A 113,761-nucleotide genomic window follows, 5' to 3' on the forward strand; every position below is an offset into this window, starting at 1 on the left:
GGGATGCCGTGATCGCATCGGCCTGACCGCCGATGGCCACATGTTCGGTCTCGTCGATGACGGATCCGTCGTAGCTGAGCCGGTAGAGCTGGTCGGTCTCCGGTGTGAGTCCGAGTTCGGCGACGACGAGTTCGACCTCGAACGGCTTCGACTCGGTGGTGAAGACGCCGGCCAGCGTCTGCGCGTACGCGTTCGTCAGTCCGCGAGCGGTGACGTCGGTGCGGTCGTAGGAGTATCCGCGCAGGTCGGCGTAGCGGACTCCCGCTTGGCGCAGGGTCTCGAATTCGTTGTACTTGCCGACGGCGGCGAAGCCGATGCGGTCGTAGATCTCAGCGATCTTGTGCAGCGTCGGTGACGGGTTCTCCGCCAGCAGCAGGATGCCTGTGTCGAAGCGCATGACGACGACGGATCGGCCGCGGGCGATGCCCTTGCGGGCGAAGTCGGCCCGGTCCTTCATCAGCTGTTCGGGTGAGACGTAGAACGGTGCCTGACTCATCGACGGTCCTTTCGCGGTAACGGTGCCGCAGTCATCACCGGGCGGTGGCCGTGCGGCGGGCGACGACCTCGGTGGCGGTGTCCAAGACGGTGGCCGAATCGACCTCGGTGACCCCGTTCTCGAGGTCGACGGTGAAGATCGTCGGGGCGATCTGCCGGACGAAATCCGGTCCGCCCGTCGCCGAGTCGTCGTCGGAGGCGTCGAAGAGGGCTTCGACGGCAACCCCAATCGCCTGCTCGTGGTCGAGGTCGGCCCGCCACAGCTTCTTCAGCGCCCCGCGGGCGAAACCGGAACCGGAGCCGATGGAATGGAATCGGTGCTCTTCGTACTTTCCGCCGGTGACGTCGAAGCTGAAGATCTGACCCTGCGGTCTGGATTCGTCGACTCCGGCGAACAGCGGGACGACGGTGAGTCCCTGCATCGCCAGCCCGAGGTTTCCGCGCAGCATCGCAGCCAAGCGGTTGGCTTTGCCGTTGAGCGAGAGACGGGCGCCTTCGATCTTCTCGTAGTGTTCGAGTTCGAGTTGGAAGAGCCGGATGAGGTCGAGTGCGACCCCGGCGGTGCCGATGGCGGAGTAGTCGTCGGCGGCTTTGACCTTCTCCATCGAGTGCGAGGCGATGAGGTTGCCGATCGTCGCTCTCCGGTCACCGGCCATGAGGATGCCCGAGGCGGTGCGGAAGCAGATGATCGTCGTGCCCTCCGGGGACTGTTCGGCCAGATCCCGCACACCGGGGTGCGGCAGCGCTTCGGGCGCCGAGGAGCGGGCGAGTTCGACGAACGAGTTGCTCGTCGAACTCAAAAATGCAGGAGGGAATCCTGCCATCTCATTGGCCGCCCTTCTGCACGAAGTTCTTGACGAATTCCTCCGCGTTCGACTCGAGCACACCGTCGATCTCGTCGAGGATGGAATCGACGTTCTGAGTGTTGATCTGTCCCTGCACGGCCTCCGGCGGATCGACGGGGGCGTCTCCCCCACCGGACGATTTGTCTCTCTGGACCTGTTCCTGCGAGCTCATCTCACACTCCTTCAGTCGTTCTTCGAACTCAGTCTATCCACTCCGAGTGCCTTGAGCAGGCCCTCGGCGGTCTCGATTCCCTCCACCCGATCGGCAAGCAGCTCACGGGTGCCTTTGAGCGGTTCGTGCATGGGCAGACGCACCACACCGAGGGCTCCCGCGTTGACCACGAGCGAGTCCCAGCTGGCGGCGACCAGATCCTCGCCGAGGCGGCTGACCGCCACGGAGCGCAGGAACGCGCGGGTCCCGTCGGGTGCGTTGACCACGGCGGCTTCGACCTCGGCGTCGGTGGTCATCCGACGGATGCGGCCGGCTCGTTCGAGCTTGTGGAACAGCCCCTTCTCCGGGCGCACATCGTGGTACTGGACGTCGATGAGGGCCAGCTTCGGATGGTCCCAGTCGATTCCCTCACGAGAACGGTAGCTCTCGAGCAGCACCAATTTGGCGACCCAGTCGATGGAGTCGGCCAGGGTCGTCGGGTCGGTCGAGAGCCCATCGAGGAATCGGCGCCATTCGGCGAGCACCTCGGCAGTTTCGGCATCCTCGGCATCGGCGTGTTCGAGGCACGCGGAGTAGAAGGCTTCTTGGATCTCCAGTGCCGTTGTCGTCGTACCGTCGCTCAGCGCCAGCGGAGCCCTGAGGGTGAGGTCGTGGCTGACGTCCCACAGTGCCTGCAGGGCATCTGCGAGTTCGATCTGCGGTGCCAGCCCGGCCTCGATGAGTCCGAGGACGAGGGAGGTCGAACCGAAGCGGACGAACGTCGCAGGCTCCGCCAGGGTGGCGTCGCCGATGATCACGTGCAGCCGGCGGTATTTCGCGGGATCGGCATGTGGTTCGTCCCGGGTGTTGACGATGGGACGGCGCAGGGTGGTCTCGAGCCCCACTTCGGCTTCGAAGAAGTCGGCGCGGGACGAGATCTGGAAGCCCTTGCCCTCGCCTTCGCGACCGATGCCGACCCGTCCGGATCCGCACAGGATCTGCCGGGTGACGAAGAACGGGACGAGGCCCGCGACGATGTCGTCGAAGTCCGTGGACCGGTCGACGAGGTAGTTCTCATGGGTGCCGTAGGAGGCTCCCTTGGAGTCCGTGTTGTTCTTGTACAGATTCACCGGTTCCGCGCTCTTCTCGAGGGTCCGCACCGATTCGAGGGCGACGAGGTCGCCGGCCCGGTCGAAGGTGACGATATCGCGTGGAGTGAGGACTTCCGGGGACGAGTACTCGGGATGAGCGTGGTCGACGTAGTAGCGGGCGCCGTTCTCCGTGACGACGTTCGCCAGGTACTGGGCTTCGAGGTCGTCCTGCGGGATATGGGTCAGCTGCGAGGAGTCGGCATCGGCGATGTTCATGAAGAAGCCGCGGGCGTCGGCCAATGGAGACTCCGTGGCGAAGTCCCAGAAGTTCTGGGACGATTTCAGTCCGCGCGGTCCGGCATAGGCGTCGACGACACGCGCCGAGTCCCGCATCGGGTTCGCTCGCGGATTGCCCGGCTGGCTGAGGCCGAACTCCGTCTCGGCTCCCATGACGCGCCTGACTCTGAGCATCTGATTCTCCTCCAAGGTCTAGACTCGGGGACGTGGCAACGAAGAAATCTCATCTCCCCATCGCACTGATCGTCGACCTCATCCTCGTGGTTCTGTTCACGATCGTCGGTCATTACACACATTCTCACAATTTCGATCCGCAGGGGCTGATGACCACAGCGTGGCCGTTCGTCGCAGCCCTCGTCATCGCCTGGCTGCTCACGGCCGTCTGGGATCGGCCGATCGCTCCGCTGGCCACGGGAACCGGGGTCTGGGCGATCACCGTCCTCGTCGGACTCGTCCTGCGCGGGGTCACCGGAGCCGGCGGCGATCCGGGGTCGGTGCCGGTGAGCTTCATGATCGTCGCGACGTCGCTCAACCTCATCACTCTGGTCGGTTGGCGTCTCATCGCCACGGCCGTCTCCGGGGGTTCGGGCCGCCGCAAGCGCAGCCGTTGAGCATCTTCCCCTTCGACCCTGTGCACGGCCGGTAACGAGTCGAGCCCGCCGCTTCCGTCAGCTGACGGAGTCGGCGGGCTCGTCGTTCTTACCGGATCCGGCTCAGACGAGGTCGGAGTTGGGCCGCACCTCGGCGATGTCGGTCTCGTACGGCACGGTCGGGGCTCCCCTGGTCGTGTCGAGGTGCATCATCCGCAGATGAGTGACCCGTTCGCCCTTGCGCCCGGAGATCCGCGCCCATTCGTCGGGGTTCGTCGTGTTCGGCAGGTCTTCGTGTTCGCTGAACTCTTCGGCGATCGCATCCTCGAAGTGGCCGGGGCGCAGGCCGCGTTCGCCGGTGTCGAGCAGCGATTTGATCGCCGCCTTCTTCGCACGGTCGACGATGTTGTGGATCATCGCGCCGGAGGCGAAGGCCGAGAAGTGGAGGATTTCCTTCGACCCGTCGGCGTAGCTGACCTCGACGAATTCGTTCTCCGGAGTCTCTGCGAACATCCGTTCGACACAGCTGTCGATGAGTGCCGAGACCGCCTCGGCGGGGGTGTCGTGGCCGGCGAGCACGCTCGAGTGCAGGGGCAGCTCCGCGGTGAGGTACTTCTCGAAGATGTCACGGGCCGCGTCGGCGTCGGGACGTTCGATGCGGATCTTCACATCGAGTCGGCCAGGGCGCAGGATCGCGGGGTCGATGAGGTCTTCACGGTTCGAGGCGCCGATGACGATGACGTTGTCGAGCTGTTCGACTCCGTCGATCTCGGTGAGCAGCTGCGGCACGATCGTCGTCTCCACGTCCGACGACTTGCCGGTGCCGCGGGTGCGGAACAGTGATTCCATCTCGTCGAAGAACACCACGACGGGGAATCCTGCCGAAGCCTTCTCGCGTGCCCGAGCGAAGATCAGGCGCAGCTGACGTTCGGTCTCGCCGACGTACTTGTCGAGCAGCTCCGGACCTTTGATGTTGAGGAAGTAGGTCTTGCTCGTGCGGACCTTTCCGGTGCGATCGGCCAGGGAGTTCGCCACGGCCTTTGCGATGAGCGTCTTTCCGCAGCCGGGAGGGCCGTAGAGCAGGATGCCCTTGGGCGGTTTGAGTCCGTGCTCGGTGTAGAGCTCGGGATGCTCGAAGGGCAGTTCGACGGCATCCTTGATCTGTTCGATCTGGTCGGCCAGTCCGCCGATGTCCTGGTAGGTGATGTCGGGGACCTCTTCGAGCAGCAGCGAGGAGACCTCGGGCTTCTCGACGACCTGCAGCGCGTAGTGGGTCCGGGTGTCGACGACGACGGCGTCGCCGACGCGCAGTCCTGCGTCGACGAGATCGGCGGCCAGGGTGAAGACCTGCTCGTCATCGCCGGGAGCTCCGACGAGGATGCGCTGGGAGTCGACGAACTCACGGACGTTGACGACTGATCCCACGGGTGGGAACTCGCCGGTGCCGATGATGACGAGGCCTTCGGACAGGAGCACATCGGCTCCGGCTCGCAGGGTCTCGGGTTCGATTTCGGGGGCGACGGCCACGCGCATGCGTCGGCCGCCGACGATGACATCGGCGGTCACTGCGTTCTCGCCGAGCGCGATGAGTGTGCCCCAGTTGTTCGGCGGCTCGGTCAGGCGCCGAGCCTCTTCCTTGATCCGGTTCAGCTCATCACGGGCCGTGCGCAGAGTCTTCGACAGTGCTTCATTGCGTTTGCCCGCTGTGTAGAGCTGCTGGCGCAGGGACGCGGTGTCCTCGCGCAGCTTCTTCACTTCGGTCGTGGTCTCTGTCATCGATCCTCCTTCGGCCCTGTGCTGGTGCTGGTCGGGCTGTCTGTGACATCTGTGGGCTGCGTATTCTCGGAGCCTTCGGCCTCCGTGCGCAGGCGTCTGCCGGCGTCTCGCATCACCCGGCGCAGCTTCTTGCCGTGCGCGGTGCGGGTGCCGATCGCCGCCTCGGTGACTTCGGGCTCCGTCCACGCCGCCACGTCCTCGGCGGCCGCGGTGGCTCCCTGAGGACGCTTCTTCTTCTCCAGCGGGCTCATGCCGTCGGCCATTCGGCGGGCCATGATGAGGAACCCGGTGTGGGCGATCATCCGGTGGTCGGGCCGGACGGCGAGTCCGTCGACGTGCCAGCCGCGGACCATGGCCTCCATGGACTCGGGTTCGGCGAACTTGCCGGAAGCGCGCAGGGCTTCGACGAAGCGTGAGAGCTGCGGAACGGTGGCGACGTACGCGATGACGATTCCCCCGGGTGTCAGCGCTTCGCTGACGGCCTCGAGTGTGTTCCAGGGGGTGAGCATGTCGAGGACGACGCGGTCGACGCTGCCGGGTCCGAAGGTCTGCGGCAGCGTATCGGCGAGATCGCCGACGGTGACGGACCAGTTGTCCGGTTCGCCGTCGAAGAAGTCGGCGATGTTTCCGGCCGCGATCGTGGCGAATTCCTCACGCAGTTCGAACGAATTCACGGATCCGCTCGGCCCCACGGCGCGCAGCAGCGCCATCGACAGGGCTCCGGATCCGACGCCGGCTTCGACGACGGTGGCGCCGGGGAAGATATCGCCGAGGGTGACGATGAGTCCCGAATCCTTCGGGTAGACGACTGCGGCACCGCGGGGCATGGAGAGCACGAAGTCTTCGTAGCGTGGGCGGAAGACCTGGAAGTCGACTCCCCCGGTGTTCGCGACGATGATTCCCTCTGTGCGTCCGATGATGTCATCGTGGCTGATGAGGCCCTTGTTCGTGTGGAAGTGCTCACCCGGGGCGAGCACGAAGGTGTGCATCCGCCCCTTGGGGTCGGTGAGTTGGACCTTCTCTCCGCGGCTCAGAACGCGCGGGGGCCGGGAATGCAGTGGCTGAGTCATGATGAGTCCACTCTACGCTGGTGAGGATTGCCTCACACAACCGGCTCAGGCTGCGAGGAGTTCGTCGAAGAATTCCTGCAGGTCGATGACTCCGACCAGGGTGTTGCCGTCCATGACCAGGCTGAACTGTGCCTTGGGGCGGTGGGTGAGCGATTCGAGGAGGTGCGGGGCCGTGATGTCCTTCGGCACTCCGATCCACCCGGCCAAGGGGCGGGCGACCTCGCCGGCGGGAACCGCCTCGAGGGTTTCAGCGAGGCGACCGGCTGCGGCGTGCCGGTCGACGAGACCGTACGGCAGGCCCTTCTGGTCGAGGACGACGATGAGGGTGCGTTCCTTCGCGTTCCCGAGCGTGTTCGCATAGTCGAGGGTGTCGGCGAGGTCTGCGTCCCAGGTGGCGGCGATCGCGGGCTGGATGACCTGGGAGAGGTCGTAGGTCTCCATCTTCCGGGCCCGCTTGGCGTGGGTGGCGGCATCTCCTGCCGAGAACCACAGCATGATTGCAATGAGCGACATCCAGGCGACCTGCAGCGGGTCGGGTCGTTCACCTGCCAGCAGCGGGGTGACGACCGACCAGCCGATGAAGCCGACGGCGATGATCCTGCCGACCCAGCTGGCGACGATCGTGCCGAGGAACTGCGAACCGGTGATGCGCCACATGATCGCCTGCAGCGCCCAGCCGCCGTCGAGCGGAATGCCCGGCAGCAGGTTGATCGCACCGAGGGCGACGTTGGCGAAGGTGACGGCGATGAGCAGCAGCCACGGCACCGAGGTGGGGCTGGCGGCGCTGAGACACCACCATCCCAGCAGGGCGAGAACGATGTTGACGATGGGGCCGACGATGGAGATGACGAAGCTCGTCATCGCCGCTTTGTCACGCGGGTTGTCCATCTGGGGCTCGAAGCGGGTGAACCCGCCCCAGATGTTCAGCTCGATCGCGGCGACCTTCTGTCCGTAGAACTGGCCGGCGACGCCGTGCGCGAGTTCGTGGAGGAACACGGACGCGAAGAGGAGCACCGCATAGGCGAAGGCGACGAACCAAGCCCCGATGCCGAGATCCGGTCGGACCTGGTTGAGCCACGGGGTGAAGAGGATGGTGATCACGATGGCGGCGAGGAACCACGACCACGCCAGAATCACCGGAGCGCCGAGGACAGTGCCCAAGCGCAGACCCGATGACGCACCGGGGTGGTGGTTTTTCGCGGCCATTGAAGGGGTTCCTCCGGTCGATGTCGTGGTCAGCGGACCACTGAGGGTCGGTTACTCAGCCTAACAGCGACGACGCACTCATCGCTGGTCGCCACGTCGTGTCCGTGCAGGTCGTTACAGTGGAGTTATGGCCGAGCTCACCAGTCTGTCGCCCTCCCGGGCCAATGACTTCATCCAATGTCCTCTGAAGTTCCGCTTCCGCAGCATCGACAAGCTGCCGGAACCGCCTTCGCAGGCGGCATTCCGCGGCACGGTGGTCCATGCGGTGCTCGAGAAGCTGTTCACCGCACCGGCGGCCGAACGCACGGCCGAGCTCGCACAGACGATGCTCATGCCGGCGTGGGACGAGCTCGTCGAGAAGGACCCGGATGTGCTCGAGATCTTCGGTGCCGAATCGGAGAAGGAGACGTTCTTCACATCGGCGCGTCGGCTCATCGATTCCTACTTCGTGCTCGAGTACCCGGAGCACCTCGAACCGGAGGAGACGGAGAAGTTCGTCCGCACGACGCTCGACAACGGTCTCGAGCTGCGTGGGTTCATCGACCGCGTCGACGTCGCCCCGGGCGGGGAGCGGCGCCTCGTCGACTACAAGACGGGCAAACAGCCGAAACCTCAGTACGGACGAGAAGCGAAATTCCAGATGGGCTTCTACGCACTCGTCGTCTACCGACTCTCCGGTGAGCTCGTCCACACCCTGCAGCTGATGTACCTGGGTTCACGCAGCGTGCTGAAGTCTCATCCGACGATGGCGGAGGTCGAACAGACCCAGTTCGAGATCGATGCCATCTGGAAGGACATCATCGCCTCGGCCGAGTCGGACCGGTGGCGACCGAAGAAGTCACCGCTGTGCAACTGGTGCACCTTCAAGCCGCTGTGCCCGGCGTGGGGCAACACCGCTCCCCCGACTCCGGAGATCACGAAGATCGTGGGAGCGTAGAGCTCAGGCGCTCTGCTGCGCGCGGAGTCGTCGCAGATCGGCGACGCTGCGGCCTTCGAGGGTCTCCCACAGGATCCGACCCGGACGAGGTTCGAGGTCGATGAAATGCGGGATCCCGATCGCAATGGTGCCGGCCGCCTCGGCACTGGCCAGACCCGGCTTCGAATCCTCCAGTGCCACACAGTCGGCCGGGTCGAGGTCGAGCAGCGCGGCCCCCCGCAGATAGGGCTCAGGATCCGGTTTGCCGGCGGTCACCTCATCGCCGGAGACGAGACCGGCGAAGCTGTCGGGCGGGCAGCTGGCGATGACCGCCTCGGCCAGCGGCCGGTACGACATCGTGACCATGACGCTCGGAATGCCCTCGGTCTTGAGTTCGGCCAGCAGCTCCAGCGCACCGGGGCGGAAGGGCACGGATTCTCGGATCTGTCCGATGACGCTGCCCATCAGGGTCTCGACGATCTCCTCAGCGGGCAGGTCGAGGCCGGCCTCACGCATCATTCGGGCGGACACGATGAGCTCGTTGCCGACGAATTCGAGCCCCTGCTCTTCCGACCAGGACAGCCCGTGGGCGTTCATGAGCTCGGTCTCGGCGCGGATCCAATACGGCTCGGTGTCGACGAGGGTCCCGTCCATGTCCCACAGGACGGCGGCAGGGTCGGCTGATGCATGGTTCGTCATACGCCCAGCGTAGTCTGGAACCATGAGTATTCTTCCATCCGGGTCCGGAGCACTCGTCTTCATCGCCTTCGAAGGTCAGGATGCCGATGCTTCCGAAGCAGCGAGCTCGCTGGTCAAGGATCTCATCGAGGTCTGGCACCTGGACGACTCCGAGATCCTCGACACCGATGGGTTCTACGAATTCCGCTTCTCCGAACCCGAGATCATCCGCGACGAGGATGGCACGGCGTCGATCGCCTGGCCGGGTGTCGCGGTCCACCGAGGTCGCCTCGGCGAGCAGCCGATCACGGTCATCCACGGTCACGAACCGGGATTGAAATGGCGGGAGTTCCTCTCCCTCGTCCTCGCTCACGTCGGTGATGCCGATACCGTCATCCTCCTCGGCGGTCTCCATGCCGAGGTTCCGCACACACGTCCACTGCCGGTGGTGGCCAATACGGAGGACGCGGAGCTTGCGTCCGAGCTCGGCATCGACGCCAACGGCTATGAGGGTCCCATCGGCATTCTCGGTCTCCTCGGCGTCGCCTGCCGATGGCGCGGGGTCCGCGCCATCAATCTGTGGGTGGGAGTGCCGGACTATCTGGCCGAGTCGCCGTCGCCGAAAGCCGAACTCGCGTTGGCGAAGGCTGTCGAACGCTATGTCGGCATCGAAATCGACATCCACGTGCTCGAAGAGGAGAGCCGGGCATGGGAGCTCGGCGCCGACGAACTCGTCTCCTTCAACCCGCGGCTGGCAGAACTCGTCCAAGCACTGGAGAAGCAGAACGATTCGACGGAGCTGCCCGAAGCCAGCGGGGATGCCATCGCGGCCGAGTTCGAACGCTATCTGCGCAAACGCGGCCGCGATAAGTGAATCACCGACTCCCGGTGGTCAGGCGGTGAGCGCCCGTCGACATCGGTCGTGCGATGTCAGTCGAGCAGGCGGATGCCGAGCAGGGCGTCGACGGCGTCGGCGACTCGGTCGCCGGAGATAGCTGCTGTCTCCGAGGGTTCGGAGTCCGCATAGTGTTCGGCCCATTCGTCGAGGATCCCCAGAGCCCGCGGGCTGTCGAGGTCATCGGTGAGTGCTTCGCGCAGCAGCCCGATGATGTGCTCGCGCAGACCCTGGCGACATTCTGATTCGCATTTGGCCGCATGCTTCCATGCCTGCAGGCGTGCTTCGGCGATGGACAGCTGCTCCTCGGTGAAGCTCCAGTCGCTGCGGTAGTGGTTGGACAGGATCACGGTGCGGATGGCCATGGGGTCGACTCCGCGCTCGCGCAGCTTCGAGACCAGGACGAGGTTGCCCTTGGACTTGCTCATCTTCTCGCCGTCGAGGCCCACCATTCCGGTGTGCATATAGGTCTTCGCCATGGGTGTGTCCCGCCAGGCAGCGGCATGGGCGGCACTCATCTCATGGTGAGGGAAGATGAGGTCGCTGCCGCCTCCCTGCACGTCGACGGGGAAGCCGAGATACCGATCGGCGATGACAGTGCATTCGACGTGCCAGCCCGGTCGTCCCCGGCCCAGTGTGCCTCCGTCCCAGGAGGGTTCGCCTTCGCGTTCGGCCCGCCACAACAGCGGATCGATGGGGTTCTCCTTGCCCGGAGTCTCGGGGTCTCCGCCGCGTTCGGCCGAGAGTGCTGCCATGGTTTCGGCGTCGTCATGGCTGACGGTGCCGAACGGTGGGGTGATCTGCGTCGACACACGGTAGTAGACGTCACCGTTGTCAAGAGTGTAGGCGGCCCCCTTGTCCACGAGATCGCGGACGCCGGCGGCGATCTCGTCGACGGATTCGACGACTCCGATGAAGCTCGCCGGCGGGATCACCCGCAGGGCTTCCATATCCTCTCGGAAGAGATCGATCTGCGACGAGGCGAGTTCGCGCCAGTCGACTCCCGTGGCGTCGGCCCTCTCCAGCAGCGGATCGTCGACGTCAGTGGTGTTCTGTGCGTACTCGACCTCGAGTCCCGCATCGCGCCAGATCCGGTTGAGCAGGTCGAAGGCCACATAGGTGGAGGCGTGCCCGAGGTGCGTCGCATCGTAGGGGGTGATGCCGCAGACGTAGAGTCGAGCGGTCTGCTTGGATCCGCGCAGCCTGCGCGGGCTGCGTGTGCTCGTATCAAAAACCGTAGGCACCTTGCCGGTGCTGGTCAGACGGGGCATTTGAGGTTCGGGCCATGACTTCACGGCACCCAGCCTAACCGAGAGGCAGGCGTTCGGCACTTCCGAGGCGAAGTGATGCCGGTTTCAGATCGGCGGCCAGGGAATGACGGTGCGATCGTCCGGTGCGTCGGGGAAGAACTCGGCGGCGAGAAGCCGGTCGGCCCGGTCTTTCAGAGCCTGGATCTCGTCTGCCGACAGGCAGTCGCTCAGCTGCGTCCGCAGCCTCTCGTCCATGGCGGTGACTTCCTGAAGCGCATCGATCTCTTCGGCGCAGAACGAGGTGCGAGAGAAACCCCACAGAACGGTGCGCAGCTTCTCCTCATTGTGGAAGGTCAGTCCGTTGTCGATGCCGAAGACGCCGATGTCGGCTGCGGCGGTGCTCGGCAGGCAGCTGCCGGTGATGACATGACCGGCTTTGCGGTCGGCGTTGTTCGCGAGCAGGTCGAAGAAGGCGATGGAACGCAGGCTCTCGTCGACGGAATGGGAGAGTACGAGGTCGCGTCCGTCCTCGGTGCGCAGAGCGAAGATCGGTGTGTGATCGACGGGGATCGCGTTGACCGTCGACAGGGTCACGGCTTCGTCATCGTCGGAGGCTTCGACATAGGCCTGCAGGGATCCGCGGCCGACGGGCAGATCATCGCGCAGAACCGTCGGCGGAACGACCCCCAGGTCGAGTGCGGCGGAGAGTCGATACGCCGCCACCTCGCGCAGGGCCAGTGTCTGTGCCGGGAAATCGTGCAGGGGCCGTTCGCCCGAGATGGGTTTGTAGACAGCCTTGATCGCCCGGCCCTCGTGTTCGAGCACGAGCAGTCGGGTGTCGTTGCTGGCGCGTGGGATCGATCCCATCTCCGTCCAGTCCCCCGCAGCCAGCGCGTCGAGGAGAATCCCGTGGTCCATCACGGTTCAGGCGCGCGGGATCCCGTTGGCCCGGGGACACAGATGGCCATCGGGTTCGAGCGGGAGGGAGCAGAACGGGCAGTCTCCGCGTCCGGCGCTGACGACCTGTTCTCCGCGGCGGGCGAATTCTCGGGCGGCGGCTGCATCGAGGACGATGCGCAGGACTTCGCGTTCGACCTCGTCGTCATCGGGGTCGGCAGAAGTTCCGGCCTGGGCATCCGCCTCGGTGAGTTCGAAGCATTCGATGACGAGTTCGTGCTTGACAGTGTCCCAGCCCAGGCTCATCGTGCCGACGCGGAACTCCGGTTCGATGGGGACGTTGAGCCCGGCGTTGTCGATGAGATCGTCGAGCGCCGTCTGCGGCACCCGCGCCGCCGGATCCTTGATCATCACCATGTCGAGCAGCTCGGTGATCCGGTCGGAGAGGATTTCGACCTGCTCCTTCTCGACGACCACGGTCGTCAGCGCGTTGCCGGACTTCGCCTGGAGGAGGAACGTCCTCTCACCGGGGAGTCCGATTGTGCCGACGACGAAACGATCGGGTGTGGGGTGGTCGTACAGAGCTGCCATGTCTTCAGCCTAGTTCAAAGACTTACATGTCGGTCCGGCCTGGGATACATTTGAGTCATGAGCACTGATCCTCGTGAGGCCCTGGACGCATTCCTCGAAGCAGTGAGAGAGCACTACGCTGCATCCGCGCACCGCAACGGTGACCAAGACCCCCGAGTCGAAGCCGCTTATATGGCTTTGGCCGATGCCTTCGAAATCTACGAAGACGCGATCTACACCGCGTTCGATGAAGTCACCCCATTCGAACTCTTCGATGACGTCGAGGATGCCAAGGACGATGACGAGTTCCTCCTCGACGATGACGACGAGGACGTCTGAGACTTTCGCAGAGGGTCGGGCCCGCCGCTCTATGCCGACGGACCCCAGGAGATCTGGTCGAGCACCTCGGCGATCTCATCCGCCAGTTCGACCTCGCTGGCGTTAACCTCGGCCAGCTGTGCCGAAGTGCGCGGCGAGACCAGGGTGCTCGCGATACCGTGCTGCCGGTTGAAGGCCAGGGCGATGTCCAATGTCGACACGCCCAGAGCGGTCGCGGCACGACGGACGCCGGCAAGCACACGGTTCGACCGCTCGTCGAGGTAGGCACCGGCGTATTCGCTCAGCTCCCCCGCCAACCGCGAATCCTGGGGAGTCGCGTTCCGGTACTTGTCGGTGAGCACTCCGCGCCCCAGTCCCGCTCCGGCGATGAGTGAGACTCCCGCATAGTCGGCGGCCGGTCGGAGCTCTGCCTCGGCCTCACGGTTGAGCAGCGAGTATTCGGCGACGGCACACGCGACCGGAATCCCGGCCCCGCGCATCTCCGCGAGCTGCCAACCGGTGTGGTGGGACACGCCCACGTAGCGGATCTTCCCGAGAGTGAGCAGGGTCTCGATCGCCGATGCGGTCTCGGCACGGTCGACCTCGGCATCGAAGACGTCGAGGACGAGCACGTCGAGGTGGTCGCGACCGACTGTGCACAGCAGGGACTCGACGTGGCTGAGGATTCTGGAGCGCCCGAGTCCGGCCTCGATGTGGCCGGGTTCACTTACGGACACGCCCACCCGGGCCAGCAGCAGAATCTCTTCGGGAAGTCTCAGCCGTCCGAGCACCTCGGCGGAGATCGTGGCTGAGCTGGGCAGCTCGATGAGGTTGCCACCTGCGTCTTTGTACTCATCGACGAGGCGCTGGGCGACCTGGTCATCGACCCGGTGCCCCCACTCGAAGGTCCCGAGACCCACATCGCTGACGTCCAGACCGGTAGTGCCGAGGCGTTGGTGCTTCATGCTTCTTGAGGTTACCCGATGCTGCGACTACCGTGGTTTCGTTCCCACCTCATATTCTCAAGGAGTCGTATGTACGACTGGCTGGTCGCTGCCGTGCTCGGAATCGTGCAGGCACTCACCGAGTTCCTCCCGATCTCCTCCTCGGCGCATGTGCGCATCGTCGGCGAACTCATGCTGCCCGGTTCGGATCCGGGCGCGTTCTTCACCGCCATCATCCAGATCGGCACCGAGGCGGCCGTCGTCGTCTACTTCTGGCGCGATATCGTCACGATCATCTCGAAATGGTGCAAGGCACTCGTCGGCAAGCATGATCGCAAGGACCCCGAGGTGCGCCTCGGTTGGCTCATCATCGTCGGTTCGATTCCCATCGTCATCATCGGCCTGCTCTTCCAGGACTACATCGAGGGTGCTCTGCGCAGCCTGTGGATCACCGCGACGATGCTCATCGTCTTCGGTCTCATCATCGGCGTCGCCGACTGGGCCGGGAAACGCGAACGCACCCTCGAGGACATGAACTGGGGTCAGGGCATTCTGTTCGGCTTCGCCCAAGCGCTGGCCGTCATTCCCGGCGTGTCACGCTCGGGCGGCACGATCATGGCCGGCCGATTCATGGGCTTCGATCGTCCTGCGGCGGCTCGCTACTCGTTCCTGCTCGCCATTCCCGCCGTCGTCGGTTCCGGTCTCTACGGTGTGGCGCAGACGCTCGGTCGCAGCGAGGCCATGGTTCTCGGCTGGGGACCGACGATCCTCGCCACAGTGATTTCGTTCGCTCTCGGCCTCGTCGTCATCCACTGGTTCCTCAAGTACGTGGAGACGAAGTCCTTCGCCATCTTCGTCTGGTACCGCGTGGCCCTGGGCATCGTCCTCTACATCCTACTCGGCACCGGAGTCCTCGCAGCAGTCTGAGTCCGCGTCTTTCGATTCGGGCTGTCGTCCGACACTCCAGCATCATCTGATCCCGGCATTCGCTCCTGAGTGCCGGGATCAGCGCATTCCGCCGCCGCCGACGGCGGCCGATTGGGCGAGTCCGGCGGCGGTCACCGACATCGCCGCGAGCACCGGACTGTCACCGGAGAAGTCGATGACCGTGAACGATCCGGGAGCGACGCTCAGACGCTGGAAATCGTCAAGGGGCATTCCCAGAGCGTCGGCGATGATCGCCTTGATGATGTCCCCATGGGAGACGATCATCGCCCACCGAGGCGGTGCCGACTTCCCGGTGCCCGCCGCGGGTTCTGCATCGGCCCGGGATTCGGCATCGGCACGTTCCTCCTCACGCAGCTGGGCCACGAGATCACGGACACGTGCTGTGGACCGGTCGGCCGCCTCGGTGATGGATTCCCCTCCGGGGAACCTGGCCTGCGACGCCGACTTCACAACTGTCGCCCACAGAGGTTCCTCGCCCAGTTCCTTAAGAGGTCGGCCTGTCCATTCGCCGTAGTCGAGCTCGACGACGGACTCATCGACGTCGATGCGATCGACTTCCGCCGTTTCGGCCGCGATCGATGCGGTCTGTTCGCAGCGCTGCAGGGGCGAATGCAGCAGCTGGGTGAAGTGCCGGTGCGGCAGCAGTTCGAGATTGGCCCGCAGCGCCCGGATTCCCTCATCGGTGAGGGACACGCCGGGGGCGCGTCCGGCCAGGATTCCGGAGACGTTGGCGCTGGAGAGGCCGTGCCGCAGCAGAACGATGACGGGCATACCCTCAAGATTAGCCCAGATCGTCTAGGGTGAGGCTATGAAACGTCAGCGTCCACGTATGACATACGAGTTCCGCAAGGTCTCGTTCTCTCGTGATGTGCCGCGGTCGGTCAGCCTGCAGGAACTCAACGACCAGGCGGAATACGGCCAGTGGGAGCTCGCCCGCACCCGCATCTCCGTCGGCGGAGTCCGCACCGTGTGGCTGCGCCGGAAGATCATGCCGTTGACGATGAGCAGCTGATGGGGTGAGATCGCCTTCCCTCGTTCCTGTTCTCACTGCCGGCCTCGTCACGATCACTGCGGGAGCGGCGATGTCCCTGCAGGGACGAGCGAACGGTCTGCTCGGGCAGGTGCTCGGTCACGCCGTCTTCGCCGCCCTCGTCTCGTTCTTCGTCGGCCTCCTCTGTGTCGGCATCGCCTTGGCTCTCTCGGCCCGATCACGTGCTGCCGGCCGACGTCTCATCGCGCTGCTGCGGGACCGTACGCTGCCCTGGTGGATGCTCCTCGGCGGCTTGAGCGGCTGCCTCGTCGTCATCGCACAGGCCACGACCATTCCGCGGATCGGCGTGGCCATGTTCACGATGGCGTTCGTCTCCGGCCAGGTCACCGGCGGGTTCATCGTCGATGCCACCGAGCTGCCGCCGGGCGGCCGTCAGCGAATGGGCATCCTGCGCATCCTCGGCGTGGTCATCGTCCTCGCTTCCCTGGCCTTCGCCGCCGGTGACCGGCTGCAGTCGGGGATTCCGCTGTGGACTCCCCTGCTCCCGTTCGTCTCCGGGGCACTGACAAGTGTGCAGCAGGCGTTCAACGGCCATATCCGGGCTGCCACCGATTCGGCGGTGGTCGCGACGACAGTGAACTTCACGGTCGGCTTCGCAGCACTCGTCATCGGCACATTCGTCCTGCTCGTGTCCGGAAATCCCTGGCGCGGATTCCCGACCGCGCCGGATCAGTGGTGGATTCTCCTCGGCGGAGCCTTCGGGGTGGTCTTCATCGCCCTGACGACCGTCACCGTAGCCAGGCTGGGTGTGCTGCTGCTCAGCCTGTTCGCGCTCTTCGGCAACCTCGTCGGGGCATTGGCCCTCGATGTGCTGCTGCCGATTCCCGGCTCCGATGTCACGGTGACCACGGTGCTCAGCGCCATCGGAGTGCTCATCGGGATCGTCGTGACGATTCTGCCGGTGCCGATCGGGCCTTCATCAGCGGTCAGGCCCAAATCACCGGTCAGGCCTTCATCAGGAAGTCGCCGAGGACCCGCGTCCCGAACTTGAGCGCCGAGATCGGCACTCTCTCGTCGACGCCGTGGAACATTGCCGGGAAGTCGAGGTCGCCGGTGAGCTGGAGCGGAGCGAAGCCGTAGCCGGTGATGCCGAGCTCGGCCATCGACTTGTTGTCCGTGCCTCCGGAGAGTGTGTAGGGCAGGACGTTCGCGCTCGGGTCGTCGGCGAGCAGGCTCTTCTGCATCTGTGCGACCAACGGAGTGTCGAACGGTGACTCGAGCGCCTCGCCTTCATCCTCGGCGGTGATGTCGATCCCCTCCCCCGCGAGTTCCTTGATCTTGAGCATGACGTCCTCGTGCTGTCCCGGCAGAGTGCGGCAGTCGACGTAGGCGGTCGCGGTGCCGGGAATGACGTTGTGTTTGTATCCGGCTTCGAGGAACGACGGGTTGGAGGTGTTCTGCAGGGTCGGTGCTACGAACTTCTCGACCGAACCCAGTTCGGCAAGCAGCTGCGGAATCGTCTCTGCCGTGAACTCGATTCCCGTGAGCTCCGAGACGCCTTCGAGCAGTTTCCGTGTGGCAAGGGGGATCTCCTGCGGCCACGGGTGGTTGCCGATCCGGGTGATCGCGGCGGCGAGCCGCGTGACGGGATTGTCGTCGTTGCGCTGAGATCCGTGTCCGGCGGTGCCGTGAGCGACGAGGTTGAGCCAGGCCAGCCCCTTCTCTGCCGTCTGGATGAGGTAGATCCGCTGGCCGCGGACGTCGACGGAGTAGCCGCCGACCTCCGAGATCGCCTCGGTGGCCCCGGAGAACAGCTCGGGACGGTTGCGCACCATATGGCGGGCACCGTAGTTTCCTCCGGCCTCCTCGTCGGCGAAGAACGCGATCACGAGGTCCCGACGCGGAGTGAGTCCCTGGCGGAGCATGGCGCGGACGGACGCGACGATCATCGCGTCCATGTTCTTCATGTCCACCGCTCCGCGGCCCCACAGCAGGCCGTCTTTGACGACTCCTTCGAAGGGGTCGACGCTCCAGTCCTCCGCGGCAGCCGGAACGACGTCGGTGTGGCCGTGGACGACGAGAGCCGGAGCCTCTGGATCGGAGCCCTTCACACGGGCGACGAGATTGGCCCGGCCTGGGGCGGATTCGACGATTTCGGACTTCAGGTCCACCTCGGCGAGCCAGGACGCGATGAGTTCGGCGGCCGGCAGCTCCGGATTGGCTTTGTTCCCGCCCCAGTTCTGGGTGTCGATGCGGATGAGCTGACGGCACAGTTCGGTGACTTCGTCCTCTGCGGCGTTGAAATCAAACACGGGACTCCCCTCGATGGTGGTTCGATCACGCGGCAGTGCTGTGATCGGCCTGACAGTCACCACCGTATCCCACCCGCGAGCCCGGCTCACAGACGAACGGGCGTAAACCAGCGGGTCAGAAATTCATCCGTGGTGATCGGGCTCGGGGCGGATGATCTTTGAACTGATCTTTGAACCCGCAGAAGCTGTCGTTGATGGCCCGGAAGCGAATACGAAAATGGCCTCCGGATCGAAATCCGGAGGCCATCTCCTCGTTGTGCGCGAAGGGGGACTTGAACCCCCACGCCCGATAAGTTGGGCACTAGCACCTCAAGCTAGCGCGTCTACCAATTCCGCCACTCGCGCTGGCAACAGAGATAACTCTACATGCGCGAAACGGTGTCGCAAAATCGAAATCGGCTTTTGTGACGCACTGCACTTATCACGCCATCATTCGAGGTGTGCCACCCGCGAGAGGACGTGCGGTTTGCCGTTCTTCAGGTCGAAGACGGCCGACTGCGCAGTCTCGTGACGACGCCCTTCGGTCAGCGCATAGCCGACCGTGCCGGGCAGCAGGATCGGCTTCGCGAAGGACACATCCCAGCGGTAGGACTCGAGCCGCGGATCCATTGCCGAGAACGCCCGGGAGGCGCTGTACATCCCATGGGCGATCTGCCGCGGGAATCCGAATCCCTTCGCAGCCAGACCGCTGAGGTGGATCGGGTTGTAGTCACCGGAGACCTTCGCATAGCGCTGACCGATGATCGGATCCAGACGCCACAGGGCACTGGGCTGCGGCGCCGTGAACTCGAGGTGCGGCACTTGTGCCTTCGGCTTGGCTCCGGAGAGCTTCCGCCCTTTGGCCAGGTACGTCGAGACCTCGTCCATCACGGGACGACCGTCGACCTTCGCCTCGAGCCGAACCTCGATCGTGGTGCCCTTCGTGTGCTCGAAGGGGCCGGCGAGCTCGAGGTGGAAGTCCACAACCTCGCCGAGGCGGGCCTGCGAATGCATGTCGACGCGATTGTGGATGTGGACCATCCCCATCATCGGCAGCGGCACTTCGGGGTCGGCCAGCAGCTGCATGCTCAGCGGGAAGCCGAGGATGTGCAGGTAGCCGGGGTGGACGATATCGTCCAGACCGTGACCGACGACGTGGGCGAAGCCCGCATAGGCGACCGGTTCGAGCGGAATGCTGCGATCGATCGCATGGTCGGGCAGCTCCGGACCGGTGCGCGGGCCCACCGGCAGGGTCTTGAGCAGGGCACGGGCATAGATGGGAAGCATCGATTCCGCCATCATGCACCCACCATGTTCTGACCGCAGACACGCAGCGTCTGTCCGTTGATGCCGCGGGCACCGCTGGATGCGAGGAAGCCGATGGCTTCGGCCACATCGACCGGCTGCCCGCCCTGCTGCAGGCTCGAGAGCCGGCGCGCGACCTGGCGTGTGAGAGTCGGCATCTTCGCGGTCATATCGGTTTCGATGAAGCCGGGTGCCACCGCGTTGATCGCTCCCCCGCGGGCGGCGAAGTCCTCCGCCGAGGCGGCCGTGAGTCCGATGACTCCGGCCTTCGAGGTCGCATAGTTCGTCTGGCCGCGGTTGCCCGCGATTCCCGAGGTCGAGGCCAGGGAGACGACCTGGGCGCCGTCGGCGAAGAGTCCTTTCTCCGCCAGGCGCGCATTGATCATCGTCTGCGCGGCGATGTTGACAGCGATGACAGAATCCCATTTGGCCGCGTCCATGTTCGCCAGCATCTTGTCGCGGGTGATGCCGGCGTTGTGGACGAGGATGTCCACGGGTGCTCCGAGCGCCTCGGTGATCTTGTCCGGGGCATCGGCTGCGGTGATGTCGAGCTGCAGCGACTTGCCGCCGATCCGGTTCATCACCTGCGCCAGCGCCTGCCCGGCCTGCGGCATGTCCACGCCGATGACGTATGCGCCGTCGCGGGCGAGGTTTTCGGCGATCGCGGCTCCGATTCCACGTGCGGCACCGGTGACCACGGCGGTGCGTCCGGCCAGCGGGCCGGCGTCACCGGTGGACATGAATTCGTCCAGGCTCAGCCGCTGACCGGCGTCCGAAGACACCGTGAGGAACTGGCCGGAGACATAAGCGGATTTGCCCGAGAGCAGGAACCACAGGGCCGCGTTCACCGAGGGTGCGGTGAGGTCGACGCCGTCGAGCAGGATTCCGTTGGCGGTCGCGCCGGCGCGCATCTCGTGGGCGACGGACCGGGTGAAGCCGGTGATGCCCTGGGCGGTGGCGGCCTGCTCCGGTGTCTGGTTCTGCGCATCCGGTGCGGTCGAGATTGTGATCACTCGACCGCAGGCGGCCAGTGAACGCAGGGCGGCGCCGATTTCGAGCACGACCGGTGACAGGTCGGCCGGGGACTGTGCATCGTCGAGGACGGCGATGACGGCCCGCAGCTTCTCACCGGTCTGGGCGTTGCGGCGGACCTCAAGTCCGTTCTCCAGCAGCTGATCGGCCAGCCCCTGGGCTCCGGGACCGGTGCCGAGGACGAGGACCGGCTTGTTCTCATAGGACGCCGGGGTGGAGCCGAAGCGGTTGAGTTCGACCGGCTGCGGCAGACCGAGGGTTTTGGCCACCTGTTTCAGTGGTCCGTTGACGAGGGAGAGATAGGTGTCTTTCATGCTGCCTCCACAATCGCAGTGAGTCCCTGTCCGCCTGCAGCGCAGATCGAGACCAGGGAGCGCTTCTTGCCGGTGGTCTTCAGGTGCTTGGCGGTGCTGGCGATGATGCGTCCGCCGGTGGCGGCGAAGGGGTGACCTGCGGCCAGGCTCGAGCCGAGCGGGTTGAGCCTGTCGCGGTCGATGGTGCCCAGTGCCGCATCCAGTCCGACCTTGTCCTTGCAGAACTCTTCGGATTCCCAGGCGGCCAGGTGCGAGAGCACGGTGGAGGCGAATGCCTCGTGGATCTCGAAGACATCGAAGTCGTCGAAGGTCAGCCCGTTGCGGGCCAGCAGCCTCGGAACTGCATAGGCGGGGGCCATGAGCAGTCCTTCGTCGCCGTCGACGAAATCGACGGCGGCGGCTTCGGCATCGACGAGGCGCGCCAGCGGGGTGAAGCCGTGTTCGGCGGCCCAGTCCTCACTGCCCAGCAGCACGGAGGAGGCGCCGTCGGTCAGCGGAGTCGAGTTGCCGGCGGTCATGGTCGCCTCGGTGGCGAGCTTCCTGCCGAAGACGGGGTTGAGCTTGGCCAGGGATTCCACGGTCGAGTCGGCCCGCATGTTCGTATCGCGGCTGACCCCGAGGTACGGGGTGGTGAGGTCATCGAAGAAGCCGGATTCCCATGCCGCGGCGAGGTTCTTGTGGGAGGCCACGGCCAGTTCGTCCTGTGCCTGTCGGCTGATGCCCCAGGCGGCGGTGGTGATCGCCTGGTGCTCGCCCATGCTCAAGCCCGTGCGCGGTTCGCCCGTGCTCGGTGCCTGCGGTGCGAGGTAGGCGGGGCGGATCTGGGAGGCGATCTTCGCCTTCTGCACCATCGTCTTCGCCCGGGTGAGCTCGAGGAGGATCTCGCGCATCGAATCGTTGATGACGATCGGAGCGTCGGACGTCGAATCCACGCCCGAGGCGATTCCGGATTCGATCTGCCCGGCATTGATCTTGTTGTGGAGGCTGACCACGGCTTCGAGGCCGGTGGCGCAGGCCTGACCGAGATCGAAGGCGGGGGTCGTCGGTGCCAGGGCGGAGCCGAGCACGGCTTCCCGGGTGAGGTTGAAGTCCTTCGAATGCTTGAGGACTGCACCTCCGGCGACCTCGCCGATGTTCTCTCCGGCCAGTCCGAAGCGGGCAACGAGCCCGTCGATGGCCGAGGTGAGCATATCGAGGTTCGTGGCCTTTGAGTACTGCTTGTTCGAGCGGGCGAAGGGAATTCGGTTGCCGCCGAGGATGACGGCGCGGTTGTTGGGAGCGGACATGTGCACCTCCGAGTGGTTGATTTAACTGATACCGACAGTACCTGATACTGTCGGTTACATGAAATCGATCACAGACGGTCGCTCGACGAGATGGCAGAAGCATCGCGATGAGCGTCGTCGCGAACTTCTGCGTTCCGTGCGGCTCGTCGTCGACGAATACGGCGACGATATGTCGATGGAGCAGATCTCGGACGCGACCGGGACGTCGAAGTCGGTGCTCTACCGATACTTCACCGACCGGGCAGGTCTGCAGGCGGCCATGGGCGAATGGGCGATGGGCGTCATCGTCCGGTCTCTCGATGAGGCCGCGGCCTCCTCGGCGAAGGGCGAGGGCTCGGCCGCGGCGCAGGAGTCCCTGGCCGCGATGATCCGCGCCTTTGTCACGCTCGCCGCGAATTCTCCGAACGTGTATCGCTTCTGCGACACCGCGGTCAATCGGTTCGCGCCCGAGGAGACCGGCGGTTTCTTCAATTCCATTGCCGGGCTGCTGGCCGAACGACTTGGCCTGAGCGGCGAACAGGCTCGGCTGTGGTCGGCCGGAGCGATCGGATTCGTCCGCGCCGCCACCGAGACGTGGCTGTCCCGACCGGACCGGCCCGAGGAGTTCGCCACCACCATCACACATTGGCTCTGGGCAACCCTGCCCGAACAACGAGGAGTAGAACAATGAAGCTGTCTCTTGACCCGAAAGCCATCAACGACGTCCTCGACGGACATTGGGCAGAAGCTCGCCGACGCGGGCGGACTCTGGCCGAAGAGCCGTCGACCCACGACGATCCGGCCGATGATCTCGACACCGCACGGGCGAAGACCCTCGAAGGTGTCATGATGATGGCCGAGACCGGACTGCCGATGACCGGACTGTCTCCGGAGATGGGCGGAAAGAACGAACACGCCACGAACGTCGCCGGGTTCGAAGAGACCGTCACGGCCAACCCGAGCCTGCAGATCAAAGCCGGCGTCCAGTTCGGACTCTTCGGCGGAGCGATCCTCCATCTCGGCGACAAGGAGCAGCATCAGAAGTGGCTGCTCGACGCTCAGTCCGGCCGTCTGCTGGGTTCGTTCGCCATGACGGAGATCGGGCACGGCTCCGATGTGGCGAACGTGGCGACCACCGCCACCTACGACGAGGCGACCGAAGAGTTCGTCATCGAGACCCCCTTCCGTGCCGCAACGAAGGAGTACATCGGCAACGCCGCCCGCGATGCCCGGGCCGCCGTCGTCTTCGCTCAGCTGATCACCAAGGGTGTCAAGCACGGGGTGCATGCCTTCTTCGTGCCCGTCCGCGACGATGCCGGTGAGCCGATGCCCGGAATCTCGATCGAAGACGACGGCTACAAGGGCGGGCTCAAGGGAGTCGACAATGGTCGCCTCGCCTTCGACTCCGTGCGGATCCCACGCACCAACCTGCTCAATCGCTACGGAGACGTCACCGCCGACGGCACGTACTCCTCCCCCATCGAATCGCCGGGACGCCGCTTCTTCACGATGCTCGGCACCCTGGTCCAGGGCCGAGTCTCGCTCGACGGCGCCTCCGTGGTCGCATCGAAGATCGCCCTCGACATCGCCGTGCGCTACGGACTCGAACGCAAGCAGTTCACGGCCGGCGATGACTTCGCCGAGACGACTCTGCTCGACTACGGCCAGCATCAGCGTCGCCTCATGCCGGCCCTCGCCGCCGTCTACGCCTCGGCGTTCGCGCACGAGAAGCTGCTGACCTCCTTCGAAGAGGTCTTCGCCGGAGCCGATGACTCCGAGGAGAACCGGGCTCTGCTCGAGACCCGGGCGGCTGCGTTCAAGGCCGACTCGACCTGGATGGCGCTCGACGTCATCCAGGAATGCCGTGAGGCCTGCGGCGGTGCCGGATTCATGGCGGAGAACCGCCTCGTGGGACTGCGCGCCGACCTCGACGTCTACGTCACCTTCGAAGGCGACAACACGGTGCTGCTGCAGCTCGTGGCCAAGCGCCTCCTCGGCGACTATGCCAAGGAATTCTCGAACCTCGACGTCGGAGGAGCCGCCCGCTTCATCGGCACCCAGGCCGCCGAACATACGCTCTACCGCACCGGTCTGGCCAATGCCGGACGGGCGATCTCGGATGCGCTGACCCCGAACCTCGGCGACAAGCGGATCAGGTCGGGACGCCTGCAGCGGACACTGCTCGAAACGCGACTGGAGGTCATGGTCGCCGGAGTCGCTCAGGCGCTGCGGCCTGCGACTAAGATGCCGGCCGCGCAGGCGGCCGATCTGTTCAACGTCCACCAGCATGAGCTCATCGAGATGGCACGCGCCTATGTCGAACTCGAGAAGTGGAAGGCGCTGGACGAGAGGATGAAGGAGCAGACCGACGCCGATCAGGCCAAGGCCTTCCGTCGTCTGCGTGACACCTACGGTCTCGGACTGATCGAGAAGCACATGGCCTGGCACCTCATGTACGGTCGCCTGCCGATGTCGCGTGCACGCCAGATCAACGAGACGCTGAACCGTCTGTGCAAGAAGCTCGCGGCCAATGCCCTCGACCTCGTAGAAGCATTCGGCTACTCGGATGTCCACCGTCGGGCCACCATCGCCTCCGGCGTCGAAGCCGAGCGTCAGGCAGAGGCCGCCGACTATTACCGTCGGGCGCGGGCTCATGAGGACTTCCCGGTCGACGAGAAGCAGCTGCGCAAGGCCGCGAAGAAGAAGGCGAAGGCCGCCGCACGGTGACCGCAGGCCCGTGATCCGGGCACACCAGAAGACCCCCGCATCGAACGGTCTGCGGGGGTCTCCTGGTGCTTGGGGAGATTCGGGACGCCGGCTGGCGACGGTGCTCGCTGCCAGACTGTCCCGACGGTCTCAGTCGTCGCCAGCCAGCCCCGACGGTCTCAGTCGGCAAGGAAGTCGGCGAGCACCGCGGAGATCTTCTCTGTCTCGGTGAGGAACCCGTCGTGACCGACCGGGGAGTCGATGATGTGGTGTCGCACTCTCCCCGGCAGCGCCTCGGCGAGGATGCCCACCTGTTCCGGCGGGAACAGCCGATCCGAGGACACGGAGACCACGAGGTTGTCGGTGCAGGCGTCGGCCAGTGCCACCGTGAGGTCCGAGGAGCGACCTCGGCGCACATCATGGTCGCGCAGGGCACGTGTGAGCACGATATAGCTGTGCGGATCGAACCGGGCGGTGAGCTTCTTGGCCTGATGGTCCAGGTACGAGGTCACCTCGTAGTAGTCCTCCGAACGCAGCCGACGGGAGAAGCGTTCATTGAGGTCGGCATCGTTGCGATACGTCAGATGCGCGATCTGCCGGGCCAGGCCGAGACCATGACTGGGGAAGCTGCCGACGGCCGAATAGTCTCCGGAGTAGTAGTCGGCGTCGAGTTCGATTGCGCGTTCCTGCATCATCGCCCAGGCGATCTGGTCGGCTTCGCAGAAGGCCGGTGCGGCGATGACCGCGCATTTGCGGACCTTCCGGCTGTCCAACAGAGCGAACTCGAGCGCTCGCGCGCCTCCCATGGATCCGCCGATGACGGCGACCCAGGAGTCGATGCCGAGGATCTGGGCGAGATTGTGCTCCAGGCGTGCCATGTCGCGGATCGAGACCCGAGGGAATCGGGAGCCGTAGGCCAGGCCGTCATCGTAGGACGACTGCGGCCCGGTCGTTCCCGAGCAGCCTCCGAGGGAGTTCGCACACACCACGAAGTACTTGTCGGTGTCGACGGCTTCCCCGGGTCCGACGACACCCGCCCACCATTCGGTGACGCGGGTGTCGCCGGTCAGAGCATGCTCGATGAGGATCGCATTGGACCGGTCGGCGTTGAGGGCGCCGAAGGTCTCATAGGCGATCTCGACCGTGCCGAAGGTGTGTCCCGAGTCCGTGCCGAAGCCGAGGATCCGTTCGACAGAAGTGCTCTGGGTGGTCATCTCAGGCCGCGGTCTGCGCCTTCGCCGCAGCTGCCGCGAAGCCCTTGTCGAGGTCGCCGATGATGTCGTCGACACCTTCGATGCCCACGGACAGGCGGACCAGTGCCGGGTTGACTCCAGCCGCCTTCTGGGCTTCCTCGTCGAGCTGAGCGTGCGTGGTCGAGGCCGGGTGGATGACGAGCGAGCGGACGTCGCCGATGTTCGCCACCAGCGAGTGCAGTTCGAGGGCGTCGACGAAGGCCACAGCAGCGTCGTATCCGCCGGCGATGTCGAAGGCGAGCACCGAACCCACACCGTTCGGCAGGTACTTCTTGGCCAGTCCGTTCCAGGGGCTCGACTCGAGTCCGGCGTAGGCGACGCGGTCGACCTGGCTGTGAGCCTCGAGGTAGGCGGCGACCTTGTTCGCGTTCTCCACGTGGCGCTCGATGCGCAGGCTCAGGGTCTCGATGCCCTGGGCCAGCAGGAACGCGTTCGTCGGGCTGAGCGAGGGTCCGAGGTCGCGCAGGCCCTGCACGCGAGCCTTGAGTCCGAAGGACACGTTCACTCCGAAAGCTCCATCGGCGCCGAGGTCGCGAGCGAAGACGAGTCCGTTGTAGGAAGCGTCGGGTTCGTTGAAGCCGGGGAACTTCTCCGGCTGTGTTCCGTAGTCGAAGTTGCCGCTGTCGACGAGGACACCGGCAACGGAGTTGCCGTGGCCGCCGAGGTACTTCGTGGCCGAGTGGAGCACGACGTCGGCGCCGTGCTCGATCGGACGCACGAGGTAGGGGCTGGCGAGGGTGTTGTCGACGATCAGCGGCACACCGGCATCGTGAGCGATTCCGGCGATCGCCTCGATATCGAGGATGTCTGAGCGCGGGTTCGACACGACCTCGCCGAAGAGGAGCTTCGTGTTGTCCTGGATCGCGTTCTTCCACGCCTCGTGGTCGTCGACATCGACGAAGGTGGTCTCGATGCCGAGCTTGCGCAGGGTGACGTCGAGAAGGTTGACGGTTCCGCCGTAGAGGCTGGAGCTGGCCACGATGTGGTCACCGGCTCCGGCGACGTTCGTGATCGCGAGGAAGGCCGCAGACTGGCCCGAGGCGGTGAGGACGCCGTGGACGCCGCCTTCGAGATCGGCGATGCGGTTCTCGACGACCTCGTTCGTCGGGTTCGTCAGGCGGCTGTAGACGGGGCCGACATCGGTGAGGGCGAAGCGCGCTGCGGCGTGGTCGACGTCGTTGAACACGAACGAGGTGGTCTGGTGGATGGGCAGGGCGCGCGAACCGGTGGTCGGATCGGGAACCTGTCCGGCATGGATCTGTCGGGTTTCGAATGCCTGGGTCATGGTGACTCTCCTGTATGAGTGCGGTGGCGGTGTCGCTGGTTGAGGCGATGTGATGTGTCTACTGTCATCGACTTCGCCGGCTGGCACCCGCCTGTGTGTCATGTTGGCGTCATCGTGTGTCATGTTTCGTCACACCGTGCCGTGCAGCTGTCATCTGGCATGCCTGGGTCGTGCTGTCATCGGGCACTGTCTTCATCCAATGCCTTCATCGCGTACGGGCGATGCCCTTGTCACACGTGTGCAGTGCCGACGCTCACCGGAAGTTCCGCGCCTTCGTCGGCAGCTGCACTTCCAGGGGGATGAGTTTGTGCGCGTAGAGGCTGACCACGTCTCCCCCGCGCTGGATGAGTCCGGTGACGACGAGGGCGTTGCGGGAGGTCGCGACCGTGCGGAAGCGTTTCATCAGCCCGGCCGTGGCTACGACGTTGAGCATCCCGAATTCGTCTTCGAGGTTGATGAAGGTGATCCCCGAGGCGGTGGCCGGGCGCTGCCGATGGGTGACGATCGCGGCCACCGTCATCCGAGTTCCGTCCTCCGCACGCGCCGCATCCGCGGTCGATGAGTATCCGCGGGCGCTCAGCGTCTCGCGCATCATCTCCGTGGGGTAGCCGTCGACGGTGATCCCGGTGGAGAAGAGTTCGGCCAAGGTCGTATCGAAGGCGTCCATGGTCGGCAGGCTCGGCGCCGAGTCCACGCTCGCCGTTCCCGGCAGCAGCCCCGGATGGGCACCGGCGACTCCCCCGGCCAGCCACAGGGCCTGCCGTCGGTCGAGGTCGAATCCGGACAGGGCCCCGGCCGTGGCCAGCGATTCCAGGGCCTGCTTGCCGATGCCGGTGCGTTCGCCCAGGTCCGCCACCGAGGCGAAGGGAGCGATCTCGCGTTCGGTCACGATCACCTCGGCGAAGGAGCCGACATGCGCGACCGTGTCCAGTCCCAAGCGGATCCCCAGCTCCCCCGCCGAGGCGGTCGTGTCCTTGTCCTCCCCCGCTGAGGCGGTGTCCCCATCCCCTGCCTCGGCGACCCGTTCGAGGTCCGTGGCCGCCTGGGACCGGCGGATGTCGACGGGCAGGATCGGCACTCCGTGCCGGCGAGCATCGGCGATGAGCGACTGCGGGGAGTAGAAGCCCATCGGCTGGCTGCGCAGCAGACCGGCGGTGAAGGCGGCGTGGTGATGGTATTTGAACCAGGCGGACTGGTAGACGAGGTTCGCGAAGCTGATGGCATGCGATTCGGGGAATCCATAGTTCGCGAAGGCCGCGATGGTGGAGAAGATCGTCTCGGCGGTCTCCGCGTCGACTCCTCGCCCCATGGCTCCGGTGCGGAACTTCTCGGCGAGTTCGGCCATCCGCTTCTCCGACCGACGGGAGCCCATGGCCTGCCGCAGCCGGTCGGCATCGGCACCGGTGAACCCGCCGACGTCGATGGCCATCTGCATGAGCTGCTCTTGGAACAGAGGGACCCCGCAGGTCTTGGCCAAGGACTTCTCGAGCAGCGGGTGGAGGTATTCGACCTCATCCAGACCCTGCCGTCGACGGATATAGGGGTGGACGGAGCCGCCTTGGATCGGCCCCGGTCGGATGAGGGCGACCTGGACGGCCAAGTCGTAGAACTTCTCCGGGCGCAGCCGGGGCAGGGTGGCCAGCTGGGCGCGGGATTCGACTTGGAAGACCCCGATCGCGTCGGCGCGGCAGAGCATCTCGTAGACGGCTTCGTCGTCGTCATCGATCTCTGCCCGGTCGATGAGGACCCCGGTGTGACGGTGGACGAGTCCGACCATCTCGTGCAGGGCGGTGAGCATGCCCAGACCGAGCAGGTCGAACTTGACCAGGTCCATGGCCGCGCAGTCGTCCTTGTCCCATTGGACGACGGTGCGGTGGCCCATCGTCGCCTTCTCGATCGGCACGACTTCGCCGATGGCACGGTCGGCCAGGATCATCCCACCGGAGTGGATGCCCAGATGGCGCGGTGAGCCGAGCAGATCCTCGGCGACATTGAGCACCGGTGCGGGCACCGGTGAGTCCGCGGCATCGGGCAGGCTCGACCACCGGTTGCTCGACTTCGAGAACGCATCCTGCTGGCCGGGGGCATAGCCGAGGCTGAAGGCGGCGTCCCGGATGGCCGATTTCGCGCGGTAGGTGATGACATTGGCGACCTGGGCAGCCCGGTCACGGCCGAAATGGTCGTAGACGTATTGGATGACCTCTTCGCGGCGGCCGGATTCGATGTCGATGTCGATGTCCGGGTATCCCTTGCGGTCCGGGGACAGGAACCGGTCGAAGAGCAGTCCGTGTTTGACGGCGTCGACGGCGGTGATGCCGAGGACGTAGCAGACCGCGGAGTTCGCCGCCGAACCCCGGCCTTGGCAGAAGATGCCCATATTGCGGCAGAACTCGGTGATGTCGAAGACGATGAGGAAATAGCCGCAGAAGCCCAGTTGGGCGATCATGTCCATCTCCCGGTCCAGCTGCTCCCAGGCCCGCGGGTGCTCTGCTCGGGATCCGTAGCGGGTGCGGCCGCGTTCGGCGATGAGGCCGCGCAGATACGTCTCCCCCTCGGTCTCATCGGGCATCGGCGCCTTCGGCAGGTCGGGGCGGGCCGAGGAGAGGACGAAGGAGCAGTCCTGACCGATCCGCACCGCATTGTCCACAGCCTGCCGCGGGAATCGGGCGAGCATCTCCTGGCCGGTGTGGATGCGTGCACTCGCCGTCGCCGGCAGCCATCCGGCCAGTTCGTCCAGGGACTTCCGCGACCGCACCGAGGCGCGCACCTGAGCCGACTTCCACTCGGCCCGGGTGGCGAAGTGGACGGCATTGCTGGCAATGATCGGCAGGCCCGTCCGCTGGGCCAGATCGCCGAGGTGGCGCAGCCTCTCGTCGTCATCCGGGGTTCCGTCCCGGCTGAGTTCGACGGCGACCCGGTCGGGTCCGAAGAGTGCGGTGAGTTCGCGCAGAGCGCTGAGTCCGCCGTCATCGTCGCCCAAGGCTCGTCGCAGCGGTCCTTTGCGGCAGCCGGTGAGGATCATCCAGTCTCCGTCCTCTGCCGCGAGTTCTTCGAGGTCGAAGAGCGGACGGTTCTTCTCACCGCGCAGGTTCGCCTCGGTGATGACCTGAGAGAGCTGGTGGTAGCCCTCGACGCTGCGGGCGAGGACGAGCAGGTGGGTGGCATCGGGGTCGGTCTGTCCGGGGATCTTCTCGGCCAGCCCGATGGACAGTTCGGAGCCGAACACGGTGTCCAGCCCCACCTCGGCGGCGGCATGGGCGAAGCGGACGGCACCGTAGAGTCCGTTGTGGTCAGTCAGCGCCAGGGAGCTCAGCCCGGCGGCCGCGCCGGCGGCGACGAGCTCTTCGGGGTCGGAGGCTCCGTCGAGGAAGCTGAACTGGGAGTGCACATGCAGCTCCGCCCAGTCGACCTGCTTCCGCAGCAGTCCCGGTCCACGGTTCGGCCCCTGAGCGCTGCCGGCGCCTGTCGGCTCCTGATAGCGGCTGCGTCCGTCCGAACCGCCGGGGCCGACCGAGACTTGGTAGCGGTCGGGGCGGGAGAACGCAGGAGCGTCGGAGCCGTCGGCGTGCTTGTCGACAGGCTGTTTTCCTGCCGGGTTCTCACCAGCAGGCTGTTTGTCCGCCGGGGAGGGCGGGATGTCCTTGCCCTCGAGGCGGCGGGCCAGCTTCGACCACGGTGTGCGCGGGTTCGAGAATCCCATCGGGATCTCCTCCTCTCAAGTGGGGTCGTTCTCTCAGTTGGGGTCGTTGGTCAGCAGGTTGCCGGTCAGCGGTAACGGCCGGTGAGGTACCACTGACCGTGCTCTTTGCTCAGCAGAAGAGCTCGGCCGGCATCGGTGACCACCTGCAGCCGGGTGCGGTAGACGGCTCGGTTCGGGTCCCACCATCCGGATTCGATGGGCCAGGAACCGGAGTAGTCGGTGATGGTCTCGGTCTGCCCGGTGGGGAATCTGATTGTCGCCGGGGCCGCACCCAGACCCGAGGGGCGCGCTTCCACCGGTGAGCCGTCCGCGGCGAGCACGTCGACGGCGGAGTGTTCGACGGTCGTCGGACGGGGTGCGTGCAGAGCACCGGGCCAGGGAGCGGCAGGGCTGCGTTCGGGAACGGACGCCTGCTGCCACGGGGTCCACAGGTTCGTCTCTGCCGGGTCCCACCCGCCTTGGATGCCCGGAACCAGGACGGCATCGGGACCGAACAGTCCCTGCAGACGCTCGAGTGTATGGGTGATCTGCCCGGTGTTCTCGTCGAACAGGCTGCGTGTGGCACCGATCGGGGTGGTCAGTTCGGCCGCGATGAGGCGCAGCGCGATGATGCCGTCGTCGGAGAAGTCCTCGGCGTCGGGCGCCGGCTCGTCGACGATGTCGAGTTCCTGCGGGTCAGGCTGTGCCGTGCGGGGATTCTGTCCCGGAGGCGAACCCCGGCCCACTCCCGCCAGCCAGCCTTCGGCCTGCCACCGCAGGCGGTCGGCGATCGCGTTCTCCTGCATGTCCTCGATCCGCCAGGTCCGGGACGAGGACTGGCCGCCCGCGGCATCGAGTTCGATCGTGATCTGGGTGCAGACCAGCCCCTGTCTGCGCACCTTGGCCAGCAGGTCGGCACCGAGCTGGCGGGCGAGGAAGCCGAGGGTGTCGCTGCGGGTCGTCGGGGCATCGAGGTCGAGTTCGACGTCGAGCTGTTCGCCGCGGACATGATCGGCGAGCGGGGCTCCTGCCCGCCCGGAGGCCAGGTCGTGCAGATGCCGACCGAAGGCGCCGAAGCGTGCGTTCACGTCTTTGGCCGCGAGCCGAGCGAGGTCACCGAGGGTGCGCAGCCCCAGCTGCAGGAAGACCTCGATCAGCGCGGTCGCCTCGGCGCCGGCGTATTCCAGGGTGGTGATCGGCTGGGCGGAGAGGAAGTCCACGGTCTGTCCGGGTTCGACGCGGCGCGCCTGTCCGGCGGCGAGGACCGCGGCGAAGACGGTGTCGGCGATTCCGGGGAAGAACTCCCATCCGGTGTCATCGACGAGGGCCGAGACCAGTGTCTCGACAGCATCGGCTTCGTCGGCGTAGCCGTGTCTGAGCGAGTCGAGAGGGACTGCCAATGTACCCGGGCTGAGCAGAGTGAACCTGGCGACGAGGTTGTCGAGGGCACCGACCCCGGCACTGAAATGGCAGTTGTCGGCCTCTTCGTCCCAGACCGCGACGTGGGCTTCCGGACAGCGGTATCCCACGGCACGTTTGTTGTTCCCGGCGGTGATTCCGGCGGCACGGGCCGGAGCATTGGCGGCGATGACCTTGCCGGCGTGGAGGACCGCGACAGGGCGGCCCGGTGCGATGTCGTGTTCGACCGCTGCGGCCACCGCCGGCCAGTCGGGAACGGTGAGCACGAGGGTGCGGCCGGACTCATCCGACATGGCTGATCACCTGCCGCAGCTGTGTGATCGTCGACCACCGCGGATCGTCGGCCGTGTCCGTGGCCGGATCTGTGCCCAGATCCGTTGCCGAGGCAATGGACGCTCCACTGTCTGCCACCACTTCCAGCGTCCCCGCGGGGACGCTGGCGGGAGTTCCTGACGGCCCGGGCAGCAGGAACCGGTGGGTTCCCGTCTGTGAACGAGCACGGACGAGGCAGGACTGCAGACGGCCGTGACCGTGTTCGGCACCCGACCAGCGGGTGTCGGTGATCTCGATCTGCTCCGTACTGCCGGAAAGAGGTCGGAGGCTGATGAGGCTCATTCGTCGTTCACGGATCTTCGCCAGGAGTCGGGCCCGTTCCGAAGCACTCGGGGCGAAGCCGGGGTCGACGAGGATGATGTCGAAGGATTCGATGAGGATCGAAGCCACTCGCAGCCAGTCCTCACCAGGGGTCGCGAGGTTGACGAAATGGTCGAGATCGACACCGAGGTCGGCGATCGAGGACACGGACGGTTCGCCGAGCCCGATGCCGGCACACCACTTCTGTTCCCGGGTCGCCGCAGCGATCGTCGCCAGGCCGCAGCTCAGCGACAGCTCACCGGTGACGGTGACGAGTTCCCCACGCGGCAGACCGCCGCGACGGAACAGCGGAGAGAGCACAGGATCCACCGGATGGGGTGGGATCTTGTCGAACAGTGCCGCAGCCGTGGAGATCCCCGTCTCCCGACTGAGCTGTTCGATGACCGGTGCTGCTGACATGACATCCATTATCGAACTGGTGTTCTAAATTGGCAAGATTCAGACAACAGCTCTGCCTTCCCGGGCGTGTCGCCATTCGGCTTCGAACATCCATGGGATACAGAGGCCGAGGTCAAAGCCGTAACCGCCGCCGACAGTGCCGGGATCGGCCGCTTTCGTAATCTGCCTGACCTTGGCAACGCGAACCGCCGTGTTGAACATCATCCGTCCCCTCACCCGGCTTTCCAGAGGAAGCAGCTGGGAGCCGTCGGGCAAGTAGAAGGCAAAGGCGGCGGGACCGCGCATCGCTCCAGCGAAGTCCGCTCCGGTGCGTTCGATGCGCAGCTGGTATTTGTGCACCACGGTGTGATGTCTGCGACAGAGCAGGATGAGATTGTCAATATCGGTCCTCCCGCCCTGCGACCAGGGGCGGATATGGTGGGCATCGCATCGCCTGCGGGCGCGACAGCCGGGGAATTGGCAGCAGACATCACGCACACTCAGCGCCATTCGCTGTCGTCTGCTCACCAGACGCTTCGAGCGCCCGAGCATGAGGACGTCGCCTCCGGCGTCCTTGATCGCCCCGCTGATCAGCGCCTCGCAGCTCAGGCGCTCCGCCGTCGCCGCAGTGATTCCGCCGAACCCTTCGATCCGGCAGGTCGTATCCGCGCATCCGCTCGGCGTCCCCGCGGGGACGTTTCCCTCGACTCCTGCCGGGCCGTCCGGTTCGCCTTCCGTCCCCGCGGGGACGCAGACGGCGGCCGCCGGCTTTGCGGGGATGCTGAGCAGAGGGGGCTTGAACGCGGGCGCGGCTTCCATCGTGGCGCCGCTGCGGGTGATCACCTCTGCGGAGGCATGAACGAGCAGTCGGGCACGATCGGCGTCGATCGAACCCGTGGGCTCGGCACGAGGGAAGGCGTGGATGATCTCCATCAGGCACATGACCTGGGAGACCGGCTCATAAGGAGCCTCGTCCGCTTTGCCGCCCTCGCCCGCAGCCCCCTCCTCATCGGAACCGCCGTCATGGACGGGACGTTCGAGAACCTGGCGGGCGGCGTCGAGCATCGCGGCGATCTCTGCGGCGTCGTCTTCCTCGAGTTCGATCGTGATCCGGGTCCGACCGGGTGCCACCTGACGCATGCTCACACTGTCCTGAGCCAGGTACAGCGGGAACGGGCCGTTGTCGATCTTGTCGGCCAGCTGCTGGTAGTTCTGCGAGATCCGGCTGATCTGGCTGCCGGTGGCGAGGGTGGCCAGACGCAGCGCCTCATCGTCGCCGATCCGCTCCCCCAGTCGGGTCACTTCCCTCACCTTTGAGAAGCTGACATCACCGCCCGCCAGACTCTTCTTCACCTTCGGCATGTCCCGCAGAGCCTTCATCACGCGCACATACTCCCGAGCCGTGTGCATGCTCACCGACGCCACATGCATCACCCACTCGGTCAGGGTTTTCACACCGACCCATTCGGCCCACAATCCCCGCCTCTCGACCTCGTCGATGAGGGTGATGACGCGGGCATGGCAGAAAGAGATGCATGAGATGTTGCGTCGGATATCCGTCACGATCTGCCCACAGGTGAGGGTGCTGGGGTCCACATCGGCGTCGGCCCCTCCATAGTCCTTCGGATCGACGCTCAACCCCTCGAGCTCCGCGGTCTCGGCTGCGCGCGGTCGGGTCGATTCCTGTGCAGCCGAACTCGCTCCTGCCTCATCCCACCGAGACGTGTTCTGCTGTCCCTTGCCCCACGGTCCCGAGCCTGCCCATGCCTGAGCGGACGGAATTCCGCTCTGGCTTGCCGAGGCCACGGCCGCTTCCCTCACACGTCTTTCCCATTCCATGTCCTCGCCCCACGGATCGACCTGATCTTCGTTGTGCATGGCTTCGCTCCTCGTGCCGTTCGGCCTCGCAGCCCCCATGACCACCGACCGTGCTCCCACTCTAGAACTCGGCACTGACACGAGAATTTCCTCTAAGGCAAGCTGAACCGATTATTCATTTGTCATCTTCGATTCTTTTTCGTTTCTGCTGGTGATGGCTGCACACCTGCCGAAGCCACCCAACTTGTTCCCGCCGACGCGCTCGCGTCAGTGCGTCCGGGTAGGGTGGCGTCATGACCGACGGCACAAATGGCACTTCGTCCCGCGAAGCGGCCACGCGTGATTCCTATGATGCGATCGCCCGGACCTACACGGAATGGGTCGCCGATGAGCTCACCGCCAAACCGCATGACCGGGCCGTCCTCGGGGCTTTCTCCGAGCTCGTCCTCGGCACCGGCTCGACGGAGGTCCTCGACCTGGGCTGCGGGCCCGGTCGCATCACCACGTTTCTCGCCGCCCTCGGACTCGAACCGCGCGGACTCGACCTCTCCCCTGCCATGATCGAACTCGCTCAGGGCCTCTATCCGACGCATCAGTTCGACGTCGGGTCGATGACCGCCCTGCCCTATGCCGATGCGTCCTTCTCCGGTCTCGTCGCCTGGTACTCGACGATCCACGTCCCGGACGATGAGCTTGTCCTCACCTTCGCCGAGGCGGCCCGTGTCCTTCGTCCGGGCGGCTGGTTCCAGTTGGCGTTCCAGCTCGGGGACCGTGTCGATCATTTCTCCGATCTCGCCGGCTTCGACGTCGATCTCGACTTTCACCGCCGCTCGATCGCTGACGTGCTCACCGCTCTCGAACCGCACGGCTTCATTCCTGCCACCCGCCTCGAACGCGAACCCGACCGGACCGGTCGCTTTCCGGAGGCGACCAGGCAGGGGTACCTCCTCGTTCGTAAGGCCGACCTCTGAGGTGAGAAGATGAGGGAGATATGAACATCGACATCGTCTTCCACACTCCCGAGATCCCCGGCAACACCGGAAACGCCATCCGGCTCGCCGCGGTCACCGGAGCCCATCTGCATCTCGTCGAGCCCCTCGGCTTCGACCTCTCCGACGCGAAGCTGCGCCGCGCCGGTCTCGACTATCACGACCTCGCCCATGTCACCGTCCATCCATCGATCGACGAACTCTGGGGCCGCCTCGGTGAACGTCGGGTGATCGCGTTCAGCACGCATACGGACAGTTCCTTCGCCGAGGTGGACTACCAGGACGGTGATGTCCTCCTCTTCGGGCGCGAGTCGACGGGACTGCCCGACGAGGTCGTCAACGACGAGCATGTGGATATGACGGTGCGGATTCCGATGCTGCCGGCACGCCGTTCGCTCAACTTGGCGAATTCGGCATCCATCGCCATCTACGAAGCCTGGCGTCAGCACGGCTATGCAGGGGCCTGAACCCGCGTAGACTTCTTCGCGAACGCTTTACCTGAAAGGACCACTATGACCGCAAAGGTGCTCACTGTCGCCGGATCCGATGTCTCCGGAGGAGCCGGACTCGAAGCCGATCTGAAGATGTTCGACGAATACGGGGCCTTCGGCACTGCCGTCGTCACCTGCATCGTCACTTTCGATCCCGATGACGGATTCGCCCATGTCCTCGAGTTCATCGAGCCCGAGGTCGTCACCCGTCAGCTCGAATCGACGCTGGCGGTGCACGAGTTCACCGCCATCAAGTCCGGAATGCTCGGCTCCGTCGATTCGGCACTGGTCCTCGCCGAAGAGCTGAAGACCAATGATCTGCCGTACGTCTTCGATCCTGTGCTCGTGTGCAAGGGCGCAGGCACCATGGTCGATCTCAAGGATCTCTTCGTCGAGAACCTCGTGCCTCTGGCCACCGTCGTCACCCCGAACCTCGAAGAGGCCGCGACCCTGGCCGGGGTCGACCCCATCGACTCCGTCGAGGGCATGATCGAGGCCGCGCAGATCATCCACGGGCAGGGCGCGAAGAACGTCGTCGTCAAGGGCGGAGCCCGTCTCGCCGGGGACGATGCCATCGACATCCTCTTCGACGGAGAGACCGTGACGACTCTGCGCTCGCGTAAGGTCAACAACAAGCTCGTCAACGGCGCAGGATGCTCCTTCGCCTCCTCGATCGCGGCAGGAATCGCCACCGGTCTCGACATCAAGGACGCTGTCGTCTCTGCCAAGGAGAAGGTCGCTCACGGAATCGCGAACTGCCTCGACAATGCCACCGGCGTCGCCTCGCTCTACCATCCGGCGGCACGGGTGAGTCCCTCCTCCGAGGTCTCAGTCACCGTCGACTGATCACTGTTGCCATGGTTGCGTCCCCGCGGGGACGCAACCCGGCACGGTTCCACGGGGCCGTCGTAACGGACAGAACTGTCGTCACGGACACTGCGGCCCGCAGACAGCAGATTGCCCCGCACACCTGATCGGTGTGCGGGGCAATCTGAATAAAGCTGTTGGGAACGCCCGAGATCAGCGCTTGCCGAAGCCCTTGTAGCGGTCCTTGAACTTCTCCACGCGGCCGGCGGAGTCGAGGATGCGCTGCTTGCCCGTGTAGAACGGGTGCGAAGCGGACGAGATCTCGACGTCGATCACGGGGTAGGTGTTGCCGTCTTCCCACTCGATGGTCTTATCGCTCTTAGCGGTGGAGCGGGTGAGGAACTTGGTGCCGGAAGCCAGATCGTTGAACACGATCGGCGCGTATTCCGGGTGGATGTCCTTCTTCATTTTCTTACCTCTGCTGAATTCTTTCAGGCGCCTGATATGAGTTGAACTCATCTGCCAGTGCCCGAATTCGTCTGCTGGACACGCTCCGAACCGTAGGAACCGGACACGGAGCGACAGTCAATTCTAACCGATGGGCCCGGACAAAGCGATTCGACACGGATCTCCTAAACTGTGGCCATGAGCACAAAGGAACGCATCTCCACCCAGTTCACCCTGCAGCCGGCCGCGGAAGCGCCCGAACTCCTCGCCGAGGCCACCGCGAAGGCCCTGCCGACGGTCTCCGGCGATGTCGATGTCTTCGCCATCGACCCGCAGATCGCGGACACAGCAGCTCTCCTCGGTGCCGCGGATCTCCCGCCGGCCACCTCGGCGAACTGCGTCCTCGTCGCGGGTTCGAGGGGCGGTGAGGAGCGCATCGCCGCATGCATGGTGCTTGCGAACACCCGCGCCGATGTCAACAAGCGGGTCAAGAAGCTCCTCGATGTCCGCAAGGCCTCGTTCCTGCCGCTCGAGCGCGCCGTGAGCGAATCCGGGATGGAGTACGGAGGTATCGGACCGATCGGCCTGCCGGAGAATTATCGGGTGCTCATCGACTCCCGTGTCGCCGAGTCCGACGAACTCATCATCGGTTCCGGTATCCGCGGCTCCAAGCTGCTCCTCTCCGGTTCCACTCTCGCGTCCCTGCCCGGCGCCGAGGTGATCGAGGACTTGGCCAACGACATCGACTGACACTCGTCAGCTCAGTCCTGCACGGTCGATGACGAAGTCGATGAGCGGGGCGTAGAGGTTCGGCACGACGTCGTCATCGAGTGGGATGGTCGCTTCGATCTGCCCCTGCGCCTCAGCGACGAAGAGCGCCGGATCGTTGCAGTCGGCGTATCCGATGGTCCGCAGTCCCCTGCTCGAGGCGGCACCGGCCCACCCGTGGTCGGCGACGACGAGGTCGGGGGCGGATCCGCCGCGGGCGGCGATATCATCGAGCAGCGTATGCATCGGCTCGGCCAGGTGCGTGTGCGGACTGCCGCCGTGCAGGTGCCAGGTCCACACGTTGTTGATCTGTCGGACGTCCCCGCCGATCTCCGGGACCGGGATGAAGTGGTCTCGGATGTCGATGACGGCGCCGGCGTTTTTCGCCGCGGTGGCAATTGCCATATGCACGGGCAGCAGTCCTGCCGGATGTCCGGTGGCGAAGAGGATCCGGCCGCCAGCGCGGGCGACCTGGCCGACAGCCTCGGCGAGTTTCTCCAGAGCGTCGATGCAGGCGTCTGTGGAGATCGTGTCCACGCCTTCGACGAACTCGGGATCGGGCCGCAGGCCGCAGCGCTCGACCATGAGCGCGAACACCGAGTCGAAGTCCCAGGCACGGGTGAGTTCGACGCCGAAGTCGAATTGGCGTTCCTGGTCGAGGAAACGGTGGATGTGGGAGAGGTTGTTCTCCCTGGGGGTGGCGACTTCGCCGGTGATCCGTCCGGCTTCAAGAGCAAGGGCTAGGGTGCTGCGGTCCACTGGGGTCCTCTCCGTCATGACTGCGGCAATGATCACTGTCTTTCCGAGACGATCATACGGATGATGAGCGCGATCATCAGTTCCTTCTCGGAAGGTTCACTCATCGCGACCAGCAGCGTCATCGCTGCCAGCGCATTGTTGTCGACTCGCCTGTTGCCGTCGGGGTCGATCAGCGCGCCGTTGCGGTCAAGGAAGGTGACGAACAGCGCCGCGGCGCTGCGCTTGTTGCCGTCGGAGAGGGGGTGGTCTTTGACGACGAAGTAGAGCAAGTGGGCCGCCTTCTCTTCGACGGTCGGATAGAGTTCGTGGTCTCCGAACCCCTGATAGATCGCCCCGATGACAGCCCCTAGAGCATCGCCTCGTTCCCTCCCCAGCAATTTATCGTCGGGAAATGCCAATGACAGTCCGCCGATGATTCTGCGTGCTTCTTCCAGGGTCAATTCCCACCCAGGCACGGAGCTCGATTTCGACGACAAGTTTCCTTCGTCATAATCTCTGAGCATGGTGAGACTTGGCAGGTACGTTGACAGTACGTCGGCAACCCCCGCAACCAATTCGTCCTGCGACCTCGTCAGCACGCTGACAATCTTTCCCAATTCTGACAACCGCCGTTGGTTGACGGCGGCTCCTTCGATCGCATAGCGATGAAGGACATCGTTTGCCCAACGGCGAAATCGCACTCCTTCCGACGACTTCACTCGAAATCCCACCGACAGGACCATGTCGAGGCTGTAGTGCTCAACCATACGTGTGACGGTTCGGGCGCCTTCTTTTTGAACTGTCGCAAATTTTGCGACAGTTGGCTCACCGTCGAGTTCCTCCCGCAGAGCGTTGTTGATATGTTTGCCGATCGTCTTCACATCACGTCCAAACAGATGCGAAAGCTGATGCCGTGTCAGCCAAACGGTATCGGAATCAGTGCGCACCTCGAGCGCGGTGTCACCGTCAGCGGTCGTATACAGCTCAATCGAATTGCTCATAATCAAACGTCAAAGTGCGCCACTGACGTAGACTCACTCGTCCTGCAGGGCGAAGCAGGTGACCGCCGAGGCGGCCGCGACGTTGAGTGAGTCCACTCCCCCGCTCATGGGGATCATCACGGTCGAGTCACAGGCCGCGATCGTCGATCGCCTGAGTCCTTCGCCTTCAGTGCCGAAGACGACCGCGGTGCGCTCCGGTGCCGAGGTGGCGAAGTCGCGCAGCCCCACAGAATCATCGTCGAGTGCCAGGGCGGCCACGTGGAAGCCAGCGTCGTGCAGGGCAGAGATTCCGGCAGGCCACGGGTCGATGCGCGTCCACGGCACCTGGAACACCGTGCCCATCGACACGCGGATCGACCGGCGATAGAGCGGATCGGCGCAGCGCGGGGTCACGAGCACGGCATCGACGCCGAACGCGGCGGCGGAGCGGAAGATCGCGCCGACGTTCGTATGATCGACGATGTCTTCGATGACGACGAGTCGCCTGGCATCGGCGATCAAGGAGGAGACCGGAGCCGGAGCGGGGCGGCCCATGGCGGCCAGAGCTCCTCGGTGGAGATGGAATCCGGTCAGGGACTCCACAGCGGCATCCGTGCCGATGAAGATCGGCACATCGCTCTCAGCGATGATGTCGGCCAGGTCGAACAGCCATTTCGGGCTGGTGAGGAACGACCGAGGCGAGAGGCCGGCAGCATGAGCGCGGCGGATGATCTTCGAGGATTCGGCGATGAACAGCCCTTCGGCGGGTTCGCGCACGCTGCGCAGGGCGACATCGGTCAGCTGCGTGTAGTCACGCATGCCCTCGAGAGGCCCGTGCAGGGCATCGCTGGAATCATCGCCCTGGCTCTCCGCAGCCAGGTCCGCTTCGTCGAAGAAGCGCAGACGCTCGACGGCGATCCCGAGCTCAGCGGACCGATCGATGACCTGCTGGCGGGTCATGGGTGCCTTGGCCGGAGTGTTCACAGCGCGCTCCCGTTCACAGCGGAATTCCGTTCACAGCGTGAGGATCCTCCAGATCGCGACGAGTCCGAGGGCCACGATGACGGCGCGCAGCAGCACGGGCGAGAACTTCCGCCCGATACGGGCACCGAAGTACCCGCCGATGAGTGAGCCGATGGCGATGCAGACAACGGCGATCCAGTTGATCCGGTCGTGGCCGACGATGATGTACGTGCTTGCCGAGACCGTATTGACGACGAGGACGAGGACGTTCTTCAGCCCGTTGAGTCGCTGCAGATCATCGGGCAACAGCAGACCGAGCAGGGCGATGAGGATGATGCCCTGGGCGGCGGCGAAGTAGCCGCCGTAGATCGCGGTGAGGAAGACGACGATGAGCACGGCGATGTACCGGCCCGTGGACAGGCGATCCCCCGCCTTGGCGGCCCGATGCTCGACGCCGGCGGCCTCGGCCCGGCGCAGGGACCGGTTCTTCAGATAGCGGGAGAGGTACGGCTGCCCGACCACCATGATCAAGGCCACGACGAGGAGGACCGGCACGATCGTCTCGAAAGCATCCTCGGGCAGGTGCAGCAGCAGATACGCCCCGGTCAGCGACCCGAGCAGAGAGGCGGGAACGTATCCGAGAATCCGCTTCCACTGCCCTCGCAGCTCTTCACGGTATCCGAACGAGGAGGCGATATTGCCGGGGATGAGACCGACAGCGTTGCTCATCGTCGACACCACCGGCGGCACTCCGAAGGCGACGAGCGCCGGGAAGGTGATGAGCGTTCCGGAACCGACGACGGCGTTGATGCCTCCTGCCGCGATCCCGGCGACGATGACAAGGCCGATCTGCCACGGTTCGAGGCTCAGGTTCGCCAGGAACTCCATGCTCAGAGGGCGGAACGTGCGTGGTAGCGCTGACCGTCCCGGGTGAGCTTGACGTCGATGCCGAAGGTCGCCGCAAGGTTCTCCGCCGTCAGGGTCTCCTCGATCGGGCCGGCGGCCAGATCGGTGCCCTCGGACAGCAGCAGCACATGCGTGATGCCCTCCGGGATCTCCTCGACATGATGGGTGACCATGATCGTGGCCGGCGCCCACTTCGATGACAGGATCTCCGAAAGTGCGCCGAGCAGCTCCTCACGCCCGCCGAAGTCGAGTCCGGAGGCCGGCTCGTCGAGCAGCAGCAGCTCGGGGTCGGTCATGAGCGCACGCGCGATCTGCACACGCTTGCGCTCACCCTCGGACAGCGTGCCGAAGGTGCGTTCGGCCAGATGCGTAATGTGGAACGCAGCCAGCAGATCGCGGGCACGTTCGATATCATCCTGTTCGTACTCCTCCACCCAGCGTCCGGTGACGCCGTAGGCGGCGGTGAGCACGGTGTCGAGGACCGCTTCGGAACTCGGAATGCGGTTGGCCAGAATCGTCGAGGCATACCCGATGCGCGGGCGCAGTTCGAACACATCGACGCGGCCGAGCTGCTCCTCGAGGATGTTGACCGTACCCGTCGTCGGATGCATGCGACCGGCCGCGACTTCGAGCAGGGTCGTCTTGCCCGCACCATTGGGTCCGAGCACTGCCCAATGCTCGCCTTCGGCGACGGTCAGCGAGAAATCGTCGAGGAGGAAATTCGTCCCCCGGCGCACGGACACAGAATCCAGATTCAGGACTTCACTCATATCTTCAGACTCTATCGCAGACGAGCCGTCTATCCTGGTTCGACATGGACCTCACGACCGACTCACTGCTGCTGACCCTGGCGCTCAACCACCGTCTGCGCTCGACCCTGCCCCCTGACGAGGTGACCTCTGCGTTCCTCGACGATGATCGTGATGTTCCTCTCATCGTCTCCGATGAGGTCTTCGACTCGTCCGTGCCCACCGGTCTGCTGCTCTTCATCGCCGAGGCGGCCGCCTCGGGAATCACCCATGCGCGCTTGGCGCTGCACCACCCGTCTCTGCCGCATACGACTCCCCCGGTCGATCGCACCGCCCGGACGAAGGTCGGACGCCACACCGCTCCCGTCGTCCTCCATCGCGGCGACGAGCAGGCGGCGATCGCCCTCATCGGCGCCGAGGCGAACGTGGAGGTCATCGCCTGTGCGCCCACCGTCTTCCGCCCCGTCACGGTCGGGTCCGCCCCCGAGGCGCTGCGGCGTCTGCGCCTGCTGGTGATGGAGGGCCTGCGTCTCATCGAGACCATCGACGTTCCCGAGGACTGGCGGCAGGGGCCGTGGCGCGACTGGCAGGAGGAGCTGTCGACGATGCATCCGATCTCGCGGCTCATCCCCACCGAGGCGGATTCCCGTGCGATCTACGCCGCCCTCGACATCCACCACCGGATGCGCACCGTGCTCGCCCCTGCGACGGTCGCCCCACCCGAGTTCGGTGCGCTGCTGTCTCAGCTGCACCCCGCCGCCGCGGACTACATCATGGCGGTGGCTACGATGAAGGGGTGAATGAGACGCCTCAGGCCACCGCCTCCCAGATCCCCGTCCAACTGCTCGTCATGGACGTCGACTCGACGTTCATCAACGAAGAGGTCATCGACCTCATCGCCGTCCATGCCGACGTCGGAGACAAGGTCGCCGACATCACCGAACGCGCCATGGCCGGTGAGCTCGACTTCGCCGAATCCCTCGCCGAAAGGGTCGCCCTGCTGAGCGGACTGTCGGAGACCGTGCTCGATGAGGTGCGAGAGCAGATCACCCTCACCGAGGGAGCCGCCGACCTGGTCGCGGCAGTGCACTCCTCCGGCGGCCAGGTGGCTCTGGTGTCGGGCGGCTTCACCGCCATCATCGCTCCCGTCGCCGCACAGCTGGGCATCACCGACGTCTTCGCCAACGGACTCGACATCCATGACGGGCTGCTGACCGGGCGGACGAACGGCCGTGTCATCGACCCGAGCGCGAAGGCCGAGATCTTCGAGGATCTGCTCGCAGCCGGCGGATACGATCGTGCCGCCTCGGTGGCGATCGGTGACGGCGCCAATGACATCGGCATGGTCGAAGCCGCCGGTCTCGGAGTCGCCTTCTGTGCGAAGCCGGCTCTCGTCGCCGCAGCGGACGCGTCCGTGGAGACACGCGACCTGCGAGCCGTGATCGACCTGGTCGCTGCCCGTGCAGACGTGTGAGCGATCCGTCCGAGGGTGTGGCACCGGCGCCGTTGAGCGCTGACTGACCGAAGACGCCTGTGGCGCTGACGATTGTTTCGTCAGCGCCACAGGCGTCTTGTCGACAGATCGCGTCGATCAGGCGGAGCGTTCAGACTCCGTGGAAGACCCGGATCTGTGGGGCCGGGTAGTGGCCCGGCTCCACGTCCCAGCTCTCGAGGTCGAAGACCGCGATCGACGAGGGACGGAACGTATCGGGAACCCCGCCTTCCGGATTGAGGTGGCCGACCACCTCGGCGACGGTCGGCTGGTGGCCCACGATATACGCGCACTGCGCATCCGCGGGGATCGAGTTGATCGCATCCAACCAGTCGTCGACGGACCCGGAATACAGCGAGGGATCCTCGCGCAGGGTCAGGTCACCCGGTTCGTCGAGAGTTCCTCCGTGAGCGCGGTTGACGGCTTCGACGACGGCCTGTCCGGTCTGCACGGTGCGCCTGGCCGCCGAGGCGATGGCCACATCGGGTGACCAGCGCTCGGCGATCTCGGCTCCGGCCTCGACCGCTTGAGCCAGACCCTTCGCATCCAGGGACCGTTCGAAGTCGGTCCGACCGTGCGCTTCCGCCTTGGCGTGGCGGGCGAGGATGAGCACAGGCATGAGTGGTCTCAGGCGCCGGTGGAGTGGAATCCGCCGTCGACGTGGATCATCTCGCCGGTGGTGGCGGGGAACCAGTCGGAGAGCAGGGCGACGATGGCCTTGCCGGCAGGAGTGGTGTCTTTCTGGTCCCAGCCCAGGGGTGCGCGGTCGCCCCACATGTCTTCGAGCGTTCCGAAGCCGGGGATGGAAGTTGCGGCGGTGGTCTTCAGCGGTCCCGCGGAGACGAGGTTGACGCGCACGCCGTCTTCGCCGACGTACTTGGCGAGGTAGCGGGCGGTCGATTCGAAGGCGGCCTTGGCCACACCCATCCAGTCGTAGACCGGCCAGGAGATGGTCGCATCGAAGGTCAGTCCGACGATTCCGGCGCCCTTGTTGAGCACGGGCTTCGCGGCCACGGCGATGGCCTTGAGCGAGTATGCGGAGACGTGGATGGCCGCGGACACGGAGTCCCACGGGGTGTCGAGGAAGACTCCGCCGAGGGCGTCCTTCGGAGCGAAGGCGATGGCGTGGACGATTCCATCGATGTTGCCGCCGAGGCGCTCGGGCAGGGCCGCGAGATCCTCTTCGTTCGTGGCGTCGAGTTCGATGACCTGCGGGGTCTCGGGCAGGCGTTCGGCGATCACCTGAGTGATCTTCATCTGGCGGCCGAAGCTCGAGAGGATGACCTCGGCTCCCTGCTCCTGTGCGATGCGAGCAGCGGCGAAGGCGATCGACGCCTCGGTGAGCACGCCGGTGACGAGAATGCGCTTTCCGTCAAGAATTCCCATGGTGGTCCTTTCGAAAGGAAGGTGGTTGCGTGTGCATGACGCCGCTTCGGGCGGTGTCTCTGTATCGAAGTCTACGGGCTGCGGCCCGGCGGGGCCGCATCGTCTGCGGCCCAGGTATCTGTTGTGACCGACCCAGCGCCGTCCGGGTCAGTGGCCCATGCCCAGTCCGCCGTCGACGGGGATGACGGCACCGGAGATGTAGGCGGCTTCATCGGAGGCCATCCAACGGACGACCTTGGCGACCTCACCGGGTTCGGCGAATCGCTTGGCCGGGATGGTGGCGAGGTACTCTGATCGCTGCTTCTCGCTGAGCTCATCGGTCATATCCGTGCGGATGAAGCCCGGGGCGACGACATTGGCGGTGATTCTGCGGGAGCCGACCTCACGGGTGATGGAGCGGGCGAAGCCGACGAGACCGGCCTTCGAGGCCGAGTAGTTCGCCTGACCGGGCACGCCGTAGAGACCCGACACCGAGGAGATGAGGACGATGCGGCCCTTCTTCGCGCGGATCATCCCGGTGATTCCGCGCTTGACGGTGCGGAAGGCACCGGTGAGGTTCGTGTTGATGACGGACTCGAATTCGTCATCGTTCATCCGCATGAGCAGATTGTCGGCGGTGATTCCGGCATTGGCCACGACGACCTCGACGGGACCGAGCTTCTCCTCGATCTCGGTGAACGCCCGATCGATCGATTCGCTGTCGGTGACATCGGCGGCCACGGCCAGCGCTCCCTCCGGGGCCTGACCGTTGCGGGAGGTGACTGCCACCTTGTCCCCCTGGGCGAGGAATTCCTCGGCGATGGTGCGACCGATTCCGCGGTTGCCGCCGGTGACGAGGACTGTGCGTGGTTCTGACACGTTGGTCTCCTGTTGATCGACTGTGTTCTTCAAATCTATCGTGGACAAACCTATCCTGTCCTTTGGCCGATGGATACGACTCTCACAAAGGACGAGTATCATGTTTGGCAGTCATCGATCGAAGAAGGATATGGTCAGGCACGCTCAGCAGATCACAACGGCAGACACCGCCCTTGATGACGATATGCGGTCTCGGATCATCAAGTATTCGATCACCATGGGCATCAGGACGGTCTGCTTCGTGGCCGCCTATTTCGCTTTCGTCGCAGATATGCACATCCTCATGTGGATCTGCGTGGCAGGGGCGGTCGTCCTCCCCTACCCTGCGGTGATCTTCGCCAATGCGGGCCGCGAACGCACCCGAGATGATCGTTCCGCCCTGCTCGAACAGGCCCCGCTGACAGAGCTGCCGCCGGCGCGCGGTGAGACGATCTCCGGCGACACCCTCGGAGGGGAGACGGTCGACGACGCAGATCCCCGAGGCGGCACAGATCCCCGAGGCGGCGCCCCTGACGCGACCGATCCAGGCGCGGATCACCGGCACGAAACGATCCGGGGCGAGACGGTCCCGGGCGAAACCATTTCCGGTGAGACCATTCCCGGTGAGACCGTGGAAGACGATGACAGGAGGGACCAGGCTTGACCGAGAAGCTGCAGTGTTCCGCGAAACAATGCCGGGCGTTCGCGACCCGCGCCCTGCTGTGGAACAATCCCCGCGTCCACACTCCCGAGCGGAAGAAGACGTGGTTGGCCTGTGATGAGCACCTCGACTATCTGCGTGACTTCCTGACTCTGCGCGACTTCTTCATCACCGACGTCTCCGTCGACGAGATTCCGGAGGACGCAGGTTGAGTCGCTATTCCTTCCTCTTCTCCGCACGCTGGCTCAAATACATCGCCATGGCGATCATCGTCATCATCGCCTGCGTCTTCCTCGCCCTGTGGCAGAAGGACCGCCGCGATCAGCGCGAGCAGGAGATCGCCACGATCACCGCGAACTACTCCGCCGACCCCGTCGACATCGCCTCGGTGCTCTCGACGCCGAATTCGACGCTGGGCACCACCGATGAGTGGACCCAGGTGGAGCTGACCGGAGAGTTCTCCGACGAGGACACCGTCCTCGCACGCAACCGCACGGTCGATGACAAGCCCGGCTTCTATGTGGTGACTCCGTTCGAGATCAGCGGCGGTTCGACGATCGCCGTCGTCCGCGGCTTCACCGCCGAACAGGATTCCGTGCCGCCCTCTCCACGGGGTGAGCAGACCGTGGTCGCCCATCTGCGTCCCGCTCAGGACGGATCCGAGGATGAGAACCCGAAAGGCCTCATCAAAGCCATCGATCCCGCGCGCATTCCCGGAATGGAGGACTCCTATTCGCATGTCTATGTCGAGGCCTCACCAGCAGAGACCGGCGGTGCCCCTGAAGAGGGGCTGACCCCGCTGCCGATGCCCGAGCTCGATCCGGGCAACCACCTGTCCTATATGCTCCAGTGGTTCGCCTTCGGAATCATGATCATCATCGCCGTGGTCATCTCGGCCCGACGTGAGCGCAAGGCAGCCGCCGAGGCGGTCGAGCACGGCGCTGTCGACAACGAAATGGTCGTCATCGACAAGGCTGCCCTCGACGCGGGTGCGAAGATCAGCCAGCCCGGCAGCCGCTATGGCCGCAACCGCTGGGCCTCGCCCACCGTGCGCGGGCAAGCCGAAGCCGATGAGGATGCTCTGTTCGAGGAGCGCTTCAGGCGAGCGTGACGAGGTCGAGATACGTGTCGTTCCACAGATCCTCGTCGCCGTCGGGCAGCAGCAGCACGCGGTCGGGGTCGAGCGCGGACACCGCACCCTCATCGTGGGTGACGAGGACGATCGCACCTTCGTAGCGGCGGATCGCCGAGAGGATCTCCTCGCGGGAGGCCGGATCGAGGTTGTTCGTCGGCTCGTCGAGCAGCAGCACGTTCGCGCTCGAGACCACGAGGGTCGCCAGCGCCAGACGTGTCTTCTCGCCGCCGGAGAGGACCCCGGCCGGTTTGTGCACATCATCACCGCTGAAGAGGAACGAACCGAGCACATTGCGCACCGCGGTGTCATCGAGGTGCGGGGAGTTCCGCGACATGTTCTCCAGCACTGTGCGCTCGAGATCGAGGGTCTCGTGCTCCTGCGCATAGTAGCCGAGCTTGAGCCCATGACCGGGCACGACTTCACCCGAATCGGGTTCGTCGAGTCCGGCGAGCAGACGCAGCAGCGTGGTCTTGCCGGCGCCGTTGTAGCCGAGGATGACCACGCGGGAGCCTTTGTCGATGGCGAGATCGACGCCGGTGAACACCTCGGTCGAGCCGAAGCTGCGGGACAGGCCCTCGGCGGTCAGCGGCACGCGACCGCAGTCGGCCGGGGCCGGGAAGCGGAGGTTCGCGACCTTCTCCGTGGCGCGTTCGTCATCGAGGCCGGCGAGCAGGCGCTCGGCGCGTTTGGCCATCTGCTGGGCAGCGACGGTCTTCGTGGCCTTCGCCATCATCTTGTTGGCTTGAGCGGTCAGTGCCGAGGCCTTCTTCTCCGCGTTCGCCCGCTCACGCCGACGGCGACGTTCGTCGTCCTCGCGCTGTTTGAGGTAGAGGCGGTAGCCCATCGAATAGTTGTCGATGGTCTGCCTGGTCGCGTCGAGGAAGAACACCTTGTTGACGACCTCGTCGATGAGATCGAGGTCGTGGCTGATGACGATGAGTCCGCCCGAGTACCCCTTGAGGTAGTCGCGCAGCCACAGCACGGATTCGGCGTCGAGGTGGTTCGTCGGCTCATCGAGGATCATCGTATCCGGAGCCGAGAACAGGATCCGGGCGAGTTCCACACGGCGGCGCTGACCGCCGGAGAGCGTTCCGATCTCCTGGCTGACCAGGGTTTCGTCGAGGCCGAGGTTCGCGGCGATGGCGAAGGCTTCGGATTCCGCGGCATAACCGCCGGCGGCGATGAATTCGGCTTCGATGCGCGGGTAGCGATCGATGGCCTTCGTCGCCACCTTCTCATCCGGTGAGGCCATCTGACGTTCGGCCTTGCGCAGCCGCTTGACGAGGACGTCGAGGTCGCGCACCGAGAGGATGCGTTCCATTCCGGTGGCGGTGAGGTCGCCGCTGCGCGGGTCCTGCGGCAGGTAGCCGACGGTGCCGGAGATCGACACGGAGCCGGCATGAGCCGGGTGTCCGCCCATGATCACCTTGGTCAGGGTCGTCTTGCCGGCGCCGTTGCGGCCGACGAGACCGACTCGGTCGCCCTTGTCGACGCGGAAGGACACCTCGGACATGAGGGTGCGGGCGCCGACGGCGACTTCGAGGCCGGAGGCCTGAATCATTCTGTCTCCAAACTGCGGCCGATGAGTTCGGCCAGAAATTCCTGCGGGTGGATGCCGCGGGCCTGCGCCCGGGCGACGAGTTCATCTGCGACTGAGGACGGCACACGGCAGGACACGACAGTAGTGTTCGACCCAGCCGCTGCGGTCACGGGCTCGACAGAAACATCGTCCTGAGCAACAGGTTCCGTCGGGTCGACTGCCGGATCAACGTCGGCCGTCGCAGTCGACGTCCCCGCGGGGACGTATCCGGGGCCTTCCGGCACGGGAGTGCCCTTCTGGAAGGCGGTGGCAGCCGCACGTGCGCGATCATCGGCGGCCTCATTGAGTTCGTGGTTGTTGTGTCCTTTGACCCACTCGAACTCGACCGTTCGCCCGCTCAGTGCCTCATCGAGAGACGCTAAGAGGTCCTTGTTGAGGACTTCTTTTCCATCGGCCTTCTTCCACCCTTTGCGTTTCCACCCCGGCATCCATTTGGTCAGGGCGTTGATGACGTACTGCGAATCACAGTATATCTTCAGCTCGTCGTCGCTGTCCGCGGTCGACCGGAGCAGGTCGAGGACGGCCATGAGCTCACCGCGGTTGTTCGTCGCGTTCTTCCACCCGCCGGCATGCCAGGAGGTGTCGTCGATGTACCAGGCCCACCCGGCGGGCCCGGGGTTGCCGAGCGCGGATCCGTCGGCGGCAGCGATGATCGTCAATGGTTCTCCTTGGAAAGTCGGATTCCATTCTTTCACGCCGCTCTCGGGTTCTCGGTCCGCGGGGCGGTGATCTCCGCGACCCTGGCAGCGGATGCGGACGTCGCGCCCGACGACGATCGCCGAGGCGGGGCGACCCTTTCAGGTCGCCCCGCCTCGGCGATGTGATCGCTGCCGTCCCCGGGGGGAGGTGCGTGCGTTCGACTCAGTCGGTGTTGGATCAGATGTTGAACCCGAGCGCCCGCATCTGCTCGCGGCCGTCCTCGGTGATCTTCTCCGGGCCCCATGGCGGCATCCAGACCCAGTTGATCCGGTAGGCCGGCACGATTCCCTCGAGCGACTGTGCGGTCTGATCTTCGATGACATCGGTCAGCGGGCAGGCCGCCGAGGTCAGGGTCATCTCGATCACGGCGGTGCCGTCGTCTTCGACCGAGAGTCCGTACACGAGGCCGAGATCGACGATGTTGACACCGAGCTCGGGATCGACGACGTCCATCATCGCTTCGCGCACTTCGTCGACGCTGGCATTCTGCGGTGCGTCAATGACTTCAGGCATTGTGTTTCTCCTCACGAGCTGCTTGTGCTTGGTTGAGTGCGTCCTTGAACGCCATCCATGCCAGGAGAGCGCATTTGATCCTGGCGGGGAACTTCGACACTCCGGTGAAGGCCGCGGCGTCCCCGAGAATCGACTCATCCGCCTCCATTGTCCCACGGGAATGCATGAGTTCGTGGAACGCGCCTTCGATCTCGAGCATCTGCGCGACGGAGGATTCGGCGGCCAGCTCGGAGAGCACCGAGGCCGATGCCATCGAGATCGAACAGCCGTCGCCGGTCCAGCGCACCGCGATCGTGCCGTCATCACGCAGCTCGGTCTCGAGCTCGATCTCATCGCCGCACGTCGGGTTCACCTGATGCGAATACCCGTGCGGTGACTCTGCGGCATCACGGAGCAGTTCGGTGTTGCCGATGCGTGCCCGCGACTGGTCGAGGATGACCTGCTGGTAGAGCTGCTGCATCTGTGTGCTCATCGGTTCGCTCCCCTCCTCAGGCGACTCCGAAGAAGGGCCGCACTTCCGCCAGAGTAGAAAGGAAGCGGGTGCAGTCTTCGACGTTGTTGTACAGGTACGTGCTCGCCCGCGTCGAGGCGGTGACCCCAAAGCGGCGGTGCAGCGGCTGAGCGCAGTGGTGGCCCACCCGCACGGCGATGCCCTGCGAGTCGAGATACTGTCCGACATCGTGGGCGTGCACGCCGTCGACGTCGAATGCCACGGTTCCGATTCGGTCTTCGGCCTCGCCGAGGATGCGGATTCCGGGGATCTGGCCGATCCCGTCGAGGAGGACTCGGGCGAGTTCCTTCTCATGCTCGAGAACATTGTCCAGCCCCACCTCGGTGAGGTATCCGATCGCTGTCGCGAAAGCCGCCACCTCGGCGACCGGCTGAGTGCCGGCCTCGAACCGCTGCGGAGCGGGCATGAACTCGGTCTCCTCCATGGTCACTGTGGTGATCATGGATCCGCCGGTGAGCACCGGCGGCAGAGCGTCGAGCAGTTCGGACTTGCCCCACAGCGCGCCCAGGCCGGTGGGGCCGAGTGCCTTATGAGCGGAGAACGCGGCGAAGTCGACGTCGAGGTCGACGAAGTCCACGGGCATATGCGGAACGGACTGGCATGCGTCGAGCACGACGTAGGCTCCGACGGCGTGGGCCCGTTCCACGAGGCGGTCGACCGGGTTGATCGTGCCGAGGACGTTGGAGACGTGCGTGAACGCGAGCACCTTCGTCGATTCGTCGACGATCGTGTCGAGATCGGTCAGATCGAGTTCACCGGAGTCGGCGACCGGCAGCCAGCGCAGCTGTGCTCCTGTGGAGGCAGCCAGCTGCTGCCACGGCACGAGATTCGCATGGTGCTCCATCTCGGTGACGACGATCGAGTCACCGGGGGCGAGGGCGAAACGCTCTGCGTCGTCTCCCCCGAAGCCATGGCTGGCCCGATCCATGCCGAGGGCCACGATGTTGAGCGCCTCGGTGGCGTTCTTCGTCCAGCACACCTGCTCCGGTGTCCCGCCGACGAGTCCGGCAGCGGCGATCCGACCGTTCTCGAAGGCGTCGGTGGCCTCGACGGCCAGGGAATGCGCGCCTCGGTGGACGGCGGCGTTGCGCTGCTGGAAGTACTCGACGAAGGTGTCGATGACGCACTGCGGCTTCTGCGATGTCGCTCCCGAGTCGAGATACGACAGCGGCGACTCCCCGACCCTCACATCGAGGATCGGGAAGTCGCCCCTCAGACGTGAGAACATCAGACGCCGGCGGTGAAGAAGCGGTCGTAGCCTTCGTTCTCGAGGCGTTCGGCCAGTTCCGGTCCGCCTTCCTCGGCCACCTTGCCCTTGATGATCACGTGGACGTGGTCGGGCTTGATGTAGTTGAGGATGCGCGTGTAGTGGGTGATGAGCATGATGCCCACGTCGGTGGCGTCCTTGACGCGGTTGACGCCTTCGGACACGATGCGCAGCGCGTCGACGTCGAGGCCGGAGTCGGTCTCGTCGAGGACGGCGAACTTCGGCTTGAGCATCTCGAGCTGCAGGATCTCGTGACGCTTCTTCTCGCCGCCGGAGAAGCCTTCGTTGACGTTGCGCGAGGCGAAGGCGGGATCCACGCGGAGGTTCTCCATGGCCTGCTTGAGGTCCTTGGTCCAGTTGCGCAGCTTCGGAGCTTCACCGTCGATGGCGGTCTTGGCCGAACGGAGGAAGTTCGTCACGGTCACGCCGGGAACCTCGACGGGGTACTGCATCGCCAGGAACAGTCCGGCCTTGGCACGCTCGTCGACGGACATCTCGAGGACGTCCTCTCCGTCGAGGGTGACCGAACCGGAGGTCACTTCGTACTTGGGGTGACCGGCCAGGGCGTAGGCCAGGGTCGACTTGCCGGAGCCGTTGGGGCCCATGATGGCGTGGGTCTCGTTCGTGTTGATGACGAGGTCGATGCCGTTGAGGATGGGCTTGAGACCGGTTTCGGTGTTGACACCGACGTGCAGGTCTTCGATCTTGAGAGTGGACATAATGATCCTTCTTCTTCGGTCTTGAGTCAGTTCAGGGTGGTGTTCGGGTCGACGAGGATGCGGCCTGCGATCTCTTTGCAGTCATAGACCGCGACGGGTTCGAACGCCGGAGGATTCACCGGCTTGCCTGTCGTCAGGTCGAACTGCGAGCCGTGCAGCCAGCATTCGATGGTGCAGTCCTCGACGTCTCCTTCGGCCAGCGACACCTCACCGTGGGTGCATAGGTCGTCGATGGCGTGGATCGTGCCGTCGGAGTCGCGAGCGATGCAGATCTCGTACTCGCCGACCTCGATGCGCATGGTGCCGCCGGGGGCCACCTCGTCGGTGGCCGCCACGTCGATCATGGTCACAGAACACTCCGTGACAGTTCGTCTTCGATGCGTTCGTTGAGCACGTCTTCGATCTCGGGCACCTGGATCTTCTGGATCACTTCGTTGAAGAATCCGCGGACCACGAGCTGACGAGCGACATCCTCGGGGATGCCGCGGCTCATGAGGTAGAACAGGTGCTCCTCATCGAAACGTCCCACCGAGGAGGCATGGCCGGCACCGGCGATGTCGCCGGTCTCGATCTCGAGGTTCGGCACCGAGTCGGCCCGGGCGCCATCGGTGAGGATGAGGTTCCGGTTGAGCTCGTAGGTGTCGATGTCGAGGGCCTCGGGACGGATGAGCACATCGCCGATCCACACGCTGCGCGCGTCCTTGCCCTGCAGAGCGCCCTTGTAGTGGACGTTCGACTGGGCCTTCGGCGTGTTGTGGTCGATATAGGTGCGGTGCTCGAGGTGCTGACCGGCATCGGCGAAGTAGAGTCCGAGCAGTTCGGCCTCTCCCCCGGCTGCCGAGTAGCGTACGTTCGTGTTCAGGCGCACGACGTCACCGCCGAGGGTGATGTGGATGTGCTTGAACTTTGCGTCCTTGCCCACGATCGCATCGTGCTGGCCGAGGTGCTGGGAACCGTCGTCCCACAGCTGCAGCGATACGAAGGTCACGTCCGCGCCATCGCCGATGACGAGGGAGACGAGCTCGGAGTACCGGGCCAGTCCCTCGTGTTCGACGACGATGGTCGCCTTCGAGTTCGCACCGACCGTGATGACGACATGGCCGTGGCCGAGCGCCTCACCGGTGCCGTCGGCGTGGATGATCGCGGCCCGTTCGAGTTCGGTGTCTGCGGGGACCGAGTAGTGCGTCACCGCAGAGGCGCGGTTGGCGGCGACGGCCGCGGCGCGGTCCTCGGGCTCGAGGATGCCCAGTTCCTGGGCTGACTCGAGCGAGATCTCCTCGACGGACAGGCCCGCGGGCAGATCCGACTCGAACTTCAGCTTCGCCTCGGTGGCGGTGTCCTCGAAGAACTCGCTGAACTTGCGGACGGGAGAGAAGCGCCATTCCTCCTCCCGGCCGGTGGGCACGGGGAAGTCGGCGACATCGAAGCTGCGCGTGCGCGCATCGCGCTTCGAATCGGGCACCTGGACCTCGGAACCGTGCGAATGCTCCGAGAGGCCAAGCGGATTGGTGGTATCAGTCACAGATTTACTCCTTTGAGTGCAGTGGGCGCCGGGTCGGGTCTCAGCCGACCGCGCCTTCCATCTGCAGTTCGATGAGGCGGTTGAGTTCGAGGGCGTACTCCATCGGGAGCTCGCGCGCGATGGGCTCGACGAAGCCGCGCACGATCATCGCCATCGCCTCGGTCTCCTCCATGCCGCGGGACATGAGGTAGAAGAGCTGATCCTCACTGACCTTCGACACGGTGGCCTCATGGCCGAGTGTGACGTCGTCTTCGCGGATGTCGATGTAGGGGTATGTGTCCGAACGGGAGACGTTGTCGACGAGCAGGGCGTCGCAGAGGACGTTGTTCGACGAGCCTTCGGCGCCCGGGTGGACGTGGACGAGTCCGCGGTAGCCGGCGCGGCCGCCGCCGCGGGCCACGGACTTCGACACGATCGACGAATGGGTGTGCGGAGCGGCGTGGACCATCTTCGCACCGGTGTCCTGGTGCTGTCCCTCGCCGGCGAAGGCCACGGACAGCGTCTCGCCGCGGGCGTGCTCGCCGGTCAGCCAGATGGCCGGGTACTTCATGGTCACCTTCGAGCCGATGTTGCCGTCGACCCATTCCATGGAGGCGCCCTCTTCGGCGATGGCGCGCTTGGTGACGAGGTTGTACACGTTGTTCGACCAGTTCTGGATCGTCGTGTAGCGGACCTTCGCATCCTTCTTCGCGATGATCTCGACGACGGCCGAGTGCAGGGAGTCGGTCTTGTAGATCGGAGCGGTGCAGCCCTCGACGTAGTGGACCGAGGATCCCTCGTCGGCGATGATGAGCGTGCGCTCGAACTGGCCCATGTTCTCCGTGTTGATGCGGAAGTAGGCCTGCAGCGGGATCTCGACGTGGACGCCCTTGGGAACGTAGACGAAGGAGCCGCCGGACCAGACAGCGGTGTTCAGAGCGGCGAACTTGTTGTCACCGGACGGAATGATCGACCCGAAGTACTCTTCGAAGATCTCCGGGTGCTCGCGCAGGCCGGTGTCGGTGTCCATGAAGATGACACCCTGAGCCTCGAGCTCCTCGTTGATCTGGTGGTAGACGACCTCGGACTCGTACTGAGCGGCGACACCGGCGACGAGTCGCTGCTTCTCGGCCTCGGGGATGCCGAGCTTGTCATAGGTGTTGCGGATGTCCTCGGGCAGGTCCTCCCAGGACGTCGCCTGTCCCTCGGTGGAGCGGACGAAGTACTTGATGTCGGCAAAGTCGATTCCGGTGAGGTCGGCGCCCCAGTTCGGCATCGGCTTCTTGTCGAACAGACGCAGAGCCTTGAGTCGACGCTTGAGCATCCACTCCGGTTCGTCCTTGAGCTTCGAGATATTGCGGACGACTTCCTCGCTGAGGCCGCGGGTCGCGGTCGCGCCGGCGTCGTTCTCGTCGTGCCAACCGTATGCGTACTGCCCGAGGTCTTTGAGCTCGGGATTCGCATCGATGATCCGATTTCCTGTGTCAGTCATCGTGAACCTCCTTGAGGTCGATCATTGCTGTGGATGAGTGGTCTGGTCAGTTCCGAAGTCGGAATGTGGGTGGTGCACACATGGTCGCCCTGCGCCAGCGACGACAGCCGCCGCACATCGACACCGAGGTAGTCGGAGAACATCGCGAGCTCTGCTTCGCAGATCTCCGGGTACTCCGCCGCCACGGCCTGGATCGGGCAGTGTCCCTGGCACAGCTGCATCGCCTCCAACGGGGTTCCGGCCGCGACCGGGGTCGCCGAGGCGGCGTACCCTTCCCGTGTGAGTGCGGCGGCAAGTGCGCGTGAGCGAGACGCCACTGTGGTGCCGCCGCGCTTCTCGAGTTCCGGTCCGAGTCGCTCCCGCAGTCGGTTCACGAGGTCTTCTGTGAATCCCTCCACTGCCGATCTGCCGTGCTTGTCCTCCATGAAGCGCAGGATGTTCACGGCCAACTCGTCGTAGGAATGACTGACCGAATCGTGTCCGGCCGTCGTGACCACATAGTGCCGGGCCGGTCGGCCCCTGCCCGCCTGCTTGCCGGCGAGTTCACGGACCTCGAGAAGGCCCTCACTCTCCAGCGCGTCCAGGTGACGACGGATCGCCGCGGGAGTCAGCTCGAGGGCTTTGGCCAAAGACGAAGCAGTGATCGGACCTTCGTCGAGCACCGACTGGAAGACCTTCTGCCGGGTTCGGCGATCTTCCGTGTCGTTTGCAGCCATAATCCACCTCCTTGACTAACACAACAATATTGTTGCGTAATTTGTTTCGTAAAACTAGGTGAGCCTAACTACCACCCGCGTCGCGTGCGGACACCTGCGGTTTCGACACCCGTTTCGACGCGTCGTAGAATAGCCTGGTGTCATCTCCGGCCCTGACCATTCGCGGTCTTCAGTACTCCTACGGCACCCACCGTGTCGTCGACGGAATCGACCTCACGGCCGAGTCCGGATCCGTCCTCGGCGTTCTCGGACCCAACGGCGCAGGTAAATCCACGACCATCTCCCTGGCCGTGGGCACCCGCCGTCCGGAATCGGGCACGGTGGAGATCTTCGGGCACGACCCCGTCGCCGAACACGCGACGACGTCGCAGCTGGCCGGGGTCATGCTCCAGGACGGCGGACTGCCGATGAGCTCGAAGCCCCTGCAGGTGCTGCGGCACCTCTCCACCCTCTATGAGAGTCCCGTACCGGTCGACGATCTCGCCGAACCCCTCGGTCTCCACGACTTCGCCGGACGCACGATGCGCAGGCTCTCCGGGGGACAGAAGCAGCGAGTCGCGCTGGCCGCGGCCCTCATCGGACGGCCGCGCCTCGTCTTCCTCGACGAACCCTGCGCCGGTCTCGACCCGCAGGCACGCGAGGTCGTCCACAGCTTCATCCGCGATCTCGCCGACCGCGGAGTCGCCGTCGTCCTCACCACCCACGACCTCGCCGAGGCCGAGGAGCTCTCCGACGAGGTCGTCGTCATCGATCGCGGACGGATCATCGCTCAGGGAGCGCCAGAGGAGCTGCGCAGCGCCTCCGCCGGGTCACGGTCGCTGACGATACGCCTCGACTCCCCCGTCCCCGCCGCCCTCGTCGATCGGCTCACCGAGCTCGGTCCCGCCTCGGCGCAGGGTTCGATGATCTCTCTCGACGGAGCACCGACTGCGAGCCAGATCGCGGCTGCGTGCACTGTCGTCGCCGAGGCGGGACTGCAGATCACGGACATCGGCATGCAGAGGCAGTCCCTGTCCGACGTCTTCTTCGAACTGACCGGGAGGCCGCTGCGATGACATCGACACGCATCATCTCGCAGGCGAAGTTCGAGACTCTGTCCGTTCTGCGCAACGGCGAACAGCTGCTGCTCTCAATCATCTTCCCGCTGGGTCTGCTCGTCTTCCTCGCGAAGACTCCCCTGCTCACCGGGCTCGGGGTCATCGGGGCCGGTGCCGATCCGCTGTCGATCGCCGTCCCCGGGGCGCTGAGCCTGAGCCTGGCCTCCAGCGCATTCACCGGGCAGGCGATCGCAACCGCCTTCGACCGCCGCTACGGAGTGCTGCGACAGCTGGCGACGACTCCGCTGGGGACGAACGGACTCATCCTCGGCAAACTCGGCGCCGTCATCGTCGTCGTTCTCATCCAGTACGCACTCGTCTTCGCCGCGGCGGCGATTCTCGGCTTCCGAGGTCCCGTCGACATCCTCGGACTCATCCTGGCCACACTGTTCGGCACCGCCGCGCTGCTCTCGCTCGGACTGCTCATGGCCGGCACAGTCCGCGCCGAGGCGACTCTGGCGGCGACGAACCTCATCTGGGTGCTCATGGCAGGCGTCGGTGGCCTCGTCATCGCACATCCGGGAGAATGGGGAACGGTTGTGGGCTACCTGCCCTCCGGTGCGCTCGGCGACGCCATGCGATCCGTCATCGGACACGGCGGCACAGACATCAAGGCAATCATCGTGCTCCTGATATGGGGGCTTGTAGGAACGCTTGCGGCACGCAGGTGGTTCCGTTTCGAATGAGGAGTGAAGTGGTCACGAAGAAGATCCGCATCGCCGCTTGGGCCATGCTCATCGCCCAGGCAGGGATCATCCTGACCGGTGGAATCGTCCGGCTCACCGGCTCGGGGCTCGGCTGCTCGGACTGGCCGAAGTGCACCCCGGATTCGCTCGTGGCCACCAGCGAGATGGGCATCCACGGCGCCATCGAGTTCGGCAACCGCCTGCTGGCCGTGGCGCTGGCGATCCTCGGCGTGTGCATTGCGCTCATGCTGTGGAGGCACCGGAAGCAGCGCCCGGATCTCTTCTGGCTCAATATCGGTCTGCTGGCCATCGTGCCCGTCCAGGCCGTCGTCGGCGGAATCACCGTGTGGACGAAGCTCAACCCCTGGGTCGTCGCCGGACACTTCGTGCCCTCGGCCGTCGCTGTCGGCGTCGCCGCCTATTTCGTCCGCCGCACCTATGACACCGGCGTGCGACTGGGCACCAAGGCCCCGGCTCCGCTGCCGACTCTGGGGTGGATCATCCTCGGTCTCACCGCGATCATCGTCGTCTTCGGCGTGCTCACGACGGGGGCCGGGCCCCATTCGGGTTCGACGATCTCGACCCGCAACAACCTCGACAACATCTGGGTCACCCGCCTGCACGCCGCGCCGGTGTGGCTGCTCGTCATCACCACGATCTCCGCTCTCGTCGCCGCCCGGAAGAAGGCGCAGACGGCGATGGTCGCCCCGCTGACCGTGCTCCTCGTCGTCGAGGTCGCCCAGGGAATCATCGGCTACGTCCAGTACTTCCTCGGTGTTCCCGAACTGCTCGTGGCCTTACACATGGTCGGCCTGTCGGCTACGATTGCGGCAAGCGTTGCCGTCCTCGACAGCGCATACCCGAGGAGCACCGATGTCAATACCGATCGTTCCGTGCCTGTGGTTTCCTGACTGTGCCGAGGAGGCCATGGAGTTCTACTGCTCCGTCTTCCCCGATTCGCGCGTCCTGTCCATCTAACGCTATCCCGACGAATCCCTCGACGAACACTTCAGGGGGATGAGCGGGAAGGTCCTGAACGGCCGGTTCGTCCTCGACGGCACAGAGTTCATCTGCCTCGACGGCGGACCGGTGTTCACATTCAACGAAGCGATCTCGCTGACCGTCGAATGCGCGGACCAGGCCGAGATCGACCACTACTGGTCACATCTGTCGGCGTCACCCGAGCACGAACAGTGCGGCTGGCTCAAGGACCGCTTCGGAGTCAGCTGGCAGATCGTTCCCGCGAACCTCGGCGAGCTGATGACCGGTCCGGCACAGACTCAGGCGTCATGAGAATGAAGAAGATCGTCATCGACGACCTCGTCAACGCCGGCTGAACCTCGGCACGCGCTCGAAGAACGCCGTATCTTCTCACAACACGCTCAAGGCCCGTTCCCACGCATGGGAACGGGCCTTGATTGATCAGCAGAGGGTGAGCCTCACCAGATACTGGAGCGCCTCACCAGATTCCGGGGATCAGGGTGGGCACGAACGGGTCGATGGCCACTGCCAGGAAGAGCAGTGACAGGTAGGTGATCGAACCGTGGAAGACCTTCATCGCCTTGAGCGAGGTGCCGTCCTTGCCCTGCTTGGCACGGGAGACCAGCGAGTAGCACGACCACAGGAACCAGACTCCGGCGCCGACGGCCACGATCGTGTAGACAGGACCCATCGGAGCGACGGGAATGAGCGCGAGTGAGCAGGCGATCATCGCCCAGGTGTAGAGGATCATCTGACGGCCGACGGATGTCGGCGGAACCTTCGACGGCAGCATGGGCACGTCGGCGGCGTCGTAGTCGGCCTTGTACTTGATCGCCAGCGGCCAGTAGTGCGGCGGGGTCCAGAAGAAGACGACGAGGAAGAGCAGCACGGGCTCCCACGCGATTCCTCCGGTCACGGCCGACCAGCCGATGAGCACGGGCATGCAGCCTGCAGCGCCGCCCCAGACGATGTTCTGTGAGGTGCGGCGCTTGAGGACGAGGGTGTAGAAGACTGCGTAGAGCAGAATCGCCGAAGCGGTGAGTCCCGCCGTGACCCAGTTCGTGAATCCGCCGAGCCAGAAGATCGAACCGATGCCGAGCACGAAAGCGAAGATGAGTGCAGAACGGGGGCTGATCTCACCGGTGACGAGGGGACGGTCCTTCGTCCGTTCCATCTTCGCGTCGATGTCACGGTCGACGTAGCAGTTGAAGACCGAGGCCGAGGCCGCAGCGGCGGCTCCGCCGATGAGGGTGTTGATGACCAGCCAGATGTTCGGCAGTCCCTGAGCGGCCAGGAACATCACGGGCGCGGTCGTGACGAGGAGCAGCTCGATGACCCGCGGCTTGGTCAGCGCGATATAGGCGCTGATGATCGAACGCGGTCGGGCAGCGAGACTCTGCTCGTCGATGGCCCTCTGCAGAGGTCGTTCACTCTGCTCTTCCCGGTTCTGACGAAGTTTGCTCACGCCCTAGATTCTACCTGTTGTCGAAGTTTTTGCCAGTCGTGCGCAGGCGAGTCGAGTCACTGACGATGCGGACGAGGAACGCCACCGCCGCACACACCGGGGCAAGCACGACGACCTGCACGATGAGCACTGAGATGAAGCTCAGCGAAGCTGTCTGCGGATCCGTGCGGAGGAGATTCACATCGACGCACAGTCCGATGAATCCGGCGATGACGGAATAGACGAGGGCGGTCGTCCACACCAGTCCGCCGCGCCGTGCATTGAGCATCACGGCCAGCGCTGCCGCGAAGGGGGTGAGCAGAAGAAGTGTGCCCAACGTCCACAGGCCGAGCTCCCCGATGTCGACGGTGCCGCGCAGCGGCTGGGCGATCGCCGACGACACGGCGACGGTCGCCACGGCGAAGAACACCGGGCACACCGTGCCGATCCGGGAGATCAGCCGACGGAGCCCCCTCGTCTGTTCGGCCACCTCGGCGAGGTCGGGGCGCCTGCCCGCCAGCCGATCGGATCGCTGGTCTCCGCTGTCTGCGACGGCGGCCCCGATCACGGGATCAGCACCTTTGCTCACCCTGTCACCTCTCTCAGTCAGCACCGGTCTCTCTTCAGGCTCTTCGGCGCACCGCAGTTGTTGAATATCGAATCACAGCTGTGCGCGAGACCACACTTTACCCGTCGGTAGCCTAAATGTCTCGCTCCCCGTCGGCACGGCAGATGAACAGGGGCGGCGCTTCAGGCATCCGACGGGTAGAGTTTGAATGCACGCTCTTCAGACGAACGAAGGATCGCTCGACGACATGACAACTCTGTCCTGGACTGAACTCGACAATCGCGCAGTCGACACCGCCCGCCTCCTCGCCGCGGATGCGGTGCAGAAGACAGGGAACGGGCACCCGGGCACCGCCATGAGCCTGGCTCCCATTGCCCACTACCTGTATCAGCACGGACTCACTCACGACCCGGCCGACCCGACTTGGGTCGGCCGTGATCGTTTCGTCCTCTCCTGCGGTCACAGTTCGCTCACCCAGTACGTTCAGCTCTACCTGGCAGGGTTCGGGCTCGAGCTCGACGACCTCAAGGCGCTGCGCACATGGGGTTCGCTCACCCCGGGCCACCCGGAAGTCGGACACACCGCCGGCGTCGAGATCACCACGGGACCCCTGGGCTCCGGACTGGCCTCGGCCGTGGGCATGGCCATGGCCGCTCGCCGCGAACGCGGACTCTTCGACCCCGAGGCGGCTCCCGGCACCTCACCGTTCGACCACAACATCGTCGTGCTCGCCTCCGACGGCGACCTCGAAGAGGGAGTGTCCGGCGAGGCGTCATCGCTGGCCGGGACACAGGAACTGTCCAACCTGCTGGTGATCTGGGACGACAACAAGATCTCCATCGAAGACGACACCGCGATCGCCTTCGGCGAGGACACGGCCGCCCGGTACGCCGCCTACGGCTGGCACGTCCAGCACGTCGACTTCACCGCCGGCGGTGATTACCACGAGGACATCGAAGCCTTCCACGCCGCCGTCGAGGCCGCTCGCGCGGATTCCCGCCCCTCATTCATCCGCCTGTCCACGATCATCGCCTGGCCCGCCCCGAACGCGCAGAACACCGGCGGGTCCCACGGTGCGGCCCTCGGCGAGGACGAGATCCGTGCGACCAAGGAGGTCCTCGGCTTCGACCCGGAGTCGACCTTCGCCGTCGACGACGAGGTTCTCGCACACACTCGTCAGGCTCTGGACCGCGGTCGTGCCGCCCACCTCGAATGGGACAAGTCCTTCGCCGAATGGCGCACCGGCAACCCGGACAACGCCGCCCTCTTCGACCGTCTGTCCAAGCGCGAGCTGCCCACCGGCCTCGATGCGGCCTTCCCGGTCTTCGAAGCCAGTGAGAAGGGCATCGCCACTCGCGCGGCCTCCGGTCAGGTGCTCAATGCGATCGCCGAGACCATGCCCGAACTCTGGGGAGGTTCCGCCGACCTCGCGGGCTCGAACAACACGCTGATCAAGGGTGAGCCGAGCTTCCTGCCCGCTCACCGCTCCACGGGTGCATTCTCCGGCCACGAGTACGGACGCAATATCCACTTCGGCGTCCGCGAGTTCTCCGCCGGTCTCATCGGCAACGGCATCGCCCTGCACGGCGGAACCCGCCCGTACAACGGCACGTTCCTCGTCTTCAGCGACTACCAGCGTCCGGCCGTGCGCCTGGCCGCCCTCCAGCAGCTGCCGAACCTGTTCGTGTGGACCCACGATTCGATCGGCCTCGGCGAAGACGGACCGACCCACCAGCCGATCGAGCACCTCTCCGCACTGCGCGCGATCCCCGGCCTCGACCTCGTCCGACCGGCCGATGCGAACGAGACCGCTGTCGCGTGGCGGAAGATCCTCGAACGCACCGACGGACCCAGCGGACTCGTGCTCACCCGACAGGCCGTGCCGGTCCTCGACCGTGAGAAGTACGCCCCGGCCTCCGAGGCCGCACGCGGCGGCTATGTGCTCACCGATACCGGTGACCAACCGGAGGTGGCCATCATCGCCAGCGGTTCCGAGGTCGCCATCGCTCTCGAGGCCGCCGACGCTCTGCAGGCATCGGGCACAGCCGCTCGCGTCATCTCCATGCCGTGCCAGGAATGGTTCGACGCTCAGCCGGAGGACTACCGGGCCACTGTGCTGCCGCGCTCGCTCAAGGCACGCGTGAGCATCGAAGCCGCCTCGTCGATGAGCTGGCACAAGTACCTCGGCGATGCCGGGCGTGCCGTGTCCATCGAACACTTCGGTGCATCCGCGGACTACCAGACCCTGTACGAGAAGTTCGGCATCACGGCCACGGCCGTCGTCGACGCAGCAAAGGAATCCATCAACGCAGCAAAGGCGGAAGCATGAGTGAACGTCTCCAGCAGCTCAGCGCGGCCGGAGTCTCGATCTGGCTCGACGACCTCTCCCGCACCCGACTCGAGTCCGGGGATCTCGCCCGCCTCATCGAGGAATCCTCCGTCACGGGTGTGACGACGAATCCGACGATCTTCGCGAACGCGATCTCGGCAGCCGACGACTACGATTCCGCGGTCGCCGAGCTCGGTGCCTCCGGTGCCGATGTGGATGAGGCCATCGAGGCGCTGACCACCGCGGATGTCGCCGAGGCGGCCCGCCTGTTCCGTCCGGTCTTCGAGTCCACGGACGGTGAGGACGGTCGCGTGTCGATCGAGGTCGCTCCCCCGCTGGCCCATGATGCCGGGGCGACCGTCGCCTCGGCGAAGGCCCTGTGGGAACGCGTCGGCGAACCGAATGCGATGATCAAGATCCCCGCCACCGAGGAGGGACTCCGCGCGATCTCCGAGACGATCGCCGCCGGGATCAGCGTCAACGTCACGCTCGTGTTCTCCCTGACCCGCTACCGCCACGTCGTCGAAGCCTTCCTCCAGGGACTGGAGAAGGCCCGCGCCGCCGGTCATGACCTCTCGACGATCCGGTCGGTGGCCTCGGTGTTCGTCTCCCGGGTGGACTCCGAGATCGATTCCCGACTCGACTCCATCGACGACCCGAAGGCCGTGGAGCTCAAGGGCAAGGCGGGCATCGCGAACTGCGTGCTCGCGCATGAGATCCACTCGCAGCTGTTCACCTCCGAGCGCTTCCGAGTCCTCGAACTCGCCGGGGCGCGTCCGCAGCGTCTGCTGTGGGCTTCGACCGGAGTGAAGAATCCCGACTACGCCGACACGATGTACGTGACCGGGCTCGTCGCACCGAACACCGTGAACACGATGCCCGAACCCACCCTGGAGGCGTTCGCCGACCACGGTGAGGTCACCGGCCGGATCACCTCCGAGCACTACCGTGCCGCCGACGAGGTCTTCGATGCTCTGGCACGGCTGGGCATCGACTACGCCGAGGTCATGACCGTGCTCGAAGAGCAGGGGCTGGAGAAGTTCGACGTCAGTTGGACCGAACTCCAGGAAACGATCCGTACGGCTCTGGACCGCTCATGAAGCTCTCACTCTCTGTTCCCGTCGATGAGGAGTTCGAGGCAGAGGCCGCGCGTCTCATCGATGCGGGCCTGGCTTCCCGGCTGAGCGGCAAGGATGCGGAATTGTTCGACGGGGCCGCCGATGCCGCGGACCGGATGGGCTGGGTGGATCTTCCGCAGAACGCAGCAGATCTGCTTGATGAGATCGAATCCCTGCGGGCGCGCCTGCAGGAGGAGGGTCTGCGCACGATCAGCCTGGCCGGGATGGGCGGTTCCTCGCTCGCTCCCGAGGTGATGGCTCAGACGTCCGGTGTCCGACTCGAGATCATCGACTCGACGGATCCCAATCAGGTCGCCGAGGCGATCGGCACCGATCTCGACCACACGGTCCTCATCATCGCGTCGAAGTCCGGAACCACGGTGGAGACGGATTCGATCCGCCGCAGCTTCGCCGCGGCCTTCGAGTCGATCGGCGTCGATCCGGCGTCCCGGATGATCGCGATCACCGATCCGGGCACCGAACTCGAGGCGTTGGCCGCCGATCAGGGCTTCCTTGCGAGCTTCCTCGTCGACCCCACGGTCGGCGGACGCTTCAGCGCTCTCTCGGCCTTCGGGCTCGTCCCCGCGGGCCTGGCCGGTGCCGATGTGCGCGGGATCGCCGCAGAGGCCGCTGCGGCCGCCGCCGACCTGTCTGCCGACGGTCCGGACAATCCTGCACTGCGGTTCGGCGCTTGGCTGAGCATCGCTCACGCCCGGACGACGGAGAAGCTCGTCCTCGCCGAGACCGCTGAGCAGCTGAACGGGCTCGGGGCCTGGGTCGAGCAGCTCATCGCCGAATCCCTCGGCAAGGACGGCCAGGGCATCCTTCCCGTCGTCGTCGACTCCCCCGCCGACATCGGGTTCTCCGATGCACGCGCAGACGCACTCCTGTGCCTGCTCGGGCCGGCAGACGATGAATCAGGGCTGGGTGCACCGTCCGGATTCGAAGCGACGATCACGGGTGGGTTGGGCGAGCTGTTCCTGTTCTGGGAATACGCCACGGCCATCACCGGATACAGCATCGGGGTGAATCCCTTCGACCAGCCTGATGTGGAGGCGGCGAAGGCACAGGCCAGGCATCTGCTCGACGGACCGGACTCCGGTTCGACGGAGCAGCCGCGGTTCCGTGAGGGAGACATCGACGTCCTCGAGGTCGTCGATGAGGCCACGGATCTCGTCGGAGCCCTGGAGGAGCTCTTCTCGCAGGTCGACGAGTACGGGTATGTCGGCATCCAGGCCTACCTCGATCGGCTTGCCGATGCCGAGGCTGAGGATCTGCGTCCGCTCGTGTCCACACATGCCGGAGTGCAGACGACCTTCGGCTTCGGTCCCCGCTACCTGCATTCGACCGGTCAGTACCACAAGGGCGGTCGTCCGAACGGAGTGTTCCTCCAGATCACCGGTGAGGCTCGCACTGACCTGCTGGTGCCGGGACGCGACTTCGGCTTCGCGCAGCTGCAGCGTGCCCAGGCCGCCGGCGATGCGGCGGTGCTGAGTGAGAAGGGCCGGCCCGTGGTGCGTCTGCATCTGCTTGATCGTTCTCGCGGGCTCGAACAGCTGCGGGAGGCGATCGGGTCGATCAGCCCGCGCCACCACTTCGGCCACGACTGATCTGCCTGGAACGGGACTGATCCGCCGGAACGACGGACAGAGCACGAACAGAGAAGGACCCCGACCGATTCGGTCGGGGTCCTTCTCATTCGTGCACCGGGGCGTCGCCTCCGTGCCGGTGTCTCACGGTCTCGGCATCAGCGGGCCACGATGACTCAGGAGTTGAACCGGGTGAGGACGCCCAGCAGGATGATGCAGGCCGCCCAGATGATCGCCATGAGCGTCGTGAACCTGTTGAGGTTGCGCTCGGCGACGCCCGAGGACCCCAGCGACGAGGACATCCCGCCGCCGAACATGTCGGACATGCCACCGCCCTTGCCCTTGTGCATGAGGATCAGCAAGGTGAGGAAGATGCTCGTGAGCACGAGCAGCGCGATGAGAATGATGTTGAGGATTTCCACGTCGGATTCAACCTATGTTTCGTCGAGTGTTTCGTCGAATGATGCGTCTGTCAGTCTACTTCGCGACTGCGGCCTTGCACAAAGCGGCGAAGTCCGGGCCGCTGAGGCTCGCACCTCCCACCAGTGCGCCGTCGACGTCCGCAGACGCGACGATCTCGGCCACATTGTCGGCCTTGACCGATCCGCCGTAGAGGATGCGGGTGGTCTGGGCAAGAGCGTCGCCGTACTTCTCACCGATGCGTGCGCGGATGGCCGAGGCCATCTCGGCGGCATCGGCGGCCGTGGCGGTCTCGCCGGTGCCGATCGCCCAGACGGGTTCGTAGGCGATGACGAGGCCGGATAGGTCGTCAGCGTCGAATCCGGCCAGCGACTCGTCGAGCTGTCCGAGGGTGAATTCGACGTGGTTCCTCTCCTGCCGCTGCTCCTGCGACTCCCCCACGCAGAGGATCGGAGTGAGCTCGGCCGAAAGTGCGGCCTTGATCTTCGCGGCCACGACCTCGTTGGTCTCATGGTTGTCGGCACGGCGTTCGCTGTGGCCGATGACCACGTAGCTGCAGCCGAGGCGGGATAGGAACGATGCGGCGATCTCTCCGGTATGCGCTCCGGGGGCGTGCTGGGAGACGTCCTGGGCACCGTACTTCAGCCACAGCTTGTCGCCCTGGACGAGTGTCTGCACCGAACGGATGTCCGTGAACGGCGGAATGACGACGACTTCGCAGTCGCTGTCGTCGAGTTTGGCGTCCTCGAGTGCCCAGGCGAGCTTCTGGACAGCGGAGATCGCCTCCAGATGATCGTGGTTCATCTTCCAGTTGCCTGCCAGCAGCAGGGTGCGGTCGTTCATGGTGTCTGTCTTCCTCATCCGAGTGCGTCGAGTCCGGGCAGGGTCTTGCCTTCGAGGTATTCGAGGCTGGCACCTCCGCCGGTGGAGATGTGGCCGAAGGCGTCATCGGCGAAGCCGAGGCTGCGCACGGCGGCTGCAGAATCGCCGCCGCCGACCACGGTCAGCCTCTGTCCCCCGCTGCTGCCTTCGTCGGCCAGGGCTTGGGCTACGGCTTTGGTGCCGGAGGCGAAGGCCGGAAACTCGAAGACGCCCATCGGTCCGTTCCAGAACACAGTGGTCGAGCCTGCGATGATCTCGGCATAGGCGCGGGCCGATTCGGGGCCGATGTCGAGCCCGAGGCCGTCGCCTCCGGCCGGAGTGTCTTCGAGTTCGGCGACGGGCCGGACCCAGTGCTCGGCGTCGGCGACGAAGGAGGCGGCCATGACGATGTCCGTGGGCAGGACGATGCGTGCACCACCGGACCGGGAGCGTTCGAGGTAGCCCTTGACGTCGTCGATGCGGTCCTTCTCGACCAGGCTCGATCCGATGTCGTGGCCGAGTGCGGCGAGGAAGGTGAAGACCATTCCCCCGCCGATGAGCAGATTGTCGGCGCGGTCGATGAGGTTGTCGATGACGCCGAGTTTGTCCGAGACCTTGGATCCGCCGAGGACGACGGTGAACGGTGATTCGGGGTTGTTGAGCAGCCTGTCGCTGACCTCGACTTCCGCACGCACGAGTGAGCCGGCATAGTGCGGGAGGAGGCCGGCGATGTCGTAGACCGAGGCCTGCTTGCGGTGGACGACGCCGAATCCGTCGGAGACGAAGTCGTCGGCCAGCGCTGCCAGTTGGGTGGCGAATTCCTGGCGCTCGGCATCGTCCTTCGCCGTTTCGCCGGGATTGAAGCGCAGGTTCTCCAGCAGCAGCACGTCACCGTCGGACAGGGCTGCGGCCTTTGTCTGCGCATCGTCACCGACGGTGTCGGCGGCGAAGGCGACCGGACGGCCGATGGCTTCGGCGAGTTCGGGGACGATCGGGGCCAGTGAGAACTGCGGATCCGGTTCTCCCTTCGGCCGGCCCAGATGCGACATCACGATGACCTTGGCTCCCGCCTCGGCGAGGGACCTGATCGTTCCGGCCGAGGCCAGGATGCGACCGCGGTCGGTGATCGTGCCGTCGTCCATCGGCACGTTGAGATCGCTGCGGACGAGCACCGTGTGTCCGGCGAAGATGCCCGCATCGTCGAATGTCCTCATGAGTCCCTTTCGCTGAGAATGTAGCTGACCATGTCTTTAAGTCGGTTCGTGTATCCCCACTCGTTGTCGTACCAGGCCACGACCTTGATCTGGTCGCCCAGCACCATTGTGAGCTTGGAATCGACGATCGCCGAGGCGGTGGTGCCGACGATGTCGCTGGAGACGAGTTCGTCGGTGGAGAAGTCGAGGTAGGGCGAACCGTCCGCGGCCGAGGCGAGGATCGCGTTGACCTCGTCGCGGTCGGCGCTCGTGGAGGTGGTGAAGGTGAAGTCGATGATCGATCCGGCGGGCACGGGCACGCGCACGGCAAGTCCGTCGAGCTTGCCTTCGAGGTGGGGCATGACGCGGCCGACGGTGCGTGCGGCTCCGGTCGTGGTCGGCACGATGTTGACGGCGGCGGCTCGGGCGCGACGCAGGTCCCTGTGGGGTCCATCGACGAGCATCTGGTCGCCGGTGTAGGCGTGAACGGTGTTGAGCAGACCGGATTCGACGCCGAGGGCATCGTCGAGCGCCTTGACGACGGTGGCCATGCAGTTCGTCGTGCACGAGGCGTTCGAGACGACGGAATGTGCGGACGGGTCGAAGGTGTCTTCGTTCACCCCCATGACGAGCGTCGCGTCGACGTCTTTTCCGGGTGCGGAGAGCACGACGGTCTGCACGATGCCGCCGAGGTGGGCCTCGGCCTGATCCTGCCGGGTGAAGCGTCCGGTGGATTCGACGACGAGTTCGACCTTGTGCGAACTCCAATCGATGGCGGACGGGTCGGCTTGGCTGGTCACCGCGATCTCTCGTCCGTCGACGATGATCGCCTCGTCGGCGGCATCGACATCATGGTCGAAGCGAGGCCACACGGAGTCGTGGGAGAGCAGATGAGCCAGGGTCGTCGTATCGGTGAGATCGTTGATGGCCACGACCTCGAAATCAGCATCGGGTTCGAGGGACAGACGGAACAGGGCACGGCCGATGCGGCCGAAGCCGTTGATGGCGATTCGTCTCATGCCTCGATCTTAGCGATCCTCGAGCATTTCCGGGGTCAGGCTGGCTTCGGTGCCGGGAATTCCCAGTTCTTCCGCATGCTTGTCCGCTGTGGACAGCAACCTGCGGATCCGGCCGGCCACCGCATCCTTCGTCATCGGCGGGTCGGCGAGCTGACCGAGCTCTTCGAGGGACGCCTGCTTGTGGGTCACGCGAAGCTGACCGGCGTAGCGGAGGTGTTCGGGGACGTCGTCGCCGAGGATCTCCAGGGCGCGTTCGACCCGGGCGCCGGCGGCCACAGCGGCCCGTGCCGAGCGACGCAGGTTCGCATCGTCGAAGTTCGCCAGGCGGTTCGCGGTCGCGCGGACCTCCCGGCGCATCCGTCGTTCCTCCCAGACCAGCACGGCGCTGTGGGAGCCCATGCGGGTGAGCAGCGCGGCGATATCGTCGCCGTCGCGGATGACGACGCGGTCGACTCCGCGGACCTCGCGGGCCTTCGCGCTCAGTCCCAGCCGGCGGGCTGCGCCGACGAGGGCAAGAGCCGCCTCGGGGCCGGGGCAGGTGACTTCCAACGCCGAGGAGCGCCCCGGCTCGGTCAGTGAGCCGTGAGCGAGGAAGGCTCCGCGCCAGGCGGCTTCGGCATCGGCGACGGAGCCGTTGACTATGGCCGAGGGCAGTCCGCGCACGGGACGGCCGCGGTTGTCGACGAGTCCGGTCTGGCGGGCCAGGGCTCCCCCGTCACGGGTGACGCGCAGCAGGTAGCGGTTGGAGCGGCGGATTCCGGCGGCGTTGATGACGACGATGTCGGCATGCTGACCGTAGAGATCCTTGATCTCCGCCCGCAGCCGTTTGGCGGCCTGGGCAGTGTCGAGTTCGGCTTCGAGAACGATCGAGCCGTTGACGAGGTGGAGGGCGGAGGAGAACCGGAAGATCGAGGACACCTCGGCCTTGCGGGCGGAGGTGCGAGTGATCTTCACTCGCGCCAACTCGTCCTTGACCTGAGCGGTCAGTGCCATAGCTCGTCCTCCTGCACCTGAAGTTCTACCACTGCTCGGCGACGCCGATCCCGGCGTCCAACAACATGTCACGGTAGCATGCCGCCAGCTTGAGGCTGTCATGCTGTCCCTGCCTCCGTGAGCGCAGGGGACGTTCCCAGAGTTTCGCTCCGAACATGTCCTCGGCCCGCTGCGGCAGGTCGGGTTCGAGTTCGGTGGCCGCTTCGTCGACGAGGACATAGTCCAAGGTCAGTGAGCGGGCATGGCGGTGGAGGGAGACGAGGTGTTCGCCGAGGCTCAGGTCCTTCGTCTCACCGTCGGTCGAGCTGAGGTTGAGCGTGAGGGATTTCACCGCTGTCGAGGCCACGATCGCCTCGGCGAGCGACGGCACGAGCAGGTGCGGCATCACCGAGGTGTACCAGGAGCCGGGGCCGAGGTTGAGAACCTCGGCCTCCTCCACGGCTTCGATCGTCTCGTAGCGGGCCGGTGGGGCAGCCGGATCGAGGCGCACGGTCTCGACGTGGCCGATCGTGGAGGCGAGCACGGACTGACCGCGCACGACCTGGAAGGAGCCGGGGAACTTCACATCGGCTTCGATCGTCAGCGGCACCGAGGACATCGGCAGCACGCGACCGTGAGCGCGCAGCAGGCGGGCCATCCAGTCCAGGCCGGCCACATGGTCGCCGTGGATCTGCCACAGTGCGGCGATGAGCAGATTGCCCACCGCGTGACCGTGCAGCTCACCCGTCGATTCGAAGCGGTGCTGGATGACATCACGCCAGGTCTGACCCCACGTGCCGTCGTCGCAGAGTGCGGCCAGAGCCATCCGCAGATCGCCGGGAGGCAGTCCGCCGAGTTCGTCGCGCAGTCGTCCGGATGAGCCGCCGTCGTCGGCGACTGTGACGACCGCGGTGAGGTCTTCAGTGAGCAGACGGAACGCCCTCAGCGCCGCGTAGAGTCCGTGGCCGCCGCCGAAGGACACGATATTGGGACCGTCCTTCTGTGCGCCCGTGGAGATGACGGGCAGATCTTCGGTCTCCATGTCATTCTCTTCCCAGATCGCGATGACGCACAGCCACTGGGATCCCGGTCTGGGCCGACAGCAGTCGTCCGACCCTTTCGCTGATCGCCACGGAACGGTGTTTGCCGCCCGTGCAGCCGATGCCGATCATCGCGTAGCCACGGCCCTCGTGCAGATATCCCTCGGCGACGGTGGACAGGGTTGCGGCATAGCGTTCGATGAATTCCTCGGCGCCGTTCTGCTCGAGGACGTAGGCTGCGACATCGGAGTCGAGTCCGTTGTGTCCGCGCAGATGGGGAATCCAGTACGGATTCGGCAGGAAGCGGACGTCGGCGACGTGGTCGGCGTCCTTGGGCAGGCCGTATTTGAAGCCGAAGCTCATCACCGTCAGACGCAGCGGCGGGGTGTCGTCGTCGCTGAAGCGTTTGCGCACCTCCGCGGAGAGCTGGTGCACGTTGAGGTCGGAGGTGTCGACGATGATATCGGCGCGGTGCTTGAGGGACTCGAGCTCGGCACGTTCGGCTTCGATGCCGTCGAGCAGGGTCCCCTCCCCCTGCAGAGGGTGGGGCCGCCTGGTCGATTCGAAACGCCGGACGAGGACTTCATCGGAGGCGTCGAGGAAGACGATGCGCAGGGACAGACCCTGATCGACGAAATCGCTGATCGTCTCCTGCAGTTCGGTGTACTTCGTCCGCCCTTTGGCGTCGATGACAATGGCGATCTTCGGCAGGGCACCGTCGGCACGGGCGACGAGTTCGACGAGCGGACGCATCATCTGCGGCGGCAGGTTGTCGACGACATACCAGTCCATGTCTTCGAGCACATTGGCCACGGTGGTGCGGCCCGCTCCGGACATTCCGGTGACGAGCACAACCTCGATGGGGTGGTCGGATCCGTTCGATTCGGCCTGCACGCTCACTCGTCCTCCTCTGTCCGTGCCCGATCGGTCGGCGGGCACTGTACCTCTCGGCACTACTCTAGGGCAGAATCGCAGAGCTCAGTCGGCCAGAGCCGTGACGATCTTCGCGGCGAGGGAGGGACCGATTCCCTTGACCTCGCAGATCTCCTCGGCGGTGGCAGCGCGGACCTTCTTCACGGATCCGAAATGGCGCAGCAGTGCGGTGCGTTTCGACTCTCCGAGGCCCGGAATGTCGTCGAGCACCGAACTCGTCATCGCCTTCGCACGTTTCGACCGGTGATAGGTGATGGCGAAGCGGTGGGCCTCATCACGCAGGCGCTGCATGAGGAAGAGCCCTTCGGAGTTGCGCGGGAGGATGACCGGGAACGGATCGTCCGGAACCCAGATCTCTTCGAGCCGTTTGGCCAGACCGACGACGAAGATGTCGACGATGCCGAGATCCGTCAGTGCCCGCGTCGCTGCCGCAACCTGCGGGCCGGCACCGTCGACGACGAGGAGGCTGGGTCGGTAGCCGAAGCGCTCATCGGGCTCCTCGGAGGTCATCTGTTCGAGGTAGCGGCTGAAGCGACGAGAGACGACGTCGTACATCGAAGCCGTGTCGTCGGCCGCGGCTTCACCGTGGATGGCGAAGTGTCGGTAGTCGCGCTTCTTCGCCATTCCGTCTTCGAACACGACGAGGGAGGCGACGACGTTCGATCCCTGGGTATGGGAGATGTCGATGCATTCGATGCGCAGCGGTGCTTCCGGCAGGTCGAGGTGCTCCTGGATCTCCTTGAGAGCCTGGCTGCGGGTCGTCAGGTCGGACGAGCGTTTGAGCTTGTGCTGGATGAGCGCTTCCTTCGCGTTCTTCCCCACGGTCTCCAGGGCCGCCTTCTTCTCCCCGCGCTCGGGTACCCGCACGGTCACCCGCGAACCGCGCTGCTCGCTCAGCCAGGCCTCCAGGGACTCCAGATCCGCCGGCAGTGTGTCGACGAGGATCTCCTTCGGAATGGCATCGGCATCGAGTCCGGAGTAGGCCTGTCGCAGGTAGTCGGTGGTCAGTTCCGCGGGCGTGTGATCATCGGAGCGTTCGATGATCCAGCCGCGTTGGCCGCGGATACGACCCTGGCGCACATGGAAGACCTGGACGGAGGCTTCGAGCTCCTCGGTGACGAGGGCGAAGATATCGCAGTCGGCGCTCACCGACAGGACGACGGCGGATTTGTCGAGGACCTTCTGCAGGGCGGAGATCTCGTCGCGCAGACCGGCCGCGCGTTCGTAGTCGAGTTCGGCCGCGGCTGTGGCCATCTCCTTCTGCCGGTGGCTGATGAACCGGCCGGTGTTTCCGGACATGAAGTCGGAGATGCTGCGGGCCAGGTCCTTGTGATCGTCCTTGCTGATCTGACCGACGCAGGGAGCAGCGCATTTGTCGATATAGCCGAGCAGGCAGGGCCTGCCGCTGCGTTCGGCCCGCCGGTAGACCCCTGCTGTGCAGGTGCGCATCGGGAACGCCTTGAGCAGCAGGTCGAGGGTGTCCTTGATCGCCCACACCTGAGCGAAGGGACCGAAGTACTTCACGCCCTTGCGTCGTTTTCCCCGGGTGATGAAGGCCCGAGGCACCTCGTCATTCATCGTGATCGCGAGGTAGGGGTAGGACTTGTCGTCGCGGAACATGACGTTGAACCGCGGGTTGAACTCATTGATCCACGTCCATTCGAGCTGCAGAGCTTCGACCTCGGTGTCGACGACGGTCCATTCCACCGAGTTCGCGGTGTGGACCATCGTCGAGGTGCGCGGGTGCAGCTGGGCGGGGTTGGCGAAGTACGAGTTGAGTCGGTTGCGGAGATTCTTCGCCTTTCCGACATAGATCACCCGCCGGTCGGGGTCACGGAATTTGTAGACCCCGGCCGATGTGGGGATCGACCCGGGGGCCGGACGGTAGGTGGATGGATCAGGCATTCGGATCAGGACTTGAGCATCGGCTTGAGGAACCGTCCGGTGTGCGACTCGGCCACCTCGGCGACCTCTTCGGGAGTGCCTTGGGCGATGATCTGCCCACCGCCGCGGCCGCCCTCGGGTCCGAGGTCGATGATGTGATCGGCGTTGCCGATGACGTCGAGGTTGTGTTCGATGACGATGACCGTATTGCCTTTGTCGACGAGTCCCTGGAGGACCATGAGCAGCTTCGAGATGTCCTCGAAGTGCAGACCGGTCGTCGGTTCGTCGAGCACGTAGACGGTGCGACCGCGGGAGCGCTTCTGCAGCTCGGCGGCGAGCTTGACACGCTGTGCCTCGCCGCCGGAGAGAGTCGTGGCCGGCTGGCCGAGTCGGACATAGCCGAGCCCCACCTCGACGAGGGTCTTGAGGTGTCGAGAGATCGCGGGAATCGCGGCGAAGAAGTCGTTGGCCTCCTCGATGGGCATATCGAGGACCTCGGCGATGTTCTTGCCCTTGAACGTGACTTCCAGGGTCTCCCGGTTGTACCGGGCGCCCTGGCAGACCTCACAGGGGACGTAGACATCGGGCAGGAAGTTCATCTCGATCTTGATCGTGCCGTCGCCGCTGCAGTTCTCGCAGCGTCCGCCCTTGACGTTGAAGGAGAACCGACCGGGCAGATAGCCGCGGACCTTCGCCGATTCGGTTTCGGCGAAGAGTCGGCGCACATGGTCGAAGACGCCGGTGTAGGTCGCGGGATTCGACCGCGGGGTGCGTCCGATCGGCGACTGGTCGACGTGGACGACCTTGTCGAGATTGTCCAGGCCGGTCACACGCTTGTGCCGTCCCGGCACCCGCGAGGCGCCGTTGAGGACGTTGGCCATCTGTGTGTAGAGGATCTCGTTGACCAGAGTCGATTTGCCCGAACCGGACACGCCGGTGACTGCGGTGAGCACACCGAGGGGGAAGGACACCGTGACGTCGCGCAGGTTGTTCTCCACGGCCTTCTCGACGGTGACCATCCGGTCCTTGTCGACGGGGCGGCGGGTCGGCGGGATCTGGATCGCTCGCCGGCCGGAGAGGTAGTCGCCGGTGATCGATCCCTCGGCATCCTTGAGACCGGTGACGGGACCGGAATAGACGACCTCTCCCCCGTGCTCGCCGGCACCGGGCCCGATATCGACGATCCAGTCGGCGGATTCGATGGTGTCCTCATCGTGTTCGACGACGATGAGGGTGTTGCCGAGATCCTTGAGCTTGTTGAGGGTTTCGATGAGTCGGCGGTTGTCACGCTGGTGCAGTCCGATCGAGGGCTCGTCGAGGACGTAGAGGACGCCGACGAGGCCGGAACCGATCTGCGTGGCCAGGCGGATGCGCTGGGCCTCACCGCCGGAGAGCGTACCGGCGGCCCGGTTGAGGCTGAGGTAGTCGAGGCCGACGTCGAGGAGGAATCCGAGGCGGGCGTTGATCTCCTTCATCACCTGCGCCGCCACGGCGGCATCGCGGGAGCTCAGCTCGAGGGAGCCGAGGAAGGAAGCCGCTTCGTCGAGGGCGAGTTCGGAGACCTCGGCGATGGACCTGTCTCCGACCTTGACGGCGAGGATCTCCGGTTTGAGCCGCGTACCGTCACAGCTGGCACATGGGATCTCGCGCATATAGGACTCGTAGCGTTCGCGCGACCACTCGGATTCTGTTTCCTCGTGCTTGCGCTGAATGTATTGGTAGACGCCTTCGAAGCCCGTCGAGTACGTGCGTTCACGCCCGAAGCGGTTCTTGTACTTGACGTGGACCTTGTAGTCCTTGCCCGTCAGAATCGCGGTCTTCGCGGACTTCGGCAGCTTCTTCCACGGCGTCTTCATATCGAAGCCGAGTTCGTCGCCGAGACCCTTGAGCAGACGGTTGAAGTACTTCGAGACCTGTTTGCCTCCCGACCAGGGGGCGATGGCCCCGGAGCCGAGGCTGAGGTCCTCGTCGGGGACGACGAGATCTTCGTCGACCTGCAGGCGCGTGCCGATGCCGTCGCAGGTGGGGCAGGCGCCGAAAGGCGAGTTGAAGGAGAACGAGCGCGGTTCGATCTCGTCGATCGTCAGCGGGTGCTCGTTCGGGCACGACATGTGCTCGGAGAATGTGCGAGTCGTGCCTTCGTCGACGAGTTCGATGTCGATGCGTCCGTCGGCGAGCCCCAGCGCGGTCTCGACGGAGTCGGTCAGCCGCGGGCGCATTCCCGATTTGGCGACGAGGCGGTCGACGACCACGGAGATCGTGTGCTTGTACTGCTTCTCCAAGGTCGGCGGTTCGCTCAGGCTGATCTGCTCGCCGTCGACGATGGCCCTGGAGAAGCCCTTGGACTGCAGGTCGGTGAAGAGGTCGACGAATTCGCCCTTGCGGGACCGGACGACGGGTGCGAGGACGAGGAACTTCGTCCGTTCCTCGAGTTCGAGCAGCTGGTCGACGATCTGCTGCGGGGTCTGCTTCGTGATGACCTCACCGCAGACGGGGCAGTGCGGGATGCCGATCCGCGCCCACAGCAGGCGGAGGAAGTCATAGACTTCGGTGATCGTGCCGACGGTCGAACGCGGATTGCGCGATGTCGACTTCTGGTCGATCGACACCGCCGGAGACAGCCCTTCGATGAAGTCGACATCGGGTTTGTCCATCTGCCCGAGGAACATCCGGGCATAGGAGGACAGGGATTCGACGTAGCGTCGCTGCCCCTCGGCGAAGATCGTGTCGAAGGCCAGCGAGGATTTGCCGGAACCGGACAAGCCGGTGAACACGACCATCGAGTCACGCGGCAGCGCGATCTCGACGTTCTTGAGATTGTGTGCTCGCGCTCCCTTCACCCACAGGGTGTCGAGATGGGAGACGCCTGTCACTTGCTCACCGTTATTGGTTTTCATCACCTGACCACTGTATTACTCGGCACTGACATTGCTGTATTCGCAGCGGTTTCCGGCTCATCTGCCGATCTCTCCGACGGAGAGGATGCGGAGCACGATATCTCCGGATTCGTCGCTGGCGGCCACGTCCACCTCGGCGTCGATGGCCCAGTCCCTGTTGTCGTCGGGATCGGCGAGGATCTGTCGGACGCTCCATGTGTCTGAACCGGGTGTGACGTCGATATATTCCCGACCGCGGGCCTTCTGGTCGACGATGAGCTCTCCGTATTCGTCGTAGAAGTCCTCGATCGCGTCCTCCCAGGCCCGTGAGTCGAATCCGGATTCGGCGTCGAGACGGCCGAGCTCCGTGTAGTTCGCACGTTCGGCCAGCAGCACTCGGTGGAACAGGGCATTGCGGATCTCTGCGGTGAACACCTTCGTATTCTCGGAGAAGCGGCGGTCGAGTGCCGGCAGCTCGTCGGAGGCTTCGGTGGGGTCGAGTCCCTGCAGGGTGCGCCATTCGTCGAGCAGCGACGAATCCGTCCGGGCGATGGTCTCACCACACCATTCGATGATGGTCTCGAGTTCCTCGGTCCGGTTCTCCGCGGGGACGTTGTGGAGCAGTGCACGGTAGATGTCGGTGAGGTAGCGCAGCAGGCTGCCCTCGGCCCGGGCGAGGCTGTAGTAGCCGACGAACTGGGTGAAGCCCATGGCCTGCTCGAGCATGTCGCGGACGACGGATTTGGGTTCGAAGCCGCCTCGGTGCAGCCAGGGATGAGTCTCGACGAAATGGTCGAAGGCCGGGTCGAGCATCTCGGCCAGGGGCGCGGGGCTTTCGATCTCGTCGAGGATCGCCATGCGTTCGGCATATTCGACGCCTTCGGCCTTGAGCTCGGCCAGGGTCTCTCCCTTGATCCGGTCGAGTTGGCCCTTGAGGATCTGGAACGGCACCGAGGTGGTCGCCTCGACGATGGATACGACGTCGAGGGCGTAGGTGTCGTCGTTCTCGTCGAGAAGCTCCAGTGCGGCGAGCACGAAGGGAGCCAGGGGCTGGTTGAGCGCGAACTGGGGACCGAGGTCCTGGGTGGCGATGAGTTCGCTGCCGCGGACCTCGATGAGTCCGGCATCGATGAGGGAGCGTCCGATGCTGATCGCGGTGAGTTTGAGGTCGAGCCGGCGTTCCCTTGTCTCATGCGTCTTGTCGATGAAGTCGCTGATGGTCGACACATCGGAGCCGGGGCGGGCGACGAGGTTGAGGATCGTCGAATGGTCGATCTTCATCCGCGGTCGCAGGGTCTCGGATTCGCCTTCGATGAGTTTTGCGAAGGTCTCTTCGGACCAGCCGACGAAGCCGACGGGGGCGGCCTTCTTCTTGACCTTCTTCTTTTTCTTCTTGTCATCGTTGGCCGCTTTGGCTTCTGCTTTGAGGTTGTCGATGACGTGTTCGGGGGCTTGGGCGATGACGTAGCCGCGGGTGTCGAATCCGGCGCGGCCGGCACGTCCGGCGAGCTGTTGGAACTCGCGGACGCTGAGTCGGCGCATCTTCCGCCCGTCGAACTTCGTCAGTCCGGTCAGCAGCACGGAGCGGATGGGCACATTGATGCCCACACCGAGGGTGTCGGTGCCGGAGATGACGAGCAGCAGACCCTTCAGGGCGAGCTGTTCGATGAGGCGGCGGTACTTCGGCAGCATTCCGGCGTGGTGGACGCCGACGCCGTGCAGCAGCAGTTTGCGCAGACTGGTCCCGAATCCCTTGCCGAAGGTGAAGCCCTTGATGGCTGCGGCGATGGCGGCCTTCTGTTCCTTTGAGGCGAGGTCGACCGAGAGCAGGTTGGTGGCGAGGTCGATGGCACCGTTCTGAGAGTAGGAGACGACGTAGACCGGGGCCTTGTCGTTGCGGACGAGTCCGCGGAGAGTGTCCGAGAGCGTCTCCGTCGAATATTCGTAGTCGAGCGGGACCGGCCTGGTCGCCGAGGTGACCACGGAGGAGTCGCGTCCGGTCGTCTCCGTCATCGTCCGTCGGATGTCGGTGGTGTCGCCCAAGGTGGCGGACATGAGGACGAACTGGGTCTGCGGCATCTCGAGGAGGGGCACCTGCCAGGCCCAACCGCGGGAGGGGTCGGCGACGTAGTGGAATTCGTCCATGACGACCATTCCGGCGTCGAGCATTCCGCCTTCGCGCAGCGCCTGGTTGGCCAGGATCTCCGCCGTGGCGCAGATGACGGGCGCCTCCGGGTTGACGGTGGAGTCGCCGGTGACCATCCCGACGTTCTCGGCGCCGAAGGCGTCGATGAGGGAGAAGAACTTCTCGCTCACCAGGGCCTTGAGCGGGGCCGTGTAAAACGACCGGATCCCGCGGGTGAAGGACTGGTAGAGAGCGAACAGAGCGACGAGTGACTTCCCCGAGCCGGTCGGGGTCGCCATGATCGTATTGTCTCCGGCGAGGATCGTGAGGAACGCCTCGTCCTGAGCCGGGTAAGGCTCGACTCCGATCTCTCGGCAGTATTCGCCGAAGGACTCGTAGATCGTGTCGTCGTCAGCGAATTCCGCTGGGATCTCCTGCAATCTGGCCACGCTGATGCACAGACCTTTCCGATTAGACTGATTCCATCCTATTGCTCGACACCGAGGAGTCACATATGCCGGTCTTCGCCGTCACCTACCACTATGGTCCCGATACGGATACGCGGATGGAACACCGCCCCGCGCATCGCCGCTGGCAGGCGGAGCTGAATGAGGCCGGGACGATCCTCGCCTCCGGTCCCCTGGACAACGATCCGCAGCCGGGAGGACTGCTGATCCTCAACGCTGCCGACCGTGCGGAGGTCGAAAGCCACCTCGCCGCCGATCCCTATGCCTCGCTCGGTGTCATCGAGTCGACGGACATCCGCGAATGGACTCCCGTGTTCGGCCCCTTCGCCCAGGGCTGAGCGTCGCACTGCCGGTCCGGGTCTGCCCTGACCGGCAAGACACGAGCGGGGTCCGTCTCGAGAGATCGAGACGGACCCCGCTCGTTCTGTGCCGACACCGAGGCGGTGCCGACGCAAAGGTATCCGATCGGCTCAGGCCTCTTCGGACTCGTTCGAGCTGACGTCTTTGAAGGAGATGCCGTCCTTCTTCATCTTCACGAGTGAGGCGACCGTGGCCACCACCATGGCGAGGACGATGACGGTCAGGGACAGCCACGTCGGCACCTCGGGGATCGAGTGACCCCACGAGAGGAACTCCCAGTCGCTCGAGTGCAGAGCGTGGATGATGAGCTTGACGCCGATGAAGCCGAGGATCGCGGCGATTCCGTAGTGGAGGTAGACGAGCTTGTCGACGAGTCCTCCGAGCAGGAAGTACAGCTGACGCAGTCCCATGAGGGCGAACACGTTCGCGGTGAACACGAGGAACGCATTCTGAGTGACGCCGAAGATCGCGGGAATCGAGTCGAGCGCGAACATCACATCGGTCGAGCCGATGGCGATGAACACGATGAACATCGGGGTCCAGTACTTCTTGTTGTCGTCGAGGGTCACCCGCAGCTTGTTGCCGTGGTATTCGTCGACGACGTTGATCCGCTTGCGCAGGAACCGGATGAGACCGTTCTCGCCGTCGCCGTCGTCTTCGGAGCTGAAAGCCTGCCGGTAGGCGACGATGAGGAGGAAGATGCCGAAGATGAAGAAGACTTCGACGAAGGCACTGATGATCGCCGCACCCGCGAGGATGAAGATGCCGCGGAAGATGATGGCGATGATGATGCCGACCATGAGCACTTCCTGCTGGTACTTCCGCGGTACCGAGAAGCTGCCCATGATGATGATGAAGACGAACAGGTTGTCGATGCTCAGCGAGTACTCGAGCAGCCAACCGGTGAGGAACTCGCTGCCGTGCTGGGCATCGCCGATGGCGAAGAGCGCGCCGGCGAAGACCAGAGCCAGGGCGACGTAGAAGGCGACCCAGATGCTCGCTTCCCGCATCGACGGGGTGTGTGGTCGCTTGACGACCAGCAGGAGGTCGAAGACGAGGATCGCAACGACGATGATTCCCGAGGTGATCATGAACCAGACGGGAATCGGAGATTCGCTCGCAGCAGCGGTGTTGCCGCCGGCCGCGAGCGTGGAGGACAGAATATCCATGGATGCCTTTCGTGGTGAACAGGATGTATCCAGGTCGAAAGTCTCTCCCACGCGGTGATGCTGCGTGCGCTCCGCGGCCGGACCCCTTGTGGGGTCGTGGTGACGACCGCGGATGGACGGGATACTCCCTTTCGCCAGCACACCAGTATAAACACGCGAGCATCACTCGCGCGTCACCGGTGCGGATCAGGCGTGCCCGGCCTCCTTCATCTGGCGCAGCTCCTGCTTGAGGTCGGAGAGCTCATCGCGCAGTCGTGCGGCGAGTTCGAACTGCAGCTCCGCGGCGGCCGAATGCATCTGCGAGGTCAGCGATTCGATGAGTTCGGTGAGGTCGGCCGCCGGCGGGCGCAGCGAACCGGGTTTGCCGGCGGCTTCCCTCTGTTCGTCCGTCAGGGTCGAGTTGTAGCCGCGCTTGCCCTTGCCGTAGTCGAATTCGGTGAGCAGCTCTCGAGTGTCCTCGTCCTCTCGCTGCAGTCGTTCGGTGATGTCGGCGATCCGCTTGACCAGCGGGGCCGGATCGATTCCGTGCTCTTCGTTGTAGGCGATCTGGATGGCGCGCCTGCGGTCGGTCTCGTCGATGGCGGTGCGCATCGAATCCGTGATCGTATCGGCGTACATGTGCACCTGGCCGTTGAGGTTACGTGCGGCACGACCGATCGTCTGGATGAGCGATGTCGACGACCGGAGGAAGCCTTCCTTATCGGCATCGAGGATCGCCACGAGGGAGACCTCGGGAAGGTCGAGGCCCTCACGCAGGAGGTTGATGCCGACCAGCACATCGAATTCGCCCGCGCGCAGCTCTGTGAGCAGCTCCACACGTCGCAGAGTGTCGACGTCGGAGTGGAGGTATTGGACGCGGATATCGTGTTCGAGCAGATAGTCGGTGAGATCTTCGGCCATCTTCTTCGTCAGCGTTGTCACGAGCACACGCTCGTTCGCGTCGACACGGGTCTTGATCTCGTCGAGCAGGTCGTCGATCTGCCCCTTCGTCGGCTTGACCTTGATCTCGGGGTCGACGAGTCCGGTGGGACGGATGATCTGCTGGACGTATCCGTTGGCGTTGCCGAGTTCGAAGTTGCCGGGTGTGGCCGACAGGTACACGCTCTGTCCCACGCGCTCCCGGAACTCGTCGAATTTCAGCGGCCGGTTGTCCATGGCACTGGGCAGGCGGAATCCGTGCTCGACGAGGGTGCGCTTGCGCGACATATCGCCTTCGTACATACCGCCGATCTGCGGGACCGTGACATGGGACTCGTCGATGACGAGCAGGAAGTCCTCGGGGAAGTAGTCGAGCAGGCAGTTCGGTGCCGAACCGGGATCGCGGCCGTCGATGTGCCGGGAGTAGTTCTCGATGCCGGAGGTGAAGCCCATCGACTCCATCATCTCGAGGTCGTAGGTCGTGCGCATCTTCAGCCGCTGTGCCTCCAGCAGCTTGTTCTGCGATTCGAACTCGCTCAGCCGCTTCTGCAGCTCGTCCTCGATGCCGCTGATCGCGGTGGCCATCCGGTTCTCACCGGCGACGTAGTGGCTGGCCGGGAACACGTGGATGGTGTCCTCGTCGCGGACGATCTCGCCCGTCAGCGGGTGGAGGGTCTGCAGCGATTCGATCTCGTCGCCGAAGAATTCGATCCGCAGCGCGAGCTCCTCGTACTGCGGGATGATCTCGACGGTGTCTCCGCGCACGCGGAAGGTGCCGCGGGTGAAAGCCATATCATTGCGGGCGTACTGCATCGACACGAAGCGTTTGAGCAGTTCGTCCCGATCGCATTCGTCGCCCTTGTGGAGGGTGACCATCCGGTCGACGTATTCCTCCGGAGTGCCGAGACCGTAGATGCACGACACCGTCGAGACCACGACGACGTCGCGTCTGGTCAGCAGCGAGTTCGTGGCCGAGTGCCGGAGACGTTCGACCTCATCGTTGATCGAGGAGTCCTTCTCGATGAACGTGTCCGTCTGCGGCACATAGGCTTCCGGCTGGTAGTAGTCGTAATAGGAGACGAAGTACTCGACCGCATTGTTGGGCAGCAGCTGTCGGAACTCGTTCGCCAGCTGCGCGGCGAGAGTCTTGTTCGGCGCCATGATCAGGGTCGGTCTCTGCACCTGCTCGATGAGCCATGCCGTCGTCGCCGACTTGCCTGTGCCGGTGGCACCGAGGAGGACGATGTCCCGCTCCCCCGCATCGAGCCGGTCGGAGATCTCCCGGATCGCCGTCGGCTGGTCACCCGAGGGAGAGTACTCGGAGACGACCTCGAAGGGTGCCACCTCGCGGGTGACATCGGGGCGGTGGCCGATCGCTGGCAGGGGGCGTTCTGAGCTCATAGTCCAACCCTAGCCCCCGCCTCTGACATTGGGCAGACCGGAGCCGGAACGACAGCCTCGGCGAGGTGACCGTCGACGTGTGTCACCGTGTCAGTCGAAGCTGTCGGGCACCAGTCGGCGGCGCATCTGCAGGAAGTACGGTTCCTTCGCTTCCGCATATGTTCGTATCATCTGCCCGTTCGTCCCGCCCGCAGCCTCGGCTTCGGCCAAGCGGTCTCTCTTCATCTCGAGGTAGCGATTCCGCTCCTCCGGGTCCGCGATGAGCAGGTCCCGGAACGCGCGGGCGAAGCGCACACCGACCGAATCCGCGGTGCGCACATGCAAATTGACGGCGCGGCCGGGATCCGTGTTCGCGTGGAACCATTTCCCTTCGGTCGACTGTTCGCCGAGGTGGTCGCTCATCTCGGCTCCCGGATAGCCGAGTTCGGCCAGCCGGGATGCCAGCTCCCTGGCTATGGCGAGATCGGGGACGAGGAGCTGCAGATCGATGACGTCCTTGGCGGGCAGTCCCGGCACCGAGGTGGAGCCGATATGTTCGATGGCGAACTCCTCGCCCGTGCCGTGTCGCAGCTTCCTGATCGCTCTCTGCGCGTCCCCGGTCCAGTCGGCATCCGCGGGATCGACGAGTTCGAGGGCTGCCTTCGGTGCCCGCTGCCGGGCCGCGAGATTGGCGGCGAAGGGGCGGATCCGCGATTCGATGAGCCGGCCGACCACGGCCTCCGTCTCCTCGACGGGACCGGAGTTGTCGATGATGACGTCGCAGGCCGCTCGGCGGGTGTCGTCATCGGCTTGGCGGGAGATCCGTGCGGTGGCATCGTCGCGGTCCATTCCGCGGGAGTCCATGAGCCGCTGCAGGCGCACCTCGGCGGGCACGTCGACGAGGAGATTGAGGTGGTAGGCCGGTGTCATGTCGTTCTCGACGAGCAGCGGGACGTCGTGGACGACGATCTCGGCGTCGGCATGTCTGGCGAAGTGTTCGGCGGTGCGGTCGCGAATCGCCGGATGCATGAGGCCGTTGAGCCGTGCTGTGTGCTCGGAATCGACGAAGGCTGCCGCGGCCAGTGCCGGCCGGTCGAGCGCACCGTCGGAGTGCAGCACCTGCGGCCCGAAGGCCTCGGCCAGTCTCTCGAGCAGCGGCTGTCCGGGTTCGACGACTTCGCGGGCGATTCTGTCGGCGTCGACGAGCACTGCCCCATGTTCGACGAGCATTGCGGACACCGTTGACTTTCCGGCGCCGATTCCGCCGGTGAGACCGATTCTCAGCATGGGATCATCCTACTGATCCAGTCGGTAGACCCGCACTCCCTCATCGGCGAAGATCGGATCTCCGACGGCGGCATCGAGGAATTCCGCATAGTCTCCCTCACTTCCCGGCAGGAGCGGAGCATCGGGGGCCAGGACGATGAAGTCGACCCCGGTCGCCCTCAGTTCGGCGATCGCCGAGGCGACTTCCGGGCTGTCCGCGGCCGGCATGGGCTCGCCCTCGAAGACGGAGCCGTGCAGAAGTTCGTCGAGGGCATCCTCGGGGGCGGAATAGGTCACCGCCGATTCCGGGCTCGAACCGATGAAGTAGCCGCCGGTCTCGCGGTAGCCGAATCCGCTGACCGACTGCCACACCATGGCTTCGTCGGCGTGGGGCTCGGCCCATGCGAGGGGGCGGGGGAAGGTCTTGACGACGGATCCGGCGGGGATCACCTCGGCGATGGAGTGCTCGTAGAAGTCCGGAACTGTCACCTCATGGGCGGTCTGCGGAGCGGGGAGGACGGCCACGGCGGCGAGGACGAGCAGGATGAGGAGGGCGCGGGCGCGAAGCAGCTTCCGGTGGTTGAGCGCCCACTGGAGGCCGATTCCGAGCACGGCGAAGAGCGCGATCGTCGAATGGAGGACGAGCCGCATGGGCAGGATGTTGTTGAGCACGGGAATGGCTTCGATGAGGGCGAACGGACCGGTCTCGAGGGCGATCCGGCCTCCGAGGAGGATCGGTGAGCCCAGTGCCAGCAGGCCGACGAGGATGCCGGATGCCGCGGCGATGCGCACCGGCACCGCGTGTGCGGAGCGGCGGGCAAGGCCGAGAACGATGAGCACGGCCGCCGCCAGAGCTGGTGCGCCGACGTAGGCGCCGAGTTCGGCGGGGTCGATCTCCATGATCCGGGGCAGAGGGGACACTCCGGAGCTCAGCCAGGCCGGGGCGGCGGGGAGGATCGGGTCGAGCAGATCAGTGTTCCATACTCCGTGTGGGCGGATGGCGCCCTGTGGGGCGTTCGGTCCGGACATGGTCACCAGCAGCGGGATCGCACACAGCACGGAGATGCAGCCGGCGACTGCGGAACCGAGACCGAGGGCCAGCCACGACCGGGCGCGGTAGAGGCGGCGTCCGAAGACGGCGAGGCTGGCCAGGAAGCAGAGTGCGGCGAGGAAGGTCCCGGCCAGCACCTCGGTGGAGACGTAGAACTGGAATCCGAGGAGGAGCCCGAAGCCCCCTCCGAGCAGCCACAGGCGACGGCTGCGCAGCAGTGAACGGCCGGGCTCCGCCTGTATCGCTCGGCCGAGGTCGAGGAGAGCGAGGATCGCCCAGGCTGTCAGGGGCGGGGTGACGATATAGGCGAGGTTCGGGTGGCCGCCGAGCTGGACGATGACATAGCTGGAGAAGCCGACCCCGGCGGCGGCGATGAAAGCGGGCAGGCGGTCGAGGAAGCGGCGGAAGAGCACGGCTGCGGCCAGGCTGCCGACCACCGGGAAGGCGAGGATGAGGAGGTTGTAGCTCACGATGGGGCCGGCCGCCCACGTCACGGGAGCGAGCAGGATCGCGAACCCGGCGAGGGAGGTGTTCCAGGCTCCGTTGACTCCCCCGCCGAGGGCGTCCATCGATTCCGTGTACAGCAGGCCGCCGGTCTCCCCCGGTCCGAATCCGAGAGCACCGGCGAGAACCTGCGCGCCGTGCCCGAGCCACCAGATGAACAGTGAGGTGTCGTCATTGGAGGCGACGACGCTGCCGCCGGGGTCCGCGGCGACGGAGCCGAAGACGGTCAGGCTGCCGACACAGAGGATGAGCATGTACCACAGCCACGGGCGCAGGCGTGCCCGAGCCGTGGGGGCATACAGAAAGGGCTCCCGGCCTTCCGACCGGGAGCCCTTCTGGTGGCTGCTATCAGCTGCCTGCAAGCTTCTCACGCAGGGCTGCGAGAGCTTCGTCGCTGGCCAGGGTGCCCTCGTCGTTCGCCTCTTCGGAGGAGAACGATCCGGTGGCCGGAGCGGCTTCGGCATTACCGACGGCATCGGCTGCGGAGGCCTCGGCATCCGCTGCGATGGCCTTGGCGACCTGCTTCTTGTGCTCTTCCCAGCGTTCCTGAGCGGCGGCGTACTGCTGCTCCCAGGTCTCGCGCTGGGCCTCGTAGCCCTCGACCCATTCGTTGGTCTCGGGATCGAAGCCCTCGGGGTACTTGTAGTTGCCGTCCTCGTCGTACTCCTGCGGCATGCCGTACAGAGCGGGGTCGAGGAACTCTTCGGCCTCGGGGTCGACGCCTTCGTTCGCCTGCTTCAGCGACAGCGAGATGCGGCGGCGTTCCAGGTCGATGTCGATGACCTTGACGTAGATGGTCTCGTCGACCGAGACGACCTGCTCGGGCAGATCCACGTGGCGCACGGCCAGCTCGGAGATGTGGACGAGGCCCTCGATGCCGTCTTCGACGCGCACGAATGCACCGAACGGAACGAGCTTGGTGACCTTGCCCGGCACGATCTGCCCGATGACGTGTGTGCGGGCGAAGTGCTGCCAAGGATCTTCCTGGGTGGCCTTGAGCGACAGCGAAACGCGCTCACGGTCCATGTCGACGTCGAGAACCTCGACGGTGACTTCGTCGCCCACGGTGACGACCTCACCCGGGTGATCGATGTGCTTCCAGGACAGTTCGGAGACGTGGACGAGTCCGTCGACACCACCGAGGTCGACGAACGCACCGAAGTTGACGATGGAGGACACGACACCAGGACGGACCTGGCCCTTCTGCAGGGTCTGCAGGAAGTCGTGACGGACGGCCGACTGGGTCTGCTCGAGCCAGGCACGGCGTGACAGGACCACGTTGTTGCGGTTCTTGTCGAGCTCGATGATCTTGGCTTCGACCTGCTGGCCGATGTAGGGGGCGAGGTCGCGGACGCGGCGCATCTCGACGAGGGACGCGGGCAGGAAGCCGCGCAGTCCGATGTCGACGATCAGGCCGCCCTTGACAACCTCGATGACGGTGCCTGTGACAACGCCGTCGTCTTCCTTGATCTTCTCGATGTCGCCCCAGGCACGCTCGTACTGAGCGCGCTTCTTCGACAGCATGAGACGACCCTCTTTGTCTTCCTTCTGAAGAACGAGGGCTTCGATTTCGTCCCCGACCTCGACGACTTCGCCGGGATCGACATCGTGCTTGATGGAAAGCTCACGTGCGAGGATGACGCCTTCCGTCTTGTATCCGATGTCGACGAGGACTTCGTCACGGTCGACCTTGACGACTTCGCCCTCAACGATGTCGCCATCGTTGAAGTACTTGATGGTCTCATCGACGGCGGCGAGGAAATCCTCAGCGGTTCCGATGTCGTTGACAGCGACCTGCTTCGGCTGCACCGATTCCGGCGTGGTGGTGGTCATATAGGTAGGGACTCCGATGGAATATTGGTCCAGATCCGGTACCCTGGCGACAGGTCGTATAAGTTGCCGCAAGAACCGAATCCGGTCTCGATTGCGAATTTGGACTTGTATGCACAGGCGCATACGGTTGTCAATGCTAGCACCTTATTGGGTGTGAATGCACGCCGAAGAGACGAATCATCACCACCTGGGGCCACGGAGGAACCATGAGCGAAGGAACTGACGGAGCCGAGGTCATCAGCGGTGGCTATCTCCCGATCGACGAAGAGGCTTCCGTCCGGGCCAATCGCAGCTATTGGGACAACTCGGCAGAGGACTATCTCGCCGAACACGGCACGTTCCTCGGTGCTTCGGATTTCATCTGGTGTCCGGAAGGAATTCACGAATCCGATGTGCGCCTCCTCGGCGATGTCGACCGGAAGCAGGTTCTCGAGGTCGGCTGCGGTGCCGGTCAGTGCTCCCGGTGGCTGGCAGAGCAGGGCGCGATCACCACAGGTGTCGACGTCTCCGCCGGAATGCTCGAACAGGCCTCGCGACTGCAGCGCGAGCATCCCCTGAGCGCCGAGGCGACTCCCCCGACGTTCCTTCTCGCCGATGCCCGTCAGCTGCCGTTCGCATCGAACAGCTTCGATCGCGCGTTCTCCTCCTACGGTGCCCTGCCCTTCGTCAAGGACGCCGAGGTCGTCTTCGCCGAGGTGGCCCGAGTGCTGCGTAACGGCGGACAGTGGGTCTTCTCGACGACTCACCCGATGCGGTGGATGTTCCCCGATGTTCCGGGTGAGGCCGGTCTGACGGTGGAGTACTCGTACTTCGATCGCACTCCGTACGTCGAGCTGTCTTCGGACGGTCAGCCGGTCTACGCCGAGCATCACCGGACGATGAGCGACTGGGTCCGTCTGCTCGTCGAGGCCGGCTTCACGATCGATTCGGTGACCGAACCCGAATGGCCCGAGGAGAATCGGACCGCCTGGGGCGGCTGGTCGCCGCTGCGCGGTGCGCTCATGCCCGGCACCGCGATCTTCTCCACCACCCTGACCAAGGACTGACGGGACGGGAATAGGGACGATCCTCAGCCGAGGACTGTGAAGTCCTCGGCCAGTCCCCCGCGACCGGTCAGCCCGGCGAGCACTGAGCTCCCCTTTCCGCTCTGCATCGCCAGCCCCGCTGCGGCCGTCAATGATTCCCGGAGCGCGGCCTCCGGAACGACGGGTTCGGCACCGAGTGTCTTGGCGATGTCGACGCCGTGGACGACGAGATCGAAGGTCCGTGTGCGCCTCCCCGGAGGCGACGTCGCGTTCGCGGACGACATCATCGACTCCCGGCTGGCTGAGCACCGCGCAACTCACCCGTCGCGCTCTCGTTCAAGCGCTAGCGCGGATGTCGTGTGGTACACGGCGCGCAAACTGCGGGGACGCTTGAACGAGCGTGGGCGAGATCGTTTTCTGCGCTTGCGCTTGAACGAGAGCGGCAGGTCAGCGGGTCAGCGGGCAGCGGGTCAGCGGGCAGGGGTCAGCGGGCAGGTCAGTGGGCGGCGGCGTGCCAGGAGCGGCCGGTGCCGACGTTGACGTCCAGAGGCACATCGAGTTCGAACGCCGACCCCATCTCCTCCGTGACGATCGTCGTCACCTCATCGATCTCGTCCGGACGGACGTCGACGATGATCTCGTCATGGACCTGCAGCAGCATCGGCGAGCGGAGACCGTCCAGACGGGCGGCCACCTTGAGCATGGCGATCTTCATGATGTCGGCTGCCGAGCCCTGGATCGGAGCGTTGAGTGCGGCGCGTTCGGCCATGTCCCGCAGCTGCCGACGGTCGCTGTGCAGCGCCGGCAGATAACGACGACGGCCCATGATGGTCTCCGTGAACCCCTTCGCGCGAGCCTGCTCGACGATGTCGTCGAGGTAGTCCTTGACTGCACCGAAGCGTTCGAAGTACTGGTCCATCAGCCCCTTGGCTTCATCGACGCCGATCGCAAGCTGCCGGGAGAGGCCGTAGGCGGAGAGCCCGTACACCAGCCCGTAGGACATGGCCTTGACCTTCGAGCGCATCTCGGAGTCCACCTCGTCGATGCCGACTCCGAAGACCTTCGAGCCGACATAGGAGTGGAGATCCTCGCCGTCCTTGAAGGCCTGGATGAGCGCGGCATCGCCGGACAGATGAGCCATGATCCGCATTTCGATCTGCGAGTAGTCGGCGGTGAGCAGAGTCCCCTCAGCCACCTCGGGGTCGGCGATGAAAATGTCTCGGATGCGGCGGCCTGATTCGGTCCGCACCGGAATGTTCTGCAGGTTCGGGTCCAGGGACGAAAGTCGTCCGGTGGCGGCCACGGTCTGCTGGTAGGTGGTGTGGATGCGGCCGTCGTCGGCAACAGTTTTGAGCAGTCCGACGACGGTCTGCTTGAGCTTCGTCGAATCCCGGTAGGCCAGCAGGTGTTGGAGGAAGGGGTGTTCGGTTTTGACGAACAGTTCGGCCAGGGCGTCGGCATCGGTCGTATAGCCGGTCTTCGTCCGCTTGGTCTTGGGCATATCGAGTTCGTCGAAGAGCACGGTCTGCAGCTGTTTGGGAGAACCGAGGTTCACCTCGTGGCCGATCGCGTCATAGGCCTCTCCTGCGCTGGCTTCGGCCTGTTTCGTGAATTCGTCGATGAGGTTCGACAGTCCGGTCTCATCGACGGCGATCCCGGTCGCTTCCATGCGCGCGAGCACGGGCACGAGCGGCAGTTCGATCTCGCGGTACACCTGCGTCATGTTCGCGTCCTCGACGGCCTTCGCGAGCACCTCGTGGACCTCGAGCAGTGCGGCGGCACGTTGGCCGTGCGTGGTCACCGCGGCATCGGAGTCGAGGTCGAGGGCGAGCTGTCCTGAATCGGCTTCGGGTTCGCTGAGGTCGATTCCGGCACGGTCGGCGGCGATCTGACCGAGTTCGTAGGACCGGGCGTCGGGAACGAGGAGGTAGGCAGCCAGGGCCGTGTCCCCGGCGATGTCCGTCACGGACAGTCCCATCGACTCCCACGCTTTGATCTGCAGCTTCGAGCTGTGGAGGATGAGCGAATGCCCACCTAGGGCGGAACCGAGCGCACCGACGGCCTTCTGCCCCGCCTCGGCGAGGTCGACGACCCAGGCCTGGCCGGGTTCGGCGGAGACCGCCAGCGTCCGTGCCTGACCGTGGCCGAGCTCGAAGGACGCGTCGGAATCGAGCGCCAGCACATCGTGGTCGGCGATCTTCGTCAGCAGAGTGTCGACGTCAACGGTCTCGATGGTCGTCTCGCGTGCCGGTGCCGGCTCGGATTCGGCTCCGACCTCGGGGAAGATCGCGGCCAGACGCTTGCCGAGCGCCTGGAACTCGAGCTGGTCGAACAGGCTCGACAGCTCGGCCGGGTCGCCTTCGCCCCAGGCCAGGTCGTCGAACTCCAGCCCCAAGTCGACGTCGTCGAGGAGGCGGTTGAGTCGGTAGTTCCGCTCCACCTCGCTGATATGGTCGCGCAGCTTCTCACCGACCTTGCCGCCGATCGTGTCGGCGTTGTCCAACACCCCGGGCAGATCGCCGTGTGCGGTGAGCCATTTCGCGGCGGTCTTGTCACCGACTCCGGGCACACCGGGCAGATTGTCGGCCTTCTCACCGACGAGCGCGGCCAGCCCCCGGTAGTTCGCGGGGCTCACCCCGTACTTCTCCTCGACCGCGGCCGGCGTCATCCGGTTGAGGTCGCTGACTCCGCGTTTCGGGTAGAGGATCGTCACCCGGTCGGAGGCGAGCTGGAACGAATCCTTGTCTCCGCTCATCACCTCGACGAACGAGCCGGCATCCGTGCCCATCTTCGCCATCGTCGCCAGAGCATCATCGGCCTCGAAGCCCTCCTTCGTCACGACCCGGATGCCCATCGCCGTGACGATGTCCTTGATGAGATCGATCTGCGGGTGGAACTCGGGCGGAGTCTTCGCCCGACCGGCCTTGTACTCGGGGTATTCCTCGAGACGGAACGTCTGGCGTCCGAGGTCGAAGGCCACGGCCACGTGGCTGGGCTCTTCGTCGCGGAGGACGTTGATGAGCATGGAGATGAAGCCGTAGATGGCGTTCGTCGTCTGGCCGGTGCTGGTGGAGAAGTTCTCGACCGGCAGGGCGTGGAATGCCCGGTAGGCCAGGGAGTGTCCGTCGATGAGCAGGAGGGATTCGTTTGAGTGACTCACATGGCATAGCCTAGCGTTCGAAGCTGACTTGAAGGAGAACCGATGCTGCGTCCCGACGTGTCCCTGACCGCTCACACCGCCCCTGAGGAGATCGACACGCTGCTCGGGCAGCTGCGCACGCCGGGGTCCGGGGGTGAGCTGGCCGAGAGGATGGGAATCGAGTTCGTCGAGCTCGCTCACGATCATGTCGTGGCCACCGCTCCGGTCGTCGGCAATCGGCAGCCGATGGGTCTCTTCCACGGAGGCGGCCACGTCGTTCTCGCCGAATCCCTGGCGTCGATGCATTCGTATCTGCTCTCCGGCGGTAAGAACGTCGTCGGGGTCGATCTCAACGCCACTCACCTGCGTGCCGCGCGAGAGGGCGTGGTGACCGGTCGCGCCGAGGTGCTCCACCAGGGACGCACGATCGTCTCCCATGAGGTGAAGATGACCGACGAGGCGGGGCGCCTGCTCTCGATCGTGCGGATCACGAATATGATCCTGAAGACCGAGCCGAAGGGCTGAGGCACAGCGCCGTCTCGGCGAAAGTCCACAGCGAAAGCAGAGGGCCGGCGAATCCGTCTCGGGATTCGCCGGCCCTCTCGGGTTCCGGGTCCGGACCGTGACCGGTCCGGGAGGTGACTACTTCTTCGTGCCGATCTGCTTGAGCACGGTCTCAGCGACCTCGCGCATCGTCAGGCGACGGTCCATCGACGTCTTCTGGATCCAGCGGAAGGCTTCGGGCTCGCTCAGACCCATGGAGGTCTGCAGCAGGCTCTTGGCGCGCTCGACGAGCTTGCGGGTCTCGAAGCGTTCGGTGAGATCGGAGATCTCGGACTCGAGCGAGCTGATCTCGGCATGACGCGAGAGCGCGATCTCCAGGGCCGGGATGAGGTCGGCCGAGGTGAACGGCTTGACGACATAGGCCATGGCACCCGCATCGCGGGCCCGCTCGACGAGCTCCTTCTGCGAGAAGGCGGTGAGCAGCACGACCGGCGCGATGCGAGCCCTGGCGATGCGCTCGGCGGCGGAGATTCCGTCGAGGATGGGCATCTTGATGTCCATGACGACGAGGTCCGGGCGCAGCTCCTCAGCCAGGCGGATGGCGGATTCGCCGTCCGCCGCCTCACCGACGACGTCATAGCCGACCTCGCGGAGCATTTCTACGATATCGAGACGAATCACGGCCTCGTCTTCGGCCACGACTACGCGGCGGACCGGCACGGACTCATCTGAAGTTGATTCTTCGCTGTTTGAAAGCACGGCACCAGTCTAGACCAGGCGCTCAGCGTCATGGCCAGCGGACCCGGAAGTTTATTCTGTGAGGGTGGCCACGGGCGGTGACGGTGGCCACCGGAGGGCATCCTCGGCGGGTGGCGATTGTGCAATCGGTCCGCGCGCGCAGTAGAATCGTCCCCGTTGCACAGGCGGTCCTGGCAGGACAGCTCGTGACGCGCCGGATTGGCGGAATCGGTAGACGCGGTGCACTCAAAATGCATTGTCGAAAGACGTGCGGGTTCGAGTCCCGCATCCGGTACGGACGAAGGCACTGTCGAACGTGATGTCGACAGTGCCTTCTTCATTTCCCGGGAGCCGATGGGCTACCGAAGATCAGTGACCTGCGCGCAGGTCGAGAGTGACAACCTCAGTCCCATAGAGACGTGCCGCCCGAATGAGCGCCTCCATCAGCTTCCTGCCCACGCCCTGACCTTGAGCATCCGGGGCGACGGCCACCTTTTCGATGTCGACATGTGGGCGGAACGTCGGGCGAGTGTACCGATTCCAGTACGCGAAGCCGGTGACCTCGGTTCCGGTGCGAGCGATTGCGGCAGCGGACTCCCCGGTTTCAGCGCCCGTGAACAGGCGGCCGACGAGATCCGCGATCTCCTCGACAGACGGAGCTGAGACCCAGCCGAGAGCGGCACCTGCATCGACGAGGCGGCCGAGCAGCGATGTCACCTGCAGGACATCGTGCTCGGCCAGTCCCTCGGCCGGGAGGAGATCAACTCCGGCTGCGGGCGTCCTCGGTGCGGGTCTCGTCGACATCTGCGTCCTCCTCGGTCGGAACGTAGCCGTTGATGCGCGGGGCATCGTAGCGTTCGACGTCCAGGATCTCATGCCGCTTGGCCACGATGGCCGGGACGAGTGCCTGACCGGAGACGTTGAGCGCGGTGCGGCCCATGTCCACGATCGGCTCGATGGCCAGCAGCAGACCGACGCCCTCGAGGGGCAGGCCCAGGGTCGACAGGGTCAGGGTGAGCATCACCGTCGCACCCGTCGTGCCGGCCGTGGCGGCCGAGCCGATGACGGCGACGAAGATGATGAGCAGGTACTGGATGAGGGAGAGATCGATGCCGAAGAACTGGGCGACGAACACGGCGGCGATGGCCGGATAGATCGCAGCGCAGCCGTCCATCTTCGTCGTCGCACCGAAGGGCACGGCGAAGGCGGCGTAGGAGTGGGGCACCCCGAAGTTGTCGGTGGCGACCTTCTGCGTCACCGGCATGGTGCCGATCGACGACCGGGAGACGAAGCCCATCTGGGTGGCCGGCCAGACTCCGGAGAAGTACTGGCGCACCGACAGTCCGTTGGCCCGAGCCAGGGCCGGGTAGACGATGAAGAAGACGATCGCGAGACCGATGTAGACGGCGACGACGAACCACAGCAGCGAGCCCATCGTCGACCAGCCGTAGGAGTTCACTGCATTGCCGATGAGGCCGAGCGTACCGATCGGGGCGATGCGCACGATCCACCAGACGACCTTCTGGACCACGGCCAGGGCCGCCTCGGTGAACTGGAGGAACGGCTCTGCGGCCTTGCCGACCTTGACCGCGGCGATGCCGATGGCACCGGAGACGATGATGAGCTGGAGGATGTTGAAGTTGACCTCGGAGGTCATGGCTCCGGCGTCATCGGGTGCGGTGGCCACCTCGAGTCCGAGGAAGTTCACCGGGATCAGTCCGGTGAGGAAGCCCAGCCAGCTGCCCTGGGAGTCGGGTGCACCGGCGTTGAGCGAAGCGGCATCGGCGTGGGCGCCGGGCTGCATGACGATGCCGATGATGAGTCCGAGGACGACGGCGATGAGAGCGGTGAGGGCGAACCACAGCAGGGTCGACATTGCCAGCCTGGCGGCGTTGGTGACCTTGCGCAGGTTGCCGATGCTCGCGATGATCGCGGTGATGACCAGTGGTACGACAGCGGCCTTGAGCAGTGTGACATACGACGAGCCGATGGTGTCCAGGGTCTGGCCGAGCCAGTTGTCGGCGGTGTCGCTGACCGGTCCCCATGAGCGGGCGATGAGCCCGAGGATGACTCCGGCGACGAGTGCGATGGTCACCTGCACTCCGAAGGACTTGCTCCACGCGGGCAGTCTCATTGAATTCCTCTCCTAGCGGGTCCTCCCCTCTGGGATCCGCAGGGAGGATTGGCAACAGAGAGCACAACTGTTGAGCAATCTGCAAAATTCCCTGGCCCCCTGTGATCTGTCTCGCAGTTCGGAATCGGTCCGCGCCCGGCATCAGACACAGAGACGCCGGCGGCGCCACCCCGTGATCAGGGGGCAGGCACCGTCGGCGTTCAGGCCCGGGGACAGTCAGTGGCGGGGCGAGTGGCCTTCGCGCACGATCGGCACCTCACGGGTGATGGGCGCTTCGGCCACGACTCCGTATCCGGCCAGCGGGTCCTCCTCGGAATCCGAGGCATCCTGGTAGGCGGCCGTCACACCCTTGGCGGCATCACCGATGGTGTGGATGCGCAGGGCGTTCGTCGAACCGGGGATCCCGGGAGGCGAACCGGCCACGAGGATGCTCTGATCACCTTCGCGGGCGGTGCCGTCGGCGAGCAGAACGGCGTCGACCTGGCGCGCCATCTGGTCGGTGTGGCGCACGGTCTTCACGAGGTACGGGCGCACTCCCCAGGTCAGCGCCAGCTGGTGGCGGACCTGCAGGTCAGGCGTGAAGCCGAGGATCGGCCAGGCCGGGCGCAGCCGCGACATGCGCCGCACGGAGTCACCGGTCTGTGAGAAGGTGCACAGGAGGTCGATATCGAGCTGCTCAGCAATCTGCACGGCAGCGGCGGTGACGGCTCCGCCCTTCGTGTGCGGGACGGTGCCCAGTGCCGGGATCCGCTCGAGACCGTGCTCTTCGGTGGAGCCGATGATCCGGCTCATCGTCCGGATCGCCTCGACCCAGTGCGCACCGACCGAGGTCTCACCGGAGAGCATGAGCGCATCGGCGCCGTCGAGGACGGCGTTCGCGCAGTCGCTGGCCTCGGCGCGGGTGGGCCGCGGCGCATCGATCATCGTCTCGAGCATCTGCGTCGCCACGATGACGGGCTTGGCCTGCTGGCGGGCGATTTCGACTGCGCGCTTCTGCACGATCGGCACCTGTTCGAGCGGCAGCTCGACGCCGAGGTCGCCGCGGGCGACCATGATTCCGTCGAAGGCATCGATGACCTCATCGAGCTGGTCGACGGCCTGCGGCTTCTCGAGCTTGGCGATGACCGGAGCCGTGATGCCGACCTCGTCCATGACCGCGCGCACATCGTTCATGTCCTCGGGGCTGCGGACGAAGGACAGGGCCACCCAGTCGAAGCCGAGCTGAAGCCCCCATTTGAGATCGTCGACGTCCTTCTCCGACAGGGCGGGGACGGAGACCGGGACGCCGGGGAGGTTGATGCCCTTGTGGTTGGAGATGGTTCCGCCGATCTCGACCTCGGTGACCACGTCGGTGTCGGTCACCTCGGTGGCGCGCAGGCGCAGGCGCCCGTCGTCGATGAGCAGCGGATCGCCCACGGACACGTCTTCTGCCAGGGTCGGCAGGGTCGTGGACACGAGCTCTGCGGTGCCGGGGACGTCACGGCTGGTGATGGTGAAGGAAGCCCCTTCGACGAGCTCTTCCTTCCCGTTGGCGAAGGTGCCCACGCGGATCTTCGGACCCTGCAGGTCCAACAGGACGGCGACGGGGCGTCCGGTGTCGAGTGCGGCCTGGCGGACCCAGGCGAACTTCTCTTCGTGCTCTTCTCGTTTTCCGTGGCTCAGATTGAATCGGGCGACATCGACGCCCTCATCGACGAGCTCGCGGATCTCTTCATAGGAGTTCTGGTTCGGACCTAAAGTTGCGACTATCTTTGCACGCCTCATACGCTCCACCCTACCTAAAGTCTCAGCGGGCGGTTTCCACCGCTCTACGCTGGTCACGGGCAGTGCGGGTGCGGCACGTCGCTGTGCCGCCCCACCACCCGTTCTCAATTACTGACATGCACGATCTTAGCATTTGAACCCGACGTCGGTGGGCCGCACGGGTGCCGGCAGCCGCGTCGACCCGGTCAGGAACCGGTCGACTTCCGCGGCCGCGGCACGTCCTTCCGCAATGGCCCAGACGATGAGGGACTGTCCGCGTCCGGCATCGCCGGCGACGAAGACTCCCGGCTGCGCCGCATAGTCCTCGGTCCGTTCGAATGCCCCTCCGGCACCGGCTTCGAGATCGATCTGCGCAGTCTCCGGTCCGCTGAATCCCAGTGCCAGCAGCACGAGATCGGCGGGGATGACGTGCTCGGTGCCCGGTGTCGGGATGCGTCGGCCGTCGGCGAACTGCGTCTGTGCGACTTCGATTCCGCACACCTTGCCCGAGTCGTCTCCGACGAACCGCGTCGTCGAGGCCAGATACCGCCTGGTTCCGCCCTCCTCGTGTGAGGATTGGACCTCGAAGATCCGCGGCACCGTCGGCCACGGCGAGTCGGCACCGCGCTCGACCGGCGGCTGGGCGCCGATGGCCAGGGTAGTCACCGAGGCGGCTCCCTGGCGCAGAGCCGTGCCCAGGCAGTCCGCTCCGGTGTCGCCGCCGCCGATGATGACGACGTGCTTGCCGGCCGCATCGATGAACTGTGCCGAGTCGGCCTCCGAGGACGCCTGTGCCCGGTTGGACGGCACGAGGTAGTCCATCGCGAATTCGATTCCGTCCAGTCCGCGCCCCGACAGCTCCATATCGCGCGGCACGGTGGCTCCGGTGGCCACCAACACCGCGTCGAAGCGGGTCTGCAGTGCGGCGAAGTCGATGTCGCGGCCGATCTCGACTCCGATTTCGAACCGAGTGCCTTCGGCGCGCATCTGGGTCAGGCGGCGGTCGATATGGTGCTTCTCGAGTTTGAAGTCCGGGATGCCGTAGCGCAGCAGTCCGCCGAGGCGGTCCTCGCGTTCGAAGACGACGACAGTGTGCCCGGCTCGGGTCAGCTGCTGCGCGGCGGCGAGTCCAGCCGGTCCGGAGCCGATGACGGCGACGGTGTGCCCGGTGATCCGGTCGGGGACGACGGGGGTGATGAGTCCGGCGGCGAATCCGTCGTCGACGATCGAGACTTCGACCTGCTTGATCGTCACGGCGGGTTGGTTGATGCCGAGCACGCAGGCGTTCTCACACGGTGCCGGGCAAGCCCGGCCGGTGAATTCGGGGAAGTTGTTCGTCGCGTGGAGCAGTTCCACGGCGCGCGACAGCTCCCCGCGATACATGGCGTCGTTGAACTCCGGAATGAGGTTGCCCAGCGGACATCCTTGGTGGCAGAAGGGCACTCCGCAGTCCATGCAGCGGGAAGCCTGTCGGCGCAGCTGTGCCGGATCACCCTTTTCGTAGACCTCGGAGTAGTCCATGAGCCGGATCGGCACGGGCCTACGGGCAGGGAGTTCGCGTTCGGTGGTGGTGAGGAATCCTCGCGGATCAGCCATGTGCGGCCTCCAGAATGGTCTGCCAGGTGTTCTCGGAGTCGGCGGTTTCGCCGCTGTTCTCGAGTTCTTCCTGGATGTCTTTGATTCGCGCATAGGCGACGGGAATGATCTTGGTGAAACGGGACAGGATGTCCTGGCCGCGGTCGAGTCCGGCCAGCAGTTCGCCGGCCAGCGGAGAACCGGTCGCCGCGACATGGTCGCTCAGCAGTCTCTGCAGGATCGGCACGTCGGCGTCGCCGATGCCGCCGAATCTGAAGACGCCCGCTGCTCGTTCCTTCGGGTTGAGTCGACTGGGGTTGAAGTCGAGGACGAAGGCCGTGCCTCCGGACATCCCGGCCGCGAAGTTGCGTCCGGTGGGTCCGAGGATGACCGCCACTCCCCCGGTCATGTATTCGAGTCCGTGGTCTCCGATGCCTTCGACGACGGCTTCGACGCCCGAGTTGCGCACGAGGAATCTCTCGCCGACCGTCCCGGACAAGAATATCGACCCGGACGTCGCTCCGTAGCCGATGACGTTGCCGGCGATGACGTTGTGTTCCGGTCGGGTGGAGTTCTCCGGGCGCGGCGCGACGCTGATCGTGCCGCCCGACAGTCCCTTCCCGACGTAGTCATTGGCGTCGCCGCGCAGATCGATGCTCACACCGCGCGGCATGAAGGCGCCCAGGGACTGGCCGGCCGTGCCGTTCAGGGATACGCGCACGGTACCCGAGGGCAGCCCGTCCGCACCGTGGGCCTGAGTCACTCGGTGGCCCAGCAGGGTGCCGACCGACCGGTCCGTATTCTCCACCTCGGCGTTCAGGTGCACCGGGGAGCCGGCAGCGACAGCCGCTCCCGCCTGCTCCAGCAGTCGAACGTCGAGTTCGCCCGCGAAGTCACGTGGTGTGCGCGTCTGGCTCACCCTCGCCGAGGCGGGAGCACCGTCGAGATCGGTCGGAACCGTCAGGATCGGGGTCAGGTCGAGATCCAGTCCCGAGGCGGCCGCCCGATCTGCGTCGATGCGCAGACGTTCGACGGCACCGATCGCCTCGTCGAGGCTGCGCAGTCCCAGCTGTGCGAGGTAGCCGCGGACCTCCTCGGCGATGAAGGTGAAGAAGTTCACGACGTGGTCGGCCTGACCGTGGAACCGTTCGCGCAGCTTCGGGTTCTGCGTGGCCACGCCGACCGGGCAGGTGTCCTGGTGGCAGACCCGCATCATGATGCATCCGGAGACGACGAGGGCGGTGGTGGCGAAGCCGAATTCCTCGGCCCCGAGCAGGGCGGCGATGATGACGTCGCGGCCGGTCTTCAGCTGCCCGTCGACCTGGACGCTGATCCGCTCGCGCAGACCGTTGAGCACAAGGGTCTGCTGGGCTTCTGCCAGTCCGAGCTCCCACGGGGTTCCGGCATGTTTGAGCGAGTTGAGCGGGCTGGCGCCCGTGCCCCCGTCATGGCCGGAGATGAGCACGACATCGGCTCCGGCCTTCGCCACACCGGCGGCCACAGTCCCGACTCCGATTCCGGAGACGAGTTTGACGTGGACGCGGGCGGCCGCATTGGCTCGACCGAGGTCGTGGATGAGCTGAGCGAGGTCTTCGATGGAATAGATGTCGTGGTGCGGCGGCGGCGAGATGAGGCCGACTCCGGGAGTGGCGTGGCGGGTCTTCGCGATCCACGGGTACACCTTCTCCCCCGGCAGCTGACCGCCTTCACCGGGTTTGGCGCCTTGGGCCATCTTGATCTGCAGGTCGTCGGCGGCGGTGAGGTAGTGGCTGGTGACACCGAACCGACCGGAGGCGATCTGCTTGATCGCCGACCGACGCTCCGGGTCGAGCAGGCGCTCGGTGTCCTCGCCGCCCTCGCCCGTATTCGACTTTCCGCCGATCCGGTTCATCGCGATCGCCAGCGTCTCGTGTGCTTCGGCCGACAGCGAGCCGTAGCTCATCGCCCCGGTGGAGAACCGACGCATGATGGCTTCGGCGGGTTCGACTTCGGAGATGTCGATCGGTCCCGATTCGGTCGGGACCAGGTCGAAGAGCCCGCGCAGAGTCATCAGCTCGGCGGACTGTTCGTCGACGGCACGCGTGTACTGCCGGAAGATGTCAAAACGACCGGTGGCCGTCGAATGCTGCAGTTTGAAGATCGTCTCCGGGTTGAACAGGTGCCCTGGGCCTTCCCTCCGCCACTGGAATTCTCCGCCGACGAGCAGGTTCCGGTGCGCCGGACGCGGATGGTCCTCACGATAGGCATCGGCGTGCCGCGCCGTCGTCTCGGCCGCGATGTCGTCCAGCGTCTTGCCGCCGAGCTGATGCGGGGTCGAGGTGAAGTGCTCATCGATGACCGAATCCGCCAGTCCGAGAGCCTCGAAGGTCTGCGCCCCGTGGTAGGACTGGACGGTCGAGATGCCCATCTTCGACATGATCTTCAGCAGACCCTTATTCAGCGCCGTGAGCACATTGGCCACGGCCGCCTCGGCGCTGATGCCGCGGATCCGTTCGGACCTGACAAGATCCTCGGCCGATTCCATGAGCAGGTACGGGTTGACCGCCGAGGCACCGAAGGACACGAGCGTGGCCGCATGGTGGACCTCGCGGACGTCCCCGGCCTCGACGATGATGCTCACCTGGGTGCGGCTGCGCTCGCGGACGAGGTGGTGGTGCAGGGCGGAGGTGAGAAGCAGCGACGGGATCGGCGCATATTCCGAGTTCGACTCCCGGTCCGTGAGGATGAGGAACACTGCGCCGTCGGCGACCGCGGCGCTCGCCTCCGCGCACAGGTCGGCGAGACGAGAAGCCATCGCGTCCTCACCGGCGCCGACCGGGTACAGACCCGACAGCGTCACCGAGGGGCGGGTGATTCCTTCGCCGAGATGGCTGCCGGACAGGTGCGCGATCGCCGTGAGCTCGTCGTTGTCGATCACCGGCCGCTCGAGCAGGATATGGGCGGAGTCCGGCCCAGTGGAGCACAGCAGGTTGCCTTCGCGGCCGATTCCCGCCGACATGCTCGTGACGATGTCCTCGCGGATGGAGTCCAGCGGCGGGTTCGTCACTTGGGCGAAGTTCTGGTGGAAGTGGTCGAAGAGCAGCCGGGGGCGTGTGCTCAGCGCCGCGATCGCGGTGTCGCTGCCCATCGCGCCCAACGGCTCGGCCCCGGTTTCGGCCATCGGGGCGATGAGCACTCGCAGCTCTTCCTCCGTGTATCCGAAGGTCCGCTGCCGTCTCCGCACCGAGGCACCGGGGTGGCTGACGTGGACGCGGGTGGGCAGTTCGGCCAGTCGGGTGGCCGAGGCGTCGACCCATTCCCGGTAGGGATGTTCGGTGGCGAGGCTGTTCTTGATCTCCGTATCGGAGATGATGCGTCCGGCCTCCACATCGACGAGGAACATCCTGCCGGGGGTCAGTCGTCCGCGGGCAGTGACTTCGGCTTCGGGCAGGTCGACGACTCCGGATTCGCTGGCGAGCACGACAGTGTCCTCGGTCATGATGTACCGGGCCGGGCGCAGGCCGTTGCGGTCGAGCACGGCTCCGGCGAGCCGGCCGTCGGTGAAGGCGACGCAGGCCGGCCCGTCCCAGGGCTCCATGAGCAGCGAGTGGTATTCGTAGAAGGCCCGCCGCTCCTCGGACATGGCCGGGTTGTTCTCCCAGGCTTCGGGAATCATCATCAGCATGGCCTGCGGCAGCGACCGGCCGGAGGCGACCATGAGTTCGAGGACCGAGTTGAAAGAGGCGGAGTCCGAGGCTCCGGCCGGAATGATCGGGAAGATCCGCTCGAGTCCCTTGGACGTCCCTGCGACCGGAGATTCGAGGAGGTCGCTGGCCAGGGCGGATTCGCGTGCCTGCATCCAGTTCCGGTTGCCGCGCACCGTGTTGATCTCGCCGTTGTGGGCGATCGTGCCGAACGGCTGTGCCAGCTGCCAGGAGGGAAAGGTGTTCGTGGAGAACCGGGAATGGACGAGAGCGATCGCCGAGGTGAGGCGTTCGTCGCCGAGTTCGGTGAAGAAACGGTCGAGCTGGGCGGTGGAGAGCATTCCTTTGAACGTCAGCGTCGTCGGCGACAGCGACGGGAAGTAGAGGCCGGCGTTGTCGAGTCGCTTCCGCACGATGAACGCCCGGCGAGCGAGATCGTTCTCATCACGGGCGGGATGGTTCTCATCACAGCCGAAGAACACGTAGCGCATGGACGGCATGGTCTCGGCGGCGATCCGACCGAGCACTCCGGGGTCGACGGCCGCGGATTCCACGTGGAGGACCTGCAGTCCTTCTTCCGCGGCGATCCTGGACACGAGTGCGTCCTGGTCGACGCCCGCGGCGTCAACGCTGAAATCAGGCTGCGTCTCCGCGGTGAGCGGGGCGGTGACAGCGTTGAGATCGGCGGCGTAGTCCTGAGCGAAGAAGCCGATGCCCATGGCATAGCTGCCCGGCGCCGGAAGTGAGATTCCGGATTCGCAGAGAACAGCTGCGAAGTAGTCGTGCGGGATCTGGATGGTCAGTCCGGCACCGTCTCCGGTCCCGTCGTCGGAACCGATTCCGCCGCGGTGTTCGAGCCTGCGCAGAGCGTCGAGTGCCTGGGTGATGACCGTGTGGTCGGCTCCGCCCCTGTAACGGGCGATGAGGGCCAGACCGCAGTTGTCGTGTTCGAGCGCCGGATCGTAGAGCCCGGTGCGGCCAGGTGGGGCCGTGGTCTTGGGGGTCGACTGAGCGCTGTGGTTCATATGCTGCCTTCTCGGTGTTGAGTGCTTCCCGAAAAGACGGCGCTGTCCTCTGCGGTTTGGACGAGCCCGGAAAGGGTGTTTCCGGACCCGGCTGTGAGATGACTCTCACAGCCGGAGTATCAACTTACACCATGTGCAATTTGAGAAAAAGCAGAAAAAGGAACGAACTGCGAACCTATTTGTCTTGAGTTTCGGACATTCGAGGGTTTTCGTCATGCGCTGCGGGGGCTGATTTGCCACGCACATCCGGCACGATCGAGATCGCCGAGGTGACCGCTCCGAAGAATCCGAAGCTGTGGCGACCGCTGAGATCGATTCCGGATTCGTCCTCGGGCTCCGAGTCGTCCGGTGCGGCGCCATTCGGGGTGCTGCCCACTGTCGCAGACGCCGCCTCGTCGGCGTCTGCATGGCGCGCAGAAGCACCGGCAGTCGAGTCGGAAGCCGCGGCGGGTGACGCGGTTACGGTCGAGCGCCGTGGTGTCGGTGCCCCGGTGCCGTCGTGACCGTGTGCGGCGTCCGGGTCGGCCACCCTGGCTACGGACGGCAGCGGGGCTCCGGAGGCTGCGGCCGCCTCGGCGATATTGGGTGCATTGATCTCAAAGGTGTGCTTTCCGCGGCGATGGCGGCGCAGCAGGGTCCGGGACCCGCGCATGTAGACACCGGTCTCGTAGGTGCGGTGACGCAGGCGGGACACGATGAGCCAGCCGAGGCCGATGAGCAGGGCGAGGATGGCCGTCCACACGTTGAATGGCAGTCCGAGGAGCAGGCGCGCGTCCTCGGCGGCGGGCGTGCCGATCCGCAGGGCCTCGAGCAGAATCCGGCCGAGGCCGAACAGGCACAGATACAGGGCGAAGACCTGTCCGTAGCCGAGCCGGAGGCGTTTGGACACGATGATGAGGACAATACAGGCGATGAGGTTCCACGCCGATTCGGTGAGCACCGTGACCAGTTCGAGGCGACCGTCGAACCAATCGCTGAAGGCTCCGGCGACGTGGCCGAGGATGAGGCCCGGTGCGACCGAGTCGAGCAGCGGTCGGAACCTGATGCCTTGGATGCGGGTGAGCACCCAGACGGAGAGGAAGCCGAGGATGGTGGCGCCCCAGAAGCTGAATCCGCCGTCCCAGACGGCCAGCGCCCGCAGCGGGCTGCCGTCGGGGCCGAAGTAGGTGTCCGGCGCCGAGAGCAGATGTCCGAGGCGTCCGCCGATGATTGCCGCAGGCAGACCGACGACCGTGATGGCCCACAGGTCTCCCTTATGGCCGCCGCGGGCGCGCCATTGGATGCCTGTCATCCACAGCGCGAGTCCGATGCCGAGGACGGTGAAGACGACCCATGCCGGGCTGAAGCTCATGCACACCCTTCTGCGAGCTCGGCGGCGAGGCGACCGACTCCGGCCACTCCTTCGGAGTCCAGCGCCCGGACGAGGGCGGAGCCGACGATGACGCCGTCGGCGTATTCGGCGACCTCGGCCGCCTGTTCGCGGTTAGACACGCCGAGGCCGACGCAGGCGCGTTCGGCTCCGGCTTCCTTCAGCCGGGCGACGAGATCACGCGCATGGTTGTCGACTTCGGAGCGGACGCCGGTGACACCCATGGTCGAGGCGGCGTAGACGAATCCGGAGCTGTGCTCGACGATTCGGGCCAGTCGCTCGGGCGTCGACGAGGGTGCGGCGAGGAAGATGCGGTCGAGGTCGTGCTTCTCGGAGGCTGCCAGCCACGGTCCTGCCTCATCGGGAATGAGGTCGGGAGTGACGATTCCGCCGCCTCCGGCCGAGGCGAGGTCGCGGGCGAAGCTGTCGACGCCGTACTGGAGCACGAGGTTCCAGTAGCTCATGACGACGGCGGTGCCGCCGGCTTCGGCGATGGCTTCGACTGCGGTGAAGACATCGGAGGTGCGCACACCGTTGTCCAGTGCCGCCTCACCGGCGCGCTGGATGACGGGTCCGTCCATTCCGGGGTCGGAGTACGGCAGGCCGACCTCGATGATGTCGACGCCGTTGCGGACGAGTTCGACCATCGCCTCTGTCGAACCGGCCACGGTCGGGAAGCCGACGGGCAGGTAGGCGATGAGTGCGGCCTTGCGGCCCGCCTCGGCGACGGCGTCGAGGGTGGTTCCTGTGCGTGGACCTGAGTGCGTCATACCTGCACCGCTCCTTCGTCGATGTAGTCGAACCATTTCGCGGCGGTCGTCATATCTTTGTCGCCGCGGCCGGAGAGATTGACCAGCAGGACCGCGTCGGGTCCGAGCTCACGGCCGATGCGCATGGCTCCGGCCAGGGCGTGAGCGGATTCGATGGCGGGGATGATGCCCTCCGTGCGGGAGAGCAGTCGCATGGCCTCCATCGCCTCCTCGTCGACGACGGGTTCGTACGTCACGCGCCCGGTGTCGTGGAGGTGGGAGTGCTCGGGGCCGACCGATGGGTAGTCGAGTCCGGCGGAGACCGAGTGGGAGGCCTGCGTCTGACCGTCGGCATCCTGGAGGATGTAGGTGGCTGAGCCGTGGAGGACACCGGGTCGTCCGCCGGAGAACCGGGCGGCGTGATGGCCGGAGTCGACTCCTTCGCCGCCGGCTTCGAAGCCGAAGATCTTCACGTCCGCGTCGCCGAGGAAGGCGGCGAAGAGTCCCATCGCGTTCGATCCGCCGCCGACGCAGGCGCAGACGGCGTCGGGCAGGCGACCGGCCATGTCCTGGATCTGTTCGCGGGCTTCGACGCCGATGACGTTCTGGAAGGAGCGGACCATCGCCGGGAACGGGTGAGGACCGGCGACCGTGCCGATGACATAGTGGGTGTCATCGACGTTGGCCACCCAGTCGCGCATGGCTTCGTTCATCGCGTCCTTGAGAGTGCGGGTGCCGTTGGTCACGGCGTTGACCGTGGCTCCGAGCAGACGCATGCGCGCGACGTTGAGGGCCTGACGCTGAGTGTCCTCCTCGCCCATGTAGACCACGCAGGACATGTCGAGCAGGGCCGCGGCGGTCGCCGTGGCGACGCCGTGCTGTCCGGCTCCGGTCTCGGCGATGAGACGGGTCTTGCCCATCCGCTTGGCCAGCAGAGCCTGAGCCAGGGCGTTGTTGATCTTGTGGCTGCCCGTGTGGTTGAGGTCTTCGCGTTTGAGGAACACTCGGACGCCGCCGCAGTGCTCGGCGAAGCGAGTGGCCTCGGTGAGCAGAGAGGGCCGGCCGATGTAGCTGCGCTGCAGAGTGAGGAGTTCGTCGGTGAAGGCCGGATCCACCTGGGATTTGCGCCAGGTCTCTTCGATCTCGTCGAGTGCCGGGATCAGCGCTTCGGGGATGAACCTGCCTCCGAACTCGCCGAAGTACGGTCCGGTCTCCTCGCTCAAATCGGTCATTGCGGTCCTTCTCGATCTCCTCGTGGCGCCGGCCTGCGGGGCGGAGAGACTCCGCCTCACCGGACGCCGGAATGGGTGCAGTGTCAGCCCATCGTCGGCCACGTGCAGCGGCCGACGCGGACGGGGTTCAGGATGCGGACAGGGAGCGGCGTTCCCGGCCGAGTGCGGTGTACTCCTCGACTGCGGCTCGCGGACGGCCCCCGGTGACGAGGGCTTCGCCGACGAGCACGAGGTCGGCTCCGGAGTCCGCATACTTCGACACCTCGGCGGCTCCGGTGACGCCGGACTCGGCCACGAGGGTGCAGCCGGCGGGAGCGAGTTCGGCCAGGGGCGCGAACCGGTCGGTGTCGACGCTGAGATCCTTGAGGTTGCGGGTGTTCACGCCGATGAGTTCGGCACCGAGTTCCGTCGCGGTCTCCAGCTCTTCGCGATTGTGGGTCTCGACGAGCGCCGTCATCCCCAGTTCCGTGGCCAGGGCATGGAACTCGCCCAGCTGCACGGGATCGAGTGCTGCGACGATGAGCAGAACGATGTCCGCGCCATGAGCGCGGGCCTCATGGAACTGATATTCGTCGACCATGAAGTCCTTGCGCAGGACCGGGATGTCCACGGCCGCGCGCACCGAGTCGAGGTCGGCGAGACTGCCGTTGAAGCGGCGGGATTCCGTGAGCACGCTGATGGCCCGGGCTCCCCCGGCGGCGTACAGACCGGCGAGCGTGCCCGGGTCGGGGATCTCGGCGAGGTCACCGCGGGAGGGTGACTTCCGCTTGACCTCGGCGATGACGCCGAAGTCGGCGGACAGGTCGAAGGGGCGGACCGGTTCGGCCGCAGCGGCCCGCGCGGTGATCTCGCTCAGCGGAACCTCGTTCCGGCGTGCCTGCAGATCTTCCCGCACGCCGGAGATGATGTCGATGAGGACTGTCATTTCTTCTTCGGCTTGTTGCCCAGTCCGATGGCGCGCAGGATCAGGCCGACGACGACGCCGAGGGCGACGATGCCGATGGAGATGTAGGTGATCGTGGGGTTGTGGATCGTGAATCCCACACAGCCGACCGTGACGCCGATGAGCATGATGACGACTCCGGTCCATCCCGCCACCGAGTTGCCGTGACCGGGATCGGCGATCGCTGCGTAGTCGATCGTGGATTTGTCGAGATCTGCGGCTCCGTTGCGGGCGAGGGACTGCGACATGGCGCTCCTTTGTGTGAGTGCGTGACACGCGTGTGGAATCTTTCCTCCATTGTGTCACGCTTCTTCGGCTGACCGGACACCGACCCGGTCACAAGGTCATTTCGAATCCGGGTCGGTGTCCGGGTCAGTCGACGTTTCGTCGTCGGGCGCGTCTTCGACGTCTTCCCCGCGGGACAGTGCGTCCCAGGTCGCGGCGGAATCGAATTCCCCGGAGGCGGATTCGGCCGTGCGGGCGTAGCGGTTTGAGTTCGTCCACCCGTTCGAGGCGACGGCGACCCAGACGATGCCGATGACGCCGATGCCTGCGGCCACTGCGGCGATGATCGCCCAGGAAGTGGCTCCCGGCGCCGAGGCGGCGCTCAGTGCAGTGATCCCGTAGCCGATTCCGGCGATTCCGGCCAGTCCCAGGACGACGAAGCGTCCGATCCGCCCGAGCATTGCGGCGAGCAGTCCCGAGACCGCGATGATCGCCACACACGCGGTGGCCACGGGTGAGGTCTGGGAGCTCGGGTCCTCGGTGACCTTCGCCACTCCGCTGGGTCCGAGCGTGTCGCCTCCCGCACCGGCCTGCCAGGCGGAGATGGTCAGCGCCCACAGGGCAGCGGCGATGACGAGGATGATGAGGACTCCGCGTGATTTCGTCATGGCCTCACCTCTGACTTCCCTCCGCCGCATCCAATGCGTCGGCCGCGGCGGCGGCACGCAGCACTGCTGCGGCCTTGTTCTCGGATTCCTGGTACTCGGTCTCGGGCACGGAGTCGGCGACGAGTCCGCCTCCGGCGTAGACGCTCATCGTGCCGTTCCGGAGCACCCCGGTGCGGATGGCGATGGCGAGGTCGAGGTCGCCGGTGAAGGACATATAGCCGACCACTCCCCCGTAGATTCCACGTCCGACGGGTTCGAGTTCGTCGATGATCTGCAGCGCCCGGGGTTTGGGCGCACCCGACAGCGTGCCGGCGGGGAACGTCGCCCGCAGCACATCGATGGCGGTGGTTCCGGATTCGAGTTCGCCGCGCACGGTCGAGCTGATGTGCATGATGTGGCTGTAGCGGACGATGTCCATGAACTCGCTGACGTCGATGGTTCCGGCCGCGCAGACCTTCGCCAGGTCGTTGCGGGCGAGGTCGACGAGCATGAGGTGCTCGGCTCGTTCCTTCTCATCGGCCAGGAGCTCTCGGGCCAGGGAGTCATCGGCTTCCGGTGTGGCCCCGCGGGGGCGGGAACCGGCGATCGGGTGGGTGACCACCTCTCCCGACCGGACGGTCACGAGCGCTTCGGGTGAGGAGCCGATGATGCTCACCGGTTCCCCTCCGTCGTCATGGAGGTTGAGCAGATACATGAAGGGGCTCGGGTTCGCGTGCCGCAGCATCCGGTACACGCTCAGCGCATCGGCCTCGCACGGTGTGTCGAAGCGCTGGCCGATGACGACCTGGAAGATCTCACCGTCGACGATCTTCTGCTTCGCCGTCTCCACACCGTCGAGGTACACCTGTGGCTGGGTGCGGGTGGACACCTCGGGGTCGGCCTTCCGGGGGCGCAGGACATCTGCCGGGCTGGGCTGCTGCAGACGCTCGCACATCGCGGCGATGCGGGCGACTCCCGAGGCGTGGGCGTCGTCGATGCCGGTATCGGCGCCGTTGACGTTGAATACGTTGGCCACGAGGGTGACCATTCCCGAATAGTGGTCGAAGACGGCGATGTCGCCGGGGATCATCAGCTGCACTGTCGGCAGGTGGTGTTCGTTGGGCCGCGGCGGCCCGAGCTTCTCGAAGCGACGGACGATGTCCCAACCGAAGTAGCCGACGAAGCTGGAGACCATGGGCGGCAGCTCCGATTCCGCTTCGGCCACGGCGAGGAGGTCGAGAGTGGCGGTGACCGCGTCGAGGACGTCGCCGTCGGTGGGGACGCCGACCGGAGGGGTGCCGGTCCAGTGCAATCCGTCTTCAGTCGAGATGAGGGTGGCCACCGGTGCCGAGCCGATGAAGGAGTACCTGGCCCAGGATCCGGCGACGGCGGATTCGAAGAGGAAGCTGCCCGGTCCGCCGTCGGTGAGTTTGCGGTAGAGGCTCAGCGGGGTCTCCGAGTCCGCAAGCACCTGGGTGTGGACCGGCACCAGGCGATGGTCGGCGCCGAGGGCGCGGAACTCGTCGAGGCTGGGTCGGATCGGCAGGTCGGTGGGGTTCGCCGCTGGGTCAGTCGACACTGATGGTCCTTCCGGTGAAGCAGGTCGGGGTGTTCGTATGGCAGGCGGGTCCGGTCTGGTCGACGAGCATGAGCAGGGCGTCGGCATCACAGTCGAGACTGAGCGAGCGGACGTGCTGGACATGACCCGAGGTCTCCCCCTTCACCCAGTATTCCTGCCGGGATCGGGACCAGTAGGTGGCCCGGTTCGTCTCCAGTGTGCGGGAGACGGCTTCGACGTCCATCCACGCGAGCATGAGCACCTCTCTGCTCGTGGCCTCTTGGACGATGACAGGGATGAGCCCGTCGTCGTTCGTTCGGATGATCTCCCGCCAGTTCTCCGGAGTCGCGTCGATGTCCCTGCTCATCGGACGTCGATTCCCTCCGCGCGCAGGGCGTCCTTGACCTCGGCGATGCTCAGGGTGCCGAAGTGGAAGACGCTGGCAGCCAACAGGGCGTCGGCTCCGGCTTCCACTGCCGGAGCGAAGTGTTCGACCTTTCCGGCGCCGCCCGAGGCGATGAGCGGTACGTCGACGGCGGCGCGGGCGGCGCGGATGAGTTCGAGGTCGAACCCCTCGCGTGTGCCGTCGGCGTCGATGGAGTTGAGCAGGATCTCGCCGACCCCGCGGTCGGCGGCTTCCCGGATCCAGTCGATGGCGCAGCGGCCGGTGCCTTCGCGGCCGCCGCGAGTGGTGACCTCGAAGCCGGATTCCGTGCTCGCGCCCTGTGCGCGCCGTGCGTCGAGGGAGAGGACGAGGACCTGGTTGCCGAAGTGTCGGGAGATCTCGCTGATGAGTTCCGGGTTCTTCACCGCCGAGGTGTTGACCGAGACCTTGTCGGCTCCGTCGCGCAGGAGCCGGTCGACGTCGGCGACGCTGCGGATCCCTCCGCCGACGGTGAGCGGGATGAAGACCTCTTCGGCGCAGGCGCGGACGACGTCGTGGACGGTCTCCCGGTCACCGCTGCTGGCCGTGACATCGAGGAAAGTGAGTTCGTCGGCTCCGGACTCGCCGTAGCGGCGGGCGAGCTCGACGGGATCGCCGGCGTCCCTGAGGTCGGCGAACTTCACTCCCTTGACGACGCGTCCGCCGTCCACGTCCAGACAGGGGATGACTCTGACAGCTACCACGCAGTCCTCCTAGATTCCCAGGCCCCGGTAGCGATCCATTCGGCGGGCCAGGCGCCTGGCCGAAGGTTCGCGCATGAGCGAGATGAGTTCGTATTCGAGTGTCTCACCGACCCTGGCGACGAAGTCGAGCGGTTCGTCGCTGGCGTCGGAATGTTCGGCGATAATTCGGTCGACGACTCCGTTGGCCTGCAGCATGGGAGCGTGCACGCCCTGGCTCTGAGCCATCTCGGCGGCTCTCTCGGTCGTGCGGTGCACGATCGCCGAGGCGCCTTCGGGCGGCAGGGGCGAGAGCCAGCCGTGTTCGGCGCTGAGCACCCGATCGGTCGGGATGAGGGCCAGTGCTCCGCCCCCGGATCCCTCACCGAGGATGAGCGAGACGGACGGAGCGTCGAGGTTGGCGAGGTCGGCGAGGCTGCGGGCGATCTCGCCGGCGATGCCGCCTTCTTCGGCTTCCTTCGACAGAGCCGCGCCGGGGGTGTCGATGACGGTCACGAGCGGCAGGTGCAGCTCCGCGGCCAATCGCATTCCGCGTCTGGCCTCACGCAGGGCCGCCGGGCCCATCGGTTC

The 113,761-nt window shown here is 65.4% G+C and carries 104 protein-coding genes, 2 tRNA genes and 1 pseudogene (2 of these 107 running past the window's edge); 29 read left to right on the forward strand and 78 right to left on the reverse strand.

Annotated elements, in window-relative coordinates; translation table 11 throughout:
* The 4 genes in view from prcA to dop are tightly spaced (at most 34 nt apart) and all read right to left on the reverse strand, a layout consistent with a single transcriptional unit that may run on beyond the window.
* A protein-coding gene (gene prcA / locus AC3CD9_RS05850; RefSeq protein ID WP_139467230.1) for a proteasome subunit alpha crosses the window boundary here: on the reverse strand, positions 1-496 show its 5' portion. Its footprint begins 194 nt before the window's first position; only the first 496 of its 690 coding nucleotides appear in the window; it begins with the start codon at positions 494-496; its stop codon lies beyond the left edge, outside the window.
* A gap of 34 nt (positions 497-530) precedes the next feature.
* Positions 531-1,319, reverse strand: a complete 789-nt coding sequence (gene prcB / locus AC3CD9_RS05855; protein WP_488366753.1) for a proteasome subunit beta — start codon at positions 1,317-1,319, stop codon at positions 531-533.
* Between the two features lies 1 nt (position 1,320).
* Positions 1,321-1,512, reverse strand: a complete 192-nt coding sequence (locus AC3CD9_RS05860; RefSeq protein WP_025778371.1) for a ubiquitin-like protein Pup — start codon at positions 1,510-1,512, stop codon at positions 1,321-1,323.
* Between the two features lie 11 nt (positions 1,513-1,523).
* Complete coding sequence (gene dop, locus AC3CD9_RS05865) at positions 1,524-3,053, reverse strand: depupylase/deamidase Dop (protein WP_488366754.1); 1,530 nt, start codon at positions 3,051-3,053, stop codon at positions 1,524-1,526.
* Positions 3,054-3,085: 32 nt separating this feature from the next.
* Here dop and AC3CD9_RS05870 point away from each other — a divergent pair, with 32 nt between their 5' ends.
* On the forward strand, positions 3,086-3,490 hold the full coding sequence (locus tag AC3CD9_RS05870; protein ID WP_139467233.1) for a DUF3054 domain-containing protein: 405 nt from the start codon (positions 3,086-3,088) through the stop codon (positions 3,488-3,490).
* Between the two features lie 102 nt (positions 3,491-3,592).
* Here AC3CD9_RS05870 and arc read toward each other — a convergent pair whose 3' ends face one another.
* From arc to AC3CD9_RS05885, 3 genes are read right to left on the reverse strand one after another with little or no spacing between them, the layout of a single operon-like run.
* Entirely contained in the window at positions 3,593-5,245 is a 1,653-nt protein-coding gene (gene arc / locus AC3CD9_RS05875) for a proteasome ATPase (protein ID WP_488366756.1), read from the reverse strand.
* A complete protein-coding gene (locus tag AC3CD9_RS05880; RefSeq protein ID WP_488366757.1) occupies positions 5,242-6,315 on the reverse strand; it encodes a tRNA (adenine-N1)-methyltransferase in 1,074 nt (357 codons plus the stop codon). Before AC3CD9_RS05880 ends, arc begins: the two co-directional genes overlap by 4 nt.
* A 45-nt stretch (positions 6,316-6,360) precedes the next feature.
* Positions 6,361-7,521, reverse strand: coding sequence for a site-2 protease family protein (locus tag AC3CD9_RS05885; RefSeq protein ID WP_488366758.1), 1,161 nt, complete (start codon positions 7,519-7,521; stop codon positions 6,361-6,363).
* Between the two features lie 127 nt (positions 7,522-7,648).
* On the opposite strand from AC3CD9_RS05885, the gene AC3CD9_RS05890 reads away from it, so the two are divergent.
* Positions 7,649-8,458 (forward strand): RecB family exonuclease, encoded by an 810-nt coding sequence (locus tag AC3CD9_RS05890; RefSeq protein WP_488366759.1) that lies wholly within the window; start codon positions 7,649-7,651, stop codon positions 8,456-8,458.
* 3 nt (positions 8,459-8,461) lie between these two features.
* Here AC3CD9_RS05890 and AC3CD9_RS05895 read toward each other — a convergent pair whose 3' ends face one another.
* Positions 8,462-9,136 carry an HAD family hydrolase gene (locus AC3CD9_RS05895; RefSeq protein ID WP_488366760.1) on the reverse strand — a complete coding sequence of 225 codons (675 nt, stop codon included), beginning with the start codon at positions 9,134-9,136 and terminating at the stop codon, positions 8,462-8,464.
* Positions 9,137-9,158: 22 nt separating this feature from the next.
* Between AC3CD9_RS05895 and AC3CD9_RS05900 the strand changes: the two genes are divergently transcribed.
* Positions 9,159-9,989 carry a PAC2 family protein gene (locus AC3CD9_RS05900; RefSeq protein WP_488366761.1) on the forward strand — a complete coding sequence of 277 codons (831 nt, stop codon included), beginning with the start codon at positions 9,159-9,161 and terminating at the stop codon, positions 9,987-9,989.
* A gap of 56 nt (positions 9,990-10,045) precedes the next feature.
* Here the strand turns inward: AC3CD9_RS05900 and mshC are convergent, their stop codons facing one another.
* From mshC to AC3CD9_RS05915, 3 genes are read right to left on the reverse strand one after another with little or no spacing between them, the layout of a single operon-like run.
* Complete coding sequence (mshC, locus tag AC3CD9_RS05905) at positions 10,046-11,305, reverse strand: cysteine--1-D-myo-inosityl 2-amino-2-deoxy-alpha-D-glucopyranoside ligase (protein WP_488366762.1); 1,260 nt, start codon at positions 11,303-11,305, stop codon at positions 10,046-10,048.
* Positions 11,306-11,365: 60 nt separating this feature from the next.
* A complete protein-coding gene (locus AC3CD9_RS05910) occupies positions 11,366-12,178 on the reverse strand; it encodes an SCO1664 family protein (protein ID WP_488366763.1) in 813 nt (270 codons plus the stop codon).
* 6 nt (positions 12,179-12,184) lie between these two features.
* Complete coding sequence (locus AC3CD9_RS05915; protein ID WP_115614059.1) at positions 12,185-12,748, reverse strand: DUF3090 family protein; 564 nt, start codon at positions 12,746-12,748, stop codon at positions 12,185-12,187.
* Positions 12,749-12,805: 57 nt separating this feature from the next.
* Between AC3CD9_RS05915 and AC3CD9_RS05920 the strand changes: the two genes are divergently transcribed.
* The gene (locus tag AC3CD9_RS05920) at positions 12,806-13,066 is read left to right on the forward strand and encodes a hypothetical protein (protein ID WP_488366764.1); all 261 of its coding nucleotides are present in this window, start codon (positions 12,806-12,808) and stop codon (positions 13,064-13,066) included.
* A 29-nt stretch (positions 13,067-13,095) separates the two neighbouring features.
* On the opposite strand, the gene AC3CD9_RS05925 is transcribed toward AC3CD9_RS05920, so the two are convergent.
* Positions 13,096-14,010 (reverse strand): aldo/keto reductase, encoded by a 915-nt coding sequence (locus AC3CD9_RS05925; protein ID WP_488366765.1) that lies wholly within the window; start codon positions 14,008-14,010, stop codon positions 13,096-13,098.
* A gap of 69 nt (positions 14,011-14,079) precedes the next feature.
* Between AC3CD9_RS05925 and AC3CD9_RS05930 the strand changes: the two genes are divergently transcribed.
* Positions 14,080-14,916, forward strand: a complete 837-nt coding sequence (locus AC3CD9_RS05930; protein ID WP_376905674.1) for an undecaprenyl-diphosphate phosphatase — start codon at positions 14,080-14,082, stop codon at positions 14,914-14,916.
* A gap of 78 nt (positions 14,917-14,994) precedes the next feature.
* On the opposite strand, the gene AC3CD9_RS05935 is transcribed toward AC3CD9_RS05930, so the two are convergent.
* On the reverse strand, positions 14,995-15,708 hold the full coding sequence (locus AC3CD9_RS05935) for a histidine phosphatase family protein (protein ID WP_488366766.1): 714 nt from the start codon (positions 15,706-15,708) through the stop codon (positions 14,995-14,997).
* Positions 15,709-15,766: 58 nt separating this feature from the next.
* Between AC3CD9_RS05935 and AC3CD9_RS05940 the strand changes: the two genes are divergently transcribed.
* Together AC3CD9_RS05940 and AC3CD9_RS05945 are read left to right on the forward strand one after the other, a co-directional pair.
* Positions 15,767-15,949 carry a DUF5703 family protein gene (locus AC3CD9_RS05940; protein WP_139467246.1) on the forward strand — a complete coding sequence of 61 codons (183 nt, stop codon included), beginning with the start codon at positions 15,767-15,769 and terminating at the stop codon, positions 15,947-15,949.
* 4 nt (positions 15,950-15,953) lie between these two features.
* The gene (locus AC3CD9_RS05945; protein ID WP_488366767.1) at positions 15,954-16,979 is read left to right on the forward strand and encodes a DMT family transporter; all 1,026 of its coding nucleotides are present in this window, start codon (positions 15,954-15,956) and stop codon (positions 16,977-16,979) included.
* Here the strand turns inward: AC3CD9_RS05945 and AC3CD9_RS05950 are convergent.
* From AC3CD9_RS05950 to AC3CD9_RS05970, 5 genes are all read right to left on the reverse strand, one after another.
* A complete protein-coding gene (locus AC3CD9_RS05950; protein WP_488366768.1) occupies positions 16,933-18,240 on the reverse strand; it encodes a M20/M25/M40 family metallo-hydrolase in 1,308 nt (435 codons plus the stop codon). The two genes, AC3CD9_RS05945 and AC3CD9_RS05950, sit on opposite strands and share 47 nt — an antisense overlap.
* 257 nt (positions 18,241-18,497) lie before the next feature.
* Positions 18,498-18,585 (reverse strand) — tRNA-Leu (locus AC3CD9_RS05955).
* Positions 18,586-18,669: 84 nt separating this feature from the next.
* Entirely contained in the window at positions 18,670-19,521 is an 852-nt protein-coding gene (locus AC3CD9_RS05960; RefSeq protein ID WP_488366769.1) for a MaoC family dehydratase, read from the reverse strand.
* Positions 19,518-20,870, reverse strand: coding sequence for a 3-oxoacyl-ACP reductase (locus AC3CD9_RS05965; RefSeq protein WP_488366771.1), 1,353 nt, complete (start codon positions 20,868-20,870; stop codon positions 19,518-19,520). Before AC3CD9_RS05965 ends, AC3CD9_RS05960 begins: the two co-directional genes overlap by 4 nt.
* Positions 20,867-22,156, reverse strand: a complete 1,290-nt coding sequence (locus AC3CD9_RS05970; protein WP_488366772.1) for an acetyl-CoA C-acetyltransferase — start codon at positions 22,154-22,156, stop codon at positions 20,867-20,869. Before AC3CD9_RS05970 ends, AC3CD9_RS05965 begins: the two co-directional genes overlap by 4 nt.
* A gap of 58 nt (positions 22,157-22,214) precedes the next feature.
* Here AC3CD9_RS05970 and AC3CD9_RS05975 point away from each other — a divergent pair, with 58 nt between their 5' ends.
* Both AC3CD9_RS05975 and AC3CD9_RS05980 read left to right on the forward strand, forming a co-directional pair.
* Complete coding sequence (locus tag AC3CD9_RS05975; protein ID WP_488366773.1) at positions 22,215-22,826, forward strand: TetR/AcrR family transcriptional regulator; 612 nt, start codon at positions 22,215-22,217, stop codon at positions 22,824-22,826.
* On the forward strand, positions 22,823-24,862 hold the full coding sequence (locus AC3CD9_RS05980) for an acyl-CoA dehydrogenase family protein (RefSeq protein WP_488366775.1): 2,040 nt from the start codon (positions 22,823-22,825) through the stop codon (positions 24,860-24,862). The genes AC3CD9_RS05975 and AC3CD9_RS05980 overlap by 4 nt, the downstream gene beginning before the upstream one ends.
* Positions 24,863-25,020: 158 nt before the next feature.
* Here AC3CD9_RS05980 and metX read toward each other — a convergent pair whose 3' ends face one another.
* The 6 genes from metX to AC3CD9_RS06010 all read right to left on the reverse strand — a co-directional run bounded on the left by metX (position 25,021) and on the right by AC3CD9_RS06010 (position 35,387).
* Entirely contained in the window at positions 25,021-26,055 is a 1,035-nt protein-coding gene (metX, locus tag AC3CD9_RS05985) for a homoserine O-acetyltransferase MetX (RefSeq protein WP_139467254.1), read from the reverse strand.
* A gap of 1 nt (position 26,056) precedes the next feature.
* Positions 26,057-27,379, reverse strand: coding sequence for an O-acetylhomoserine aminocarboxypropyltransferase/cysteine synthase family protein (locus AC3CD9_RS05990; RefSeq protein ID WP_488366777.1), 1,323 nt, complete (start codon positions 27,377-27,379; stop codon positions 26,057-26,059).
* Positions 27,380-27,632: 253 nt separating this feature from the next.
* On the reverse strand, positions 27,633-31,079 hold the full coding sequence (locus tag AC3CD9_RS05995; protein WP_488366778.1) for an error-prone DNA polymerase: 3,447 nt from the start codon (positions 31,077-31,079) through the stop codon (positions 27,633-27,635).
* Positions 31,080-31,144: 65 nt separating this feature from the next.
* Positions 31,145-32,770 (reverse strand): Y-family DNA polymerase, encoded by a 1,626-nt coding sequence (locus AC3CD9_RS06000; RefSeq protein ID WP_488366779.1) that lies wholly within the window; start codon positions 32,768-32,770, stop codon positions 31,145-31,147.
* Entirely contained in the window at positions 32,760-33,530 is a 771-nt protein-coding gene (locus AC3CD9_RS06005; protein WP_488366780.1) for a porin, read from the reverse strand. The genes AC3CD9_RS06000 and AC3CD9_RS06005 overlap by 11 nt, the downstream gene beginning before the upstream one ends.
* Before the next feature lie 39 nt (positions 33,531-33,569).
* The gene (locus tag AC3CD9_RS06010; RefSeq protein ID WP_488366782.1) at positions 33,570-35,387 is read right to left on the reverse strand and encodes an HNH endonuclease signature motif containing protein; all 1,818 of its coding nucleotides are present in this window, start codon (positions 35,385-35,387) and stop codon (positions 33,570-33,572) included.
* A 233-nt stretch (positions 35,388-35,620) separates the two neighbouring features.
* On the opposite strand from AC3CD9_RS06010, the gene AC3CD9_RS06015 reads away from it, so the two are divergent.
* The 3 genes from AC3CD9_RS06015 to AC3CD9_RS06025 are packed head-to-tail and all read left to right on the forward strand — an operon-like array spanning position 35,621 to position 37,653.
* Positions 35,621-36,298: a class I SAM-dependent methyltransferase gene (locus AC3CD9_RS06015; RefSeq protein WP_488366783.1), complete on the forward strand. Its 678-nt coding sequence runs from the start codon at positions 35,621-35,623 to the stop codon at positions 36,296-36,298.
* A gap of 20 nt (positions 36,299-36,318) precedes the next feature.
* Positions 36,319-36,783, forward strand: coding sequence for a tRNA (cytidine(34)-2'-O)-methyltransferase (locus tag AC3CD9_RS06020; protein ID WP_488366785.1), 465 nt, complete (start codon positions 36,319-36,321; stop codon positions 36,781-36,783).
* A 45-nt stretch (positions 36,784-36,828) separates the two neighbouring features.
* Positions 36,829-37,653: a PfkB family carbohydrate kinase gene (locus AC3CD9_RS06025; protein WP_488366786.1), complete on the forward strand. Its 825-nt coding sequence runs from the start codon at positions 36,829-36,831 to the stop codon at positions 37,651-37,653.
* 174 nt (positions 37,654-37,827) lie between these two features.
* On the opposite strand, the gene AC3CD9_RS06030 is transcribed toward AC3CD9_RS06025, so the two are convergent.
* Positions 37,828-38,082 (reverse strand): type B 50S ribosomal protein L31, encoded by a 255-nt coding sequence (locus AC3CD9_RS06030; RefSeq protein ID WP_009375892.1) that lies wholly within the window; start codon positions 38,080-38,082, stop codon positions 37,828-37,830.
* Positions 38,083-38,259: 177 nt separating this feature from the next.
* Here AC3CD9_RS06030 and AC3CD9_RS06035 point away from each other — a divergent pair, with 177 nt between their 5' ends.
* Positions 38,260-38,811 carry a YbaK/EbsC family protein gene (locus AC3CD9_RS06035; RefSeq protein ID WP_488366788.1) on the forward strand — a complete coding sequence of 184 codons (552 nt, stop codon included), beginning with the start codon at positions 38,260-38,262 and terminating at the stop codon, positions 38,809-38,811.
* Between the two features lie 6 nt (positions 38,812-38,817).
* Here the strand turns inward: AC3CD9_RS06035 and AC3CD9_RS06040 are convergent, their stop codons facing one another.
* The 5 genes from AC3CD9_RS06040 to AC3CD9_RS06060 are packed head-to-tail and all read right to left on the reverse strand — an operon-like array spanning position 38,818 to position 43,186.
* Entirely contained in the window at positions 38,818-39,588 is a 771-nt protein-coding gene (locus AC3CD9_RS06040) for a phosphatase (protein WP_488366789.1), read from the reverse strand.
* A gap of 32 nt (positions 39,589-39,620) precedes the next feature.
* Positions 39,621-40,568: a virulence RhuM family protein/type II toxin-antitoxin system death-on-curing family toxin gene (locus AC3CD9_RS06045; protein ID WP_488366790.1), complete on the reverse strand. Its 948-nt coding sequence runs from the start codon at positions 40,566-40,568 to the stop codon at positions 39,621-39,623.
* 33 nt (positions 40,569-40,601) lie between these two features.
* A complete protein-coding gene (locus tag AC3CD9_RS06050; protein ID WP_488366791.1) occupies positions 40,602-41,507 on the reverse strand; it encodes a TrmH family RNA methyltransferase in 906 nt (301 codons plus the stop codon).
* A gap of 54 nt (positions 41,508-41,561) precedes the next feature.
* Positions 41,562-42,398 (reverse strand): sulfite exporter TauE/SafE family protein, encoded by an 837-nt coding sequence (locus AC3CD9_RS06055; RefSeq protein ID WP_139467267.1) that lies wholly within the window; start codon positions 42,396-42,398, stop codon positions 41,562-41,564.
* 2 nt (positions 42,399-42,400) lie between these two features.
* Positions 42,401-43,186: an ABC transporter ATP-binding protein gene (locus AC3CD9_RS06060; RefSeq protein WP_488366792.1), complete on the reverse strand. Its 786-nt coding sequence runs from the start codon at positions 43,184-43,186 to the stop codon at positions 42,401-42,403.
* Between the two features lie 44 nt (positions 43,187-43,230).
* Between AC3CD9_RS06060 and AC3CD9_RS06065 the strand changes: the two genes are divergently transcribed.
* Both AC3CD9_RS06065 and serB read left to right on the forward strand, forming a co-directional pair.
* Positions 43,231-43,965 (forward strand): hypothetical protein, encoded by a 735-nt coding sequence (locus AC3CD9_RS06065; protein ID WP_488366794.1) that lies wholly within the window; start codon positions 43,231-43,233, stop codon positions 43,963-43,965.
* Complete coding sequence (gene serB / locus AC3CD9_RS06070; RefSeq protein WP_488366795.1) at positions 43,962-44,639, forward strand: phosphoserine phosphatase SerB; 678 nt, start codon at positions 43,962-43,964, stop codon at positions 44,637-44,639. Before AC3CD9_RS06065 ends, serB begins: the two co-directional genes overlap by 4 nt.
* A gap of 130 nt (positions 44,640-44,769) precedes the next feature.
* Here serB and AC3CD9_RS06075 read toward each other — a convergent pair whose 3' ends face one another.
* The 3 genes from AC3CD9_RS06075 to AC3CD9_RS06085 form a co-directional block, all read right to left on the reverse strand.
* Entirely contained in the window at positions 44,770-45,276 is a 507-nt protein-coding gene (locus AC3CD9_RS06075; protein WP_488366796.1) for a SixA phosphatase family protein, read from the reverse strand.
* A gap of 8 nt (positions 45,277-45,284) precedes the next feature.
* Entirely contained in the window at positions 45,285-46,043 is a 759-nt protein-coding gene (gene fabI / locus AC3CD9_RS06080; RefSeq protein WP_101544266.1) for an enoyl-ACP reductase FabI, read from the reverse strand.
* A gap of 147 nt (positions 46,044-46,190) precedes the next feature.
* Entirely contained in the window at positions 46,191-46,901 is a 711-nt protein-coding gene (locus AC3CD9_RS06085; protein ID WP_488366797.1) for a beta-ketoacyl-ACP reductase, read from the reverse strand.
* Positions 46,902-47,001: 100 nt separating this feature from the next.
* Between AC3CD9_RS06085 and AC3CD9_RS06090 the strand changes: the two genes are divergently transcribed.
* Genes AC3CD9_RS06090 through AC3CD9_RS06100 form a run of 3 tightly spaced genes read left to right on the forward strand, consistent with a single transcriptional unit; the run spans position 47,002 to position 48,652 of the window.
* Positions 47,002-47,544 carry a DUF3099 domain-containing protein gene (locus tag AC3CD9_RS06090; RefSeq protein WP_488366798.1) on the forward strand — a complete coding sequence of 181 codons (543 nt, stop codon included), beginning with the start codon at positions 47,002-47,004 and terminating at the stop codon, positions 47,542-47,544.
* Positions 47,541-47,753: a hypothetical protein gene (locus AC3CD9_RS06095; protein WP_488366799.1), complete on the forward strand. Its 213-nt coding sequence runs from the start codon at positions 47,541-47,543 to the stop codon at positions 47,751-47,753. Before AC3CD9_RS06090 ends, AC3CD9_RS06095 begins: the two co-directional genes overlap by 4 nt.
* The gene (locus AC3CD9_RS06100; RefSeq protein WP_488366800.1) at positions 47,750-48,652 is read left to right on the forward strand and encodes an SURF1 family cytochrome oxidase biogenesis protein; all 903 of its coding nucleotides are present in this window, start codon (positions 47,750-47,752) and stop codon (positions 48,650-48,652) included. Before AC3CD9_RS06095 ends, AC3CD9_RS06100 begins: the two co-directional genes overlap by 4 nt.
* On the opposite strand, the gene AC3CD9_RS06105 is transcribed toward AC3CD9_RS06100, so the two are convergent.
* The 10 genes from AC3CD9_RS06105 to AC3CD9_RS06150 form a co-directional block, all read right to left on the reverse strand.
* Positions 48,639-50,237 carry an ABC-F family ATP-binding cassette domain-containing protein gene (locus tag AC3CD9_RS06105; protein ID WP_488366801.1) on the reverse strand — a complete coding sequence of 533 codons (1,599 nt, stop codon included), beginning with the start codon at positions 50,235-50,237 and terminating at the stop codon, positions 48,639-48,641. The genes AC3CD9_RS06100 and AC3CD9_RS06105 overlap by 14 nt on opposite strands.
* Positions 50,234-50,935: a ribonuclease H family protein gene (locus tag AC3CD9_RS06110; protein WP_488366802.1), complete on the reverse strand. Its 702-nt coding sequence runs from the start codon at positions 50,933-50,935 to the stop codon at positions 50,234-50,236. The genes AC3CD9_RS06105 and AC3CD9_RS06110 overlap by 4 nt, the downstream gene beginning before the upstream one ends.
* Positions 50,936-51,152: 217 nt before the next feature.
* Positions 51,153-51,488: a metal-sulfur cluster assembly factor gene (locus AC3CD9_RS06115; protein ID WP_025778421.1), complete on the reverse strand. Its 336-nt coding sequence runs from the start codon at positions 51,486-51,488 to the stop codon at positions 51,153-51,155.
* Positions 51,481-51,960, reverse strand: coding sequence for a Fe-S cluster assembly sulfur transfer protein SufU (sufU, locus tag AC3CD9_RS06120; RefSeq protein ID WP_488366803.1), 480 nt, complete (start codon positions 51,958-51,960; stop codon positions 51,481-51,483). Before sufU ends, AC3CD9_RS06115 begins: the two co-directional genes overlap by 8 nt.
* Positions 51,961-51,976: 16 nt before the next feature.
* On the reverse strand, positions 51,977-53,227 hold the full coding sequence (locus tag AC3CD9_RS06125; RefSeq protein ID WP_488366804.1) for a SufS family cysteine desulfurase: 1,251 nt from the start codon (positions 53,225-53,227) through the stop codon (positions 51,977-51,979).
* On the reverse strand, positions 53,227-53,985 hold the full coding sequence (gene sufC, locus AC3CD9_RS06130; protein ID WP_458310213.1) for a Fe-S cluster assembly ATPase SufC: 759 nt from the start codon (positions 53,983-53,985) through the stop codon (positions 53,227-53,229). Before sufC ends, AC3CD9_RS06125 begins: the two co-directional genes overlap by 1 nt.
* Positions 53,986-54,011: 26 nt before the next feature.
* Entirely contained in the window at positions 54,012-54,335 is a 324-nt protein-coding gene (locus AC3CD9_RS06135; protein WP_101553526.1) for a non-heme iron oxygenase ferredoxin subunit, read from the reverse strand.
* Positions 54,332-55,507, reverse strand: a complete 1,176-nt coding sequence (sufD, locus tag AC3CD9_RS06140; RefSeq protein WP_488366810.1) for a Fe-S cluster assembly protein SufD — start codon at positions 55,505-55,507, stop codon at positions 54,332-54,334. Before sufD ends, AC3CD9_RS06135 begins: the two co-directional genes overlap by 4 nt.
* 40 nt (positions 55,508-55,547) lie before the next feature.
* Positions 55,548-56,978, reverse strand: coding sequence for a Fe-S cluster assembly protein SufB (gene sufB / locus AC3CD9_RS06145; protein ID WP_039207512.1), 1,431 nt, complete (start codon positions 56,976-56,978; stop codon positions 55,548-55,550).
* Complete coding sequence (locus tag AC3CD9_RS06150; protein WP_101544285.1) at positions 56,975-57,694, reverse strand: helix-turn-helix transcriptional regulator; 720 nt, start codon at positions 57,692-57,694, stop codon at positions 56,975-56,977. Before AC3CD9_RS06150 ends, sufB begins: the two co-directional genes overlap by 4 nt.
* Positions 57,695-57,831: 137 nt before the next feature.
* On the opposite strand from AC3CD9_RS06150, the gene AC3CD9_RS06155 reads away from it, so the two are divergent.
* From AC3CD9_RS06155 to AC3CD9_RS06170, 4 genes and pseudogenes are all read left to right on the forward strand, one after another.
* A complete protein-coding gene (locus AC3CD9_RS06155) occupies positions 57,832-58,749 on the forward strand; it encodes an ABC transporter ATP-binding protein (protein ID WP_488366811.1) in 918 nt (305 codons plus the stop codon).
* Positions 58,746-59,477, forward strand: a complete 732-nt coding sequence (locus AC3CD9_RS06160) for an ABC transporter permease (RefSeq protein ID WP_488366812.1) — start codon at positions 58,746-58,748, stop codon at positions 59,475-59,477. The genes AC3CD9_RS06155 and AC3CD9_RS06160 overlap by 4 nt, the downstream gene beginning before the upstream one ends.
* A gap of 8 nt (positions 59,478-59,485) precedes the next feature.
* On the forward strand, positions 59,486-60,388 hold the full coding sequence (locus AC3CD9_RS06165) for a COX15/CtaA family protein (RefSeq protein WP_488366813.1): 903 nt from the start codon (positions 59,486-59,488) through the stop codon (positions 60,386-60,388).
* Positions 60,389-60,404: 16 nt separating this feature from the next.
* Positions 60,405-60,770: pseudogene (locus AC3CD9_RS06170) on the forward strand (VOC family protein).
* A gap of 166 nt (positions 60,771-60,936) precedes the next feature.
* On the opposite strand, the gene AC3CD9_RS06175 reads toward AC3CD9_RS06170, so the two are convergent.
* Both AC3CD9_RS06175 and AC3CD9_RS06180 read right to left on the reverse strand, forming a co-directional pair.
* On the reverse strand, positions 60,937-61,923 hold the full coding sequence (locus AC3CD9_RS06175; RefSeq protein WP_488366814.1) for a heme o synthase: 987 nt from the start codon (positions 61,921-61,923) through the stop codon (positions 60,937-60,939).
* Positions 61,924-61,933: 10 nt separating this feature from the next.
* Positions 61,934-62,491: a hypothetical protein gene (locus AC3CD9_RS06180; RefSeq protein ID WP_488366815.1), complete on the reverse strand. Its 558-nt coding sequence runs from the start codon at positions 62,489-62,491 to the stop codon at positions 61,934-61,936.
* Positions 62,492-62,717: 226 nt separating this feature from the next.
* Here AC3CD9_RS06180 and tkt point away from each other — a divergent pair, with 226 nt between their 5' ends.
* From tkt to AC3CD9_RS06195, 3 genes are read left to right on the forward strand one after another with little or no spacing between them, the layout of a single operon-like run.
* Entirely contained in the window at positions 62,718-64,799 is a 2,082-nt protein-coding gene (gene tkt, locus AC3CD9_RS06185; RefSeq protein ID WP_488366816.1) for a transketolase, read from the forward strand.
* Positions 64,796-65,899, forward strand: a complete 1,104-nt coding sequence (gene tal, locus AC3CD9_RS06190) for a transaldolase (protein WP_488366817.1) — start codon at positions 64,796-64,798, stop codon at positions 65,897-65,899. Before tkt ends, tal begins: the two co-directional genes overlap by 4 nt.
* A complete protein-coding gene (locus AC3CD9_RS06195) occupies positions 65,896-67,527 on the forward strand; it encodes a glucose-6-phosphate isomerase (RefSeq protein WP_488366819.1) in 1,632 nt (543 codons plus the stop codon). The genes tal and AC3CD9_RS06195 overlap by 4 nt, the downstream gene beginning before the upstream one ends.
* A gap of 155 nt (positions 67,528-67,682) precedes the next feature.
* Here AC3CD9_RS06195 and secG read toward each other — a convergent pair whose 3' ends face one another.
* The 10 genes from secG to AC3CD9_RS06245 all read right to left on the reverse strand — a co-directional run bounded on the left by secG (position 67,683) and on the right by AC3CD9_RS06245 (position 81,278).
* Entirely contained in the window at positions 67,683-67,928 is a 246-nt protein-coding gene (secG, locus tag AC3CD9_RS06200) for a preprotein translocase subunit SecG (RefSeq protein ID WP_101544300.1), read from the reverse strand.
* A 55-nt stretch (positions 67,929-67,983) separates the two neighbouring features.
* Positions 67,984-68,769, reverse strand: a complete 786-nt coding sequence (gene tpiA / locus AC3CD9_RS06205) for a triose-phosphate isomerase (RefSeq protein WP_488366820.1) — start codon at positions 68,767-68,769, stop codon at positions 67,984-67,986.
* A 14-nt stretch (positions 68,770-68,783) separates the two neighbouring features.
* Positions 68,784-70,001: a phosphoglycerate kinase gene (locus AC3CD9_RS06210; RefSeq protein WP_488366822.1), complete on the reverse strand. Its 1,218-nt coding sequence runs from the start codon at positions 69,999-70,001 to the stop codon at positions 68,784-68,786.
* The gene (gene gap / locus AC3CD9_RS06215) at positions 69,998-70,999 is read right to left on the reverse strand and encodes a type I glyceraldehyde-3-phosphate dehydrogenase (protein WP_488366823.1); all 1,002 of its coding nucleotides are present in this window, start codon (positions 70,997-70,999) and stop codon (positions 69,998-70,000) included. Before gap ends, AC3CD9_RS06210 begins: the two co-directional genes overlap by 4 nt.
* A gap of 9 nt (positions 71,000-71,008) precedes the next feature.
* The gene (whiA, locus tag AC3CD9_RS06220; RefSeq protein WP_139467292.1) at positions 71,009-71,992 is read right to left on the reverse strand and encodes a DNA-binding protein WhiA; all 984 of its coding nucleotides are present in this window, start codon (positions 71,990-71,992) and stop codon (positions 71,009-71,011) included.
* Positions 71,993-72,017: 25 nt separating this feature from the next.
* Positions 72,018-73,013 carry a gluconeogenesis factor YvcK family protein gene (locus AC3CD9_RS06225; protein ID WP_101544310.1) on the reverse strand — a complete coding sequence of 332 codons (996 nt, stop codon included), beginning with the start codon at positions 73,011-73,013 and terminating at the stop codon, positions 72,018-72,020.
* Between the two features lies 1 nt (position 73,014).
* The gene (gene rapZ, locus AC3CD9_RS06230) at positions 73,015-73,905 is read right to left on the reverse strand and encodes an RNase adapter RapZ (RefSeq protein ID WP_373284074.1); all 891 of its coding nucleotides are present in this window, start codon (positions 73,903-73,905) and stop codon (positions 73,015-73,017) included.
* Between the two features lie 84 nt (positions 73,906-73,989).
* Positions 73,990-75,849 carry an excinuclease ABC subunit UvrC gene (gene uvrC / locus AC3CD9_RS06235; RefSeq protein ID WP_488366825.1) on the reverse strand — a complete coding sequence of 620 codons (1,860 nt, stop codon included), beginning with the start codon at positions 75,847-75,849 and terminating at the stop codon, positions 73,990-73,992.
* A gap of 5 nt (positions 75,850-75,854) precedes the next feature.
* Positions 75,855-78,725, reverse strand: coding sequence for an excinuclease ABC subunit UvrA (uvrA, locus tag AC3CD9_RS06240; RefSeq protein WP_139909772.1), 2,871 nt, complete (start codon positions 78,723-78,725; stop codon positions 75,855-75,857).
* 57 nt (positions 78,726-78,782) lie between these two features.
* Positions 78,783-81,278 (reverse strand): DEAD/DEAH box helicase, encoded by a 2,496-nt coding sequence (locus tag AC3CD9_RS06245; protein ID WP_488366826.1) that lies wholly within the window; start codon positions 81,276-81,278, stop codon positions 78,783-78,785.
* A gap of 65 nt (positions 81,279-81,343) precedes the next feature.
* Between AC3CD9_RS06245 and AC3CD9_RS06250 the strand changes: the two genes are divergently transcribed.
* Complete coding sequence (locus AC3CD9_RS06250) at positions 81,344-81,634, forward strand: YciI family protein (protein WP_488366827.1); 291 nt, start codon at positions 81,344-81,346, stop codon at positions 81,632-81,634.
* Between the two features lie 132 nt (positions 81,635-81,766).
* Here AC3CD9_RS06250 and AC3CD9_RS06255 read toward each other — a convergent pair whose 3' ends face one another.
* From AC3CD9_RS06255 to rpsA, 5 genes are all read right to left on the reverse strand, one after another.
* Entirely contained in the window at positions 81,767-82,825 is a 1,059-nt protein-coding gene (locus AC3CD9_RS06255; RefSeq protein WP_488366828.1) for a TerC/Alx family metal homeostasis membrane protein, read from the reverse strand.
* Positions 82,826-83,011: 186 nt separating this feature from the next.
* A complete protein-coding gene (gene uvrB, locus AC3CD9_RS06260) occupies positions 83,012-85,144 on the reverse strand; it encodes an excinuclease ABC subunit UvrB (RefSeq protein WP_139467298.1) in 2,133 nt (710 codons plus the stop codon).
* A 90-nt stretch (positions 85,145-85,234) separates the two neighbouring features.
* Positions 85,235-86,410, reverse strand: a complete 1,176-nt coding sequence (coaE, locus tag AC3CD9_RS06265) for a dephospho-CoA kinase (RefSeq protein ID WP_488366830.1) — start codon at positions 86,408-86,410, stop codon at positions 85,235-85,237.
* Positions 86,411-86,419: 9 nt separating this feature from the next.
* Positions 86,420-88,306 carry a hypothetical protein gene (locus AC3CD9_RS06270; RefSeq protein WP_488366831.1) on the reverse strand — a complete coding sequence of 629 codons (1,887 nt, stop codon included), beginning with the start codon at positions 88,304-88,306 and terminating at the stop codon, positions 86,420-86,422.
* A complete protein-coding gene (gene rpsA, locus AC3CD9_RS06275) occupies positions 88,293-89,777 on the reverse strand; it encodes a 30S ribosomal protein S1 (RefSeq protein ID WP_488366833.1) in 1,485 nt (494 codons plus the stop codon). The genes AC3CD9_RS06270 and rpsA overlap by 14 nt, the downstream gene beginning before the upstream one ends.
* A gap of 206 nt (positions 89,778-89,983) precedes the next feature.
* On the opposite strand from rpsA, the gene AC3CD9_RS06280 reads away from it, so the two are divergent.
* On the forward strand, positions 89,984-90,823 hold the full coding sequence (locus AC3CD9_RS06280) for a class I SAM-dependent methyltransferase (RefSeq protein WP_488366834.1): 840 nt from the start codon (positions 89,984-89,986) through the stop codon (positions 90,821-90,823).
* Positions 90,824-90,846: 23 nt separating this feature from the next.
* On the opposite strand, the gene AC3CD9_RS06285 is transcribed toward AC3CD9_RS06280, so the two are convergent.
* Both AC3CD9_RS06285 and polA read right to left on the reverse strand, forming a co-directional pair.
* Positions 90,847-91,086: a hypothetical protein gene (locus tag AC3CD9_RS06285; protein WP_488366835.1), complete on the reverse strand. Its 240-nt coding sequence runs from the start codon at positions 91,084-91,086 to the stop codon at positions 90,847-90,849.
* A gap of 212 nt (positions 91,087-91,298) precedes the next feature.
* Positions 91,299-93,962: a DNA polymerase I gene (polA, locus tag AC3CD9_RS06290; RefSeq protein WP_488366837.1), complete on the reverse strand. Its 2,664-nt coding sequence runs from the start codon at positions 93,960-93,962 to the stop codon at positions 91,299-91,301.
* 42 nt (positions 93,963-94,004) lie between these two features.
* Between polA and AC3CD9_RS06295 the strand changes: the two genes are divergently transcribed.
* Positions 94,005-94,466 carry a PaaI family thioesterase gene (locus tag AC3CD9_RS06295; protein WP_488366838.1) on the forward strand — a complete coding sequence of 154 codons (462 nt, stop codon included), beginning with the start codon at positions 94,005-94,007 and terminating at the stop codon, positions 94,464-94,466.
* 117 nt (positions 94,467-94,583) lie between these two features.
* Here the strand turns inward: AC3CD9_RS06295 and AC3CD9_RS06300 are convergent, their stop codons facing one another.
* Complete coding sequence (locus tag AC3CD9_RS06300; RefSeq protein WP_373284070.1) at positions 94,584-95,204, reverse strand: ANTAR domain-containing response regulator; 621 nt, start codon at positions 95,202-95,204, stop codon at positions 94,584-94,586.
* Between the two features lie 192 nt (positions 95,205-95,396).
* On the opposite strand from AC3CD9_RS06300, the gene AC3CD9_RS06305 reads away from it, so the two are divergent.
* Positions 95,397-95,478, forward strand: a tRNA-Leu gene (locus AC3CD9_RS06305).
* Between the two features lie 74 nt (positions 95,479-95,552).
* On the opposite strand, the gene AC3CD9_RS06310 is transcribed toward AC3CD9_RS06305, so the two are convergent.
* The 15 genes from AC3CD9_RS06310 to AC3CD9_RS06380 all read right to left on the reverse strand — a co-directional run.
* Positions 95,553-95,987: a GNAT family N-acetyltransferase gene (locus AC3CD9_RS06310; protein ID WP_488366840.1), complete on the reverse strand. Its 435-nt coding sequence runs from the start codon at positions 95,985-95,987 to the stop codon at positions 95,553-95,555.
* Positions 95,944-97,317 carry a dicarboxylate/amino acid:cation symporter gene (locus AC3CD9_RS06315; protein ID WP_488366841.1) on the reverse strand — a complete coding sequence of 458 codons (1,374 nt, stop codon included), beginning with the start codon at positions 97,315-97,317 and terminating at the stop codon, positions 95,944-95,946. Before AC3CD9_RS06315 ends, AC3CD9_RS06310 begins: the two co-directional genes overlap by 44 nt.
* A 216-nt stretch (positions 97,318-97,533) precedes the next feature.
* Positions 97,534-99,081 carry a pyruvate kinase gene (gene pyk, locus AC3CD9_RS06320; RefSeq protein WP_488366843.1) on the reverse strand — a complete coding sequence of 516 codons (1,548 nt, stop codon included), beginning with the start codon at positions 99,079-99,081 and terminating at the stop codon, positions 97,534-97,536.
* A gap of 126 nt (positions 99,082-99,207) precedes the next feature.
* On the reverse strand, positions 99,208-100,656 hold the full coding sequence (locus AC3CD9_RS06325; protein ID WP_488366844.1) for a glutamate synthase subunit beta: 1,449 nt from the start codon (positions 100,654-100,656) through the stop codon (positions 99,208-99,210).
* On the reverse strand, positions 100,649-105,343 hold the full coding sequence (gene gltB, locus AC3CD9_RS06330) for a glutamate synthase large subunit (RefSeq protein ID WP_488366845.1): 4,695 nt from the start codon (positions 105,341-105,343) through the stop codon (positions 100,649-100,651). Before gltB ends, AC3CD9_RS06325 begins: the two co-directional genes overlap by 8 nt.
* Before the next feature lie 175 nt (positions 105,344-105,518).
* Positions 105,519-106,694, reverse strand: a complete 1,176-nt coding sequence (locus AC3CD9_RS06335) for a prolipoprotein diacylglyceryl transferase (protein ID WP_488366846.1) — start codon at positions 106,692-106,694, stop codon at positions 105,519-105,521.
* The gene (gene trpA / locus AC3CD9_RS06340) at positions 106,691-107,482 is read right to left on the reverse strand and encodes a tryptophan synthase subunit alpha (RefSeq protein WP_488366847.1); all 792 of its coding nucleotides are present in this window, start codon (positions 107,480-107,482) and stop codon (positions 106,691-106,693) included. Before trpA ends, AC3CD9_RS06335 begins: the two co-directional genes overlap by 4 nt.
* Positions 107,479-108,693: a tryptophan synthase subunit beta gene (gene trpB, locus AC3CD9_RS06345; RefSeq protein ID WP_488366848.1), complete on the reverse strand. Its 1,215-nt coding sequence runs from the start codon at positions 108,691-108,693 to the stop codon at positions 107,479-107,481. The genes trpA and trpB overlap by 4 nt, the downstream gene beginning before the upstream one ends.
* A 127-nt stretch (positions 108,694-108,820) precedes the next feature.
* On the reverse strand, positions 108,821-109,618 hold the full coding sequence (trpC, locus tag AC3CD9_RS06350; RefSeq protein ID WP_488366850.1) for an indole-3-glycerol phosphate synthase TrpC: 798 nt from the start codon (positions 109,616-109,618) through the stop codon (positions 108,821-108,823).
* A complete protein-coding gene (locus tag AC3CD9_RS06355) occupies positions 109,615-109,884 on the reverse strand; it encodes an HGxxPAAW family protein (RefSeq protein WP_139467314.1) in 270 nt (89 codons plus the stop codon). The genes trpC and AC3CD9_RS06355 overlap by 4 nt, the downstream gene beginning before the upstream one ends.
* A gap of 96 nt (positions 109,885-109,980) precedes the next feature.
* A complete protein-coding gene (locus AC3CD9_RS06360) occupies positions 109,981-110,529 on the reverse strand; it encodes a Trp biosynthesis-associated membrane protein (RefSeq protein ID WP_139467315.1) in 549 nt (182 codons plus the stop codon).
* 4 nt (positions 110,530-110,533) lie between these two features.
* Complete coding sequence (gene trpE / locus AC3CD9_RS06365) at positions 110,534-112,174, reverse strand: anthranilate synthase component I (RefSeq protein WP_488366852.1); 1,641 nt, start codon at positions 112,172-112,174, stop codon at positions 110,534-110,536.
* Positions 112,077-112,433, reverse strand: a complete 357-nt coding sequence (gene hisI, locus AC3CD9_RS06370; protein ID WP_488366853.1) for a phosphoribosyl-AMP cyclohydrolase — start codon at positions 112,431-112,433, stop codon at positions 112,077-112,079. Before hisI ends, trpE begins: the two co-directional genes overlap by 98 nt.
* A complete protein-coding gene (gene hisF / locus AC3CD9_RS06375; RefSeq protein ID WP_139467318.1) occupies positions 112,430-113,194 on the reverse strand; it encodes an imidazole glycerol phosphate synthase subunit HisF in 765 nt (254 codons plus the stop codon). Before hisF ends, hisI begins: the two co-directional genes overlap by 4 nt.
* A gap of 9 nt (positions 113,195-113,203) precedes the next feature.
* A protein-coding gene (locus AC3CD9_RS06380; RefSeq protein WP_488366854.1) for a carboxyl transferase domain-containing protein crosses the window boundary here: on the reverse strand, positions 113,204-113,761 show its 3' portion. The gene runs 945 nt beyond the window's last position; the window shows 558 of its 1,503 coding nt (coding positions 946-1,503); the start codon falls outside the window, past its right edge; its stop codon occupies positions 113,204-113,206.

The organism is Brevibacterium sp. MGP-B1 (assembly GCF_057766545.1).

Excerpts from the sequence above, each read along its gene's own strand:
- AC3CD9_RS06360 (WP_139467315.1), bottom strand. The coding sequence starts at position 110,529 with ATGACGAAATCACGCGGAGTCCTCATCATCCTCGTCATCGCCGCTGCC.
- coaE (WP_488366830.1), bottom strand. The coding sequence starts at position 86,410 with ATGCTGAGAATCGGTCTCACCGGCGGAATCGGCGCCGGAAAGTCAACG.
- AC3CD9_RS06060 (WP_488366792.1), bottom strand. The coding sequence starts at position 43,186 with ATGAGTGAAGTCCTGAATCTGGATTCTGTGTCCGTGCGCCGGGGGACG.
- AC3CD9_RS06315 (WP_488366841.1), bottom strand. The coding sequence starts at position 97,317 with ATGAGACTGCCCGCGTGGAGCAAGTCCTTCGGAGTGCAGGTGACCATC.
- AC3CD9_RS06090 (WP_488366798.1), top strand. The coding sequence starts at position 47,002 with ATGTTTGGCAGTCATCGATCGAAGAAGGATATGGTCAGGCACGCTCAG.
- AC3CD9_RS05940 (WP_139467246.1), top strand. The coding sequence starts at position 15,767 with ATGACATACGAGTTCCGCAAGGTCTCGTTCTCTCGTGATGTGCCGCGG.
- AC3CD9_RS06055 (WP_139467267.1), bottom strand. The coding sequence starts at position 42,398 with ATGGAGTTCCTGGCGAACCTGAGCCTCGAACCGTGGCAGATCGGCCTT.
- trpA (WP_488366847.1), bottom strand. The coding sequence starts at position 107,482 with ATGACGCACTCAGGTCCACGCACAGGAACCACCCTCGACGCCGTCGCC.
- fabI (WP_101544266.1), bottom strand. The coding sequence starts at position 46,043 with ATGGGAATTCTTGACGGAAAGCGCATTCTCGTCACCGGCGTGCTCACC.
- AC3CD9_RS06250 (WP_488366827.1), top strand. The coding sequence starts at position 81,344 with ATGCCGGTCTTCGCCGTCACCTACCACTATGGTCCCGATACGGATACG.
- AC3CD9_RS06035 (WP_488366788.1), top strand. The coding sequence starts at position 38,260 with ATGAGCACAAAGGAACGCATCTCCACCCAGTTCACCCTGCAGCCGGCC.
- trpC (WP_488366850.1), bottom strand. The coding sequence starts at position 109,618 with ATGACAGTCCTCATCGACATCATCTCCGGCGTGCGGGAAGATCTGCAG.
- AC3CD9_RS06310 (WP_488366840.1), bottom strand. The coding sequence starts at position 95,987 with ATGTCGACGAGACCCGCACCGAGGACGCCCGCAGCCGGAGTTGATCTC.
- AC3CD9_RS06050 (WP_488366791.1), bottom strand. The coding sequence starts at position 41,507 with ATGACCCGCCAGCAGGTCATCGATCGGTCCGCTGAGCTCGGGATCGCC.
- AC3CD9_RS06295 (WP_488366838.1), top strand. The coding sequence starts at position 94,005 with ATGCTGCGTCCCGACGTGTCCCTGACCGCTCACACCGCCCCTGAGGAG.
- AC3CD9_RS06335 (WP_488366846.1), bottom strand. The coding sequence starts at position 106,694 with ATGAGCTTCAGCCCGGCATGGGTCGTCTTCACCGTCCTCGGCATCGGA.
- AC3CD9_RS06255 (WP_488366828.1), bottom strand. The coding sequence starts at position 82,825 with ATGGATATTCTGTCCTCCACGCTCGCGGCCGGCGGCAACACCGCTGCT.
- AC3CD9_RS06225 (WP_101544310.1), bottom strand. The coding sequence starts at position 73,013 with ATGGAGACCGAAGATCTGCCCGTCATCTCCACGGGCGCACAGAAGGAC.
- AC3CD9_RS06195 (WP_488366819.1), top strand. The coding sequence starts at position 65,896 with ATGAAGCTCTCACTCTCTGTTCCCGTCGATGAGGAGTTCGAGGCAGAG.
- uvrB (WP_139467298.1), bottom strand. The coding sequence starts at position 85,144 with ATGAGCTCAGAACGCCCCCTGCCAGCGATCGGCCACCGCCCCGATGTC.
- AC3CD9_RS06045 (WP_488366790.1), bottom strand. The coding sequence starts at position 40,568 with ATGAGCAATTCGATTGAGCTGTATACGACCGCTGACGGTGACACCGCG.
- sufU (WP_488366803.1), bottom strand. The coding sequence starts at position 51,960 with ATGAGCACACAGATGCAGCAGCTCTACCAGCAGGTCATCCTCGACCAG.
- AC3CD9_RS06010 (WP_488366782.1), bottom strand. The coding sequence starts at position 35,387 with ATGCACAACGAAGATCAGGTCGATCCGTGGGGCGAGGACATGGAATGG.
- AC3CD9_RS06005 (WP_488366780.1), bottom strand. The coding sequence starts at position 33,530 with ATGTCAGCAGCACCGGTCATCGAACAGCTCAGTCGGGAGACGGGGATC.
- AC3CD9_RS05860 (WP_025778371.1), bottom strand. The coding sequence starts at position 1,512 with ATGAGCTCGCAGGAACAGGTCCAGAGAGACAAATCGTCCGGTGGGGGA.
- AC3CD9_RS05900 (WP_488366761.1), top strand. The coding sequence starts at position 9,159 with ATGAGTATTCTTCCATCCGGGTCCGGAGCACTCGTCTTCATCGCCTTC.
- AC3CD9_RS05890 (WP_488366759.1), top strand. The coding sequence starts at position 7,649 with ATGGCCGAGCTCACCAGTCTGTCGCCCTCCCGGGCCAATGACTTCATC.
- arc (WP_488366756.1), bottom strand. The coding sequence starts at position 5,245 with ATGACAGAGACCACGACCGAAGTGAAGAAGCTGCGCGAGGACACCGCG.
- AC3CD9_RS06105 (WP_488366801.1), bottom strand. The coding sequence starts at position 50,237 with ATGATTCAGGCCTCCGGCCTCGAAGTCGCCGTCGGCGCCCGCACCCTC.
- AC3CD9_RS05935 (WP_488366766.1), bottom strand. The coding sequence starts at position 15,708 with ATGCCCGTCATCGTTCTGCTGCGGCACGGCCTCTCCAGCGCCAACGTC.
- AC3CD9_RS06015 (WP_488366783.1), top strand. The coding sequence starts at position 35,621 with ATGACCGACGGCACAAATGGCACTTCGTCCCGCGAAGCGGCCACGCGT.
- tpiA (WP_488366820.1), bottom strand. The coding sequence starts at position 68,769 with ATGAACGACCGCACCCTGCTGCTGGCAGGCAACTGGAAGATGAACCAC.
- AC3CD9_RS06075 (WP_488366796.1), bottom strand. The coding sequence starts at position 45,276 with ATGCCTGTGCTCATCCTCGCCCGCCACGCCAAGGCGGAAGCGCACGGT.
- AC3CD9_RS05960 (WP_488366769.1), bottom strand. The coding sequence starts at position 19,521 with ATGATGGCGGAATCGATGCTTCCCATCTATGCCCGTGCCCTGCTCAAG.
- AC3CD9_RS06325 (WP_488366844.1), bottom strand. The coding sequence starts at position 100,656 with ATGGCTGATCCGCGAGGATTCCTCACCACCACCGAACGCGAACTCCCT.
- AC3CD9_RS06020 (WP_488366785.1), top strand. The coding sequence starts at position 36,319 with ATGAACATCGACATCGTCTTCCACACTCCCGAGATCCCCGGCAACACC.
- AC3CD9_RS05990 (WP_488366777.1), bottom strand. The coding sequence starts at position 27,379 with ATGACCCAGGCATTCGAAACCCGACAGATCCATGCCGGACAGGTTCCC.
- trpE (WP_488366852.1), bottom strand. The coding sequence starts at position 112,174 with ATGCCGACGCCCTGCTCATGCTCGTCGACCAGACCGGACCCGCCTGCC.
- AC3CD9_RS05880 (WP_488366757.1), bottom strand. The coding sequence starts at position 6,315 with ATGACTCAGCCACTGCATTCCCGGCCCCCGCGCGTTCTGAGCCGCGGA.
- tkt (WP_488366816.1), top strand. The coding sequence starts at position 62,718 with ATGACAACTCTGTCCTGGACTGAACTCGACAATCGCGCAGTCGACACC.
- metX (WP_139467254.1), bottom strand. The coding sequence starts at position 26,055 with ATGACCACCCAGAGCACTTCTGTCGAACGGATCCTCGGCTTCGGCACG.
- AC3CD9_RS05975 (WP_488366773.1), top strand. The coding sequence starts at position 22,215 with ATGAAATCGATCACAGACGGTCGCTCGACGAGATGGCAGAAGCATCGC.
- AC3CD9_RS06280 (WP_488366834.1), top strand. The coding sequence starts at position 89,984 with ATGAGCGAAGGAACTGACGGAGCCGAGGTCATCAGCGGTGGCTATCTC.
- gap (WP_488366823.1), bottom strand. The coding sequence starts at position 70,999 with ATGAGACGAATCGCCATCAACGGCTTCGGCCGCATCGGCCGTGCCCTG.
- tal (WP_488366817.1), top strand. The coding sequence starts at position 64,796 with ATGAGTGAACGTCTCCAGCAGCTCAGCGCGGCCGGAGTCTCGATCTGG.
- AC3CD9_RS05915 (WP_115614059.1), bottom strand. The coding sequence starts at position 12,748 with ATGGCAGCTCTGTACGACCACCCCACACCCGATCGTTTCGTCGTCGGC.
- AC3CD9_RS06025 (WP_488366786.1), top strand. The coding sequence starts at position 36,829 with ATGACCGCAAAGGTGCTCACTGTCGCCGGATCCGATGTCTCCGGAGGA.
- hisI (WP_488366853.1), bottom strand. The coding sequence starts at position 112,433 with ATGAGCAGGGACATCGACGCGACTCCGGAGAACTGGCGGGAGATCATC.
- pyk (WP_488366843.1), bottom strand. The coding sequence starts at position 99,081 with ATGAGGCGTGCAAAGATAGTCGCAACTTTAGGTCCGAACCAGAACTCC.
- prcB (WP_488366753.1), bottom strand. The coding sequence starts at position 1,319 with ATGGCAGGATTCCCTCCTGCATTTTTGAGTTCGACGAGCAACTCGTTC.
- rpsA (WP_488366833.1), bottom strand. The coding sequence starts at position 89,777 with ATGACCACCACCACGCCGGAATCGGTGCAGCCGAAGCAGGTCGCTGTC.
- AC3CD9_RS05970 (WP_488366772.1), bottom strand. The coding sequence starts at position 22,156 with ATGTCCGCTCCCAACAACCGCGCCGTCATCCTCGGCGGCAACCGAATT.
- AC3CD9_RS05885 (WP_488366758.1), bottom strand. The coding sequence starts at position 7,521 with ATGGCCGCGAAAAACCACCACCCCGGTGCGTCATCGGGTCTGCGCTTG.
- trpB (WP_488366848.1), bottom strand. The coding sequence starts at position 108,693 with ATGACCGATTTGAGCGAGGAGACCGGACCGTACTTCGGCGAGTTCGGA.
- uvrC (WP_488366825.1), bottom strand. The coding sequence starts at position 75,849 with ATGCCTGATCCATCCACCTACCGTCCGGCCCCCGGGTCGATCCCCACA.
- AC3CD9_RS06125 (WP_488366804.1), bottom strand. The coding sequence starts at position 53,227 with ATGTTCTCACGTCTGAGGGGCGACTTCCCGATCCTCGATGTGAGGGTC.
- AC3CD9_RS06030 (WP_009375892.1), bottom strand. The coding sequence starts at position 38,082 with ATGAAGAAGGACATCCACCCGGAATACGCGCCGATCGTGTTCAACGAT.
- sufC (WP_458310213.1), bottom strand. The coding sequence starts at position 53,985 with ATGTCCACTCTCAAGATCGAAGACCTGCACGTCGGTGTCAACACCGAA.
- AC3CD9_RS06355 (WP_139467314.1), bottom strand. The coding sequence starts at position 109,884 with ATGTCGCAGTCCCTCGCCCGCAACGGAGCCGCAGATCTCGACAAATCC.
- AC3CD9_RS06160 (WP_488366812.1), top strand. The coding sequence starts at position 58,746 with ATGACATCGACACGCATCATCTCGCAGGCGAAGTTCGAGACTCTGTCC.
- AC3CD9_RS06285 (WP_488366835.1), bottom strand. The coding sequence starts at position 91,086 with ATGTCGTCCGCGAACGCGACGTCGCCTCCGGGGAGGCGCACACGGACC.
- whiA (WP_139467292.1), bottom strand. The coding sequence starts at position 71,992 with ATGGCACTGACCGCTCAGGTCAAGGACGAGTTGGCGCGAGTGAAGATC.
- AC3CD9_RS05910 (WP_488366763.1), bottom strand. The coding sequence starts at position 12,178 with ATGGACCACGGGATTCTCCTCGACGCGCTGGCTGCGGGGGACTGGACG.
- gltB (WP_488366845.1), bottom strand. The coding sequence starts at position 105,343 with ATGAACCACAGCGCTCAGTCGACCCCCAAGACCACGGCCCCACCTGGC.
- AC3CD9_RS05965 (WP_488366771.1), bottom strand. The coding sequence starts at position 20,870 with ATGAAAGACACCTATCTCTCCCTCGTCAACGGACCACTGAAACAGGTG.
- AC3CD9_RS05895 (WP_488366760.1), bottom strand. The coding sequence starts at position 9,136 with ATGACGAACCATGCATCAGCCGACCCTGCCGCCGTCCTGTGGGACATG.
- AC3CD9_RS05930 (WP_376905674.1), top strand. The coding sequence starts at position 14,080 with ATGTACGACTGGCTGGTCGCTGCCGTGCTCGGAATCGTGCAGGCACTC.
- AC3CD9_RS05925 (WP_488366765.1), bottom strand. The coding sequence starts at position 14,010 with ATGAAGCACCAACGCCTCGGCACTACCGGTCTGGACGTCAGCGATGTG.
- sufB (WP_039207512.1), bottom strand. The coding sequence starts at position 56,978 with ATGACTGACACAGGAAATCGGATCATCGATGCGAATCCCGAGCTCAAA.
- AC3CD9_RS05995 (WP_488366778.1), bottom strand. The coding sequence starts at position 31,079 with ATGGGATTCTCGAACCCGCGCACACCGTGGTCGAAGCTGGCCCGCCGC.
- AC3CD9_RS05920 (WP_488366764.1), top strand. The coding sequence starts at position 12,806 with ATGAGCACTGATCCTCGTGAGGCCCTGGACGCATTCCTCGAAGCAGTG.
- AC3CD9_RS06210 (WP_488366822.1), bottom strand. The coding sequence starts at position 70,001 with ATGAGGACATTCGACGATGCGGGCATCTTCGCCGGACACACGGTGCTC.
- AC3CD9_RS06000 (WP_488366779.1), bottom strand. The coding sequence starts at position 32,770 with ATGTCGGATGAGTCCGGCCGCACCCTCGTGCTCACCGTTCCCGACTGG.
- dop (WP_488366754.1), bottom strand. The coding sequence starts at position 3,053 with ATGCTCAGAGTCAGGCGCGTCATGGGAGCCGAGACGGAGTTCGGCCTC.
- uvrA (WP_139909772.1), bottom strand. The coding sequence starts at position 78,725 with ATGAAAACCAATAACGGTGAGCAAGTGACAGGCGTCTCCCATCTCGAC.
- AC3CD9_RS06115 (WP_025778421.1), bottom strand. The coding sequence starts at position 51,488 with ATGCCTGAAGTCATTGACGCACCGCAGAATGCCAGCGTCGACGAAGTG.
- AC3CD9_RS05980 (WP_488366775.1), top strand. The coding sequence starts at position 22,823 with ATGAAGCTGTCTCTTGACCCGAAAGCCATCAACGACGTCCTCGACGGA.
- AC3CD9_RS06065 (WP_488366794.1), top strand. The coding sequence starts at position 43,231 with ATGGACCTCACGACCGACTCACTGCTGCTGACCCTGGCGCTCAACCAC.
- AC3CD9_RS06150 (WP_101544285.1), bottom strand. The coding sequence starts at position 57,694 with ATGGCTGCAAACGACACGGAAGATCGCCGAACCCGGCAGAAGGTCTTC.